Origin of the sequence: Thalassolituus alkanivorans (genome assembly GCF_020447205.1) — a bacterium.
Taxonomy (GTDB): domain Bacteria; phylum Pseudomonadota; class Gammaproteobacteria; order Pseudomonadales; family Oceanobacteraceae; genus Venatoribacter; species Venatoribacter alkanivorans.
Genome location: NZ_JAJAEL010000035.1, coordinates 439,975 through 523,267 on the forward strand (window position 1 = coordinate 439,975; position 83,293 = coordinate 523,267).

Consider the following 83,293-nt stretch of genomic DNA (forward strand, 5'->3'; position numbering starts at 1 on the left):
GTGCTGCCGGAACCCTGCTGCAGCTGGCGCAGGAAACCGGCGAGGTTGCACAGCAGCAGACACAGGAAGCCGCCATCAATGGTCAGCAGATCGCACGGGTGGCGGCAGCAGCAGCAGAAGTACGCAATGTCGCGCAAAGCGCGGAACAGGCCACGCTGGAAGCCGCGTCCAGAGTTGACGAAGGCAGCAATACGGTACAGCAGCTGGTCAGCACTATTGGCCGCTCCAGCGAACAGATACGGCAGGCCGCTGATAACGCCGAGTCCCTGCGCCGTCATTCAGAAAATATCGGCAGCGTGCTGGATGTGATCAACAGCATTGCTGAGCAGACCAATCTGCTGGCGCTGAACGCCGCGATCGAGGCGGCCCGTGCCGGTGAACAGGGGCGTGGTTTTGCCGTGGTCGCCGATGAAGTACGCACGCTGGCCAGCCGCACCTCGGCCTCTACCCGCGAGATTCAGCAACTGGTAGACGACCTGCAACAGGGCGCTAACAACACGGCCAGCGGGCTGAATGCCGTAAACCGTCTGAGTGAAGATATGGTGAATCATGCGCAGCATGCCGGGACGGCCCTGAATGCTATTCAGCAATCGGTCGAGGCCATGCGCCACACCAGCGAGAGTGTATCGCGCCTCAGCGGTGAACAGTTGGAGTTAAGTCAGAGTATTCAGAGCCGCGGTACAGAGGTGACAGAGCAGTCGCGCCGTACCGAAGAAAAAGCCAGCGAGACGAAGCAGCTCAGCCATGAACTGGCTGGCCTGGCAGAACAACAGCGACAGGCACTGTTAGTGTTTAATGTGGACTGATTCTAATCTTAATTTCGTATTGCTACGACAAAATGGGTCAGATAGGCTGACAAGTCCACTCTTTGGCAAAGGTGCTGTTCAGCCCGGCTGGCAGCGCCTTTGTTCCGTTTTTTCTGCCTCTCCTGCCTCTTTCCTGTTTTGTTACTAAAAGCTGCTGCGTTAATCAGCCGCCGGCAACCAGTTATCTTCCGGTTTAAAGGTGTCCTGCATAATGTCCGGATGTTCCTGCTGCAGTTTGAGGGCCATTTCTTCAATTTTGCGGATTTTTTCCCGCGCAAAAGCGACTTCTTCTTCACTGATACCGCCAGCCTCAGCCTGATCAATATACTGCTGAATCAGGGCGGTTTTCTGTTTGCTGGCCTCAACAAAGGCGCGGAACATACGCTTTTCCTGACGCTGCTCGTAAGCCAGGTACTGCTCTTCATCGGCCAGCTCTTCGGCCGTCGGCATTTCCCGCGGGCGCGAAGGTGACAGTTTCGGCGCACGCGGATCACCGTTAATACGCGCAGCCTGCATACTGGCAATGGCATCACTGTTCAGCCGTGGCAGCCAGGCATCCAGCTCGCTGTTATCCAGATCATGGATGGCGTTGTCTGCATTTTTTGCACTGGCAGAATCCGGCGCAGCCGGTGCCTGCAGTGGTGGCACAACGGTTGGTGTGTAAGCTGGCTCCTCTGTCTGCGGCGAAGCATTGTTCTCACCCACCAGTACATCCACCTGACGCAGCCACAATAAAGCCGCAATCAGACCAGCACCTGTTCCCAGCAGCAATAGGGTTATGATTTTGGCCTTCATCGGTGGTTTCAGCTCTGTGGTTGCAGACGACGATTAAGGTGAATATCGGCATCGTTGCGCAATTTTTTCTGCAGCGCCTGCAGCTCCCGCTGCAAGGCTGCCCGCGCCAGTTCATGCGAAAGCTCATACCGCACGCCTTCATCACTCAGCGGTAAATAACCATCCACCCGCTCATCCACCCAGAGAATTTCGTACACAACATCGCCTTCGTTCTGCGGACTGCGGAATGCAGGTGACACTTGCCCGGCAGGTTGCACAAAGGCCACTGAGTGCAGCCAGGTGCGGTCTTTTTCACCGCGTTTAAGCCAGCCCAGCTCGCCGCCTTTATCTTTATCAGCGGCAATGGAATAGCGCTTTACTGCATCAGCAAAAGATAAACCGCCGCGGATTTCGGCGACGATGGCATCTGCCTGCGCCTGATCAGCCACGCGGATATGCCGCACTTTGGCACGCTCGACCACGCGAAAATCGTCTTTATGTTCGTTATAACCAGCCTGTAATTCAGCGTCGGTAATTCTGGCCGCACGTGCACGCAGGGCCGGATTATCATCATGAATATCCATATTAATACCCATGCTGGCCAGTAAGCGCTGACGCTGTTCCTGATTCAGAATCACCTGTTGCAGCGCCTGCCAGTCTGCCTCGCTGAGCTGCTTTTTCGCCCAGTTCAGAACATACAGACCACCGACATATAACCGTGTCTGCTGCTGTAAATAATCAAGATTACCGCTCTGCAGCGCCAGACGGCCCTGCACATTCTGACGCTGATAAATATCCAGCAGACTGACTTTGCCGCCTTCCGCCAGTTCCGTATTCAGCACAGCAAAATCTGCAGCTGCGGTTTTCTGTTCCGGGGTCAGATCAATGGTCAGCCCTGGCTGTAATTTAATCAGCGCATTCAGGCGTTCCACATTCAGTTCAGGATTCCACTGCACCAGACTGGAAAAATTTTTCCCCGGCAAGGCGTTCACACTGGCGACAATCTGCTCATTGAAATAGCCACGCAATAAAGCAACCAGACGGTTATGACGCTCAACTGCAGCAGCAAAAGCCACGCGGTTTTCCGGATTCAGCTGCCCGGCTGTCAGATGCGTGCGGGCGTATTCCGCCATTAAGGCGTCGTCGAGTAACTGTTGCAGAATGGTTTGCAGGGTCAGGGTTTTACCGCTGGCCTGCGCGGCTTTCTGCTGTTTATGCAGAAAAATATCCAGCAGGGTACGACTCAGGGTCAGATCTCCGACACGGGCAATCTGCTCTTCATGTTCCAGACTGTACTGAATGCCTGCCGAGGCCTGGGCAGGCAACAGAAAAGACAGCATAACGGCAAAGAATACGGCGTATTTTTTCATGGCTTCGTTATAGATCCGGTGGCGGTGTTAACTGGAATAATGACCGGTATGAATGACAAAGTCTTTTTCCGGGCAAAAAAAAGCAGGATGATCCTCACGCAAATCATCCTGCAAACACCTGAAACAAAATTTCAGAGTGGGGCCTTCACAACGACTGCTCTGACAATCCATGCCTGAGCAGCCTTTGTGACCTTGGACAGCAACACCCTGATCAGGCGTCGCTGCCGCTATCCTTTAAAAACGATTCGCAGCGTGGTTCAGTACATGCACCGTCATGGCGATGGCATGTGGAATCACAACCTTGGCAACCTGAGTGCGGTCTGCCGAAGAGGTGCTGCTCAGTACAATACCGCCCTGGCTGTAAGAGATCGCACCACCCTGAGTCAGCAGAGGACGGATATCTTTCTGGTTAGCCGGAACCGGAGTGAAATCATTCAGGGCTGAAGTCACCAGCGCATCGTTATTCAGATCCAGTGCGGTGTAGTTGTCTTCTACCCAGCCTTCCCAACCGGAGTGGTTCAGGTCAGAGGTCGTCCAGGTGTGGTGCGGCTGCAGCAGGTCAGTGGTGTGCAGGGTAAAGCCCAGCATCTGTGCCGTTGGGTTTTTCCAGAATTCGTTGTACCAGTGCTGGCCGAGGTTATCGATCGGCTGGAACGGGATTTTTTCGAAGTCGGCATACATGCCTTTATTGGAACTGCTGCCCTGACGGTAGTTGGCTTCGGTAATACCGTAGCTGTTGTATTCAGAATCTTCGGAGCAGGACCAGAAGAAGCACCAGCCGGTCATACCGCCTTTACCATCGTCCAGGTGATCACCCACCAGCCAGGTAGCGGCCAGGTTATCCACGGCACCCCAGACGGTCAGCAGATCGTAGTTATAACCACCCAGGTCATTACCATGAGCATCACCACCGCGGGTGTGGTTCTGGAAGTGCCAGTAAGAGGTGTACTTCACGATAGAGGCACCTGCGCCCCATACCGGAGCTTCAACACAATCACCGGTTACCGCACCACAGATAAAGGTGTCAGCAAAATCATCCACATCGTAGGCACCCTGCCCCAGAACTTCAGCAAACTGTTCCATGCTGTAACCGGCAGCCTGTGCTGCGGCAGCCAGCTTGTTGTATTCGGTGGTATCCGGATGCGCCGCCATGTAACTGATAGCATCTTTAACAATGCGTTTATGGGTCGGCTGGGTAAATGCTTCAGCATTCATTGCGCCGATGGTCAGGGCTGCGCTGACAGAGAGGGCCAGAGTGTGTTTCATAGTGGATTCGCCTGTGTGTTTTTGGTCTTACTAAACTCGCACAGCATTGTGAATACCGCGTTGCGCTGCGGTGACGACTCTGAGTCAGAACAATGAATAACGAGTGTGTTTTTATTTTTTTAAAACCGTCACGACGACCGTGATGCAGCTAAGACTAATAACTGAGAATGGTCGCCGACAATACGTCGGCTGGCACTTGGCCTGAATGGGCACAGATTAATTTCAAACTGTCCCGAACGGTGAATACGGCGACTTTTTTGGACCATCACTAATAATTAAAATATTAATTATAGCGATATAATAGTAATTGGTCTGACCTTATTTAAAGGCAAAAAAAACCGGATAATCACAGGATTACCCGGCTTGCGGAAATAATTAAAGCCTCAGAAACGGTTAGCTGCGTGATTCAGAATATGCACTGTCATCGCAATCGCATGCGGGATAACAATTTCTGCAATTTGCTCACGGTCAGCATCGGCTGTACTGCTCAGCACAATACCACCCTGACCATAAGAAACAGCTCCACCCTGAGTGAGTAAGGCACGAATATCATGCTGTCCGGCAGCAACCGGTGTGAAGCTGTTCAGCGCAGCACTGACAAGTGCATCATTATTCAGTTGCAGAGCACTGTAATTATCTTCCACCCAGGTTTCCCAGCCGGCATGATTCAGGCTGGAGGTTGTCCAGGTATGGTGCGGCTGCAGCAGATCGGTGGTGTGCAGTACAAAGCCCAGCGTCTGCACCGTTGGCTGATTCCAGAATTCGTTGTACCAGTGCTGACCCAGGTTATCGATCGGCTGGAATGGCATGGTTTCGAAATCTTCGTACATGCTCTTGCTGGAGCTGCTTCCCTGACGGTAATTCGCTTCGGTTACACCATAGGTGTTGTATTCAGAGTCTTCGTTACAGCTCCACCAGTAGCACCAGCCGGTCATGCCACCCGGACCATCATCCAGATGATCGCCTTTCAGCCAGGTTGCGGCCATATTGTCGACATCGCCCCATACGGTCAGCAGATCGTAGTTATAGCCACCCAGATCGTTGCCATGGGCATCTGCACCACGGGTGTGGTTCTGAAAGTGCCAGTAGGAGGTGTACTTGGCGATGGATGAACCCGCCCCCCAGACCGGCGCCTCAACACAGTCACCACTCACGGCGCCACAGATAAACGTATCGGCAAAGTCATCGACATCGTAGGCGCCCTGACCCAGCACTTCCGCAAACTGCGCCATGGTGTAGCCCGCAGCCTGAGCCGCCGCCGCCAGCTTATTGTATTCCGTAGTATCCGCATGGGCTGCCATATAGCTGACGGCGTCCTGCACAATGCGCTTATGGGTTGGCTGGGAGAAGGCCGCAGCATTCAGCGACGAACCCAACAGAGCCACCCCCAGGGTGGTCAGTAAAACCGGTTTCATGATTCTTCCTCATTTATGATGATTATTGTTAAGCCGCTCAGGCATATCTGTCTCCTGACTCAGGATGAGCGCAGCAGATGACAAACAGGCTTCGCCTGAACAGCGGCCGAACCATAAACAAGCAATTTCCTACCAAGCAATATACCAAGTAGTTTTTGGCACAAATGGAGACAGCTTTTTTGTACTTTTGTCTTAATCGGTGCTCAGTTTTTCCTGATTTACCACTTTTAAAACGGTCGTACAGATTCCTCCGCACCCGCCAATAAACAACCTATACCGATATAAAATGACAAGTGAATCAATATCCGGCGATGGAATTTCTATAGCTTCCTCATGCTGATAGTATTCCCGGTACGATGTGCCTGTTGCTTCACCGCCCCGAATTCACAGCCCCAAAGACAGAACGCCAGCCAATTACCTGCAGGATGCCCCTATGAAATTACCCCTGAGTTTTATCTTTCTGACCGCGCTGAGCTCATTCAGCAGTGCTTTTGAGGTTGGCCGCAATGAATGGACCAACGCCATGACCACAGCACTGCCCAATGCGTTTTGCCAGCCGCAACAGTTTTTCCGTCAGTGTTTTGATATCAGCGAAGCGCAGTGTATGGAAACGGCGACACAAACCACCCGTCAGTGTCTGCAGCAGTTTTCAGCGCAGTTCCCACAGGTATTTCAGCAACCGGCCGATGGCTCTTACTGGGGAACACAGGTTGGCCAGTGTGCTGGTGAGGCCTATCAGACAACACTGAGCAAGCAGTTTAAAAATACCGCTAAATGCAATGACGTTAACCAGTGGATGTGATCTGGACTACGAAGGTAAATATTCAGCCTAGCAAAGCGCTAGTCGGGAACGACGCTTAACGCGCTGCCGCGCGGCCCGAAGGGTGGCCGCCACGGACGGCGGACATAAAAAAACCCGCTTGCGCGGGTTTTTTATTAAGCCGGTAACTAAACGCGTTAAGCGCTTAGTTTACCTTGGCATTCAGCTCGCCACTGGCGTAACGCTGGAACATGTTGTCCAGAGAGATCGGTTTGATCCTGGAGGCGTTGCCGGCAGTACCGAAGGCTTCGTAACGGGCGATACAGATATCGCGCATTGCGGTCACAGTCTGAGCGAAGAATTTACGCGGATCGAACTCACTCGGATGCTCAGCCATCATGCGACGCATAGCGCCGGTAGAGGCCAGACGCAGATCGGTATCGATGTTTACTTTACGCACACCGTACTTGATGCCTTCCACGATTTCTTCAACCGGTACACCGTAGGTTTCTTTAATGTCGCCGCCGTACTGGTTAATGATTGCCAGCCACTCCTGCGGCACAGAAGAAGAACCGTGCATAACCAGGTGAGTGTTCGGAATACGCTTGTGGATTTCCTTGATACGGTCAATCGCCAGGATATCCCCTGTTGGTGGCTTGGTGAACTTGTAGGCGCCGTGGCTGGTACCGATGGCAATTGCCAGAGCATCCACCTGAGTACGCTTAACAAAGTCAGCTGCTTCTTCCGGATCGGTCAGCATCTGGCTGTGATCCAGTACGCCTTCAGCACCGATACCGTCTTCTTCACCGGCCATACCGGTTTCCAGAGAACCCAGACAACCCAGCTCGCCTTCTACCGATACACCACAGGCGTGCGCCATATCGACGGTGCGCTTGGTCACGTCAACGTTGTATTCGTAAGAAGTCGGGGTTTTACCGTCTTCACCCAGAGAACCGTCCATCATCACTGAGCTGAAGCCCAGCTGGATAGAACGCTGACACACGTCCGGCGAGGTACCGTGATCCTGGTGCATACACACAGGAATATGCGGAAACTCTTCAATCGCGGCCAGAATCAGGTGACGCAGGAAAGGAGCGCCTGCGTACTTGCGGGCACCGGCAGACGCCTGAACAATCACCGGAGAGTCGGTCTTGTCGGCGGCTTCCATAATGGCGCGCATCTGTTCCAGGTTGTTCACATTAAATGCCGGTACGCCGTAGCCGAATTCGGCGGCGTGATCCAGCATCTGACGCATGCTGATTAATGCCATGTCAAAATACCTTAACTGTGAAAATTGGCTGGCCGCTATTCTAACGGCTTATGTTATGGATAGAAACGGCTATTGGCTGCTGTCTGCAGCGCCGCGCCGATCAGGCCCCGTCATCCTGCCAATCTCCCGCCTCCAGCCTGCGGATCATAGCCAGTTCACGCTCAGCCTGAGCCGCGGCAAACTGCTCCAGCGCCGCCGCCAGTGGTTGCCAGCGCTCTTCTGGCCAGAGTTGCTGCAGAAAAACAGCTTCGTTGCAGGCGGCAAACTCCCGTGCGGTGACAAAGAAATCCTCCGTGGTCTGCAGCAGCGAAGAAGAGAGAAGAGAATCCTGCAGACGGCGGCACAGGGTCAGATAGAAAGCGACGATAAGCTGATCGGCCTGTTCGTAATCCAGCTCCTCGATTTGGGCATTGATGCGGTCAAACAACGCATCATGCTCACCATGCAGGCGGATGCCGTCAAAATCATCCTCGGTAAAGAGTTCGCAATCGGGAGCATTCAGCCATAACAGCGGATAGTCGTCCTCTTCCTGCGTGATTTCATGCGGCTGAATCAGCGCGATGGTGGGCGGTAACGGCCCCTGGTCTGAGTATTCAAACAGGAAGCAGCCAACGGTATTGGCAACCGGCGCCGCCTGCAGATCGGCCAGAATTTTATCGTGCAGGGCTGAACTGGCCTGCTCCAGCATGTCCGCCAGCGACAGCGCTTCGTGCGAGCGGTCATAGACAATGCTGTTCTGTGTCAGGTTGCGGATGATCTCAACCTCGCCCGTGCTGCTGAATTCAACCAGGCTTTCCATATAAGGCGTCAACTCTGGTGCAACACCGACCTCTGGCATGCGGGCAGAACGCTCAATAATGCGTACACCGGCCTCACTCCACTCATAATCACCGACCTTTAAACCGTATTCACGGGCGGTAATAAACGTGACAGGGTAGCCCTCGGCATCTTTTTTCAGAAACTCAATAACAATGGGTTTTACTTCGGCGCCATTGCGATAAATCTGCTGGCGGCAGGACCAGTCACCGAGCTGATAAAACGCCGTGTCATAACTGACGTCGTCGCCAATCAGATATTTGGTCGCATGCAACTGCCGGCCCTGCAGTGCAACAACAATGATGCCATCGGCCGTGGTATCCATCTCATCGACCGACGGGTAAATCGTACAGCGCTCAGGCGGCATATGCTGCAGATACTGCACAAAGGGCTCTAAGGAAAAGAAGTCCAGACTGGCAAAGCCCACCTGATACTCACCGGACATCAGTTCATCCAGCGATAAATCAGCAAAATGTTCCGGCGCTACCGTGCTGAATAATTCAGCAATCTGCTTGAGAGGATTCATCCCTGGACTCCGTTAGTTACTCGCCGGTATCGGCGCTGTTATAACCACTGCTGCGATCCAGATTACGCAGCATATTTTTTTCTTCCGCCGATAACGCCTGCGACCAGGAACCCGGCTGGCCACCACTGCCACGTACAGTGCGCAGATATTCCAGATGGCGGGCCATCAGACGGCGCTGCACGAAGACATCATCCACCCGGTCATTGCGGTAATAACGGCAGGGCTCATAAGCACCTTCATGTAAGCAGATACCATCACCATGGCGCAGACCTTCAGCAAAGCCACCATCGTAAACAATGCGGTTATTTTCCAGCCATTTTCCCTGTACAAAACGACCATCCGTTACACGTCCGCGAAATTCATGACCTTCAGTGTGCCGGGCAATCCCCTCACCCTGTGCCACGCCCTGCGGACACTCACCGCTCATCCAGAACCAGTCCGGCTCCTGCAGTGCACACTGACTGCTGGCCTGTAACTCTGCCCGTATCTGCTGCAGGCGTTCTGCCAGAGCCTGCTGTGCTTTATTGCGGAAAATATTTTCCGGCTCTGCGCGAAGAAAGATCTGGTAATTATCCACCTCATTGATGCTGCGTACAGCCTGCCAGCTCAGTACGTCCAGGTCGTAAACCGCGAAGGCTTCCAGGGCATAATTAAGTGCACAGATTTTTGCCAGATCGCGGGCGGTAACACCAGCGGCCGCGCGATCCCGGCCATTAGGACAGGCAATCGGCCGACGGCTGAGGCGGGTTTCATCAGCACCATCGATTAAGGCTGAGAAAATGGCTTTTGAATCAGACAAAACCGCCTGATGAAGGTTGTTACCAGCCTCGCTGGTTACTTTTTTGGCAGGTCGCTGGGCACAGCCGGCCACAACACCAGCGCCCATAACCAATAAGAGGCATAAAAGAATGCTGCGCATACTCTTCCCTGAATATATGAATGTGAAAATGAAACAGGGCTGCCTATGGCAGCCCTGATCTGACTTACTTGGCGCGTTCTTCCAGAATCGCAACCGCAGGCAGTACTTTGCCTTCTACGAACTCCAGGAAAGCGCCACCACCGGTCGAGATGTAAGACACTTTATCGGCAATTTCATATTTATCAACAGCGGCCAGAGTGTCACCACCGCCGGCAATAGAGAAGGCATCGGATTCGGCAATCGCCAGTGACAGGGCTTTGGTGCCTTCGCCGAACTGGTCGAATTCGAACACACCCACCGGGCCGTTCCAGATAATGGTTTTGGCGCTCTTCAGCTGTTCGGCCAGTGCTTTGGCGGAATCCGGACCGATGTCGAAGATCATATCGTCGGCTTCTACCGCATCAGCGCTTTTCAGTGTCGCGGCTGCTGATTCGGAGAATTCTTTACCGCACACAACGTCAGTCGGCAGCGGAATAGAGACTTTTTCCATCAGCTTTTTCGCTGCCGGAATCAGGTCTTCTTCACACAGGGATTTGCCCACTGGCTTGCCAGCTGCGGCCAGGAAAGTGTTGGCAATACCGCCACCGACGATGATCTGATCACAGATATCGGACAGGCTTTCCAGCACTTCCAGTTTGGTCGACACTTTTGAACCACCAACGATGGCCACCAGCGGACGCGCCGGCGTTGCCAGGGCTTTGCCCAGTGCATCCAGTTCAGCCGCCAGCAATGGGCCGGCACAGGCAACCGGCGCAAACTTGGCCACACCGTGAGTAGACGCCTGAGCGCGGTGAGCGGTACCAAAGGCATCCATCACGAATACATCGCACAGTGCGGCATACGCCTGCGCCAGTTCGTCGGCGTCTTTTTTCTCGCCTTTGTTAAAGCGCACGTTTTCCAGCAGCACCACTTCGCCAGCGGCGACTTCAACGCCTTCGCGAAAATCTTTGATAACGTTAACGTCACGGCCGAGCAGGCCGGCCAGGTGGGCAGCAACCGGCTTGATGGACGATTCTTCGTCGTACACGCCTTCTTCCGGACGACCCAGGTGGGACATAACAATCACCTTGGCACCGGCATCCAGAGCCAACTGAATGGTTGGCAGCGACGCACGGATACGCGCATCGGATGTGACCTTGCCGTTCTTTACCGGAACGTTCAGGTCTTCACGGATCAGAACGCGCTTGCCGCTCAGATCCAGATCGGCCATTTTCAATACAGTCATGATAACCCCACTCACAATATTCAGTAGCTGATGCGCCCGCGCTGCCGGTTCAGCGTGTAAGGCTTACGCGCTGAACCGGGCCCTGCTGGCGATGAAAAAATTTGGGGCGCGATTATAGCAGCAAGCGCCCGCCGGCCCTAGTCCTGCACGCGCGGCATCTGGTTCTGCCCACAGAGGGAGCTGATGGGTGCAAAGTCCTCTGAGACAGGAGCATGAAGGTTCCGGGGCCAGTCCTGAAAAACAGACTTTCAGCAAGCCGGATTCAGATAGTGTGAACGGGTCCTTATCGTCAAGGTAGTTATTGATAGAGGTTGCAGCTAGAATCTGCGGTCTTCATTCGGCTCAACCCGGAGCGAGCCGAAGTGACAATTCCAGGACTGTTAATAAAGGAAGACCCCATGTTCAAATCCTGCTTACGCCTCAGCAGCCTGCTGCTGGCAACCTCACTGGCTTTGCCTGCTGCTGCACTGGAAGTCAAAGTGCTGAGCGCCGTGGTTAAAGACGAAAAAATCGCCGATGCCAAAATCACCTGGCAGCGCAACGGTGAAAGCTCTGTAAGCGCCACATCGACTGCCAACGGTGTCGCCAGCGCCAGCAGCACCCTGGCCGACGATAACGATACCACCATGATTATCGACAAAGCCGGTTACTCCACCCTGGTGGTGAAGTGCCCGTGTGATGGCTTTACCTACGCCCTGTCACCGGTAATGCAGAACCTCGATGGTCTGCGCGTGGTACTGACCTGGGGTAGCACACCATCCGATCTGGACTCACACCTGACCTACCCGGCGAACCACGTGTTCTACGTGAAAAAACAGGGCCGTGATGCCAATCTGGATGTGGATGACACCAACAGCTATGGTCCGGAAACCATCACCATCGAGCAAAAACATAACGGCGAACGCTACGTCTACGCCGTACACGATTACAGCAACCACAGCAGCAAAACCTCCAAAGCCCTGGGTAACAGCAGCGCCCGCGTGCAGGTGTATGTTGGCCAGACGCTGATCCGTACCTATAACGTAAAACCGCAGCAGACCGCCTCCAGCTGGGTGGTGTTCGGCATCGATGAAAACGGCGCCTTCCACGATATTGATCAGTACCTGAGCCTGAACCGTGAAGGTCTGGCCTCGCACCTGAACAGCCTGATCAGCGCAGAATCCTTCGAGAGCCACTCACTGATCACCGACGCCATCAAGAAAGAAGCCAAGCGGATTAATACCCGTGGCGAAAAACTCTATGGCGAGAAGAAACTGGAAGAAGCTATGTACGCCTTCCAGGATGCCGTTAACCTTTACCCAAGCTTTGGTCAGGCCTACAGCAACCTGGGTCTGACTTATCAGAAGCTGAACCGTACCGCCGAAGCGCTGTGGGCTAACCGCAAAGCGATCGAACTGGCGTCCGGTAACAGCAAGGCGCGGGTTCAGGCCAGCAGCTACTACAACATTGCCCGTATTTATGAAGCCAGTGGCCGCTGGCAGGATGCGCTGGACAACTTCCGCAAAGCCAAGTCTCTGCGTGAGCACAGCGCTTACGACAGTGGCATCACACGGATGCAGGAAAAACTGAATCAGCAGTAAGGCTGACACTTAAAACCCCGCGCCTGCGGGGTTTTTTATTCCGTCTGCGCCGATATCACTCCGCATCGTCAAAAGGATATTCCATGCGTTTTATTTTCCCACTGCTACTGGGCCTGATCATCAGCCCACTCACTCAGGCCGCCGGCCCCGCTAAAGTCGCCACGCTGGAGCGCAGCCTGTGGCCACAACCGTTAACCAGCGCCGTAGCATTTGACCGTGCCTCCGCCGCCGAAATTCTGACCTTCGCCCGCTTGCTGGAAGCCACGCCACTGAGCAACGAAGCCGACATCAAAGCCTTCACCGCCGTCGATAAGCCCGATGCCGCCAGCGTGCAGCGCTGGCTGGAGAAAACCCGGCAGCGGCTGCAGGCTAACTACGCACAGGCCTGTGGTCAGTGTGCCGCGTCCGCCAGCTGGGCGGCATTAATAACCGCCAGCCAACAGCCCGCTGCCGACGGTTATCAGAATTGGGCCAAAGCCAGTGAAGCATTTCACTTACGTTACCTGTATGAACAGGTGCGTCTGGCGGCATTATTCCCGCGTATTACCAGTGAAATTCACACCTTTAATCAGCACGAGGTGGATGGTTTTGAATTACCCGACCGTCAGTTTCTGCTGAGCTATGATGACGGCCCGGCACCCGACCGCTTAAAAGAGGGTGTAAAAGTAAACGGCACTGAGCAGCTGGTTAAAGCACTGGAAAGTGCCGGTATGCGTGCACAGTTTTTCGCACTGGGCGAACGCATTAAACAGCAGAAAGCACCTGAAGATTTTTACGCCAGTCAGTGTCTGGGTTCCCACGGCGAGGTACACAAAAGCCACCAGAAATGGGACGGCTGGGCCGATTCCATTAACACCACGCGCACCCGTCTGAATGATTACCAGCCGGGCCCTTATTGGTTCCGGCCGCCTTACGGTCAGCGCAGCGAAGTCCTGACCACCGCACTGCAACAGACTGGTGAAGGCGTTATGCTGTGGAATATCGACAGTCAGGACTGGAACCGAAAATTAAGCGATAAAGACGTTGAAGACCGGGTGATTACCCTGATGCTGTTATGGCGTCGCGGTATTATTCTTTACCACGATATCCACCCGCGGGCGCTGGCCAATTTAGCCGCACTGCAGACCCTGCAGCAACAGGCTGGGCTGAACTGGCGTGACTGTCACAGCCTGCAGCCAAAAGCCACAAAACTCTGACAACACAGTAACCGGCAGGAATACAATTTTGGACAGCGGACTCTACCTGATTTTTCTGGCAACCACGGTTATGTTAATCATGGTGCCCGGCCCTTCTGCCATCACCGCAGCCAGTCAGGGTGCCAGCCACCCGCAAGGCAAAGCCTTTTTTGGTGTGCTGGGCATCGCCTGCGCTGATGTGTTGTATTTTTCGCTGTCTGCCACCGGTATTGCCTCGTTAATTATTGCCTCGGCCACACTGTTCGCCCTGATTAAATGGGTTGGCGTTGCCTACCTGTTCTATCTGGGACTGAGTGCCATATTCAGCAACGCCGGGCCCATTAATCTCAGCCGTGAGCAAAAGGTGAGCAGACCCGGCAAGCTGTTTTATCAGGGATTAATCGTACAGCTCGCCAACCCCAAGGCACTGCTCTATTTTTCTGCTCTGCTGCCGCAGTTTATTGATCCGGCAGAACCTGTGCTGCTGCAGCTATTGATTATGGGGGCTTCCTGCCTGCTCGCCGACCTGCTGGTGTACAGCACATTCAGCTATATGGGGAATCATCTGGCACGCAAACAACTGAAAGCACGGGTGGTTAATGCGATTAATAAAACCGCAGGTCTAACCCTGATTGCGACCGGAGTCAGAATCGCGATGATGGAGGCTAAGAATTAATCGCTCCCGGATAGCGAAGATAAAAAAACCTGCCAAAGCACACTGCTGTCCCATAGTTTTTAATCAGCACCATAGCTGGCAAAAACAGCATTTTTTAACATCAAGGCCTGCTGCCTCTCAGGGGAACTTATCCCCTTGCCGGCGGGCCGACCCCAGCTTCGCGCTTTCTGGGCCGTCACCCTTGAAACCTTGATACTTACTGGCAGCGCGCCTCATCGGCCATCCATGGCCGGAGCCGCTTGTCCGCATCCCTGCGGACAGACCAGACATATCAGCGGTTTCTGCGGCGGCCCCAGAGGCGCAGAAAACCGTCACCTCGCTGCTGCGTTTCAGAGCAAGCAGTTTGTCTGCAATTTCATGTCGCAAACGCTGTTCAGTTGAAATACGGCTTAGCGGGTTACTGTAATCGGCGATCGTGCGGCGCCAGACAACCAGATGATTCTGCGGCCTTCAGAGCAAAACCCTGCCCCGGAACGATACAAATTATTGGTATTTTAAAACGTCGTTCCGGGGCGAATTGTTTTGCGTGCCGCATAATCATTGCAGTTGGCTGCCCTCTTTTTTCTAAGTCAGGCCGGACGCGCCGAAAAGAGAGGATCGTAAGGAGATACCTCTCCTTGCAGGGGGCCAGGGGCTTGCCCCGGTAAAGCGTTTCAGATTGAAAAACAGTAGTCGATCAATGCTGCCGTTTGGAGTGACATATTGTCACTCCAAACTGTGGGACAGTAGTGTGACAAAGCAGGTTTTTTTATGGGTATTTATCAGCCTTCTCGGCTGATGTATTTATGCCGGTTAACCCTTAACTCCATCAACCGGAATAAGCCGATCAGCACGGCCGACATCACCAGGTACATCATGCCGGCAGCGAAGAAAATCTCCAGCGGCGTATAAGTACGGGCAATAATCGTGCGCGCCATACCGGTAATATCCAGCAGGGTAATGGTCGAGGCCAGCGCACTGCTTTTCAGCATTAACAGAAATTCGTTGCTGTAAGCCGGCAGTACAATACCCAGCGCTCTTGGCAGAATAATACGGCGGATTTTGGTCAGCCGGTTCATGCCCAGCGCGTCGGCGACTTCAATTTCGCCATGGGGAATTGCCTGAATGGCACCACGGATTAATTCTGCGCTGTAAGCCGAGGTATTCATGGTGAAAGCAATAATGGCGCACCAGTAAGGTTCTTTCAGAATCGGCCAGAGGAACGAGTCTTTCACCGCATCAAACTGCGAAGCACCGTAATAAATCAGGAATATCTGTACCAGCAGTGGCGTGCCACGGAAGAAAAAGATATAGCCATAGGCCAGACCTTTAAGCAGCGGCTGTGTTGACGCGCGCATTAACGCCAGAGGCACCGCCATCAGAATACCGAACAGGCCGGATAAACCGACCAGCTCTAATGTCAGCCAGGCGCCTTCCAGCAGGCGTGGGAAATACTCCCAGATTACAGACCAGTCCCAGTTCATGCCCGTCGCCCACGCAGTTCAGGTTTACTCAGACGCTCAAGAATTTCGGTCACCAGCGTCGCCAACAGGGTCAGCGCCAGATACAGAATGGCGGCTGCCAGATAAAAATCAAAAGGATGTTTGGTTGCCGCAGAACCCACACTGGCCTGACGCATTAATTCATTCAGACCAATCACCGATACCAGTGCGGTATCTTTCAGCAGTACCTGAAATAAATTGCCCAGTCCGGGAATGGCCAGACGCCACACCTGTGGAAAAATAATGCGGAAGAAGGTTTGCCCGCGGCTCATGCCCATCGACTGTGCCGACTCCCACTGCCCCTTGGGTACTTCCAGCATCGCCATACGGAATACTTCCGTGGCGTAAGCACCAAAGGCAATAGCCAGAGCTGCAACACCGGCAGCAAAAGCGCCGACTTCGATGTATTCGTCATAACCAAAAAAGTTGGCCGCCCACATCAGCAGCTGAGCGCCGCCGTAATACAGGGTTAATACCAGCAATAATTCCGGCACGCCGCGCACCAGCGTGGTGTACAGCGTGGCCGGAATACGCAAAAACGGTGAAGGCGACAGCTTGGCGGCCGCCCCCAGTAAGCCGATCACCAGTCCGATGGCTAAGCTGGCCAGTGCCAGCTGAATGGTCATCAGCGCTCCGCTGAGTAACAGATGGCCAAAGCCCTGTAAATCCATCAGCATGCAGCGTCGTCCTGGTGTGTCATATCGTTCATCGGCTTACCTCTGAGCAGCGCTCGCTCAGTAAATATCAAACGGGAAATATTTAGCGTTAATTTCTTTGTAGGTGCCGTTGGCAACAATGGCATCCAGCGCTTTATTCAGACGTTCCTGCAGTTTGTCGCCTTTACGCACCGCGATACCGATTTTGTCATCGATATCCAGATCGGCACCTTTAAATTCGAAATTCGCGCCGTCTTTGCTTTGCAGCCAGTCATAGGCCGGGAATTTATCCGACAGGATGGCGTCGATACGGCCAGCAGCCAGATCGAGGTAAGCGTTATCCTGAGTGTCGTACAGTTTTACATTCACCACGTCGCTGTATTTATCTTCCAGCGTCTGGCCGGAAATCGTCGCGCGCTGCGCTCCAACGCTGAGGCCTTTCAGTCCGTCCATGCTGGTGTCCAGAGCTTTGCCTTTGGCAGCCACAAACGCCAGGCTGTTGGTGTAATACTTATTGGTAAAATTCACCACGCGCAGACGTTCTTTGGTGATCGACATTGAGGCAATAATGGCGTCGTACTTACGTGCCATCAGACCCGGAATAATGCCATCCCAGTCCTGCGCCACGATTTCGCACTCGGCTTTCATTTCGGCACACAGGGCTTTGGCGATATCGATATCAAAACCAACCAGATTGCCATTGGCATCGATCATATTGAACGGTGCGTAAGCCCCTTCAGATGCGATGCGGATTTTTTCAGCAGAAGCGAATGGCGACAGCATAACGCTGGCCGCCAGGCACAGAGTGGCAACGAATTTTTGCATGGTGTTAATCCTCAGCAATAGATAATAAAGCAGACCAATCAGGCCTGATGACTCGCCATAAAATCGCGTACGCGCTGGGATTCGGGGTTATCGAATACCTTTTCCGGCGAGCCTGTTTCTTCAATCTGTCCCTGATGCAGGAAAACTACAGAGCTGGACACTTCACGCGCAAAGCGCATTTCGTGCGTCACGATCAGCATCGTCCGGCCTTCTTCGGCCAGCTCGCGCATCACCGCCAGCACCTCGTTGACCAGCTCAGGGTCCAGGGCAGATGTCGGCTCATCAAACAGCAATACCTGCGGATCCATTGCCAGTGTGCGGGCAATGGCCACACGCTGTTGCTGCCCACCGGAAAGATGTCCCGGATAGGCGTCCTGTTTGTCAGCCAGACCGACCTTGCGCAGCAATTCCTGTGCCCGTGCAACGGCAACATCGCGTGGCACTTTCAATACGTGCACCGGCGCTTCGATCAGGTTCTGCAGGATGGTCATATGTGGCCATAGGTTGAACTGCTGGAAGACAAAGCCCAGACGTGAACGCAGGCGTTCGAGCTGGCGCTTGTCCTGCGCTTTCAGTTCACCGTTTTTGTCCGGAATCAGTGCCAGCTGTTCATTGCCAATAATGATCTCGCCCTGATTCGGGCGTTCCAGCAGGTTAATGCAGCGCAGCAGCGTGCTTTTACCGGAGCCACTGGAGCCGAGAATCGAGATAACGTCACCCTTCTGCGCGGTCAGGCTGACGCCTTTCAGCACTTCAAGATTACCGTAGCATTTGTGGATATTGATCAGCTCAAGAGCAGCGTTGGAGTTCTTCATATATAGGGCTTGGCGCGCACAAACGGACAAGGGCGCGAACATTACACATTGGCAGGATGAAGACAACCTTCACGCAAGCTTAGCGCCAATTTCTGACCGGAAAGTCCACTTTGAGTCACGAATTGGTGCAAAAAAGTGTGACAACAACGCTGCAGGTATGAAATCCAGCGGATAGGCGCATTGTCTTACGGTAAGACCAATTGGCGGCAAACGACGCTGCAGACCGGATGGAAATAAGACTCCCGACGCACCAATTCAGGGCGTGCACGGCTATAGTCCTGCCTTGTAACAAGGCAAAAAAAGCGCCGGCCGGAAACCGGGCGGCGCTTTGTGTTTGAACAGCAGGGCTTATTCGGCAGCAATCTGAGCCGGCACCTGCTGCAGGAAGTCACGGTACAGATCGGCAGCTTCTGACGCGACTTCCACCATCGGCATATGACCGATGCCGTTAAAGATATGGGTCTTCAGCTGCGGAACGCCCGCTTCCCACACCGATACCGAGCTCACATGCAGTAAGCGGTCTTTATCACCCCACCAGAGCATGGCCGGTGCTTTCAGGTCAGCCAGTTTTTCTTCGAGGTAATCACTGGAGTGGAAATCGGCGAAAATTTTTTCCAGCTCGCTGCGGCGCTCAATGTATTTATCCGACATGGCTTCCAGCACCATTCCCGGCAGGAATGGCGGCTGCGCCATGGTCATCGCATAGAAGCTGTCGAACTCTGCACGGTTATGAATCAGGAAAGGGTTGTGGCCCTGATTCAGCATTTTGAACATATCGCTCGGCTCCGGCGACATCACCCCGGCCGGGTCAACCATAGTGGCCGACAGCGTACGCTGCGGATAAGCAATGGCGAAGGTGGCGGTTAAAAAACCACCCATCGAATTACCAATAACGTGTGCCTGAGCGATATCCAGTTTATCCAGCAACGCCGCCAGACGTTTCGCCTGAGCCGGCATGCTGTAATCCCAGCTGGCATCAAAACCGGTATCACCATGACCGGCCATATCCGGAATAATCACCTGATAGTCGTCGACAAAATGCTTGGCAAAACGTGGCCATACGTCTTTATCGGCACTGTAACCGTGCAGCATCACGATCACCGGCTTACCCGGGTTGTTATTGCTGTACAGCGCCAGTTTCATCTCACCGATGTCTACCGCACGCTGTTCAAAACCATAGAGTGACGCTTCGAGATCCGTCACGTTGGCATACAGCCAGTGACCGACACGGCCATAAGCACCGCCGATCATGCCGACCACCAGAGCCAGCACCAGCGGCAGAATTAACAGACTGATTTTTTTCATAACCTTACCTTGTCTATTTTATTGTTATCGCGTTTTTATACCCGCACAGCCCTGCACTTAACAGGTTCGATCAGGCAAAGTCGTGATCTTTGACGCGGAAGTTTTTAGTCCAGCGACGGAAGGTAAAACTGAAGCCCGGAAACATCGCAATCACCTTACCGCTTTTGCTCTTATACCAGCTGTTACAGCCGCCCTGCTGCCAGACGGTTTTGGCCATCTCCGCATGGATATGGCGGGTGTAGCTGTCTTCGGCACTGGCTTTTACTTCGATCAGATTTTTCTGCCGGCGGCCGACTTCCTCGATCGCCTTCATGATGTAATTCATCTGCGCTTCGATAATAAAAATCGCCGAGGTATGACCAATACCGGTATTCGGGCCGGTAACAATAAACAGGTTAGGGAAACCCGGTGCCGACGTACCTAAATAGGCGCGCGGAAAATCCGCCCAGACATCCGCCAGCGTCTGCTGATTACGACCGATAACCGGATAAGAGATTACGCCATCGGTGGCGTCATAACCGGTGGAATAAATAATAAGATCCAGATCCACCTGATCGCCATGGCTGGTTTTAATGCCGTTCTCATTAATTTCACCAATGCCATCGGTTTTATCGTGCAGGGTAACGTTGTCGCGGCAATAAGCCGGGTACAGGGTGTCGGATAAAATGACGCGCTTACAGCCGATGGTAAAATCCGGCGTGACTTTCTGCTGCAGAACCGGGTCTTTAATCTGCTTTTTAATATGCGCACGGGCTTTACGGCCTGCCAGCAATTCCAGCATCAGGGAAGAGTATTTAAAGCCGATTACGCGGCTTTCCAGCCCCCAGTAAATGGCTTCGCGCAGGGCGCGGTAAATACCACGGTTGCGCAGCAACTTACGCTGCCAGTTTTTAAACACATAATCCGGGCGCGGCAACACCCAGTGCGGCGTGCGCTGGAAAATGTGCAGATGAGCAACATCGGCCGCTATGGCAGGAATAATCTGTGCGGCGCTGGCACCGCTGCCGATAATCGCAACCCGTTTACCTTTATAGTCGTAATCGTGATCCCAGTTATTGGTGTGGAAAGCTTTTCCTTTAAAGCTGTCACGGCCTTTAAACTCCGGAATCACCGGGGTACTTAATGGCCCGGAGGCATTGATAACAAAACGTGCCTGCAGCACGCCTTTACCATCGACATGCACGTGCCAGCGCTGATCAGCTTCGTGCCATTCAATTTTTTCAACATTGGCGTGGGTGAGGGTCTTTTCCCGCAGGCTGTGTTTATCAATCACATGATTCGTGTACTGCTGCAGTTCGTGCTGTTCGGCAAACATCTGCGACCAGTCATACGGCTCGGATTCAATGGAATACAGCGGCGACTGCACATCCACCGCAGCACCGGGATAGGTATTCTGTGCCCAGGTACCGCCCATAAATTCACGCCGCTCGAGAATAATAAAATCGTCAATGCCACGTTTTTTAAGATTGATGGCGGCACACTGACCACCAAAGCCACTGCCGATAATGATCACACCATAACTGGACATACGGACCTCTTCGCCCGGCACCGGCCGGAAATTTTATTGTTATATTGCACACGCCAGTAAATCTGACGACAGATGTCCTCACTTTACTTCTGAGGACACTTGTCGTCAAATTGCTATACGAGTCATTTCCGGACAATTTTTCCGATGGGAAAATCCACCGCCAGTAACGGCGATAACACCACAAGCGATACTCCGGCAGCCAGAACAGGCGGACGCACCTATGGCGGCCAGAGCCAGCAGCAACGCAAAGCCCAGCGGCGCCAGCAGTTTCTGCAGGCCGGGCTTGAGGTGTTCGGCACCGAAGGCTTCCGCAATGCCACCGTGCGTGGCCTGTGCCGTCAGGCGCAGCTGACCGACCGCTACTTTTACAGCGAATTCGGTAATCTCGAAGGCCTGCTGCAGGCGGTATACGGCCAGTGCATGGACAGCATCAAACAGCAGCTGTTTAACGCTTTCTCTCAGGCGCAGCCCGGCGGGCAGATTGAAGTGCTGGCACAACAAGGACTGGCGGCCTTTTTCAGTGCCATGCAGGACGCCCGTGTCGCACGGGTCTGTATGCTGGAGCTCGAAGGCGTCAGTGCAGCGACCGACCGTTTCTATCACGGCTATATGCAGGATTTTGCCAATATGGTGATGACACTGGCGCGTACCGTGCACCCACACTGGCGACTCAGTGATGACGAGTATGCGCTGCTGGGAATGGGCTTTATCGGCGCCATGCGTCAAGTAACTACCTACTGGCTGCAGAGCGGTTGCAGTGCCTCGCAGCAGACACTGGTCAGCACCGGTATGCGCATGATTATGGGACTGGTGCGGCAAATAGAAAGCGAGCAATAAACTTATCCGGTCGTGGCTAAAACCGGAACATTTCTGAATGATTTCATTAAACCGGCTCCTGCACTGAATATTCAGCTCCCGCGGGTTGCGCGCTACGCCTGAGAATAAAATCAGCTCCCTTTTCAGCAATCATAACGGTCGGTGCGTGAATATTGCTTCCCGTAATCGAGGGCATTATTGATGAATCAATAACCCGCAGGCCTGTAACGCCATGCACCCTCAGCTCCGGATCAACCACACCACCATCCGCCAGAGCAGCCATTTTACAGGAGCCGGCCGTGTGGTACACGGTTTCAACATGAGAGCGGATATAGTCACGTATTTCGTCATCCGTCTGAACAGAGATCCCTGGCGCTTCCTCCTTGCCTTTATAGGCCCTGAAAGCGGGCTGTTCCATAATCCGGCGGGCGATTTTCACACCATTCACCAATGCATTCAGCTCCGTGTTATCGACAAAATAATTGGCTTCAATTTTTGCTTTGCTGAAAGGATTATCATCCCTCAACAACACCCGCCCGCGGCTTTTCGGGCGGAGATGACAAACGTGCAACACATAACCCGCCTTCATCGGCAGCATCAGATCCCGTCCATGAGGACTCATCCTCACGGCGGCAAACTGCAGCTGCAAATCAGGCAACGGCTGATGCTCATCCGATTTAATAAATCCACCACAATCGGTCGGGGTAAATAACAGCGGCGTGGTACGATTCAGATAACGCCCGACAAATGCCCAGAACGACTTGCTCCAGGGAGCCATTACGAGTGTCCCATCGTTAGCCGTCTGATAGCGCAACAGAATATCCGGATGATCCTGCAGATTTTCACCGACGCCAGGAAGATCTTTAACAACTCTGATGCCATGCTTTTCAAGCTCAGCAGATGGCCCGATACCTGATAGCTTCAGTATTTGAGGTGAATTAATAACACCCGCAGAGATAATGACCTCTCTGGCCAATAACGATTCTCTTATTCCCTTTCTGGCATTGTAAATTTCAACACCACATGCGGCTGGCGATTCCCCACGTTCATCAAATAAAACCCTGGTAACATGCGTTTTCTTAAGGATGACCAGATTTGATCTGTTTTCCACAGGATCGAGAAATGATGTGGAGGAATTGGCACGCTTCCCCTCCGGTGTCTGCGTTACCTGAAAATAACCACAGCCTTCCTGGTCTGCACTATTGAAATCATCTGTCGTTCTGAACCCGGCCTCTGCGCAGGCATCAATAAATGCATCGCAAACCGGAAGATGATAATTTGTATCAGAGACATCCATTTCACCATCGGCACCATGAAACCCGTCTCCCCCTCTGATCTGTCGCTCTGATTTTTTAAAATATGGCAGAACAGACTCATAGCCCCAGCCAGGATTTCCCTGTTCTTCCCAGCCATCATAGTCGCGGGGATGTCCACGCGTATAAATCATTGCATTGATTGAGCTTGATCCTCCCATAACCTTACCGCGGGGCCAGAAATATGACCGCTGAAAATTATTGTCATCCTGTTCAGTTTTATAAAGCCAGTTATATTTACCGCTATTCATCAGAACCAGCATATTGAAAGGATTACAGTCTCTGATCCAGTAGCTTTTATCGGTATCGCCCGCCTCAATCAGGCAGACCCGGTTATTTTTATCTTCAGATAAGCGATTTGCCAGCACACAGCCTGCAGATCCTGCGCCTACAATAATGTAATCAAACATATCCGGTACCGTTATTTCACTAATGTGGAAAGATGAAAAAAGATCAGAACCTGTCCTGCCTGAGACTTCTTTTTCTCTGAGCACTACGCCCTTTATGTTTTAAATATCGTTCAATCCAGCTAAAGCGCTCAGGAAAGATATTGGCTACCTTAGCCATAAAGGCCCTGCCTTTCGGCATACCATATTCAAGTTTTTTCTTATGGACAAAATGATGCAATATGGCATCAGAAACATCATTAACAGAAAGAACATTCCCACCTGAAAAAGTCAAAGCCGCTGAAGCAGCATTCTCCTGTTTCTTTAACATCGGTGTTTCAATTGCATCAGGGCAAAGAACACTCACACGAATACCCAATGGCCTTACTTCTTTTGCAAGAGCAATACTGAATGCTCTTACCGCAAATTTTGAAGCACTATAAAGAGCCAGACCAGGTACAGGAGAAAGCGCTGCGGTTGATGCTATGTTAATAATATGCCCTGATCGTTGCTGAATCATTTGCCGTACCAATAACCGGCAACCAAGCATTAAACCTTTTACATTCGTATCTATATGCTGGTGTATTTCTTCTTCATCCTGCTCATAAACCCGACCAGCCTGAAGGTAACCGGACACATTCAGCAATATATCGATACTCTTCCACTTACTCAGCACCCCGGAGACAGCATCAGACCAATCAGCTCCTGACGTTACATCCAGCCGGAGTAAGAGCAGGTTATTTGAAGGCCATTTTTCTTCTTCAGCTTTCTGGCGAAGAAGATCCATATTCCTGGCAGATGCGGCCACTCGGTATCCTTTAGCCAGAAATACACCGACCAGATGCATACCAAGGCCGCTTGAAGATCCTGTTATCAATACAACGTTCACACAGCACCCTTTTAGTATATTTAAGAACGGCCTGGCAGTGCATGGCAGGCTGTAAACCGCTGACGGCGATTCTGCTAAGGAAACTTATAAAACCCCACGGTTTTCTTTCAGCCAAGCTTCTGTTCTTGCCATTCCTTCGGTAAGAGATACCACTGGTACGTAACCAAGCATGTCTCTGGCTTTATCAATGGAATAGGTGGCCTTTCTTGACAGCATCGCCAGAGAACTCCGGTCTATTTCAGTATTGGCATTTAATACCGTATTAAAAATAAACGACCCGATACTGGTTATACCTTCGGCGACACGTGTGGGTAAGCAGACTGGCCCGGTGTTTTTCCCAAGCCATTTGTAATGATTATTAAAAAATTCTCTGCATTCTATGCCTGCACCATCGGTTATATTGAAAATCTGGCCTTTACCACTTTCTTTTTCAGCAGCCAGAACAATACCATCCACCAGATTATCAATATAAACAGGGCTGAATATCCCTCTGCCCATGGCTGGTAAAATAAATTGCTTTTTACTGATCATAGTCAGAGGAATCAGAACCCAGGGTCTGGACCCCGGACCATAGACATCTCCCGGACGAATTATCGTCGTGCAGATATCCCCTGCGGCATGAGCCGCCAGAAAGCCGTGTTCACTCGCTGCTTTGGCATCACAATATGAAGATCCGCTCAGAACCGAGATGCTGCAGCTTTCATCCTGATCAGTATCAAAGTTCAGTCCATATGCTGCAATTGAGGAAATATGAACAACGCGTGCAATATGATGTTTTTTTGCAGCAGCAACCACCTGCTTCACACTGCCAACACTCACCTTCTGATACATGTCCGCTGATGCCGTATTTGAAACGACAGCGGCGGTATGAAAAATGATGTCGCAACCTTTTGCATGTTCCTGCCATTCTCCGGCATTGGAAACATCACCGCGCACAACGTTGCGGGAAGGATCGGCCGTAATATCGACGCCACAGATATCAATGCCTTTCTGTTTGTAACGCTCCATGATTGCCCGGCCAATAAAGCCATTGGCTCCGGTTACAAATATTTTTTTTATTTTATGCACGCCTGAACCCTTTCTGAGATTTACGGATAATCAGATAAATGCGGCCTCATCAGACAGATGAGGTTTCGCAGCAGACCATCACCATTCTCTCTGCCCACACACCGGATCAATACAAGCGGAGAGGTATTCATTATTTTTATCTTCTTGCTATGCCTGCTGACGGTTTATCCCAACCACCGGAAGGGAGTAAACTGACAACATTGGTAGTCAGATTAAATCTGACTACACGCGTTGTCAAATGTAAAAAGGGAACCAAGTGAGTAGTTCATCATCCCCAATGCTGGGTAAGAAATATGCCGGGTGTTCTTCGGAGGAGCGCCAGAAGCTGAGGCAGCAACAGATCATCGCCGCTGGCATCCGTTTATTTGGCAGCCAGGGCTTCCATAACAGCAGTGTCAGGGCAATCTGTAGCGAAGCAGGCCTGACCAGCCGTTACTTCTACGAATCCTTCGAAAGCACCGAGGCACTGCTGATTGCCTGCTATCAGCAACTGATGTCGGGCTTCCGGAAAGAACTCCTGCAGACGCTGAAAGAAAGCACTGACATTAACGATTTTATAACTAAGGGGCTTTACTGTTTTTACCGGGAAGTCAGCAACCCGGCCTTTGCACAGATTACAATGCTGGAGGTTCTGGGAATCAGTGAAAGTGTGGATGCCATTCATATGAACCAGACCCGGTCTTTCGGCCTGCTGATGATAGACACTCTGGCGACGTCCCGGTTTCCGGCCAGTATGCCCAGAGCCAGACTGGAAGCGCTGGGGTACTCTGTTTGCGGGGCAATGGCATTCAGCGCTATCGACTGGATGAAAAGCGGGTATAAGTTATCTATCGATGATGTTGTAGCAAACAGCAGGATGATTTTATCCGGCGTGGTCGGACAGCTGGGAGCTCTTTAAGGCTTTCCAGTGCCGGCAACGCTCAGCCCTTACCACCAGCTACGGCAAGCCGCAGTTTTACACCGGATTGTCGATATCGACGAACTCCACATTCAGACCAAACTCATCCGCCAGATATTCCCCCAGCGCTTTGGCGCCGTAACGCTCGGTTGCGTGATGGCCAGCGCTGAAAAAGTGGGTGCCGGTTTCACGCGCCAGGTGAACCGCCGGTTCATTGATTTCACCGGTTAAATAGGCATCGACGCCGGCATTAACGGCCACCTGCAAATAACCCTGAGCGCCACCGGTGCACCAGCCAATGGTTTCGATGGTGTCGGTTTCTTCACCGATGTGCAGCGGCTCGCGCTGCAGGCACTCAGCCAGCCAGGCGCTGAATTCTTTGCCGCTCATTGGCCGGGGCAAACGCCCGATATGGCCCGGAATGCTGGGGTCGTCTTCACTCAGCGGGCCATCAATCTGCAGTCCAAGAACATCGGCCAGCTGCACGTTATTGCCGTAAACCGGATGACCGTCGAGGGGCAGATGATAGGCAATCAGGTTGATGTCATTAACCAGCAACGCTTTCAGACGCTCACGTTTAATGCCGGTAATACGCTCATCTTCTCCTTTCCAGAAATAACCATGGTGCACCAGAATCGTATCAGCACCACGCTCAATAGCGACATCAATTAACGCCTGACTGGCGGTAACACCGGTAACGATATGGCTGATATGTTCACGCCCTGCCACCTGCAGACCATTAGGGCAATAATCGCGAAAGCGCTCTGTTTGTAAGAGTGAGTCAAGGTGCTTCAGTAATTGGCGGCGCTCAACCATGATATGGCCCTCATTTATATTCTGATAAAATGCCGGTTTATAGTGTCAGCCCAGTTTATGGGTTACGGGGGATTCACAGCAAATGCGTTCTGCTCAGTTCATTGTGAATACACTGGTCATACCGGTTCTGGTTGGTCTGGTTGTCGCCTTTGCCGTCCTGCTCTGGGCGCCGGATCTGGTTACACCAGCCACTCCCAAAGCCCCGGCGGTAACCTATGCCCCGCTTGCCGGAATCGGTCCGATGCCGGAGCAAAACGCCACCGGCAACAGCATCACCCAGAGCGGCCCGGTCAGCTATGCCGATGCCGTTGACCGGGCAGCACCAGCGGTGGTGAATATTTTTACCCGCAAACTGGTACGGCGCAAAACCCATCCGCTGTTTGATGATCCTTTTTTCCAGCGTTTTTTCCGCACCAATCCTGAACCCAGCGAACGTATGCAATCCAGTTTGGGCTCGGGTGTCATTATGTCGCCTGACGGCTATGTGCTGACCAACAATCATGTGATTCATGGTGCAGACCAGATTGTGGTCGCCCTGCACGATGGCCGTGAGGTTAATGCCACCGTGGTCGGCACCGACCCCGAAGCCGACCTCGCCGTACTGAAAATTGAGCTGGAAAATCTGCCACAGATTCAGGTCGCTCACGACAGTCAGCTGCGCATCGGTGATGTGGTACTCGCCATCGGTAACCCCTTTGGCGTTGGTCAGACGGTAACCCTCGGCATCGTTTCCGCCACCGGCCGTAACCAGCTGGGATTAAACACCTACGAAGATTATATCCAGACCGACGCTGCCATTAACCCCGGTAATTCCGGCGGCGCCCTGATTAATGCTCATGGCGAGCTGGTCGGCTTAAATACCGCCATTTTCTCCAAATCCGGCGGCAGTCAGGGCATTGGCTTTGCCATTCCTGCTGAAGTGGCCAGCCGCACCCTGACCGATATTGCCACCCACGGCACCACTATTCGTGGCTGGCTCGGCATTGAGGTGCAGGAATCCACGCCGCAACTGCTCACCGCCCTTAGTCTGCCACAGGCGTTAACCGGCCTGATCGTTACCGGCATTTATCCCGACGGGCCTGCTGATCAGGCGAAACTCGCCATCGGCGACATTCTGGTACGGATTAATAATCAGGACGCTGCTAACGCCCGCAGTGCCATGAACCAGATTGCTGCGTTGCGCCCGGGTGATGGCATTGACCTGGAATTTATCCGCGCCGGACAAAAAATGCAGACCCACGCTATTGCCGGCCAACGTAAGGCACATTAATAAAGCACATCAGTAACGCCCCCTGAAGAAAGCATCTGCCAATCCGCGCCATTGCCACGCCATTACATAGGATTTCGGCTGTGGCGGAGTTACACTGGCACGCACGCGGCAAATAACATCAGCGCCGCAGAAACAACAGGAATTCAACGATAAAAGGAACTTATCATGCGAGCCATCGCACCCGGTTTACGCCGATCTTCTGCTCTGCTGTTGGGCTGTACTCTATTCACCCTCAGCGCCTGCACCAAAACGCCGGACCTGCCTTTAGGACAGGAACTGCCGGTTAAAGGTGAAGAAGTATTATTCAAAGACATCAGCACCCTGCTCACCGACCACCTGAAAGAACAATACGCCAACGACAATATCCTGCGCGACACTCATCCCAAAGATAATGGCTGTATCCGTGGCAACCTGGTTGTTAACGAACAGATTGATGAGCGTTACCGTCATGGCATTTTTCAGCCGGCCGCCAGCTACCCGCTATGGATGCGTTTCTCCAACTCGGTGGAAGAAATCACCAGCGATAAAGAAAAAGACTTCCGCGGGCTGGCGCTGAAACTGACTCAGGTTGAAGGCAACCGCTTGCCGTTACCCGGCGATGAGCAACACAGCCAGGACTTTTTATTCCTGGGTCACGATGCTTTCTTTGCCGCCAACCCTCAGCAGTTTTTTGATTTTTTTGATGCCAACTTTAATGGCAAGCGCCTGAGCTTTTTACTGACCCATCCGCGCGGTGCCTGGAATATTCTGCGCGGCGCCAAGGTCTACAATAATCCGCTGAATGTTAAATGGAACAGCGTAACGCCCTATGCTCTGGGCCTGCCACTGGAAGGCAGCGATGGCGTACAGACTTACCCAACGGTCGTGCGCTATGCGCTGCGTACCTGCTCCGATAATCCGGGCCAGATGACCGACTCCGATGATTACCTTGCAGAAAACCTTGCTGAGCAGCTGAGCAAAGGCAGCGCCTGTCTCGACTTTTTAATTCAGCTGCAAAAAGACCCAAAGGATAATCCGACCGAAAACGCCCTGATCAGCTGGGATGAAGATGACTCGCCCTTTATTCCACTAGCGCGGATTAATATTCCACCACAGAGTTTTACCTCAGAGGCGCAAAAACAATTCTGCGAAAATATCTCCTTTAACCCGTGGCACAGCCTGGAAGAACACCGCCCTATTGGCGGCATTAACCGTGCCCGCCGGGTCGTCATGAAAGATATTTCCGACTTCCGTTTACAGGCTAATGGCGTTGAACGCTTTGAGCCGACCGGGCATGAGGTGTTTGAATAGCACCTGTAAATGCGGGGCATAAAAAAACGGGCTTTAAAGCCCGTTTTTTTATGCCTGTTTTTTATGCTGGCTTGTCTAAGTTCAGCCGGCTTAAATTACAGTGCTTTCAGCGCATCCAGCAGAATCTGGTTCTGCTCATCCGTGCCGATGGTAATACGCAGGAACTGGGCAATACGTGGCGTTTTAAAATGACGCACGATAATGCCCTGTTCACGCAGCGCCGCGGCCAGTTCTCCGGCATCTTTTTGCGGATGACGGGCAAAGACAAAGTTCGCGGCTGATGGCAGTACGTCAAAACCCAGCTGCTCAAGACCCGCAACAACGGTATCGCGGCTGTCGATCACACGCTGACAGGTATCGTCAAAATACGCACGGTCATCGAAGGCCGCCGCCGCACCGGCAATCGCCACGCGATCGAGCGGATAGGAGTTAAAGCTGTTTTTAATACGCTCTAACGCTTCGATTAAATCCGGGTGACCAACGGCAATACCCACACGCAGACCGGCCAGCGAACGTGACTTGGACAGCGTTTGTGTGACCAGCAGGTTCGGATACTGGTTGACCAGCGCAATAGCCGTTTCACCACCGAAGTCGATATAGGCTTCGTCGACCAGCACCACAGTATCGGTATTTTGCTTAAGCAGCTGTTCAATCGCGGCTAATGGCAGCAGACATCCTGTGGGCGCATTCGGATTGGGGAAAATAATGCCGCCGATTTTCCCTTTATTGGCTCCCGCATTTTCACGGGTGTAATCAGCAATATTAATCTGAAAGTTTTCATCCAGCGGAATCTGTTTTGGCTCAATGCCGTACAGACCGCAGTACACAGGATAAAAGCTGTAGGTAATATCCGGAAATAACAGCGGCTTGCCGTGCTGGAATAAACCATGAAAAGCATGGGCCAGCACTTCATCAGAACCGTTACCAACAAATACCTGCGCCGTGCTGAGGCCGTAATATTCGGCAACCGCCTGCTTAAGACGGTCACCGTTCGGGTCCGGGTACAGACGCAGATCGTCATTCACTTCCGCCTGCATCGCCGCAATCGCCTTAGGCGACGGGCCGTACGGGTTTTCGTTGGTATTGAGCTTTACCAGCCGCGTCATTTTCGGCTGTTCACCCGGTACATAAGGCACCAGGTCTTTTACAAACGGGCTCCAGAACTGACTCATTGATATCAGTCCTTAATACGGTATTCAGCCGAGCGGGCGTGAGCGGTGAGGAATTCACCACGGGCCAGCACAGAGGCGGTTTTACCCAGTTCAGAGGCACCATCGGCCGAGCACATAATCAGCGATGAACGCTTCTGGAAGTCGTACACGCCCAGTGGCGACGAGAAACGCGCGGTGCCGGAGGTCGGCAATACGTGGTTCGGCCCGGCACAGTAATCGCCCAGCGCTTCTGCGGTGTAACGACCCATAAAGATGGCACCGGCATGACGGATGGTTGGCAGCCAGGCTTGCGGATCTTCTACCGATAATTCCAGGTGCTCCGGCGCAATGCGGTTGATGATAGCAATCGCATCGGCATCACTTTGCGCGTGAATCAGGGCGCCACGTTCGGTCAGCGAGGTACGGATAATGTCGGCGCGTTCCATGGTTGGCAACAGCTTGTCGATGGAGGCTTTAACGGCATCGAGGAAATCAGCATCGGTCGACACCAGAATCGATTGCGCATCTTCATCGTGTTCCGCCTGAGAAAACAGATCCATCGCAATCCAGTCCGGATCGGTCTTACCATCGCAGACCACCAGAATTTCGGACGGACCGGCGATCATATCGATACCAACCTGGCCAAACACCATACGCTTGGCGGTGGCCACATAGATGTTGCCCGGGCCAACGATTTTATCCACACCCGGTACGGTTTCGGTACCGTACGCCAGCGCGGCAACCGCCTGCGCACCACCGACGGTAAATACGCGGCTGACGCCAGCAGCGGCTGCAGCAGCCAGTACCAGCTGGTTCAGTTCGCCATCGGGGGTTGGCACCACCATGATGATTTCCTGCACACCGGCAACATGGGCCGGAATCGCATTCATCAGCACAGACGACGGATACGCCGCTTTACCACCGGGAACGTAAATACCGACGCGATCCATCGGCGTTACTTTCTGGCCTAAAAGAGTACCGTCAGCTTCGGTATAGTCCCAGGAATCCTGTTTTTGCTTTTCGTGGTAAGCACGCACACGCTCAGCAGCCAGCAATAATGCGGTGCGGCGTTCGGCCGGTAATTCGTCGAGGGCTTTCTGCAGCTGCTCCTGATTCAGTTCCAGCTGCGCCATCGAGGACACATTCATACGGTCGAATTTATTGGTGTATTCAATCAGTGCCGCATCGCCGCGGGTACGGATATCAAACACGATGTCAGATACGGTTTTCTGCACCTGAGCATCAGACACAGCTTCCCATGCCAGCAGAGTATCCATCTGCTGCGCATAGTCCGGCTGAGCAGAACTGAAACGGCGGATTTCGATAGTCATGGTATTACTCCGGAAAATTAAGCCTTAGCCTGGCGCTGGCGTTCTACTGCCGCCGCCATCTGATCAATGATGGGCTGAATCTGCGCATGCTTTACTTTCATTGCCGCGCGTCCTGCCACTAAACGTGAGCTGATCGGGGCAATTAAGTCGCGCGCTTCCAGACCATTGGCCTTCAGGGTATTTCCGGTATCGACGATATCCACAATCATATCGGCCAGGCCCATGATCGGTGCCAGCTCCATACCACCATAGAGTTTGATGATGTCCACCTGGCGACCCTGCTCGGCAAAGTAACGTTTGGCGGTATTCACAAACTTGGTGGCCACTTTCAGACGGCCCTGTGGCATCACGGCATCTTTAATTGCCGCCGTCATCAGACGGCAGGTGGCAATGTTCAGATCCAGCGGCTCGCACAGGTTGTTGCTGTCGTATTCCATCAGCACATCTTTACCGGCCACACCCAGATCGGCGGCGCCGTATTCCACGTAGGTGGGTACGTCGGTGGCACGGATCACCACCAGCTTGATATGGTCATGGTTGGTATCAAAAATCAGCTTGCGACTCTTATGAATGTCTTCTGCCGGATGGATACCGGCTTCCGCCAGCAGGGGCAAAGTGTCATCCAGAATGCGCCCTTTCGACAGGGCAATGGTTAACGGCTGAGTCATCGTGTTGCTGATCCTCTCTTGTCTGTCAGCGATCCGGCAGGGCGTGCGTATCAGGCTGATACGCGACGGATATTGGCGCCCAGTTGCTGGAATTTTTCTTCAATACATTCGTAACCGCGGTCAATGTGATAGATGCGGTTTACATCGGTCGTGCCACTGGCTACCAGTGCGGCAATCACCAGCGAGGCGGATGCGCGCAGGTCGGTTGCCATCACCGGAGCACCCTGCAGGGTTGCACGGCCGGTCACAATGGCGGTGTTGCCTTCAACATGAATATCCGCGCCCATACGCACCAGTTCCTGGGCGTGCATAAAGCGGTTTTCAAAGACGGTTTCAATCACGGTACCCGTACCTTCAGCCACCGCATTCAGCACCATAAACTGGGCCTGCATATCGGTTGGGAATGCCGGGTGCGGCGCGGTGCGGATATTCACCGCTTTCGGCCGCTTGCCGTGCATGTTCAGCTCAATCCAGTCCGGGCCGGTGGTGATTTCAGCACCGGCTTCTTCGAGCTTGTGCAGTACCGCTTCCATAATTAACGGGTCGGTATCTTTGGTGCGTACCCGGCCACCGGTCACGGCGGCAGCAACCAGATAAGTACCGGTTTCGATCCGGTCCGGCAACACATCGAATGAACAGCCGTAGAGTTTCTCAACGCCTTCAATCACCAGAGTGTCGGTACCGGCGCCACTGATTTTCGCGCCCATGGCGTTCAGGCAGTTCGCCAGGTCAACCACCTCGGGTTCACGCGCAGCGTTTTCGATGGTAACGGTGCCGTCAGCCAGAACCGCCGCCATCATAATATTTTCCGTACCGGTTACGGTCACAGTATCGAGGAAGATATTGGCGCCATGCAGACGGCCGCCCGGAACGTGGGCTTTGATATAGCCATCCAGCACTTCCACTTCTGCGCCCATGGCTTCCATACCGCGCAGGTGCAGATCCACCGGACGGGAACCGATGGCACAACCGCCAGGCAGTGACACTTCCGCTTCGCCGTAGCGCGCCAGCAGCGGTCCCAGAACCAGAATGGATGCACGCATGGTGCGCACCAGGTCGTATGGTGCAACACAGCTCTTCACGCCGGCACAGTCGGTTTCTACCGACATATCTTCATTAATAGCGACTTCCACGCCCATGCAGCCCAACAGCTCCAGCATGGTGGTGATGTCGTGCAGGTGCGGCAGGTTACCCACCCGCATCACACCTTCGGCCAATAAGGTGGCCGCAAGAATAGGTAACGCTGAGTTTTTAGCGCCGGAGATACGGACATCACCGTCCAGACGCTTTCCACCCACAATTCGTAATTTATCCATAGGGGTTCTTATTATTCGGCTTTTTCAGCAGGCGTATAGGTACGAATGGTGACCGCATGAATACGACCATCCGCAATGTAAGGATTAAGCACACGATAAACAAACTGCTGACGTTTAACGGCATTCAGGCCATCAAACACATCACCAACTGCTTCAACTTCATATTTGTAGCCGTCACCATCAACGTGCCAGCTCACTTCAGGGGATTCTGTTTGCAGAATTTGCAGAATTTCCGCCGGGGACATACCGCTTCACCACTCAGCTTGGGGGAAAACGCCCAATCATAGCGGATTTATGTGTCGGGGCGAAGTAAATGGCGGCGGCAATATGTAATGAAAAGATGAAAGCGGGTAACAGATCACAGGCAGCGGACCTGTATCAGGACTCAGGCCAGCAAGGGCTCAAACAGCGAGTCCAGATCGCTGATGCTGATAATAGGCTTCATGTGTTCGGGCAGATTCTCAATATGCAGATTGATGCCGGCCGCTGTCGCACAGCGCAGCCACTCCAGCAGTAAAGCAACACCGGCACTGGATACTTCATTGACTGCGGCCATATTCAGCGTCCACTGCCCCTTTGCCGCACGGATCAGCTTTTCCCCGTCTGGCAGAACGCTGACCACAGTGGTAGCCAGCAGACTGCCAGCCAGCTCGGCACGGTTATCATCAATACGGGTCAGCGATACGCTCATGGTCGGTCCTCAGTCTCGCTCAGAAACAGGTGTCAGGCACCCGGGGCTTTTTTACGTAACTTACGGCCCTGCTCCTGCAGAGCTTCAATCCAGTCTTCGATGGCGGCGCCGATATTACTATCATTGTCCTGCACCATCTGCTCAAACTGCTCGCCGAACAGTTTGCCCACATTAATACCATTGACGATCACGTTCTGCGCCATCCAGCGACGGTCGCGATGGTGAAAATACATGCTCTGGGTAATGGGAAAGACTTTGCCACTGGGCGTCACAACTTCCAGATCAACCAGCGTATTACGCAACGTATTTTCCACGCCGGTCTTGGGAGGCAGCACACGCACCTCGTAATCATCGAATTCAATCAGGCCGGTGGCATACGAACTGAGCAGACTGCGCTTAAAGGCACTGGCAAAACGCTTACGCTGCTCCAGTGTCGCTTCGCGGTAATAATTTCCCATGATGCGACGGGTCAGACGCTGAAAGTCGACCATCGGGCCAAGCACATCCTCCAGTTCCCAAAAAAAACGCGCCTTATCACTTTCATAGATAGAGCGGTTTTTATTGATCGAGGCCATCACTTTTTCAGTGGTGCGCTTGACCACTTCATGAGCCTGCTCGGCCAGATCACCGGAATCGGCAGCATGGCCGGCAGAGCCCAGCGTTAACGACAGCAATACCAGCAACCAGCGCATGGCTAACTCCTTTAACCTCTAGATCGTTTAACCTTCTTCGGCCTTATTAAACAGGAAGCGTCCGATCAGTTCTTCCAGTACCAGCGCCGATTGAGTGTCTTCGATCCAGTCACCGGTCTGCAGATATTCATCTTCAGCACCGACCGTCAGACCGATGTATTTTTCACCCAACAGACCCGCAGTCAGAATAGCCGCCGAAGTGTCTTTGGTGAGAGTGCTCATGGATTTGCTGATCTCCATTTCCACCACGGCGGAATACCATTCAGGGTCGAGATACACCTTGGTCACCCGGCCAATGGTGACACCCGACATTGATACCTTGGCGCGCTCAGTCAGACCACCCAGGTTCTCGAAACGCGCTTTGATGGTGTAAGTGTCACCGGCATCCTGCAGTGACAGGCCACTGACGCGGAACGCCATCAGCACCAGAGCCACAATACCCATCACCATAAAGGCTCCGACGGTAATTTCGATATAACGCATGCGCATGATTAAACGCCTCCCAGCATGACGGCTGTCAAAACAAAATCCAGTCCCAGCACCGCCAGTGAGGAAATCACCACCGTCTGAGTCGTTGCTTTACCGATACCTTCCGAAGTCGGCACCGAATCATAACCCTGATACACCGCGATCCAGGTCACCACCACACCAAATGCCACCGATTTGATAATGCCCTTGACCACGTCTTCATAAAATTCGACCGACGCCTGCATGTTGCCCCAGTAGGCACCATCGTCGATGCCCAGCATATCCACCGCCACAAAGGCACCGCCCCAGATGCCAACGGTAGAAAACAACAGCGCCAGAATCGGCATGGAAATAATGCCGGCCCACAGACGCGGTGTGATCACCCGTTTAAACGGATCGACACCCATCATTTCCATGGCGGATAACTGCTCGGTGGCTTTCATCAGGCCAATTTCGGCGGTTAATGCCGAACCGGCGCGACCGGCAAATAACAAGGCAGTGACCACCGGCCCAAGCTCACGCAGCAGCGTCAGCGACACCATGGTTCCCAGCGCCGCCTCAGAGCCGAAGTCGATCAGAATGTTATAGCCCTGCAGGCCCAGCACCATGCCGACGAAAAAACCGGCGACGACGATAATAATGAGGGAGCGCACACCAACCGAATAAATCTGCTTCAGCAGATCATAAAATCCGGCACTGCCCGGCCCACCCCAGAACAGTGAATTTTTCAGCAATAAGGTGCCACGGCCAATGGCTTCTATGGCGGCGGTACCACTGCGGCCAACGGCCTGTAATTGATCCAGTAATTTGCCCAGCATTAATTCACTCCCGCCAGAATATCGCTGCGGTAATCGTCCGCCGGGTAATGGAAAGGCACAGGACCATCCGGTTCACCACGTAAAAACTGGCGGACTTCATCATTACCTTCGTTAATTAATTCTTCCGGTGTGCCAAAACCAATCACGCGACCATCGGACAACAGACACAGGTAATCAGCAATAGCGCAGGACTCTTCGACATCATGAGACACCAGCAGGCTGGTCAGCCCCAGCGCTTCGTTCAGACCACGGATCAGTTTAACGATCATGCCCATAGAAATCGGATCAAGACCGGTAAAAGGCTCATCGTACATAATAATTTCCGGGTCCATGGCAATGGAGCGTGCCAAAGCAACGCGTCTGGCCATGCCGCCGGACAGTTCTGCCGGAGAAAGATTACGCGCACCACGCAGACCAACGGCTTCAAGCTTCATCAGCACCAGGTCGCGGATCATGGATTCAGGTAAATCAGTATGAACACGCAGCGGAAAGGCCACGTTGTCGAAAACATTAAGGTCGGTAAACAGGGCACCGGTCTGAAACAGCATGCCCATTTTTTTGCGGCGCAGATCAAACAGTTCTTTGCGCGGCAGAGTCGGTACGTTGTGTCCGTCCACCATAATAGTGCCGCTGTCCGGTAACAGCTGACCGCCGATAAGACGCAACAGTGTGGTTTTACCGGTTCCGCTTGGCCCCATAATGGCCGTCACTTTGCCACGCGGAAAATCCACATCCATATTGTTATAAATCAGCCGGTCACCACGGCTGAAGCTCATTCCACGAACAGAGACGTAGGGCTGACTGACGGACATGAATGTCGTCCTTTTAACTCGGTACGGATAGTCGGGCTAGCATAGCGGAATGTCCGGGCGGAACCAACGCCTGTAAACTATTGTAATAAGCCCCTCATAAAACGCTGAGTTGCAATTGCGTGCAGAATTACCTTGGGTACAATGACGCGCTGAATTTTCTGCTGATAATTAACTCTGGTGCCCCATGCTCACAGCTTATGCTGCCGTTATTGCTGGTCTTATTGTTTTGGTATGGAGCGCTGACAAGTTTGTTATTGGCGCCGCTGCTTCTGCCCGCCGCCTGGGCATGTCTCCGTTACTGGTCGGCCTGACCATCGTTGCTATGGGAACTTCCGCGCCGGAGATGTTCGTCTCTGCCGTTGCTTCCCTCGACGGCGCCGGCAATCTGGCCATTGGTAATGCACTCGGCTCCAACATCACGAATATTGCCCTGGTACTGGGTATCACCGCACTGATCAGCCCGATCCCGCTGCAGAAAAAACTGCTGAAAAAAGAGCTGCCGCTGCTGATCCTGATCAGCATTATCGGTGGCCTGACACTGGCCGACCTCGAACTGAATATGACCGACGCCATTATTTTATTTGGCTCTATGGCCGTCGCGTTGTACCTGATGTTTCTTGATACCAGCGAATCCGGCGAAGCCATTGTCGATGAAGACGAAGCCGCCGAAATCGAAAATACCCCTATGCGTACTGCCGTGTTCTGGCTGGTAGCCGGACTGATCGCACTGATGTTCAGTTCCAAACTGCTGGTCTGGGGCGCCACCGAAATTGCCCGCGCCTATGGTGTCAGTGATCTGGTGATCGGCCTGACCATTGTCGCCATCGGCACCAGCCTGCCGGAACTGGCGGCCTCCGTTGCCAGCGCCCTGAAAGGCCACCATGACATTGCCATCGGTAACGTGATCGGCTCCAACATTTTTAACCTGCTGACCGTAATGCCAATCCCGGGTCTGCTGGCAGTAACCGTGGTTGATCCGCTGGCGCTGTACCGTGACTATGCCGTGATGATGGCGCTGACCCTCGCCCTGTTGGTTCTGTTTTTAATCAGTTATCGTAAGGGCACTCTCGGACGTTTCGCCGGTCTGTTCCTGACCACCAGCTACGCTGGCTATCTGGTATCTCTGTTTTATATGGCTGACTCATGACCACTGATATGAATTTTGATTTTCTGCAATCCGCCCGCCGTACCATCAAACTGGAACAGGAGGCCATTGCACAGCTGGAAGGTCGTCTTACCGACGATTTCGCCACCGCCTGTCAGCTGGTTCTGAACTGCAAAGGACGTGTTGTTGTTACCGGCATGGGTAAATCCGGCCATATCGGCAATAAAATGGCTGCAACCCTGGCCAGCACCGGCACCCCGGCTTTTTTTGTGCACCCAGGTGAAGCCAGCCATGGCGACATGGGCATGATTCAGCCATCGGATGTGGTTATCGCTCTGTCCAACTCCGGTGAAACCGGTGAAGTTACCAGCCTGCTCCCCCTGCTTAAACGCCTCGGCACTGCGCTGATCAGCATGACCGGTAATCCGGAATCCACCCTCGGCCGTGCCGCTAACGCCCACTTAAATACCGGCGTGAATCAGGAAGCCTGTCCGCTGAATCTGGCACCAACCTCTTCCACCACCTGCGCGCTGGTAATGGGTGATGCGCTGGCCGTTGCCTTACTGGAAGCCCGTGGTTTTACCGCCGAAGATTTTGCCTTCTCTCATCCGGGCGGCTCACTCGGCCGTCGCCTGCTGTTAAAAGTGGAAGACATCATGCACAGTGGCGATCAGATTCCGGTGGTTTCCCCTTCCGCCACGCTGTCTGAAGCCCTGCTGGTTGTAACCTCCAAAGGTCTGGGCATGACCACCGTGCAGGATAACGGCAAGCTGACCGGTATTTTCACCGACGGTGACCTGCGTCGTGCCATCGATCACGGCGTTGATATCCATACCGCCACCATGGCCGATGTGATGACCGTCGGTGGCAAAACCACCACGCCAGGTACCCTCGCTGCTGAAGCGCTGAAGCTGATGGAAGACAACAAAATCAACGCCCTGGTCGTTAAAAATGGCGACGACACGGTTGGCGTCATCAATATGCACGATCTGCTGCGCGCGGGCGTAATCTGATGCGCAAGCGTTATCTGCTGTTACTGCTGACCCTGATCTTTGGTCTGGCTCTGCTGGCAGTGGATCGCTACACCCAGGAGCAGACGCCCCCCCTGAGTGAGCAGCAGAATCATGAACCGGATTACTATGGCGAAGGCCTGTACAACCGCCAGTACGACAGTAATGGCGAATTACAGCAAACCTTTGTTGCAGCACGCTCAACCCATTATCCGCAGACGAAAAGCACCCTTTTTACCGGGCCGCTGCTGATGTCAGACGATGATGACGGCCAGACCTGGCAGGTCAATGCCCGCGAAGGAACACTACAGGATAACGAGCAGTCGCTGCGCCTTATAGGTCAGGTCGAAATCCGGCCGCTCGATCCGGCCGACGCTGCGGACGATATTCTGATCGAAACCAGCATCCTGACCTACCACAGCCGCCAGCAACTGGCCGAGACTGATCAGCCGGTAACCATTACAAGCCCGCAAACCCATATCAATGCAACCGGTATGACACTGGATATCGCGCGTCAGCGCATGGAATTCAAATCACAGGTGGATAGCCGCTATGTTCCGCAATAATCATCGTTTTCTGGCCGGCCTGTTTGTCCTGTGCAGCGCAGCCTCTGTTTATGCCTTGCCCGACGACTGGCAGCAGGAAATGGTCATTCTCTCTGACCACGCTGAGCTCGACCGCAAGGCTGGCGTTGTTATTTATGAAGGCAACGTGATTCTGACCCAGGGAACCCTGCGCATCGAATCGGAGCGCCTGCTGATTATCCGCACCGATAACACACTAGAAAAAGCCGTTGCCGAAGGGACAGCGAAAAAACCGGCACGCTATCAGCAACAGATCAATCCGGGAAAACCCCTGACCAAAGCACACGGCCAGCGCATTGATTACTTTGCCCGGCAACGTGAAGTCAACATTCAGGGCAATGCTCAACTGCAGCAGGACGGCAACCTGTTCAGTGGTGAGCGCATCCTCTATGACATGACCAAAGAAACCGTCAGCGCCAGCGGCGGCACCAGTACCTCCGGCCAGACTGGTGGTAATGGCGAAAAACAACGAATCAAAGTCGTGATTCAGCCACAGGCTCCGGCAGAATCTGCCACCGATAACAGCAAGCCAGTACAGGAACAGCCATGAAGACCCTGAAAGCCGAAAACCTGGCGAAAAGCTATAACGGCCGGGAAGTGGTAAAAGATGTATCCATGTCTGTGCAAAGCGGTCAGATCGTTGGCCTGCTGGGACCCAACGGGGCCGGTAAGACCACCTGTTTCTACATGATTGTGAATCTGGTGCAGGCCGATAAAGGCCGCATCAAAATTGACGACGAAGACATCAGTCATCTGCCGATGCACGGCCGGGCGCAGAAAGGCATTGGCTATCTGCCACAGGAAGCTTCCATTTTCCGCAAATTAAGTGTGGCCGATAATATTCTCGCCATTCTCGAAACCCGCAAAGACCTCAACCGTGCACAGCGTCTGGAAAAACTGGAAGAGCTGCTGAATGAGTTTCATATTCAGCATATCCGCAGCAGTCTGGGCATGGCCTTATCCGGTGGTGAACGGCGCCGGGTCGAGATTGCCCGCGCGCTGGCGGCTGAGCCGTCCTTTATTCTGCTTGATGAGCCGTTCGCCGGGGTTGACCCGATTTCTGTAGCTGACATCATGGACATCATCCGACAACTCAAGGCACGTGGCATCGGCGTACTCATTACCGACCACAACGTAAGGGAAACTCTGGCTATCTGTGAGAAAGCCTATATTGTCGGGGGTGGCCATATCATCGCCGAAGGCACCGCTGAACAGGTATTGGCCAGCGAGCAGGTACGCAAAGTGTACCTGGGTGAGGATTTCCGCCTGTGATGGCAAGCCCTGCTGCAGGGAAGTGGCTGATGATCCAAAGCAAAGGAAGATGCACAAAAGATTCCAAGGTTTACCGCTTGGCGTATAATGCACAGACTATGCCGATACTGAGTGATTACTGAACTTTTATGAAAGCGTCTCTTCAGTTAAAGATGGGTCAGCACCTGACCATGACCCCTCAGTTGCAACAAGCCATCCGCCTGCTTCAGCTGTCTACCCTTGATCTGCAGCAGGAGATTCAGGAAGCCCTCGATTCCAACCCGATGCTCGAAGTAGAAGAACACGAGCACGATGACCTGCCCGATCTGTCCCGCAACAGCGATCACGACACCAGCAGCAGCCACGAAGTCAGCAGTCAGGACGACAGCCACAACGACACACCCGAGCTGGATGAACAGTGGTCACAGGAACAACTCCCCGACGACCTGCCGGTCGACAGCCAGTGGGAAGACACCTACCAGACCACCGCCAGCGTTGCCTCCGGCAGCAGCAGTAACGCCATCGACGACGATTTCGATTACGACTCGCGCCACGCCAGCACCGAAGATCTGCAGGATCATCTGCTGTGGCAACTCAATCTGACTCCTATGTCAGATACCGACCGCGAGATCGCCCTGATGCTGATCGATGGTGTGGATGACGACGGCTATCTGCACACCACCGTCGAAGATATTCTGGAAAGCATGGACCCGGCTCTGGACGTCGAAGAAGACGAAGTCATGGCCGTGCTGCACCGCCTGCAGCAGTTTGATCCGGCCGGTGCTTTTGCCCGCGATCTGCGTGAATGCCTGCTGCTGCAACTGCAGCAACTGCCGGCTGAGACCCCATGGCTGAACGAAGCCAAAATGGTCATCCGCGATTATATCGAGCTGCTGGGCAGCAAAGATTACCCAACGCTGATGCGTAAAACCAAGCTGCGCGAAGAAGACCTTAAAGCCGTGCTGCGGCTGATTAAAGAACTGAATCCCAAGCCAGGTGCCGGCATCAGTGCCGAGCAGGCCGAATACGTGGTGCCCGACGTACTGGTACGCAATATCCGCGACGAATGGCGGGTTGAGCTGAATCCAGATATTGCCCCCAAGCTGCGCGTTAACGCCGATTACGCCTCACTGGTACGCCGTTCCGATAACAGCACCGACAACGCCTTCTTGCGCGACCACCTGCAGGAAGCGCGCTGGTTTATCAAAAGTCTGCAAAGCCGCAACGAAACCCTGCTGAAAGTAGCCACCAAAATCGTCGAGTATCAGATCGAGTTTTTCGAACAGGGCGAAGAAGCAATGAAGCCGCTGGTGCTGCACGATATTGCCGAAGCCGTTGGTATGCATGAATCCACCATTTCCCGGGTAACCACCCAGAAATACATGCACACGCCACGCGGAATTTTCGAGCTGAAGTACTTTTTCTCCAGCCATGTCAGTACCGATGGCGGCGGCGAATGTTCCTCCACCGCAATCCGTGCCATGATTAAAAAACTGATTGCTGAAGAAAATGCCCGCAAACCGCTGAGCGACAACAAAATCGCCGCAGTGTTGGGTGAAAAAGGCATTCAGGTGGCACGGCGCACGGTAGCCAAATACCGTGAGGCTATGATGATTCCGCCTTCGAACGAACGTAAACAATTGATTTAAAAAACAACAAGCCAGCAACAAGGAGTCTGGACATGAAGATTAATATCAGCGGTCACCACGTTGACGTTACCGAATCTCTGCAAGCGTACGTAGACGAAAAAATGTCCAAGCTGGGACGCCACTTTGACAACATCACCAACGGCCAGGTAACCCTGACCGTTATTAAAGAGCGCATGATTGCTGAAGCCACCATCCACGTCAGCGGTGCCGACCTGCACGCCAGCGCTGAGCACGATGATATGTATGCCGCAATCGATCAGATGACCGACAAGCTCGACCGTCAGGTACTGAAACACAAAGAAAAACTGGTGGCGCGGCAACACGGACAAGGCTGATTAATGGACATTCGCATCGAGGATATCCTCACACCGGAACGCAGTCTGATAGATGCTCCGGTTTCCAGTAAAAAGAAATTACTGGAGTACCTGGCAGGTTTTATCGCAGAACAACTCAGCGACAGCTCTGCCGACGATATTTACGAGCGATTACTCAGCCGTGAACGCCTCGGCAGCACCGGGATTGGCGAAGGTATTGCCATTCCCCACTGCCGGCTGAAGCAGTGCGACCAGGCGATGGGCGTACTGCTGCGTCTGGTGGAGCCGGTGGATTACGACGCCATTGACCGCAAGCCGGTCGATCTGGTGTTTGCTCTGCTGGTTCCCGAAGAAGCTACTGAACAGCACCTGCAGGTTCTGGCGATGCTGGCACGCAACTTCAGCGAGCCGGCCTACCGCGAGGCACTGCGCAAAGCGCCGGATGCGCAACGGTTTTATCAGCGGGCGCTGAGCGGACAACCGGGCTGACATCAGCCCAACGGGCAATGGAGGAGCACAGCAATGCGTTTAGTGGTGATCAGCGGCCGGTCCGGCTCAGGAAAATCCAGTGCTCTGCACGTACTGGAAGATCTGGGCTTCTACTGCATTGATAACCTGCCGGTTGCTTTGTTGCCAGCGCTGGCCCGCCAGACCGAAAGCGAAGAAAAACTGGCCAAAGTCGCCGTCAGTGTTGACGCCCGCAATCTGCCCCATGCCTTCGACAATATCCACGATGTACTGCACCAGCTGCCCAGCGAAGAATACCAGCTGGATGTCGTCTATCTCGACGCCAGCGAAGAAGTGTTGCTGCAGCGCTTCAGCTCCACCCGGCGAAAGCACCCACTAACCAGCAAGAGCACATCTCTGGCCGAAGCCATCGATAAAGAGCGCCTGCTGCTGGAACCCATCGCTAATCTTGCCGATCTGACGCTGGATACCACCAGCATGTCGGTGCATGAGCTGCGCAGCCTGATTAAATTGCGGGTGGCGGATAAAACCAGCACCGACATCGCCATCCTGTTTGAATCTTTCGGCTTCAAGCATGGCATCCCGATCGATGCCGATTATGTATTCGATGTACGCAACCTGCCCAACCCTTACTGGGACCCGGCACTGCGCGCCTTTACCGGGCGCGACCCGGCAATCATTGATTTCCTCGCCCGGGAGCCTCAGGTCGGACAAATGCAGCAGGACATCAGCGGGTTTATTCAGCGCTGGCTGCCTGCCTTTGTCGATGCCAACCGCAGCTATATGACCATTGCCATCGGCTGCACCGGCGGGCAGCACCGCTCCGTTTACCTGGCAGAGCAACTTAAGGCAGAATTCTGTCATCATTACAGCAATGTTCAGGTCCGCCACCGCGAGCTGGGCAGTGCCGACATTAATCAGGACTGATACGGATGACCAGCACCGAAATCACCATCATCAATAAGCTGGGCCTGCACGCCCGCGCAGCCGCCAAGCTGGTTTCCACAGCCGCTGCTTATTCCTGCCAGATCAAAGTCGGTTACCCCGACCGCATGGTCGACGGTAAGAGCATTATGGCAGTGATGATGCTGGCCGCCAGCAAAGGCACCAACATACATATCCATGCTGAAGGCCAGGATGCTGAACACGCACTGGCAGCCCTGATTGATCTTATTAACCGGCGTTTTGACGAAGAAGAATAGCCCGGCAAAACAATCTTCTACGCGCAATTCTGCGAGTAGTTTCGTGGTATCAGAGGCCTAATCAGGCTAGAATCTGAGCATTCAACCATCCCCTGGACCGAACCGACGCATGGCACAGCAGACCGAAAAGGCTAAAGCCAAGTTACACAGCCTGACCGCCGCGCTGGAAAGTGGTGCGCTGGCGCAGGTGCGTCGCATCCTGAATTCGGGTCTGGCACCGGTTGATATCGCCCACCTGATCGAATCCTCTCCGCCTAAAGCCCGTAAGCTGCTGTGGGAACTGGTCGATAAGGAACTCGAAGGCGAGGTCATGCAGAACCTCAGCGAGGAGCTGCAAAGCCACTTCCTGAGCGACATGAGTGCCGAAGAAGTTGTCGACCTGACCGCCGACCTCGACACCGATGACGTGGCCGACATGCTGCAGCAGCTGCCTGAGCGTGTAACTCAGGAAGTTCTGGAGTCGATGGACCACCAGGACCGTGCCCGTCTTGAGGCCGTTCTGGGCTATCCGGAAGACAGCGCCGGTGGTCTGATGAACACCGATACCGTGACCATCCGTCCGGATATCACTCTTGAAGTTGTACTGCGCTACCTGCGCCGCCACAAATCCCTGCCCGCCATGACCGATAACCTGTTGGTGGTTAACCGCCAGAACGAATTTATCGGCACGCTGGCGATCAGCAAACTGCTGGTCAGCGACCCGCAACAAACCGTACGTGAGGTGATGAGCACCGACGCGCGGGTTATTCAGGCAACCCAGCACGAGAGCGAAGTTGCCAAACTGTTCGAACGCCACGATCTGGTATCGGCACCGGTGGTTGATGCCGCCGGTATGCTGCTTGGCCGTATCACCATCGATGACGTGGTTGACGTTATCCGCGAAACCGCGGACCACTCGCTGATGAGTATGGCCGGTCTGGATGACGAAGAAGATACCTTCGCCCCGACGCTGAAAACCAGCCGTCGCCGCGCCGTCTGGCTGGGCATTAATCTGCTCACCGCACTGGCCGCCTCTGCGGTCATCGGCCTGTTTGATAAAACCATCGAGCAGGTTGTGGCTCTTGCTGTTTTAATGCCGATTGTCGCCAGCATGGGCGGTATCGCCGGCAGTCAGGTGCTGACTCTGGTTATCCGTGGCCAGGCACTTGGCCATCTCAGCGGCAGTAACTTCCGCTGGCTGTTTAACCGCGAAATTATGGTCGCCGCCATTAATGGCGTGCTCTGGGCTGTGGTTATCGCCTTAATTACATACGCCTGGTTCCGTGACCCGGCGATCGCCCTGATTATCGGCGCGGCCATTATCATCAATCTGATGGTCGCTGCCATGGCCGGCGCCAGTCTGCCACTGCTGCTCAAGGCCCGTGGCATCGATCCCGCCCTGGCTGGCAGCGTGGTGCTGACCACCGTCACCGACGTGATCGGCTTTCTATCTTTCCTGGGGTTAGCTACCCTGTTCTATCTGTAACCTGCATTAAAGTACCCCTGATGAACGAATCTGATTACCCGGACGACGAGATCGAATACGTCAGTAAGTCCGAAATGAAGCGCGAAGCAGAGCGCTGGCAAGAACTGGGCAAACGTCTGACTGAGCTGAATGCCACCAAGTGGAAAGAGCTGCCGATCAGCGAAACCCTGTACAACGCTCTGGTGGAAAACGCCAGACTGAAGCAACACGAAGCCAAGCGCCGCCATATGCAGTACATTGGCCGTCTGGTTGGTGATGAAGACCGGGATGCGATTCAGGCAAAGCTCGACCTGTTTGATCCGTCCAGCGAAGCCTACGGCCGCCGCATCCGCCAGCAGGAGTTGTGGCGTACCCGCCTGGTCAGCGACAGCAACGGGCTGAATGCTTTTATCGAAGAGTTTCCGGCGGTGGACCGCCAGCAACTGCGCAATCTGGTGCGTAACGCCCAGAAAGAAATGAGCAGCGAACCACCGAAGCCCGGCAGTTCGTACAAAAAACTGTTTCAGTTTATCAAGGAGCAGATGGCCGACTAGCTGCCATCCGTTCAGAAACGCCGGTGCTCTGTCACCGGCATTTTTTTGCGTACCTCCGACAGCTGCGGCAGATCAATCTTCGCCAGCGCCACTCCGGCCTCTTCTTCCAGCTCTGTCAGCACGCTTCCCCAGGCATCAATAATCTGTGAATGACCATAGGTACGGCGTTTATCGTCATGCCAGCCGCACTGGTTCGCGGCCAGCACATAGCACTGGGTTTCAATCGCGCGGGCACGCAGCAGTGTTTGCCAGTGCGCTGCACCGGTGGTGTAGGTAAAGGCCGCGGGCACAGAAATCAGCTCCGCGCCCTGCTCGCGCAGACGCTGAAACACCCCCGGAAAGCGCAGGTCGTAACAGATCACCAGCCCCAGACGACCGGCCGGTGTATCCACCAGCACCACCTCATCCCCGGGTGCAAAGCGTTCTGATTCACGGTAACTGCCGTGAGCATCTCCAACATCGACATCAAACAGATGAATCTTGTCGTAGCGGGCAACCTGTTCGCCTTCGCTGTTAAACACCAGACAGGCCGAACGCACCCGCGGATCTCCGTCCGGGCATGGCATCGGCACGGCACCGGCCACCAGCCAGAGTTTCAGCTCCTGCGCCCAGCCGGCCAGACGCTGCACATACTGCGGATCAGCGGCAATGGTGTTGTACTGCTTACCATCCAGTGTGAGGAACATTTCCGGCAGCAACGCCAGCACTGCACCCTGTGCCGCTGCCTGCTGCAGCAAGTCATAGGCCTGTGCCAGATTGTGTTCAATCTGGGGCTGGCTGCTGAACTGAATCACCGCGACGTTAGCCATCAGTCGTCATCGCCTCCGCCGAAGATATAGAAAATACTCTTGAAGCGTTCCAGCAGGCTGCGGCTCTTCTTACCGTCGACCTTATCGTCAAAGGCCTGATTGATCTTCAGATCCGGTTTTTCCCAGGTGCCTTTCAGGTCGTAACTGGCACTGGTGAAGCGTGCCAGCTCGTCACCAATCAGCTTCTCGGTAACATAAATCGAGGCCGCTACCGGCGGTGCCAGACCGGCCAGCAGCGCCACCATCGGCAGCGTACTGGATACCGGGAAGGTCACCGCCAGCTTCATATCCAGCGTCTGGGTCTTCAGATCGGTGCTGCCTGAGGTCAGGAATTTACCACCCGGGCCGTCCATGCTCAGCGGCTCGGTCAGGGTCAGCAGGCCATTTTCAATCCGCGCTTTGCCTTTCAGTGTGTCGAAGGCCACCCCGGACTGATACAGATCGGAGAAGTCGAGCTTCAGGCGGCGGGCGACCGAATTAAAGTTCAGCGCACCAAAGGCTTTTAACGCTCCGGCACCTTCGGCAGCCATATTGCCGTCTTTCACACGGAAACTGGCCAGACCATTGAGAGTTTTGTTGTTGTAAGCCAGTGGCGAGCCCTGCCAGTTCAGCTGCAGGGTCGAGCGCATATCCTTACCTTCAATCGCGGCTTCCTGACGGAAAGCGCGCTGCACCCGGCCAATGTCGTTACTGCTGATCTGCAGCGTATCGAGGCGGGTCTGATGCTCGTCACCCTGCTTCAGCCAGTACACATCCCCGGTAAAGGCCATACCTTTCATATCACTGTCGTGCAGAGTGATCTGCATACCATCAGCCTGTGGCCGGCTGCTGAGTTTCCAGCGACCAAAGTTACGGCTGCCGACATAAAGCTCTGCAAGATCCATATCCATCGGCGGGAAATCCGCCGGATTGAGCGCTGCCAGCGGATCAGGCTTGTCAGCAACCACCGTCACCTCATCCTGGCTGCCATCCAGCGTCGCCAGGTTTCCCGGCTCCTCTTCACTTTGCGGCAAATGAATATAGTCCAGCGCCAGCTGAATCGGCTCATTGCCCGGCAGCATACGGATTTTGCCCTTCACCAGCGTGCTGTCGACGTCAAAATCCCATTCATCCCACTGCTGGGCAGCAATGATATGGGTTGGCCCCATCGCCGTTCCCCAGGCATCCACGCCGCCCAGCGTCAGATTAATACTGCGCAGCGGATTATTACTGTGCGCAGTTGCCTCACCTTTGACTGTGGCACCGGCTTTCTGCGCCTTGCTTTCTGCTGCCAGCAGGCCGGACAGATGCTGCCAGGTGTCCCACCAGTCCGCGGCAACAATGGATTCACTCAGCTGGCCACGAACCACCACACCTTTATCACTCGGCAGGAAAGGTTCCGAGCCGCCAAGGTACACCTGCCCCCGGTTCAGGCCATCAGCATCCAGCGCCAGTGCGGCACGCAACAGGTTATCGTAGTTGAGGTTGATCCGGGTTTCAGTGCCGGGCTCGACCCGCAACTCCATCGGCCGTGCAGCACTATCGGCTGTTTTACCTAACGGATAAGGCAGATCAATAGCCGTGCCCTGCAGATCGGAATTGAAATTAAACACCACACCCTGGGCGCCAACGGTCAGACGGGCGTTGTAGTCCAGAGCGCCACTGACCGGATCCAGCAAAAACAGTGGCATCCACTGTTTAAAACGATCCCAGCGGGCATCACCATTGGCACTCAGCACCATATCGAAGCCACCGGGGCGACCGACCGATTCGATACCGGCATTAAAGTGACCGCCGAAAACATCGCCTTCGAGCCAGTCGGACAGCAGACCTACCTGGCTGTTGTAACGCAGCCGGCCTTTGAGGTTTGCCAGATCAATATTGAGGTCGTCCAGACGCAGCTGGTTATCGCTCAGCTCCACGTCCAGTTTGATCTCGGGTTCGGTGTGCTCAGAGCCCAGCGGCATTTCCAGCAGCATATTGGCCGTCATCGGACCATTGGCCTGCCAGTGATCAAAGGCATTGTTCACCACGCCCTGTAATGGCGTTTCGGTGAAATAACGTAATGCGTCGCCACTGTCTCCGCGCAGACGACCGGCCACCGACAGTTCGGTGTGGCCATCACGTCCCGGACGTAAACGCACCCGGCCGGAATGCGGCACCAGCTCGCCACCCAGGGTTTTGCCCTGTTCCAGCCAGACATCCAGCGCCGGGGCGTCCATCATCAGCCGCCCTTTAACAGCGCTCAGCGCCGGCCAGTCCGGCATATATTTCAGTTCGGCACCTTCCACTTCCAGATACAGCTGAGTGGTCAGGCTGTTGTCAGGATGTTCGTGCTCAAGGTTACCGTGCAGCAAGAAAGCGGCATCGCGGAAGTCTCCGGCCACAATCGACTGACCGAGCCAGTCACGGACGGCCTCATCAAGAACGTCGGGCACCAGTTGCGAACGCAGACTGGCCGGTGCCTGTGGTAAACCAAACAGCAGACTCAGGCTGGACTCGGTCGCGCTGTGGCTGCGCGGCAGGTTCACCGCCAGCTCACCACTGACAGGCCATGCCATCGTCGAGTCATTTTCCTGCAGTGCGGCTTTCAGACCACGCAGCTGCAGCTGATAGAAATCGGGTTTGATTGCCCAGTAGAAACGCGCAGACAACTGCTGCAGCGTCCAGGGCTGGCTGTAAACATCGGCCAGATGAACGCTCAGATCATCACCTTTCACCTGTAACAAACCACCCTGTGGTTGCAGATGCAGCGTACCGGTTACATCGCTGAACGCCGGAATGCCGTGATAGGCCGCGCTGCTGGCATTGACAATATCGCTGCGCACATCCACTTGCCAATGCTCGCCGGGTAACAGCGAAATACGCAGATTACGCGCTTCTCCGCGGCCGTCAGTACCTTCAACATATTGGTCGAACGGCTCGGGCAATAACTGATGGTCAAGAATAAAACGGCGGGCAGCTGCCACATCCAGCAACGGCACCCCAATCTGCCAGCCTTTCTGCTGCGGCAATGTGATGGCACTGAGACTGAGGCTGTCGAGGGGCAGTTGCTGATCAAACTGCGGTAATACACGCAGGTGCCAATCATCGCCATTGTGTTCGCCACCAATTTTCAGGCTGCCGCCGCTCAGCGCCAGCGGCTGGCCACTGGTATTCAGGGTAAAGGCCGGTATATCGGCATCGACATACAACGCGTTCAGATCGCCGTCACGGATACTGAGCCAGGCCTCGGCGCCCGCGGTAAAACGTTCAATGCTCAGACCACCGGGCAGCTGATCGGGAATCCAGCGCGTCCATTCCTGGTTATCAATGCGCAGAAAGACTTCGCCGTTCTGCCGGTACCAGGGCCAGAGATCGCCATCCACCGAAGCCATCAGTTTGATATTTGCCAGTTGCTCACGGCCCCAGGCCAGGTTGCCGTCCAGCTCATGACTGTCGCCGCGGTTGCGCCAGACCAGCCGGTCAATCTGCACGTCTTCACGGGTCATCTGTGGATCAAAGCTGGTGATATTCCAGTCGGTAAGAACAATGGCCTGCTGCAGCTCCAGCCAGTTCAGCCACAAAGGATTGGAAGAGGCGGCAATTTTCACATTGTCGGCAGCCGCAGGCTGACGCTTGATTCCGCTCAGGTCGACCGACCAGCCACGGCCAATTGACCAGTGTGTCTGATCACGCTGATAAAGGTCGGCGCGTACGCCCTGAATTTCGATACGTTTGAACACCGGCAGACGATAGAAAGCACTGGCACTGACATCCAGCTCAGCCTCCATGCGTGCCACATGGATACCGTCGGCCAGCAGCCCCACCTGTACATCGCGCATGCGCACCACAGGCGACAGCATGTTCCAGTCGCCCTGCAGCTGACCGATGGATACCGGCTGGCCCAGTTGCAGGCTCAGTTCATGTTCGAGATCGGCACGGTAGGTTTCCACCAGCGGAATCAGCTGGCGACCCAGGCTGGTATACAGCGCCAGAGTCACCGCGGCGACCACCAGGGTAATCCAGATTTGTGTCCAGAACTCGCGCAACCAAATCATAACAATGCCTATTGCAGGACGATGTCGTAATGATCCTGGGTGTATAACGGCTCGACCTGTAACTTAATGGCCTTGCCGATAAAGGCTTCCAGATCCGCCAGACCGTTGCTGTCTTCATCCAGCAGCCGGTCCACTACCTGCTGACTAGCGAGTACGGAATAGGTTCCGGCACCGTAAGCCCGTTCTTCGCGCAGAATTTCACGGAAAATTTCATAGCAGATGGTTTCTGCGGTTTTTACCGAACCGCGCCCACCACAACAACGGCAGGGTTCCATCAGCATCTGCTCCAGACTCTCACGCGTACGCTTACGCGTCATCTCCACCAGTCCCAGTTCAGATACACCACTGATCTTGGTTTTAGCGTGATCCTTTTCCAGTACCTTTTCCAGCATGCGCAGCACCTGACGCTGATGCTCGGCTTCAACCATATCGATAAAATCGAGGATGATAATACCGCCGAGATTGCGCAGACGCAGTTGACGGCCAATGGCGGTGGCGGCTTCGAGGTTGGTTTTGAAAATGGTTTCTTCGAGGTTGCGGCGGCCGACAAAGCCACCGGTATTCACGTCGATGGTGGTCATGGCTTCGGTCTGATCGATCACCAGATAGCCGCCGGACTTCAGCGGCACCTTGCGCTCCAGCGCGCGCTGGATTTCATCTTCGACGCTGTACAGTTCAAACAGCGGACGCGGGCCGGGATAGTACTCAATACGGTCGGCAACTTCCGGCACATACTGCTGCACAAACTGCTCGATTTTCTGAAAGGTTTCACGCGAGTCGATCAAAATCTTGGTAACTTCCGGCCGCGAATAATCGCGCAGGGTACGCAGCGACAGCGGCAGCTCGTCATACACCAGACTCGGCGGTTTATTGTCTTTGATGCGCTCTTCCAGCTTGCGCCATAAACGGCGCAGGTAGCGGGTATCGGACAGAATTTCATCATCGCCCACGCCTTCAGCCGCAGTACGCAGGATAAACCCCGCTTCGCCGGTCAGACCTTCCGCTTCCATGCAGTTATTCACCAGCTGCTTCAGACGCTCGCGTTCGCCATCATCATCAATACGCTGTGAAATGCCGACATGATCCGCTCCCGGCATGTACACCAGATAGCGTGACGGAATAGCAAGCTGAGTGGTCAGACGGGCACCTTTGGTGCCGATAGGGTCTTTGGTAACCTGCACTACCAGCGCCTGGCCTTCGTGTACCAGCTGACTGATCGGCGCATTGCCATCACCCGTGCCGATTTCCGCTGCGTGAATAAAAGCAGCCCGCTCCAGACCGATATCGACAAAGGCCGCCTGCATACCGGGCAGCACGCGCACTACTTTGCCTTTATAAATGTTGCCGACCAGTCCGCGGTGGTTGGTGCGTTCGAGGAAAATTTCCTGCACCACGCCGTTCTCGACCACCGCTACCCGCGTTTCCGTCGGGGTAACGTTCATCAGAATTTCTGCATTCACAGGCTTAATCCTTGTCCCAGATGGGAATATTAAATTCTTGCAGCATGGCCGCTGTTTCCGTCAGCGGCAGACCAACCACATTGCTGTAACTGCCTTCAATGGCGTCCACCAGCACTGCGCCCAGTCCCTGTATTCCATAAGCTCCGGCTTTATCGGCCGGCTCGCCGGTCGCCACATAGGCGGTGATCTGCGCGGCAGTTAACGGCGTAAAGTGAACATTGGTGATAACCGTCTGCACCCGCTGCTGATCATCCTGCACCAGGGCAATCGCAGTCATCACCTGATGGCGGCGCCCGGACAAGGCTGTCAGCATTCGTGCTGCATCGTCAGCGTTTTCTGGCTTGCCGAGAATCTCATCGTCCAGCACTACGGTGGTGTCTGAACCCAGCACCACACAACCGGGGTTAGCTGCAGCAACCTTCTGTGCCTTGCCCAGTGCCAGTCTGGCGACATAAGCAGCCGGTGTCTCTCCCGCCTGCGGTGTTTCATCAATATCAGCCACCTGCACACGAAACTGCACACCAATCTGCTGCAGTAATTCCCGTCGCCGTGGCGAAGCGGACGCCAGAATCAGGCCTTTTGCCTCCGTCATGACAGATGCAGACGCGCCAGCGCCATATGGGTTAAGGCGTACACCCAGGGCCAGACCAGCGCCGAGGTCAGGGCCGGAGTCCAGAGCGATACCGGCACCATATTTTCACTCACCAGGGCTACCGCCCAGTAACTCAGTAACTGCTGCAGCACCACCAGCAAGAACACCACGGCGGTCTGCTGCAGAAAATTAAACATCGCCATACGCCGGTACAGCAGCTGCAGCACAAAAATATGCACTGCCAGCGTGAGTACGTGCATACCAAGCAACGAATTGTGCTCGACATCCAGCATCAGCCCCAGCGGCACGGCCAGCCATAAACCAAAAATATGCGGCGCATGCAGCACCAGCAGGGTTACCAATAGCAACACCCAAGCCGGTTGCAGCCACAACAGAATATCGGGCATCGGCAGGTGCTCAAGCACAAAGACCAGAAACATACCGGTAGCCACTAAAATCAGTGCACGGATATTCATTCTTTACCCTGCCATAAGCCGCCCGGTGGTACCTGACCGGAGCCATGACTGAACACCAGCAATAAATGCCGGCTGCGATCCAGATGAGCACTGGGTTCTGCCGTAACGGCGGCAAAGGATTTTCCGGGAATATTTTCTACTTTGGTCACGGTTGCTACCGGATAACCACGCGGATAACGCCCGCCCAGACCGGAGCTGACCAGCAGGTCGCCCTTGATAATGTCGGCGGTATTGGGCACATAAATCAGTTCGAGTTCATCCAGCGCGCCAGTGCCAACGGCAATTGCGCGCACACCATTGCGGTTTACCTGCACCGGAATCGCATGGTTGGAGTCGGCAATCATCAGCACACGAGCACTGTAGGGCATTACATCGATCACCTGACCAAGCAGGCCGTAGGCATCCAGCACAGGCTGGCCGATAAATACGCCGTCTTCGCCGCCTTTATTGATCAGAATCTGCTGACTGAAAGGATCAGGATCAACGGCGACCACTGCAGTGACCAGCACGCGGTCATCGACCTGCTCAGAAGCACTGAGTAATTCGCGCAGTTCAATATTTTCCGCTTCCAGCGCGGCCAGGCGCTGGGCACGCAGCTCCAGTACCAGATTGCGCGCTGTCAGCTGTTTATTTTCGTTGGTTAATTCCTGACGGCTGGCAGCGGATTCACCAAACCAGTTACCAATAGCGGAGGGAACCAGAGCCACCTGTTGCGCAGGCGCCAGCAGATAGCCGGTGATATAACGCACGGATTGTAACCACGGAGCGTGACTGTCCAGCCACATCAGCGCCAGTGCCAGAACAACAATCCCCAATACCCGCTGCCGCTGAAACGTCGGCACCTGAAACTGCGACTTAATAACGCTGTACCCGAATAAAAATTGAAGTGGCTAACTATACCGCCAAGCACAAACAGGAACCAGCACCGGCAGGCCCGACTCAGCGCTTCCGCCGCATAAAGGAATGCTTTAAGCATAAAAAAAGCGGAGCCAAAGCTCCGCTTTTTCAGCACTTATTTCCGGCGATTAATCCAGCACCAGCATTTCCAGCTGTTGCTCTGTTGCCGTTTCCAGGAACTTACCGCCGCCACGGGCGACACAGGTCAGAGGATCATCAGCAACAATCACCGGCAGGCCGGTTTCTTCACTCAGCAGCTTGTCGAGGTCACGCAGTAATGCGCCACCACCAGTCAATACCATACCGCGCTCGGCAACGTCAGACGCCAGCTCCGGTGGAGATTGCTCCAGCGCACCCTTAACCGCCTGCACGATAGCCGCCAGCGATTCCTGCAGCGCTTCGAGAATTTCATTGGAGTTCAGGGTAAAGCTGCGCGGAATACCTTCGGCCAGGTTACGGCCACGGACGTCGATTTCACGTACTTCGCCACCCGGATAGGCGGTACCGATTTCCTGCTTGATACGCTCCGCGGTCGCTTCACCGATCAGGCTGCCGTAGTTGCGGCGAATATAAGCGACGATGGCCTCATCAAAACGGTCACCACCCACTTTTACCGATTCCGCATAAACTACGCCACTCAGGGAGATGATGGCGATTTCGGTGGTACCACCACCGATATCCACAACCATGGAGCCACGCGCTTCATCAACCGGCAGGCCGGCACCAATCGCTGCAGCCATTGGTTCGTGAATCAGATAAGCACGACGTGCACCGGCACCCAGAACAGAATCGCGGATCGCTTTGCGTTCAACCTTGGTTGCCTGATACGGCACACAGACCACAACCCGTGGGCTTGGAGTCATAAAACTGCTTTCGTGCACTTTTTTAATAAAGTACTGCAGCATTTTTTCAGTCACTTCAAAGTCGGCAATTACACCGTCTTTCATTGGCCGGATGGCCTGAATATTTCCCGGAGTACGACCCAGCATACGTTTTGCTTCGGTACCTACCGCTGCCACGCTTTTCTGATGACCCTGCAGACGGATGGCTACAACTGATGGCTCATTGAGGACAATGCCTTGATCACGCATGTAAATCAGAGTGTTTGCAGTTCCCAGATCGATCGACAGATCACTGGAAAACAGGCCTCTTAACTTCTTAAACATCCAATCGATTCCTGTTCACAGGTGGCAAAATTGTGGGTAACTCTAGCAATGGTGGGGATTTAGGGCAAGGCGCATTTATGCTACGCTCGGCACCTTTCCAACAGGCATCAACACTGGAGTAAGCACATGGCTCTGGACCAGCAACAGGTTCGTGACATTGCCGATCTGTCCCGTCTGCAAATCGACGAGGCACAAATCGCGGAATACCAGAAAAATCTGAGCAACATTCTCGACCTGGTCGATCAGTTATCCGCCGTCGACACCTCATCTGTCGAACCAATGGCACACCCGCTGGATGCAGTTCAGCGCCTGCGGGCTGACGTCGTGACCGAAGAGAATAACCGCGATCATTTCCAGCAGATCGCTCCTCAGACCGAAAACGGCTACTACCTCGTACCACGCGTCGTTGAGTAACAGCAAAACCTGAGGCTCAGCCCCGGGGACAAGGATTCCTTATGCATAACAAAACCATCGCAGAAATTTCCCGCGATCTGGCGGCCGGTGAATACAGCAGTGTCGAAATTACTGAGAACCTGCTTTCCCGCATCAAACAGACCGATAATCGCTACAACAGTTTCATTACCGTGAGCGAAGAACAGGCACTGGCTCAGGCCAAAGCCGCCGATGCCCGTCGCGCAGCCGGCAATGCCGATGCCTGGACCGGCGTGCCGATGGCACATAAAGATATTTTCTGTACCAACGGTGTTCTGACCACCTGCGGCTCAAAAATGCTGAGCAATTTCGTTGCGCCTTACGACGCCACCATTGTTGAAAACTTCAACAACGCCGGTGCTGTGTCTCTGGGTAAGCTGAACATGGATGAATTTGCCATGGGCTCATCCAACGAAAGCTCTTTTTTCGGCGCCGTTAAAAACCCATGGGATACCGACCGTGTTCCCGGTGGTTCTTCCGGTGGTTCAGCCGCCGCCGTAGCCGCGCAACTGGTACCGGGTGCCACGGCATCGGATACCGGTGGTTCGATCCGCCAGCCTGCCGCCTTCTGTGGCCTGACCGGTCTGAAGCCAACCTATGGCCGCGTATCACGCTGGGGCATGATTGCTTACGCCTCCAGTCTCGATCAGGCCGGTACCATTACCCGTACCGCCGAAGACTCCGCCATGATGCTCAATGTTATGGCCGGCTTTGATGCCAAAGACTCCACCTGTGTTGACCGTGAAGTACCGGATTACACCGCCACACTGAATAACAGCATCGAAGGCTTGACCATCGGCCTGCCGAAAGAATATTTCCGCAGCGATTTAAGTGCCGAAATGCAGCAGCAGGTGCGCAACGCCATCGCCGAATACGAAAAGATGGGCGCGAAAGTGAAAGAAATTTCACTGCCGAATACCCATCTGGCCATTCCTGCTTATTACATCATTGCGCCGGCCGAGTGCTCCGCCAACCTGTCACGCATGGATGGTGTACGTTTTGGTTACCGTTGCGAAAATCCGCAGGATATTAACGACCTGTACAAACGCTCGCGTGGTGAAGGTTTCGGTATCGAAGTTAAACGCCGCATTATGGTCGGTGCTTATGCCCTGTCTGCCGGTTTCTACGATGCTTACTACAAAAAAGCGCAGCAGGTACGCCGCCTGATTAAAAATGACTTTGTGAATGCCTTTAACGAAGTCGATATCATCATGGGACCAACCACTCCGACACCGGCGTTTAAATGCGGCGAAAAAACCGCCGATCCGGTCGACATGTACCTTGAAGATATTTTCACCATCGCCCTGAATCTGGCAGGCCTGCCCGGCATGTCGATTTCCTGTGGTCAGGTAAACAACTTACCCGTCGGCTTACAGCTGATTGGTAATTATTTTGACGAAGGCCGTCTGCTGAATGCTGCGCATAAATTCCAGCAAAGCACCGACTGGCATCTGAAAACACCTGACCTTAAAAACCAGGCTGACATCTGAGGAGCGAATCATGGAATGGGAAGTTGTAATCGGCCTTGAGATTCACGCTCAGCTGGCCACCAAATCGAAAATTTTCTCCGGCGCATCGACCGCGTACGGTGCCGACGCCAATACCCAGGCCTGTGCCATCGATCTGGGTCTGCCTGGTGTACTGCCGGCGTTTAACGAAGAAGCACTGCGTATGGCAGTGAAATTCGGTCTCGCCATTGATGCAGAAATCGGCCTGAAATCGGTTTTTGATCGTAAAAACTATTTCTACCCGGATTCTCCCAAAGGCTACCAGACCACCCAGCTGCACCATCCGATTGTTGGCATCGGCCATATCGATATCGAACTGGAAGACGGCAGCAGCAAGCGTATTAACGTTACCCGTGCGCACCTGGAAGAAGACGCCGGTAAATCGGTGCACGAAGGCTTTAACGGTATGTCCGGTATCGACCTGAACCGTGCCGGCACGCCGCTGATTGAAATCGTATCCGAGCCGGAAATGCGCAACGCCAAAGAAGCCGCAGCCTATTTCCGTAAAATGCACAGCATTGTGACTTACCTGGGTATTTGCGACGGCGACTTATCTCAGGGTTCAATGCGTTGCGACTGTAACGTTTCCCTGCGCCCGAAAGGTCAGGAAGAATTTGGCACCCGTACCGAAATTAAAAACGTAAACTCTTTCCGCAACGTGGAACGTGCCATTGATGCAGAAATTGCACGGCAGATGGATATTCTCGAAGACGGCGGCAAAATCATTCAGGAAACCCGCCTGTACGATGCCGACAAAAACGAAACCCGCGCCATGCGCTCCAAAGAAGTTGCCAACGATTACCGCTATTTCCCTTGTCCGGATTTATTACCGGTAATTATCGACGACAACTATGTTGAAGCCGTACGCGCCACCCTGCCGGAACTGCCGGATGCAAAACGTGCCCGCTTTGCTCACGCGCATGGCCTGAGCGCGATCGATGCGGCCGTACTGGCGGCCAACCGCGAGCTGGCACACTATTTCGAAACCGCGGCAAAAATCGCCAACGACTATAAGTTGGCGGCCAACTGGGTGCAGGGCGATGTGTCTGCCACACTGAACCGTCTGGAAATCAGCATCGGCGAACTGGCCGTCAGCGCCGAACAACTGGGCCGCATTCTGCAGCTGATTAAAGACAACACCCTGAACAACGGTGGTGCAAAAGAAGTCTTTAACGCTCTGGTCGAAGGAAAAGGTGATGGCAGCGCAGAAAGCGTCGACAAGCTGGTCGATTCTCTGGGCCTGAAACAGGTATCCGACAGCGGCGCAATCGAAGCCATTGTGGCCGAGGTTCTGGCTGCCAACCCGAAACTGGTTGAAGGCTATCTGGCCACTCCTGAAGATAAACGTGCCAAAGCCATCGGGCCTTTTATTGGTCTGGTGCGTAAAGCCGCTAAAGGGGTTAACCCGCAGGTGGTTATGGACGTACTGCAGAAAAAACTGTCAGAGCTGTAAGCCCCTCAGCGCCCGCCGCCAATAACCGCGGCGGGCGTTTTATAACACCATAATAAAAGCACCACGGACGGAATTATTTTCCGGCACTCTTTCTGCCGGACATCTCACGACTCACCCTCCTTATTTATCCGGAAACGCTTATGAAAAAACTATTAGCCGGACTGGTGGCCGTTGTCACTTTGTCTGTTGTTATCCTTATTGCTCAGGCCCAGCGCCACGTTGTTACTTCACACAGCGTTGTTATTAATGCGCCCGTCAAAGAAGTCTGGGATTTTCTTTCTGACAACCGCCACGCGAAAGGCTGGTCGGTAATCTTTGATCATATCCGCCCACTGGAAAGTTCACCGGTTGCCGAAGGCCAGATCGGCGCCCTGCGCCGCTGCTTCCGCAACGACAATGAAGAGGGATTTTTCTGGGATGAACGCACGCTGACCGCAGAACCATACAAACGCCGTACCCTGCGCACCTATAATGTCTCCAACACCAGCTGGGAATTATTCGAGCGTTTTCAGTTTACCGCCTATCAGCTGTATGAAGATCTGGGCAATGGCACCACCCGCCTGACCTTTGAAGGTGATCTCGACGACCATACAAAATATTCTGTTTTTGAACATTTTGTATTCTGGGTCAGCCAGTTCGAAGGGGAGCGGGTATTCCGCCTGAATCTGGAAAATATTAAGGCAATGATTGAACAGAAAGACGCGTTCGAGCGTCCACATCCGTGGGAGCCGAACAGCCCGTTTGATGCCTGAGTTGGCGGCTTACATTCCCTGATGCTGAAAAACATCAGGGAAATCGCTCTAGCACAGTTTATAGTAATACACAGCCCTCAGAACGACGGCATCTCACCAACCACACCTTCCACATACCAGTTCATACGCAGCAGCTCATCATCGGAGAGAGATTCGCCAGCACGTACCAGTGGACGACCGCGACTGTTAAGAACAGGGCCGGAGAAAACGCTGAAGGTTTTATTCTTTATTTCCTTTTCAACCTGCGACACCTGATCGCGCACTGCTGCCGGAATCTGATCGCTGAGATTATTCAGCTGGGCAATATCCTCACTCATACCCAGCCACAATCGCTTGCTGCTCCAGTTGCCTTCTTTTAACGCCTGAATCTGTGTGGCGTAGTATTTTCCCCAATCATAACCAACCGAGGCGATTTGTTTGGTCGGGGCAAATTCCGACATATTGGAATGGAAGCTGATGGCAAACACGCCAGCGGCTTCTGCTTCTTTAACAACCGCTGGCGAGTCGGTGTGATGGGTCAGCACATCAGCACCGCTTTTCAGCAGCTCACGGGCCAGCTCAGAGGCTTTGTCCGGCGCGTACCACTGACGGGTCCACTTTACTTCAACAACCGCCTGAGGGTTTACCCGGCGCACGCCAAGGGTAAATGCATTAATACCACGGATAACTTCCGGAATAGCATGGACGGCAACAAAACCAATGCGGTTACTGCGGGTCATGGCACCGGCAATCATGCCGGATAAATAGCGAGGTTCATAAGCACGTGCAGCATAACTGCCGAGATTATCACTCAGACGCAGTCCGGTGGCGTTATCAAATTTAACCGCCGGAAATTCGCGCGCAACACGCGCTGTGGTGACCATATAGCCCTGTGAGGTGGTAAAAATAATATCGTTATTTTCAGCCAGTTTACGGATCGCCTCGGCGGAAGCCCGCCCTTCCTGTACGAATTCTGCATACTCGGTTTTAACATCCGCACCGAAAACTTTTTCCAGGTACTGACGGCCTTCGTCATGCGAGTGTGACCAGCCCACTTCTTTTGCTGGTCCGACATAAATGAAAGCCGCTTTAATTTGTGCATGAGCAGCAGTTGTCAGTGAGTACAAACATACGAGTAACAGATTTAACATACAGAGGCGCATAGCGATCCGACCATTAATACTTGACCAATTGGTCAGGCATTATGCTCAGCCAGTTTCTGCCTTCAAGCGCAGGATCTTCATTTATCGATAGCTATCACAATAAATTTTCAAAAGTGGTCAAAGACGCGCCATTTATTGAGTAACAGCCCGGGAGGAGCATGGGTAACAGGCAGACATAAAAAAACCGCCTGACGGCGGTTCTTTTATTTTGACGAAAACAACTACTTCACTACTTTCAGTGAAGGTCTTGCGCCACCTGACGGAGTATCCGTTGCAGGTTTTTTCTTCGGTGGCTGCGGATCGTCCGGGTCCGGTGCTCCGGCTTCAGAGCCGAACACCATACCCTGGCCATTTTCGCGTGCATAAATTGCCAGTATGGCAATGACAGGAACGAAAACTGCCATAGGCACACCACCAAAGCGGGCATTAAACGACAGGCCGCTTTCATCAATCAGCAGGTTCTGCACTGCCCCGGGACTGATGTTCAGCACAATCTGCCCGTTATTCACATATTCCTGCGGAACCTGAACATCGGGCAGTAAAGCATCAACCAGAACGTAAGGCGTGCACTGATTATCGAGAATCCACTCATTCAGCGCCCGCATTAAATACGGGCGGCTGGGTGTCATGGTATTACTCATCAGTCGCGCATTTCCCGCTCAGCTTCAGAGAGGCTGGCGATAAAGGATTCACGCTCGAACAGACGCTCCATATATTGCAGCATCGGCTTACAGGATTTCTCCGGCAATTCGATCCCCAGTACAGGCAGACGCCACAGGATCGGGCCAACACAGCAATCAACGATGGAGAACTCTTCGCTCATAAAATATGGCAGTTCTGCAAAGATCGGGCTGGTTGCGATCAGGCTGTCAGTCAGCTGCTTACGGGCAGCCTCAACGTCTTTACCCTTACCATTAAGGATGGTGTCGATCAGGCCGCCCCAGTCTTTTTCGATGCGGTTAATCCACAGACGGCTCTGCGCACGGGCAACCGGGTAAACCGGCAGCAGCGGCGGATGCGGGAAGCGCTCGTCGAGGTATTCCATCATCACGTTTGGTTCGTACAGAACCAGATCGCGATCCACCAGTGTCGGCAGCGAGTTGTATGGGTTCAGTGATGCCAGATCTTCTGGCTTATTGTCGGGATCGACGTCATGAATTTCTACCGCCACCCCTTTTTCAGCCAGTACGATACGTACACGGTGACTGTAATGATCTGACGCATCCGAATAGAACGTCATGGAAGAGCGTTTAGCCACAACCCCCATAATTTCCTTACCTCTTAGCAAACCCAAAAACAAAGATAGCCCGGCCGCAAAAGCGGACGGGCTGTGCAGGCAATTAACTGCCGGACGTATTACTTAACGTCGCGCCAGTATTCTTTGTTCAGCATATATACAGGAACAAAGAAGATTGCCAGGAATAACAGTACCCACCAGCCGATGCGCTCACGCTCAACGGCAATTGGCTCAGCCATGTAAACCAGGAAGTTAACCAGGTCATACACAACTTTGTCGTACTCTTCAGCAGACAGCTTGCCTTCTTCAGCCAGGTACAGAACACCTTCGTGCTCTTCGGTGATTTCCTGACCAGTCAGGGTATCAAAACCAACAGCAACCTGTGCGGTACCTTTTACCTGACGGCCTTGCAGATCCGCCAGAACATGCGGCATACCAACGTCTTTAAATACAACGTTGTTCACGCCCCATGGACGGCTTGGATCTTCGTAGAAGCTGCGCATGTAGGTATATACCCAGTCAGGGCGACGTACGCGGGCAACCAGAGTCAGATCCGGAGGAGTCGCACCAAACCAGCGCTTGGAGTCTTCCTTCTGCATACCGATGGTCATCAGTTCACCGAACTGCTTGTCGGCAAAAATCAGATTTTCTTTCATCAGATCTTCCGGGATACCCAGATCGCGGGCAACACGGTTGAAACGGGCATGCTCCAGAGAGTGACAGCCCATGCAGTAGTTAGCAAAGGTCTGCGCACCACGCTGCAGAGATGCAGTGTCAGTCAGATCTGTAAGGTGCTTATCCAGATGCACACCTGACTCAGAAGCCAGTGCAAACGCTGGGATAAATGCGGCAATTAACGCGAATACTTTTTTCATTATCAGTGGCCCCCGGTTACGCGCTCTGGTACTGGTTTGGTTTTTTCCATGCGGGTGTAGAACGGCATCAGCAGGAAGAAGCCAAAGTAAATAACTGAGCAGAAACGAGCCAGGAAAGTATTCAGGTCGTTTGCTGGCTGAGTACCAAGCCAGGTCAGTTCAACGAAGGCGGCAGCAAATACAACGATAAATACTTTGCTGATCCAGCCTTTGTAGCGCCAGCTCTTAACCGGGCTGCGATCCAGCCATGGCAGAACAAACAGCACAGCAATAGCAGCAGCCATAGCAATAACGCCCAGCAGCTTATCCGGCACTGCACGCAGAATTGCGTAGAACGCACCGAAGTACCATACAGGAGCAATGTGTGCAGGAGTCTTCAGGCCGTTAGCTGGCTCAAAGTTAGCGTACTCCAGCATGAAACCGTTACCTTCAGGGAAGAAGAACAGTACGGTACAGAAAATCATCAGGAAGACGACGATACCCACCAGGTCATGAACGGTGTAGTAAGGGTGGAACGGAATACCATCCAGCGGCTTGCCGTTTTCGTCTTTCAGTTTTTTGATATCAACGCCATCCGGGTTGTTAGAGCCCACTTCGTGCAGCGCCAGCAGGTGCAGAACCACCAGCATAACGATAACCAGAGGCACAGCAATAACGTGCAGAGCAAAGAAGCGGTTCAGGGTGGCACCGGAAATCAGGAAGTCACCACGGATCCACTCAGTCAGAGCATCACCAATACCGAAAGGAATAACTGAGAACAGAGAGATAATTACCTGCGCACCCCAGTAAGACATCTGTCCCCATGGCAGTACGTAACCCATGAAAGCTTCCGCCATCAGAGCCAGATAAATCAGCATACCGAAGATCCAGATCAGCTCACGTGGCTTCTGGTATGAACCGTACAGAATCGCACGCATCATGTGCAGATAAACGGCAATAAAGAAGAAGGTCGCACCAGTGGAATGCAGGTAGCGGATCAGCCAGCCCCACTCAACATCACGCATGATGTATTCAACAGAGGCAAAAGCGCCTTCGGCACTTGGCACAAAGTTCATGGTCAGCCAGACACCAGTCAGAATCTGGTTAGCCAGCATCATCATCGACAGTACGCCGAAGAAATACCAGAAGTTGAAGTTCTTCGGTGCATAGTACTTGGACATATGCTTTTCATAGGTCTGGGTAACCGGCAGACGGTCATCAATCCAGCCCATCAGAGTGTTTTGCTGCTTACTCATTAAGCGTTCTCCTCATCGACACCGATTACCAGAACATTGTCGCCCTCGAAGGAATATGGGGGAACGACCAGGTTAGAGGCTGCCGGTGAGCCGTTAAATACACGACCTGACAGGTCGAAACGGGAACCGTGACATGGGCAGAACCAACCACCCTGCCAGTTTGCATCGAATGCTTCCGGCTGAACTTCAGCAAAGTATTTCGGTGCACAACCCAGGTGAGTACACACACCCAGCAGTACAATAAATTCCGGCTTACGCGAACGGTTAATATTATCCGCATAGGCTGGCTGTTGTTCTTTATTGGAATTTTCAGGATCTTTGAGGCGGCCGTTCAGCGCCGGAAGATTGTCCAGAGTTTCCTGAGTGCGGCGTGCAATATACACCGGCTTACCACGCCATGCGGCGGTCAGCATCGCACCTGGCTCAATTTTGCTGATATCGACTTTTGCCGGAGCACCTGCTGCTTTCGCCTTCTCACTTGGCAACCAAGATTTCACGAAGGGTACTGCGAGAAAGCCAGCGCCGACAGCACCGACGCCGGCTGTAGCGCCTACGAGCAGAGTACGCCGACCCTTATTCACGCCGTCTTGACTCATTACCATCTTCTCCCATCAAAAAAATTCTTTTGTGCTACAAGGTCAGGAGCCTGCTGTATGTTTTTTGTACAGACCCAGCGTAGCATACAGAGCGGCGCACATAGTAAAGAAATTGGGAGGTGGAAACAACCTGAAAAACCCACAGAACATGGGGTTTTGGGCATAAAAAAAGCGTCCATTGACATAGGCCAATGAACGCTTCTTTTTGTATCCTTCGAGCGAATTAACGCTTGGAGAATTGTGGCTTCTTACGTGCTTTACGCAGACCCACTTTCTTACGCTCAACTTCACGAGCGTCACGGGTAACATAACCCGCTGCACGCAGAGAAGGACGCAGAGTTTCGTCGTATTGCATCAGTGCACGGGTAATACCGTGACGGATAGCACCGGCCTGACCGTTACCACCACCGCCGTTAACGTTAACAATAACGTCAAACTTGGTCAGGTTTTCAGTCAGTTCGAGTGGCTGGCGAACAACCATGCGAGCGGTTTCACGACCGAAGTAAACGTCCAGAGGACGTTTGTTAACTACGATGCTGCCTGTACCAGGACGCAGGAACACACGAGCTGTGGAAGTCTTACGACGACCGGTACCATAGTATTGAGAGACTGCCATCATATTATCCCAGTTTCAGTTCTTGCGGCTGCTGAGCGGTATGCGGATGCTCGCTACCAGCATAAACTTTCATTTTTTTGTACATGGCACGACCTAAAGGATTCTTTGGAAGCATACCTTTAACGGCCAGTTCGATTACCATTTCAGGCTTATGGTCGATCAGTTTCTCGAAAGAAATAGACTTCAGACCACCTGGGTAACCAGTGTGATGATGGTACATCTTGTCACTGGTTTTATTACCGGTAACTTTAACTTTGTCTGCATTGATAACAACGATGTAATCGCCGGTATCAACGTGTGGAGTGTATTCTGGCTTGTGCTTGCCTCTCAGACGGCGAGCAACCTCAGTGGCCAGGCGACCCAGCGTCTGTTCAGCTGCATCAACTACAAACCACTCACGTTTTACGGTTTCGGGTTTCGCGCTGTATGTTTTCATCAATTTCTCGCCTTTAAGGGCATGTTGATTCGAAAAGAGGGCGGCATTCTATAGGAAGGAAGATTCTTCCGCAAGTCATAATCCTGTATGAATTATGATCCGACCGGCCACTGCGGTTAAGCCCGCACCGGCACTGGGATGGCGCCCGCCGACACAGTAAAAGAAACCGCCGTTTGCGGTCAGCAAACGGCGGTTCAGGTATCTGTACCGGCTATGATTTGATCAGTAATGCTCCGGCTCGCGGAACTTCACCAGACCGTAAATCAGGGTCAGCATGGTGACCATGATATCGAGCAGAATGGCCAGAGCCATCATGGTCGAGGTGTCTTCCTGCTGGTCGTAACCCAGCGTTTGCCCGACATAGAAGCAGGTAACGCTGACGACAAAACCAATCAGGATGCAGGCTACCAGAAAATAGCCCTTGCCGTCATCCATCGTGAGCGTTTCATCCAGAACCTTTGCCTGCAACAGGAAGTAAGCGCTGTAACAAAGAGCACAGGCCAGCGCCATGCCGACCAGAAAAAAAGCAACCATAACGATTAACCTGCAGAACGATAACTGGCTAAAGCCTAGCTCAGATCTCTGCAGCTGCAAGGCAGCACTGACCTTATTATCAGTGCATACGATCCTGCGCAATGCTTCCCTGTGCCTCTGCATGACGGCGCAGTATACGTGCCACCAGCATTCTCAGCTGCGCCGGCTTGATGGGCTTGTGCAGATAATCCAGCCGCTGACGGTGGAAGCTGCTGACCACTTCGTCACTGGTATCGCCGGTGACAATCAGAGCCGGAACATCCGCCAACGTCCGCCTGACTTCATGCACAAAAGAACAGCCGTCATACCGGCCGGGCATACGGTAATCAACGATCATAAAATCCGGAACAAATCCGTCTGCTATCGCAGCAAGCGCGTCACTGGTTGAGGAAAAACTGATGCAGTGACTTCCCCAGACCGATAACAGCGACTCCATCGCCATAACAATGGAGGCTTCATTATCAACCACCATGATATTCAGCCCGGCAAAAGCGTTGTATCCCTCCGGGCTGCCTGCGAGAGCCGGTTTAACCGGTAGCGGCTCATGACTAAGCGGCAGCAGTAAGGCAACCTCAGTCCCCTGCCCCAATACCGAACTCACCTGTATTTCGTGGCCCAGCAGTTTGAGAATCCGCTGCACAATAGCCAGCCCCAGCCCCAGACCGCGCTTACGGTCACGCTCCTGATTATGTACCTGAAAAAATTCCTGAAAAATACAGTCCAGATCTTCTTCCGAGATGCCAATACCGGTATCGATAATACGCAATTTAACCTGTTGATCTGCTGCTTCAAATAACACCCGGATACCACCCTCCGAGGTATATTTCACGGCATTAACCAGCAGGTTAGTCAGCACCCGTTCCAGCAGAACCGGGTCGGAGTAAACCACACAATTGCAGTAATCGACGCTGAAACTAAGCCCTTTTAATGTGCTGTCGATAACAAACTGCCGCTCCAGCTTGTCGAGCAAATCATCGATACAGAAACTCTGTTTATTAATGGCAACGTTGTTATCGGCATCCAGACGCGATACGTCAAACAGTGCTTCCAGCAGTTCACTCAGAGACTCCAGCCCCTGGCTGATATTTTCCAGATCTTCACGCTGATCACGGACCACAATTTTTTTATTAAGAATTTCGGCATACAGGCTGACCGCATGCAGAGGCTGACGGAGGTCGTGACTGGCAGATGCGAGAAAACGCGATTTTTCTTCACTGGCGCGGTTAGCGCGGTCGGTTTGTTGCTGTAGGTCTGCGATCAGATCCAGGTTTTCGTATTTAAGGCGGATGGAGTTATCAATAACCCGATGTATCGTCCGGCTGAAGCCAAACGTCGCAAATAAATAGACTGCAGCCCCAAATCCCATCCAGCGATACATATATTCATCCTGAATAAACATACTCAGAACCATGGGCGTCATAAGAGGGGCTGAAAATAAAATATAGGCAACCGGGCGGGAAGACAGCGATACCATGCTGCCAGCAATCATGCTGATAAACGTGAGAATCAGATAAGCAATATTATTGATGTTATCGGCATCAAATAATATCGCCCCGCCGATCCCCCAGATACAACCTGTCAGGAAAATCAGCAGTACCTGCTCTATGCCATAACGGAATGTTTCCCGGTGCGTGACAATCGCACTACCGGGAAAATGATAATGCAGCATCCGGATAGCCAGCATTATATAAAGCAAAGCAGACCAGAGGATGACGCGGGTCGAGTAATCGCCATGCCAGAAAACAATCAGCAGAGGAGCGCTGCCGAGTAAATTGCCCGCCAGAATCATGGGTGTATTACGGTGAACTACCCTGATTTTTTCGGCGAGAATTTCATTCTCATACTCTGACACGGTAGCGCTGTTCTGGGCACGCCATGGATGCCGCACAGAGACCCGCCTAATCCAGCCCAAGCTGATGGGCCTTTTTGCTCGATTCGGAACGACTCTGTGCACCCAGCGCGTGGAAAATAGCGCTGATATGCGATTTGACCGTGGCCACACTCAGACACATCTGTTCGGCAATTGCCTGGTTCGACAGCCCTTTTCTGACCAGGCGCAGCACTTCAAGCTGCCGGCGGGTCATATTATGCTGCGCCGCCCACTCTTCACTTTCGTTTAAAAAAGCCGTATCGGCAGCAGGGTAACCATCATTGGAATATGTGACTTTACCATCCAGAACATCGTTGATTGTCTGAATGATCCGCTGCCCGGAAGACGATTTAGGAATAAAACTCATCGCCCCCAGCTCAACTGCTTTTTGCATATCATCCGGATCGCGGGAAGCAGACACAATAATAACCGGCGTCAGATTGTTGCGCTGATTCAGCTCAGCCAGAAGGGTAAAACCATCCATGATCGGCAGACGCAAGTCGATCAGCGCGATATCAAATGCTCCGGACAGCAGTTTCTTCAGCGCATCCTGACCGTTATTAACGGCATCTATCTCCGTCGCCAGGCCAGACCCGGCAAGAATGCCCCTCAACCCGTCCAGAAACATCTGATGATCATCGACCAGTAGTATTTTCATAATCCCTTCCTGCTGAAAATGGCGATCCGTCAGCCAGCAAACACTCTGCCGCCAAACTCTTTAATCTATCGCACCCCGGTCAGACTGTAACCAGCTGAAAGAATGGAATACGCAGATCACGTGGACACACCGGAAACAGCCAACAAAAAGCCCGCATAATGCGGGCTTTGTGTTCAGCTTCAGTGTTCGCGTGTCGCACGGAAATCGATATCCGGCCAGCGCTCCTGAGTCAGACTCAGATTCACCCGGGTAGGAGCAATATAAGTGAGGTAACCGCCACCATCGATGGCCAGGTTTTCACCGCCCTTACGCTTAAAGTCTTCCAGCATTTTACTGTCGCTGCAGTACACCCAGCGCGCCGTGCTGACACTGACCGGCTCGTAAATACATTCCACCTTGTATTCATCACGCAGACGCTGCTGTACCACATCAAACTGCAGCACACCCACCGCCCCCAGAATCAGGTCGTTATTATTCAGCGGCATAAACAGCTGGGTCGCACCCTCTTCGGACAGCTGCTGCAGACCTTTCTGCAATTGCTTCATTTTCAGCGGATCTTTCAGGCGCACACGCTTAAACAGTTCCGGAGCAAAATGCGGAATACCGGTGAACTGCATATCGTCACCAAAGGTGAAGGTATCACCAATCTGGATGGTGCCATGGTTATGCAGACCGATAATATCGCCGGAAATAGCCTCTTCCACCGCCGAACGGTCACCGGCAAGGAAGGTTACGGCATCGGCGATTTTCACATCTTTGCCAATGCGTACGTGCTTCATCTTCATGCCCTTGCTGTAGGTGCCAGAGCAGATACGCATAAAGGCAATACGGTCACGGTGCTTCGGATCCATATTGGCCTGAATCTTAAAGATAAAGCCGGTGAACTTATCATCGGCCGGAGCAACCGGCCCCTTATCAGTCTCACGGGCTAATGGCGCCGGTGCCCATTCAACGAAGTAGTTGAGCAGTTCACGCACACCAAAGTTGGCCAGTGCCGTACCGAAGAATACCGGAGTCATTTCACCGCGCAGATATTCGTCCAGATCAAACTCATAGCTGGCGCCGCGCACCAGTTCAATTTCATCCACCAGCTCGGCGACTAAATCAGCGCCCAGCAAGGCTTCTGCTTCAGCGGACTCCAGCCCCTGAATCTGAATATCATCCGGCACCACACTGCCCTGACCCGGCGTAAACACATGAATCGTGTCGGTGATCAGGTTGTACACCCCTTTAAATGCCTTACCCATGCCAATTGGCCAGGTAACGGGGGCGCATTTGATTTTCAGGATGGTTTCAATTTCGTCCAGAACTTCAATATGGTCGCGGACTTCACGGTCCATTTTGTTGATAAAGGTGAAGATCGGCGTGTCACGCAGGCGACAGACTTCCATCAGCTTGATGGTCCGGTCTTCTACACCTTTGGCGCCGTCGATAACCATCAGTACGGAATCGACTGCGGTCAGGGTGCGGTAGGTATCCTCCGAGAAGTCTTCGTGACCCGGTGTATCCAGCAGGTTAACCATGCGGCCGTTGTACGGAAACTGCATTACCGAGGTGGTAATGGAAATACCACGGTCCTGCTCCATCTGCATCCAGTCGGAGGTCGCCATACGGCCGGTTTTCTTACCTTTTACCGTACCGGCCAACTGAATGGCATTACCGAACAGCAACAGCTTTTCGGTGATGGTGGTTTTACCCGCATCGGGGTGCGAAATAATACCGAAAGTACGGCGTTTACCGACTTCCAGTTCAAATGGGGATTTCGACATCGCTTGCGATCTTCTTCTGAGCCTGGCCTGCCAGCATAGCGCTGGATTCAGGAGATATCCGGACGCTTGCCGCAACCCGGTCTGAGGGGCGCAATGATATGCAAAGCCTCGCCTCTTGACCAGACGATTCCTGTATCCGGCCCGGTGCAGACAACCTGCCGGTGATTCCTGCTCTGCATCAAGAATCGTGTTTACGTGACACTCCCAGGCGCTGCTTGTTGCTGCCGTAGTACGGCACTGACGCTATAATGCAGCCATGACTCATAAACTGAACCTGCTGTTGCAACGCCTCGCTCTGCTGCGCTTATCCATCGCCAGTATCTGGCTGATGTTTCTGCTTTATCTGCAATGGCAGGGCTTTGCCGGTCTGGATATCGCCTGGGCGTTGCTCGCCCTTTATCTGCCACTGTTAGCAATCAGTGGCTGGCAGGGATATCGCCGCAATATTCAGGACTGGCATCTGCTTTTACATCTGGCCTTTGAGTGCCAACTGCTCGCCGGCCTGCTGTTTTTTACCGGCGGAGCCACCAACCCTTTTATTTCCTACTTTCTGGTATTGCTGGTCGTCAGTGCCTACAGCCTGCCAATCAGCTATTCGCTGCTGATCACTGTGCTCTGCATTGCCGATTACAGCCTGCTGACTCAGTGGTATCAGCCGCTGCTCAGTAATCATGTTCATGGTCTGCCGGGTCACAGCTTATTTGATCTGCATCTGGCCGGCATGTGGCTGACCTTTGTTATCAGCGCTCTGATCGTCGTAACCTTTATCCCGCTGCTGCTCAAATCTTCCCAGCAGCAACAGCAGGAAATTCAGCAACTGCGCGAACAGCAACTGAAAAATGAGCAGCTGATCGGCATTGCTACCCTCGCCGCCGGCACCGCCCACGAAATGGGTACGCCGCTGATGACCATGCATATGATTCTCGACGACATCGCCCAGCAACCCGACCACCCGCTGAGCAAACACGATCTGCATATCCTGCGCGAGCAGGTTGGCGTTTGCCGCCAGTCTCTGCAGCAGCTGGCCAATGCCGGGCGCACCGCTCATCAGGTTGGTCATCATCAGGCACACGTCTGGCTCAGCAGCCTGCTGCACCGCTGGCGGCTGAGTCATCCGAATGCACTCTGGGTCGATAATGGCATCGCCTGTGAGGCCGAGATTCCATCCTCCCCTCTGCTTGATCAGGCGCTGCTCAACCTGCTGGATAATGCCGCCGAGGCCGGCCAGCAGCCGGTGCACCTGCACAGCGCAGTGCAGAATGGCCAGTGGTATCTGAATATTCTGCAGCCCGACCCCAAAGCTGCCGGGAACATTCATCAGCAAAGCCTGTTCCACAGCCAGAAAGAACACGGAATGGGCATCGGCCTTTACCTGAGCAATGCTAGTGTTGAGCAATTCGGCGGTTCAGTTCACCTGATCGCACAAAGCAACGGCGCCAGCCTGTGCCGCATCACCCTGCCCCTGAGCCACCAGCATGGATAACCCAGTGAATAAACGCATTCTGATTATTGATGATGACCTGCATTTCAGTCAGGTCCTGGCACGCAGTCTCGAGCGCCAGGGTCATCAGACGGCCGTTGCCGCCAGCGGCGATGAAGCCCTGCAGGCCGCACAGGATCTCCAGCCGCAGTGGGTTACCCTCGACCTGCGGCTGGAGCAGGAATCCGGCCTGGGGCTGATCGGCCGCCTGAAGCAGCAACATCCCGACTGCCGCATCGTGATGCTGACCGGCTATGCCAGCATTCCGACAGCGGTCGAAGCTGTAAAACTGGGCGCACATAATTATCTGCACAAACCCGCCACCCTGCAGGAATTAATCGCAGCCTTTGACGATTCAGGCCAGCCCCAGGAACCAATGCCGGATAACAGCAGCGTTATGTCGGTAGAACGGCTGGAGTGGGAACACATCCAGCGCGTGTTAAACGAACAACAGGGGAATATTTCGGCAACCGCCAGAGTGCTGAACATGCATCGCCGTACCCTGCAACGGAAGCTGCAGAAATACGCGCCGCGCTGAATAGCACAGTCCTGTCAGTGGCCGGTGTTTTCAGTGGTTAAAGTACGAATCTTCGTCGAAGGTGCTCAGCCAGCGGCTGTGGTAAACCACCATACCGGTGATAAACATGCCGTTTACCACACCTTCGGGAAACATCATCATCGGCAGGTAGCGTAAATAATCACGCCAGATTAATTCCACCGGATGGACATCCAGTAGCCACAAACTGAGAGCCTGTAAAAAGTCGGAAAATCCATGGGTTAAACCGGCATTTAAAAATCCCGCCACCAGAATATAAATGAAAGGATTGTGAGCAAGACGGCGATAAACCAGCAGATAAAAACCGTAGCTGAATAATACCGGTAACGCACCGGCCAATAAGAACTGATATGGCAAAGCCGCCCACCAGAGTTTTCCTACCAGCACCAGAATAACCTGTACCAGCAGTACCGACAGCAATGCCAGACGCCAGCCCATCATCAGTGTAATCGCAGTAACCCCCATTAAGTGAAAACTCAGCCCTGGCAATATACCCGCCTGCATATTCCACAACAAAGCCAATACGACCACACTGCCGAAAAAGAAATGCTGCGCACCGCGCAGGGTAAGTAACGCCTGCCAGTTATAACTGAGCAGTGCAGGAATTAGTAAAAGAACAGAGAGAATGGCCGACCACCAGAGTGCCATTTCAGGCAGGAGGCCGGAGTCAATCATGCCTGCAGCTCCAGACAATAAAGCAGGGCATCTTCATGACCAGAGGCGGTCGGATAATAATTGCGCCGGCAACCGGCCTGACAAAAGCCCATAGACTCGTACAGGGCAATCGCTTTGTGATTACTTTCCCTAACTTCCAGAAACCATTGTTCGGCCTGCTGCTCCTGCAAAAAATCATGCAGTGCATTCATCAGCACACGACCAGCGCCCCGCCCCTGTTGCTTCGGGTCAACGGCGATCATCAGTAATTCAGACTCACCAGCCACCAGCGTAATCACCGCATAGGCAATAACCTGGTTGTTGTTTTCCAACACCCAGACGCAATGTTCACGGGAAAAATAGCGGCGTAATACGCTTTCCGGCCAGGCGTGAAAATGAGCCTGCTGTTCTATCTGATAAACCGCAGAAAAATCGGCGTCAACCGCTGGACGGACATGCATGGTGTTATAACTCGGTCTGAGTCAGCAGGGCCTGCCAGAGCTGACGCTTATATTGAGCGTTTTGCATCACATCAGAAAGGCAGGCCGCGCGGAATAACAGTGGCGCCTGAACCTGTTGCAGCCAATGATCGCTGTCCTGACCAAAAGCCACGGCATAGCGCACGCCCTGATCGCGCAGGAATTGCCATTGCGCCGACAGCGCCTGCAATGCGACAGGCCGGCTCTGATCATCATGGGCAGATTCAATAAACGGCCAGCGGAAGCATAAGGGCGCCTGTAATAAACCGGCCGGTGATTGCAAGGCAGACATTACCCGGTAAGCAAAAGCCGCCAGACGTTCAGCCTGAGCAACATCATCACAGACCCAGACTCCCGCAGCCGATACCCGCAGAAAATGCAGCTCAAAACGCGGTGGCATCAGGTCAGTCGTTGCAGCAGCGGCAACGTCAGCAACAGATTCAGAAGCAACGTCAGAAATAGCCACAGCCGGAGTGTCGGCAAGTTTGCTTTGCACAGCAGGCTCTTTGGCAACAGGCTGCGCGGCGGCCTCATGCAGCAGCTGAGCTGCCATCGGGTGAGCAATATGGCCACCACCTTCAGACGTCAGTGCCGGACGAGGCGCCGCAGCATGAGCATCTTCCGGCAACCAGCGCGGGGCCGGTACGCCGGGCAGCGGCTGGCGTGGCATCCACTGTACGATGCCCATTGCCTGCAAATAATCGAGCCGCTGCTGCTCACGCACTGGTTATACGCCGTCGGACTGAGGATGCTGACGTTCTGCACCGGTCAGCAACAGATTCAGGGCGTGTATATAGGCTTTGGCTGATGCCACAACGATATCAGTGTCGGCACCACTGCCATTCACAATACGGCCACCCTTCTCCAGACGCACAGTTACTTCCCCCTGGGAATCGGTTCCCTGGGTGATAGCATTTACGGAATACAGCAGCAGGTTGGCGCCGGAATTGGCGACGCCTTCAATCGCTTTCAGTGCAGCATCGACCGGGCCACTGCCGTTGGCTTTAGAGCGTTGCTCTGTACCATTATGACTGACCACCACTTCCGCAACCGGGGTTTCACCGATGGCGGAATGGCATTCCAGTGCCACCAGTTTGTAAGCTTCAGGGGCAGAGTTGCTGATGGTTTCAGTCACCAGTGCCTGCAGGTCTTCATCGAAAATCTCATGCTTTTTATCGGCCAGATCTTTGAAACGGGCAAAGGCTTCATTCAGTGCGGCATCGGTATCAAAAGTTACGCCCAGCTCTTCCAGACGGCTGCGGAACGCCGCACGGCCTGAGTGCTTGCCCATCACCATTTTGTTGGCGCCCCAACCCACATCTTCGGCCTTCATGATTTCGTAGGTTTCACGGTGCTTGAGCACGCCGTCCTGGTGAATACCGGACTCATGCGCAAAGGCGTTAGCACCAACGATGGCTTTGTTCGGCTGAACCGGGAAACCGGTAATCGACGACACCAGACGTGAAGTCGGTACGATGTGTGTGGTATCGATATTGGTGCTGATGTTGAACAGATCCTGACGGGTACGGGTCGCCATCACAATCTCTTCCAGTGCAGCGTTACCGGCGCGTTCGCCCAGACCATTGATAGTACATTCAACCTGACGCGCACCATTGGCCACAGCGGCCAGCGAGTTAGCCACCGCCAGACCAAGGTCATTATGGCAATGCACCGAAAAAATAGCCTTGTCGGAATTAGGAATACGGGTCAGCAGGGTTTTGATCTTATGCCCAAACTCTTCCGGAATGGCATAGCCTACAGTATCCGGAATATTAATAGTGCGCGCACCGGCGTTAATCGCAGCTTCGATAATACGGCACAGGAAATCATTCTCAGAGCGGCCGGCGTCTTCGCAGGAAAACTCAACATCTTCAACAAAACCGCGGGCTTTCTTCACCGCATAAATCGCCTGCTCAACCACCTGATCCGGCTGCATACGCAGTTTGTACTGCATATGAATTGGCGAAGTAGCAATAAAGGTGTGGATACGTGCACGCTCGGCTTTTTTCAGTGCTTCAGCTGCATGTTCCAGATCGCGGTCAACGGCACGGGCCAGACTGCAGATGGTGCTTTCACGTACGGCTTCGGCAACGGCCTGAATCGCAGCAAAGTCACCAGGAGAAGCGGCAGCAAAACCAGCCTCGATCACATCGACGCGCATTTTCTCCAGCGCCTTACCGATGCGGACCTTTTCTTCCTTGGTCATGGACGCGCCCGGGCTTTGCTCGCCGTCACGCATAGTGGTGTCAAAAATGACCAAACGGTCTTGCTGGCTCATGTGCTACTCCGCTGCCAATGAATCGAGCGCATAGTATACGCCCGAACAGCCTCATTGGCAGCAGCGACATGAAAGAGGATCAGCGGATAGGCGTCGCCGTGAGGTTGGTAGTCATGTTCAGATTCTGCATCACGATACCGGAGAATACCGTTTGTGGCAGAGCAATATCCGGATGCTTCAGCTGCACCTGATCAACCTGCAAATCTTTAAAGGACACGTTCCCCTGCACCGCGAAACCCTGTGGACGCAGTGCCAGCTGAGCCGTTGTCGGATTTGCAACGTAGGTATACGTAGTGCGACTGGCGTCATCGTAAATCAGTTCATCACCCTGATTACCCACCACGCCATTATCGTCAACACCGGTAAATTTCTTCGCCACTTTGGTTTCATAGACATCAATTTTCAGGTTGGCCTGAAAACCGTAATCGTTGGTGTCAGAAACGCCCAGACCATCACTGGTACTGTAAGAATCAAAAATAATCTGCGTTCCTGTACCATTAATAGGATTACCGCTGCCATCCAGATCACGATTGTTCTCCCAGGTCAGACGGTTGCGGGCTATCGAGCCATCACTGGTCGGACCTTCTGGCGCAAAAGCCGCTTTTAATGCAACCGTCATCCCTTCATTACCACGGTCTTCCCAACGACCGCCATTTGCAGCACAGCTTGATGCATCACCACTGGCGCCCACACAGACAGCACCAGAACCGCCCGGATTAATGGTCAGAGATGAGCCTTTTTCAAAACGTTCCAGCTGAATACGGCCGAGGCTACGACCGGTATTTTTATCGCCCCAGCGCATGTTATCCACATTCATAGTACTCCACTGCTCAGTGCGGTTTACACTGAGACCTGTATTGCTGACATCTACCTGAATACCACGCAAGTGCATGTCGTAATTCACCCCGGTGGCCCAGACGCCATTACCGTTTTCATCAATGGATAAACCAATGTTGGTATCACTGAACAAATAGTCGCCATCAATCTGAATACCGCCACCGCTTACGCCTCCTGCAGTGATCAATGTATAACCATCCAGATTGAAATCCATTGCCTGGAATACTTCCAGCGACAGCAGCAATTCAGCCCCCCCCTGAATCGGGGCCGTTTTATTACCGACACGCAAGCCATCAATACTGTAACTGCCCTGAACGCGGTTCATGCCCATGGCAATCGCTGTTTTGTCTGCCGTTCCGGCATTGTTATCGTGATCGAATGAGCGCACATCCAGCGTCAGGTCACCACGCCCATAGCTTTCGATACCACTGACAACAACCATACGTCCATTATCAATATAGGCAGCTTCCGCGTTTGCCAGGTTCCATTCAACCGCTGCTGACAGACCGTCGCTGGTACCATTCAGCCCGGAATAAAAACCAGTTGCATAAGGCCGGATCGCCACAGGCAAATTAATAAATGCGGGCTGACGGATGCCCGGATAGAAAGCCATACGGTTGCTATAGCCGTTGCCATCTTTAAACAGAAAATCCAGCTGAATCGCACCAACAGGATTCGTACTGTCTCCAATCAGAATTTTATTCGCATTAAATGAACCATCCAACTGGTCATAGCCCAGCAGCAGATGATCGGACATTACGTCAAAAGTAAGATTGCTAACGTTCAGTGCACCGCTGAAGTTACCCATAAAGAGTGAATTACCATCATCGGTAAAGCGCACATAGTTGGTTGGGTCATCCAGAATACTTAACGATGCATTAAGACTGATACCTTCCGAGCCCTGTCGGCCTCCGGCAAAAATCTGAGCATCCCCGGACAAGGCTAACTGTCCAGCCAGAGTTCCCAACGAAACGCCACCTAACTTCACGCCGCCAGTAGAGAAGGAGTAACTAAATTCATCCAGATCAAAATTCAGTCCTGTCCGGGAGCCATCAACAGCTTCACCAATAGCCAGGCGGGTAATATTGGCGTTGTAGCCGATATCATCGAAACTCACCGAACTACCATTGGTTGTCCAGATAAGCTCTGCATCACTGATCGATGTCTGGAAGCTCCCCTCAAGAAAGTTATCAAGCGAGCTGCTTGCACCAACCTTGATAATATTCGTACCGCTGTAATTCAGACGAAACTGACCAAAACTCGCTGCCGAGTCATTGATACGGATCGCACCAATAGCCAGCGAGCTTGGATAAACTTCACTGTTTATCTGCAACGACCCATCTGCCAGAACATCAATAACCTGCTTGCTTGAAGACGGCAGAGAAATATCAGCCTGACTGCCACGTTCAATGTTCTGAAGCTGTAACCTGTTAGAATCTTCAGTATAGGTAATATCACCAACTGTCAGATGACTGGAAGTTTCCAGAGTAATCCCCGCCTGAGCATTAACCGTCTGCAGCTCCTGATCTGCCATCGGAACCAGGCCAGCATTTAACAGCGAAGGCGCTACCGCCAAAGTACTTATTATTATTTTTTTCATCAGGGCGCCCCGGTTGGAAAAATCAGAAGATTTCCCTGCAAATTGGCTTTGCCGTTGATATTGACCGTCATGATATCGGTTTGCATAAAACCCGTATCCGTCGGGCGGGCACTGTTACTGTTAGCAATGGTGAATGAGGCACTCTCATAATTCAGGTTGTTGGGTAAACCGATTTCAAAAACATCACTATTAAAGGCCGCACCATCGCCGTCAAAGTCGGAATCGATTTTTCGGGTTCTGAGCGTCAACCCCTCAAACGAAAAACGTCCACGAATGTTGTCCAGCACCAGCCAGCCACCACCGGTACCAGAGTTAACCGCGATTCGCCCACCACAACGCTTATCTGTCGAAGCTGTTGTACAGCTGGTCTGCCAGTTATAGCCATTTGCCGACGGACCATCAACGTTCAGTGGACCACCGTTTTCATTAATCGTAATGTCACCGGAGAGATACACGCCGCCCTGACCAGACACCGCACTTAAGTCTTCTGAACTTAAAGGCTCCAATGCAAGAACATTACCCGAAAACATTGCAGCGATTATGATCAATAATTTTTTCATCATAAATCCCTGCTCGTTGCTCGCAGATACTGAATCTGCATATTAGAGATAGTAGCACTGCCAAAATCTGAATTTCCAACAGACAGGTTACCAATATGAATATCGGCACGCGGGCCATTATTATAGAAATCAGCATATCCAGCGCTGCCTAATGAACAGCCACCAGAAGAATTCAGATCAGCACAGGCACTGTTAAGACGTCCCACTTCAATGGTGAAGTTACCACTGGAATCGACCTCAAAAGTTACTGGTTGCTTCTCCCCCCAACCCAGTTCATTTTCAAGGACAAAATTCTGAAAGCGCACATCTTGACCACAATTATTACCTGCGGAATCACAGGCATAAAATGTCAGCTCACTGGCAAAAGCTTTCAGCGCAATATTGCCGACCATCTCGTTATTTTCACCCCAGAGGCGAATATAGCTGCCATCAATAGCGAAACCTTCAGCATGCCCTTCAAGAGATTGGGCTCGCGCACCAGCAACTTCTAAGTCATACCGAATGCCGAAATCAGCACGCTCTGCGGCCCTGCTATTCAATACAGAGGTATCAATACCGGTAACACGATCAACACGCTGGCCGGTTGATTGTTGCTGATTAGGGAAGCGCCTTTCTGTCCTGCTTTCTGTCGCCAGAACAAGCATACTATCCGTACCAGATACAGATCCGACATTACGCTCTGGGGCGCTATATTCAAAAACAGCCTTATCCGCAATACCAATATTATCGCCGTCAACCAGTTCAAGATTATAAGGGTACAGTAAGCGACCAAGATTAACCGGATTGCCAATCACATTAGCACCGCGATTACTGCCAGCACCTGCAACATAAAACTGAGAAACACTCAGGACGACATCCTGACCATCTTTGTTCTTAATACCACTGATATCCAGTCTGTTACCATTGGCTACATCAGTACCAGCTTCAAAAGCGAAATCCTCAAGAATAAAGCCGATACCCTCGCCATCAACAGCTCCCAACTCCTGATCATCCAAGCCGATAAGTTCTGCTTTGACCTGAACAACCACAGATAAAAGAGCTGCGCTTAACATTCCATAGCGAAGATTCTTAGTCATAGTAAGGATCCAGAAATTTGGTACGAATACGTTCAATACCATTAAAGGATTGTTCGAAGTCGACCGTAATACCACCATTTGGGATGTTCATAAAAGCACCAGAAACTGTGGGGGTTCCAACACCATTATCAATCCAGCTGATTGACTTTGTCTGAAATGAAATAAACATTCCGGATGCCGGATTGCTACCCGATCCAATATCAAGGGTTCGAAAGTTACCAAGAGGGAAACATGTCGCAATACCCAGCACCGCACAGTTGTTGGAGGAGAATAAGCTCAATAATCCTCCTGTCCAACCACTACAATTACCACCACCCGATGGACATCCAAGGGTGTCACCATTTTTCACACCAATCCACTGGGCGCGCACAGCATCAGGATTACCAGAAGCCGTAACAAGCTCGGCTCCGGCTTCTAATTCGGTACTATCATTGACGCCTGCAACCCATAAAAGAAATCGCTGACCTGCGTCCGCCTGATCGATAATCGGAGCAGCGGTACCTGCAACTTTTACCTCAATATTCCCAGTAAGATACTCAATATTTCCACTGAGTTTCCCTAAAGCAGATCCAAAACCCAGACGTATCCCTACCAGCTCCTCCTTTCCATTCACATCCTCGAATGCCAGTTCAAAGAAAGGATCTGTGATATGGAATGGATTCAGAGTGCCATTACTATTAACACTTCCAAGCGCAAAATCATTGATTCGGATATCACTACTACCTGCGGCTTCACCTGCCCTGTCGTAACGACCTAGCTCCACCAGATCAGCATTCATGGAAATATCGACATCCATTCCGAAGGTGAACTTCGTAAAGTCAACCGAACCGGATGTATCACGGTCTATTTGAAAAAAAGCCTGGCCTGTCTGAATACCCAGCTCTTCATCGGTCATGGGGTGCATTGCAGCCAGTACTGCTGCAGGCATCGGTATTATAAAGACAAGCGTGAGGATTATTTTTATCACTTGGCACCTTGGTACAACAAATCGGCCACGGAGAATGTTTGTATTAATGAATGTAATACAGGTGGAGAGTAACCGTGGTGATCGCTTGTTTATGTTTTTTATAATTTGTTAACTTAGGTTACAGCGTGACAGAAAAGCATCAATCAATATTAGAAGTACGTTCGTACCCTTTACACAAATAAATAAGACCGTTGTTTTGTTTTATTGAAAAAGTCGTGCCTCCCCTCCGAATTCGTGTACTAAAGTACAGACCTTGCTCCCTTGCTTGAGCGAAGCTACGACCCCTGCAACATCTCTTCAAAAATTCCAGCCAATAAGAAAGAAGCCTTCGACCTCATATTGAAAAATGTGATTACTAAAAATATTGGCCCTCGGGCTAGCGCCGTATTCGAAGCCAGCCTGTGCGCTGCCAGAGCGGGCCTGGGAGTTGCACTTGCCATCTTACCGATCTCAGCGCATGAGCTGCGTTCAGGGTGCTTACAGGCGCTTGCCGATCAACCGCTGGAGTGCAGGGCGGGATTCTATTTCGTCAGTAAACCGAACGACCATAAACGGAAGGACTACGAGAGTGTGAATAGGTGGTTGTGCAGGGTCTTTGCTGCGCTGTGAGTTTATCTGGCGCGTTATTTTTCAGACTAAGACTGAAGGCAGCATGCTGTTCAGCACCGCGAAACTTTCTTACCGGCAAAGAAAAACCCCCGTCAGCTGAGCTGGCGGGGGTTTAGAATAAGAGCTTGACGATGACCTACTCTCACATGGGGAAGCCCCACACTACCATCGGCGATGCTGCGTTTCACTTCTGAGTTCGGAAT

82 protein-coding genes and 1 rRNA gene (1 of these 83 cut by a window edge) are annotated in these 83,293 nt (G+C 53.2%); 27 read left to right on the top strand and 56 right to left on the bottom strand.

Features of this window, described 5'->3' with window-relative positions; translation table 11 throughout:
• Positions 1 to 806 carry the final stretch of a methyl-accepting chemotaxis protein gene (locus tag LGT44_RS12535; protein WP_230332584.1) on the top strand. 808 nt of this gene lie to the left of the window's left edge, so the window shows 806 of its 1,614 coding nt (coding positions 809-1,614); the start codon falls outside the window, past its left edge; the stop codon is at positions 804 to 806.
• Positions 807 to 965: 159 nt separating this feature from the next.
• On the opposite strand, the gene LGT44_RS12540 is transcribed toward LGT44_RS12535, so the two are convergent.
• From LGT44_RS12540 to LGT44_RS12555, 4 genes are all read right to left on the bottom strand, one after another.
• Positions 966 to 1,601: a hypothetical protein gene (locus LGT44_RS12540; RefSeq protein WP_225692070.1), complete on the bottom strand. Its 636-nt coding sequence runs from the start codon at positions 1,599 to 1,601 to the stop codon at positions 966 to 968.
• An 8-nt stretch (positions 1,602 to 1,609) separates the two neighbouring features.
• A complete protein-coding gene (locus LGT44_RS12545) occupies positions 1,610 to 2,950 on the bottom strand; it encodes a peptidylprolyl isomerase (RefSeq protein ID WP_230332583.1) in 1,341 nt (446 codons plus the stop codon).
• A gap of 234 nt (positions 2,951 to 3,184) precedes the next feature.
• Complete coding sequence (locus LGT44_RS12550; RefSeq protein ID WP_225692068.1) at positions 3,185 to 4,216, bottom strand: phospholipase C/P1 nuclease family protein; 1,032 nt, start codon at positions 4,214 to 4,216, stop codon at positions 3,185 to 3,187.
• A gap of 383 nt (positions 4,217 to 4,599) precedes the next feature.
• Positions 4,600 to 5,631 carry a phospholipase C/P1 nuclease family protein gene (locus LGT44_RS12555; RefSeq protein WP_145469935.1) on the bottom strand — a complete coding sequence of 344 codons (1,032 nt, stop codon included), beginning with the start codon at positions 5,629 to 5,631 and terminating at the stop codon, positions 4,600 to 4,602.
• A 433-nt stretch (positions 5,632 to 6,064) separates the two neighbouring features.
• On the opposite strand from LGT44_RS12555, the gene LGT44_RS12560 reads away from it, so the two are divergent.
• Entirely contained in the window at positions 6,065 to 6,433 is a 369-nt protein-coding gene (locus LGT44_RS12560) for a hypothetical protein (protein ID WP_225692067.1), read from the top strand.
• Positions 6,434 to 6,596: 163 nt separating this feature from the next.
• Here the strand turns inward: LGT44_RS12560 and fba are convergent, their stop codons facing one another.
• From fba to LGT44_RS12580, 4 genes are all read right to left on the bottom strand, one after another.
• The gene (gene fba, locus LGT44_RS12565; protein WP_225692066.1) at positions 6,597 to 7,661 is read right to left on the bottom strand and encodes a class II fructose-bisphosphate aldolase; all 1,065 of its coding nucleotides are present in this window, start codon (positions 7,659 to 7,661) and stop codon (positions 6,597 to 6,599) included.
• 100 nt (positions 7,662 to 7,761) lie between these two features.
• Positions 7,762 to 9,003: a hypothetical protein gene (locus LGT44_RS12570; RefSeq protein WP_230332582.1), complete on the bottom strand. Its 1,242-nt coding sequence runs from the start codon at positions 9,001 to 9,003 to the stop codon at positions 7,762 to 7,764.
• A gap of 16 nt (positions 9,004 to 9,019) precedes the next feature.
• On the bottom strand, positions 9,020 to 9,922 hold the full coding sequence (locus LGT44_RS12575) for an MORN repeat-containing protein (protein WP_230332581.1): 903 nt from the start codon (positions 9,920 to 9,922) through the stop codon (positions 9,020 to 9,022).
• Positions 9,923 to 9,986: 64 nt separating this feature from the next.
• Positions 9,987 to 11,147 (bottom strand): phosphoglycerate kinase, encoded by a 1,161-nt coding sequence (locus tag LGT44_RS12580; protein WP_230332580.1) that lies wholly within the window; start codon positions 11,145 to 11,147, stop codon positions 9,987 to 9,989.
• Between the two features lie 398 nt (positions 11,148 to 11,545).
• Between LGT44_RS12580 and LGT44_RS12585 the strand changes: the two genes are divergently transcribed.
• The 3 genes from LGT44_RS12585 to LGT44_RS12595 all read left to right on the top strand — a co-directional run bounded on the left by LGT44_RS12585 (position 11,546) and on the right by LGT44_RS12595 (position 14,578).
• Positions 11,546 to 12,727, top strand: coding sequence for a YfaP family protein (locus tag LGT44_RS12585; protein WP_230332579.1), 1,182 nt, complete (start codon positions 11,546 to 11,548; stop codon positions 12,725 to 12,727).
• An 83-nt stretch (positions 12,728 to 12,810) separates the two neighbouring features.
• Entirely contained in the window at positions 12,811 to 13,923 is a 1,113-nt protein-coding gene (locus LGT44_RS12590; protein ID WP_230332578.1) for a polysaccharide deacetylase family protein, read from the top strand.
• A 28-nt stretch (positions 13,924 to 13,951) separates the two neighbouring features.
• On the top strand, positions 13,952 to 14,578 hold the full coding sequence (locus tag LGT44_RS12595) for a LysE family translocator (RefSeq protein WP_230332577.1): 627 nt from the start codon (positions 13,952 to 13,954) through the stop codon (positions 14,576 to 14,578).
• 761 nt (positions 14,579 to 15,339) lie between these two features.
• Here LGT44_RS12595 and LGT44_RS12600 read toward each other — a convergent pair.
• The 6 genes from LGT44_RS12600 to LGT44_RS12625 all read right to left on the bottom strand — a co-directional run bounded on the left by LGT44_RS12600 (position 15,340) and on the right by LGT44_RS12625 (position 21,188).
• Complete coding sequence (locus LGT44_RS12600; protein WP_230332576.1) at positions 15,340 to 16,041, bottom strand: ABC transporter permease; 702 nt, start codon at positions 16,039 to 16,041, stop codon at positions 15,340 to 15,342.
• The gene (locus LGT44_RS12605; protein ID WP_230332575.1) at positions 16,038 to 16,736 is read right to left on the bottom strand and encodes an ABC transporter permease; all 699 of its coding nucleotides are present in this window, start codon (positions 16,734 to 16,736) and stop codon (positions 16,038 to 16,040) included. Before LGT44_RS12605 ends, LGT44_RS12600 begins: the two co-directional genes overlap by 4 nt.
• A 57-nt stretch (positions 16,737 to 16,793) precedes the next feature.
• Positions 16,794 to 17,540: an ABC transporter substrate-binding protein gene (locus LGT44_RS12610; protein WP_145469945.1), complete on the bottom strand. Its 747-nt coding sequence runs from the start codon at positions 17,538 to 17,540 to the stop codon at positions 16,794 to 16,796.
• A 38-nt stretch (positions 17,541 to 17,578) separates the two neighbouring features.
• Positions 17,579 to 18,355, bottom strand: coding sequence for an ABC transporter ATP-binding protein (locus LGT44_RS12615; protein WP_145469946.1), 777 nt, complete (start codon positions 18,353 to 18,355; stop codon positions 17,579 to 17,581).
• Between the two features lie 348 nt (positions 18,356 to 18,703).
• A complete protein-coding gene (locus tag LGT44_RS12620; RefSeq protein ID WP_230332574.1) occupies positions 18,704 to 19,660 on the bottom strand; it encodes an alpha/beta fold hydrolase in 957 nt (318 codons plus the stop codon).
• 70 nt (positions 19,661 to 19,730) lie between these two features.
• The gene (locus tag LGT44_RS12625; RefSeq protein WP_230332573.1) at positions 19,731 to 21,188 is read right to left on the bottom strand and encodes a flavin-containing monooxygenase; all 1,458 of its coding nucleotides are present in this window, start codon (positions 21,186 to 21,188) and stop codon (positions 19,731 to 19,733) included.
• A gap of 144 nt (positions 21,189 to 21,332) precedes the next feature.
• On the opposite strand from LGT44_RS12625, the gene LGT44_RS12630 reads away from it, so the two are divergent.
• Positions 21,333 to 22,025, top strand: a complete 693-nt coding sequence (locus tag LGT44_RS12630; protein ID WP_230332572.1) for a TetR/AcrR family transcriptional regulator — start codon at positions 21,333 to 21,335, stop codon at positions 22,023 to 22,025.
• 46 nt (positions 22,026 to 22,071) lie between these two features.
• Here LGT44_RS12630 and LGT44_RS12635 read toward each other — a convergent pair whose 3' ends face one another.
• The 3 genes from LGT44_RS12635 to LGT44_RS12645 all read right to left on the bottom strand — a co-directional run bounded on the left by LGT44_RS12635 (position 22,072) and on the right by LGT44_RS12645 (position 25,660).
• Positions 22,072 to 23,727, bottom strand: a complete 1,656-nt coding sequence (locus tag LGT44_RS12635) for a GMC family oxidoreductase (protein WP_230332571.1) — start codon at positions 23,725 to 23,727, stop codon at positions 22,072 to 22,074.
• Between the two features lie 43 nt (positions 23,728 to 23,770).
• Entirely contained in the window at positions 23,771 to 24,592 is an 822-nt protein-coding gene (locus LGT44_RS12640) for an SDR family oxidoreductase (RefSeq protein ID WP_230332570.1), read from the bottom strand.
• A gap of 84 nt (positions 24,593 to 24,676) precedes the next feature.
• Entirely contained in the window at positions 24,677 to 25,660 is a 984-nt protein-coding gene (locus tag LGT44_RS12645; RefSeq protein ID WP_230332569.1) for an NAD-dependent epimerase/dehydratase family protein, read from the bottom strand.
• Between the two features lie 256 nt (positions 25,661 to 25,916).
• Here LGT44_RS12645 and LGT44_RS12650 point away from each other — a divergent pair, with 256 nt between their 5' ends.
• The gene (locus LGT44_RS12650; protein ID WP_230332568.1) at positions 25,917 to 26,558 is read left to right on the top strand and encodes a TetR/AcrR family transcriptional regulator; all 642 of its coding nucleotides are present in this window, start codon (positions 25,917 to 25,919) and stop codon (positions 26,556 to 26,558) included.
• Positions 26,559 to 26,615: 57 nt separating this feature from the next.
• On the opposite strand, the gene LGT44_RS12655 is transcribed toward LGT44_RS12650, so the two are convergent.
• Positions 26,616 to 27,374: a Nif3-like dinuclear metal center hexameric protein gene (locus LGT44_RS12655; protein WP_230332567.1), complete on the bottom strand. Its 759-nt coding sequence runs from the start codon at positions 27,372 to 27,374 to the stop codon at positions 26,616 to 26,618.
• An 82-nt stretch (positions 27,375 to 27,456) separates the two neighbouring features.
• On the opposite strand from LGT44_RS12655, the gene LGT44_RS12660 reads away from it, so the two are divergent.
• The gene (locus tag LGT44_RS12660; protein WP_145469954.1) at positions 27,457 to 28,644 is read left to right on the top strand and encodes a trypsin-like peptidase domain-containing protein; all 1,188 of its coding nucleotides are present in this window, start codon (positions 27,457 to 27,459) and stop codon (positions 28,642 to 28,644) included.
• Positions 28,645 to 28,809: 165 nt separating this feature from the next.
• A complete protein-coding gene (locus LGT44_RS12665; protein WP_230332566.1) occupies positions 28,810 to 29,934 on the top strand; it encodes a catalase family protein in 1,125 nt (374 codons plus the stop codon).
• 95 nt (positions 29,935 to 30,029) lie between these two features.
• On the opposite strand, the gene hisC is transcribed toward LGT44_RS12665, so the two are convergent.
• The 10 genes from hisC to LGT44_RS12715 form a co-directional block, all read right to left on the bottom strand.
• Positions 30,030 to 31,106 (bottom strand): histidinol-phosphate transaminase, encoded by a 1,077-nt coding sequence (gene hisC, locus LGT44_RS12670; protein WP_230332565.1) that lies wholly within the window; start codon positions 31,104 to 31,106, stop codon positions 30,030 to 30,032.
• A gap of 5 nt (positions 31,107 to 31,111) precedes the next feature.
• On the bottom strand, positions 31,112 to 32,416 hold the full coding sequence (gene hisD, locus LGT44_RS12675) for a histidinol dehydrogenase (protein ID WP_145471022.1): 1,305 nt from the start codon (positions 32,414 to 32,416) through the stop codon (positions 31,112 to 31,114).
• A 17-nt stretch (positions 32,417 to 32,433) separates the two neighbouring features.
• Positions 32,434 to 33,084 carry an ATP phosphoribosyltransferase gene (hisG, locus tag LGT44_RS12680; RefSeq protein WP_145471023.1) on the bottom strand — a complete coding sequence of 217 codons (651 nt, stop codon included), beginning with the start codon at positions 33,082 to 33,084 and terminating at the stop codon, positions 32,434 to 32,436.
• A 50-nt stretch (positions 33,085 to 33,134) separates the two neighbouring features.
• Positions 33,135 to 34,400 (bottom strand): UDP-N-acetylglucosamine 1-carboxyvinyltransferase, encoded by a 1,266-nt coding sequence (gene murA / locus LGT44_RS12685; protein ID WP_230332564.1) that lies wholly within the window; start codon positions 34,398 to 34,400, stop codon positions 33,135 to 33,137.
• 11 nt (positions 34,401 to 34,411) lie between these two features.
• On the bottom strand, positions 34,412 to 34,645 hold the full coding sequence (locus LGT44_RS12690; RefSeq protein ID WP_145471025.1) for a BolA family protein: 234 nt from the start codon (positions 34,643 to 34,645) through the stop codon (positions 34,412 to 34,414).
• Between the two features lie 140 nt (positions 34,646 to 34,785).
• On the bottom strand, positions 34,786 to 35,091 hold the full coding sequence (locus LGT44_RS12695) for an STAS domain-containing protein (protein ID WP_145471026.1): 306 nt from the start codon (positions 35,089 to 35,091) through the stop codon (positions 34,786 to 34,788).
• Between the two features lie 32 nt (positions 35,092 to 35,123).
• Positions 35,124 to 35,783, bottom strand: a complete 660-nt coding sequence (locus tag LGT44_RS12700) for an MlaC/ttg2D family ABC transporter substrate-binding protein (protein WP_145471027.1) — start codon at positions 35,781 to 35,783, stop codon at positions 35,124 to 35,126.
• A gap of 27 nt (positions 35,784 to 35,810) precedes the next feature.
• Positions 35,811 to 36,272, bottom strand: a complete 462-nt coding sequence (gene mlaD / locus LGT44_RS12705) for an outer membrane lipid asymmetry maintenance protein MlaD (protein WP_145471028.1) — start codon at positions 36,270 to 36,272, stop codon at positions 35,811 to 35,813.
• A 2-nt stretch (positions 36,273 to 36,274) separates the two neighbouring features.
• On the bottom strand, positions 36,275 to 37,069 hold the full coding sequence (mlaE, locus tag LGT44_RS12710; protein ID WP_145471029.1) for a lipid asymmetry maintenance ABC transporter permease subunit MlaE: 795 nt from the start codon (positions 37,067 to 37,069) through the stop codon (positions 36,275 to 36,277).
• A complete protein-coding gene (locus LGT44_RS12715) occupies positions 37,069 to 37,881 on the bottom strand; it encodes an ABC transporter ATP-binding protein (RefSeq protein WP_145471030.1) in 813 nt (270 codons plus the stop codon). Before LGT44_RS12715 ends, mlaE begins: the two co-directional genes overlap by 1 nt.
• 184 nt (positions 37,882 to 38,065) lie before the next feature.
• Between LGT44_RS12715 and LGT44_RS12720 the strand changes: the two genes are divergently transcribed.
• The 12 genes from LGT44_RS12720 (at position 38,066) to yjgA (ending at position 47,462) form a co-directional block, all read left to right on the top strand.
• Entirely contained in the window at positions 38,066 to 39,028 is a 963-nt protein-coding gene (locus LGT44_RS12720; protein WP_230332563.1) for a calcium/sodium antiporter, read from the top strand.
• Positions 39,025 to 39,999: a KpsF/GutQ family sugar-phosphate isomerase gene (locus tag LGT44_RS12725; protein ID WP_225692048.1), complete on the top strand. Its 975-nt coding sequence runs from the start codon at positions 39,025 to 39,027 to the stop codon at positions 39,997 to 39,999. Before LGT44_RS12720 ends, LGT44_RS12725 begins: the two co-directional genes overlap by 4 nt.
• On the top strand, positions 39,999 to 40,562 hold the full coding sequence (gene lptC, locus LGT44_RS12730; protein ID WP_230332562.1) for an LPS export ABC transporter periplasmic protein LptC: 564 nt from the start codon (positions 39,999 to 40,001) through the stop codon (positions 40,560 to 40,562). The genes LGT44_RS12725 and lptC overlap by 1 nt, the downstream gene beginning before the upstream one ends.
• Positions 40,549 to 41,130: a lipopolysaccharide transport periplasmic protein LptA gene (lptA, locus tag LGT44_RS12735; protein ID WP_230332561.1), complete on the top strand. Its 582-nt coding sequence runs from the start codon at positions 40,549 to 40,551 to the stop codon at positions 41,128 to 41,130. Before lptC ends, lptA begins: the two co-directional genes overlap by 14 nt.
• Complete coding sequence (lptB, locus tag LGT44_RS12740; RefSeq protein ID WP_145471035.1) at positions 41,127 to 41,852, top strand: LPS export ABC transporter ATP-binding protein; 726 nt, start codon at positions 41,127 to 41,129, stop codon at positions 41,850 to 41,852. Before lptA ends, lptB begins: the two co-directional genes overlap by 4 nt.
• Positions 41,853 to 41,980: 128 nt before the next feature.
• A complete protein-coding gene (locus tag LGT44_RS12745; protein WP_225692045.1) occupies positions 41,981 to 43,480 on the top strand; it encodes an RNA polymerase factor sigma-54 in 1,500 nt (499 codons plus the stop codon).
• A 32-nt stretch (positions 43,481 to 43,512) separates the two neighbouring features.
• Positions 43,513 to 43,815 carry a ribosome hibernation-promoting factor, HPF/YfiA family gene (gene hpf, locus LGT44_RS12750; RefSeq protein WP_145471037.1) on the top strand — a complete coding sequence of 101 codons (303 nt, stop codon included), beginning with the start codon at positions 43,513 to 43,515 and terminating at the stop codon, positions 43,813 to 43,815.
• Positions 43,816 to 43,818: 3 nt separating this feature from the next.
• On the top strand, positions 43,819 to 44,283 hold the full coding sequence (gene ptsN / locus LGT44_RS12755) for a PTS IIA-like nitrogen regulatory protein PtsN (protein ID WP_145471038.1): 465 nt from the start codon (positions 43,819 to 43,821) through the stop codon (positions 44,281 to 44,283).
• A gap of 33 nt (positions 44,284 to 44,316) precedes the next feature.
• Positions 44,317 to 45,189 carry an RNase adapter RapZ gene (gene rapZ / locus LGT44_RS12760; RefSeq protein WP_230332560.1) on the top strand — a complete coding sequence of 291 codons (873 nt, stop codon included), beginning with the start codon at positions 44,317 to 44,319 and terminating at the stop codon, positions 45,187 to 45,189.
• Positions 45,190 to 45,194: 5 nt separating this feature from the next.
• Positions 45,195 to 45,464, top strand: coding sequence for an HPr family phosphocarrier protein (locus LGT44_RS12765; RefSeq protein WP_145471040.1), 270 nt, complete (start codon positions 45,195 to 45,197; stop codon positions 45,462 to 45,464).
• 109 nt (positions 45,465 to 45,573) lie between these two features.
• On the top strand, positions 45,574 to 46,929 hold the full coding sequence (gene mgtE, locus LGT44_RS12770; RefSeq protein WP_145471041.1) for a magnesium transporter: 1,356 nt from the start codon (positions 45,574 to 45,576) through the stop codon (positions 46,927 to 46,929).
• Positions 46,930 to 46,949: 20 nt separating this feature from the next.
• Positions 46,950 to 47,462, top strand: coding sequence for a ribosome biogenesis factor YjgA (gene yjgA, locus LGT44_RS12775; RefSeq protein ID WP_230332559.1), 513 nt, complete (start codon positions 46,950 to 46,952; stop codon positions 47,460 to 47,462).
• Between the two features lie 11 nt (positions 47,463 to 47,473).
• Here yjgA and LGT44_RS12780 read toward each other — a convergent pair whose 3' ends face one another.
• From LGT44_RS12780 to LGT44_RS12810, 7 genes are all read right to left on the bottom strand, one after another.
• Positions 47,474 to 48,271 (bottom strand): carbon-nitrogen hydrolase family protein, encoded by a 798-nt coding sequence (locus LGT44_RS12780; protein ID WP_230332558.1) that lies wholly within the window; start codon positions 48,269 to 48,271, stop codon positions 47,474 to 47,476.
• Positions 48,271 to 52,290 (bottom strand): YhdP family protein, encoded by a 4,020-nt coding sequence (locus tag LGT44_RS12785; protein ID WP_230332557.1) that lies wholly within the window; start codon positions 52,288 to 52,290, stop codon positions 48,271 to 48,273. Before LGT44_RS12785 ends, LGT44_RS12780 begins: the two co-directional genes overlap by 1 nt.
• A gap of 8 nt (positions 52,291 to 52,298) precedes the next feature.
• Positions 52,299 to 53,750, bottom strand: coding sequence for a ribonuclease G (gene rng / locus LGT44_RS12790; protein ID WP_145471045.1), 1,452 nt, complete (start codon positions 53,748 to 53,750; stop codon positions 52,299 to 52,301).
• A 4-nt stretch (positions 53,751 to 53,754) separates the two neighbouring features.
• Positions 53,755 to 54,342, bottom strand: coding sequence for a Maf family protein (locus LGT44_RS12795; RefSeq protein WP_230332556.1), 588 nt, complete (start codon positions 54,340 to 54,342; stop codon positions 53,755 to 53,757).
• Positions 54,339 to 54,818 carry a rod shape-determining protein MreD gene (gene mreD / locus LGT44_RS12800; RefSeq protein WP_230332555.1) on the bottom strand — a complete coding sequence of 160 codons (480 nt, stop codon included), beginning with the start codon at positions 54,816 to 54,818 and terminating at the stop codon, positions 54,339 to 54,341. Before mreD ends, LGT44_RS12795 begins: the two co-directional genes overlap by 4 nt.
• Positions 54,815 to 55,660, bottom strand: a complete 846-nt coding sequence (gene mreC / locus LGT44_RS12805) for a rod shape-determining protein MreC (protein WP_145471048.1) — start codon at positions 55,658 to 55,660, stop codon at positions 54,815 to 54,817. The genes mreD and mreC overlap by 4 nt, the downstream gene beginning before the upstream one ends.
• Before the next feature lie 183 nt (positions 55,661 to 55,843).
• A complete protein-coding gene (locus tag LGT44_RS12810) occupies positions 55,844 to 56,881 on the bottom strand; it encodes a rod shape-determining protein (RefSeq protein WP_145471049.1) in 1,038 nt (345 codons plus the stop codon).
• Positions 56,882 to 57,007: 126 nt separating this feature from the next.
• Between LGT44_RS12810 and gatC the strand changes: the two genes are divergently transcribed.
• The 4 genes from gatC to LGT44_RS12830 all read left to right on the top strand — a co-directional run bounded on the left by gatC (position 57,008) and on the right by LGT44_RS12830 (position 61,026).
• Entirely contained in the window at positions 57,008 to 57,295 is a 288-nt protein-coding gene (gene gatC, locus LGT44_RS12815) for an Asp-tRNA(Asn)/Glu-tRNA(Gln) amidotransferase subunit GatC (protein ID WP_145471050.1), read from the top strand.
• A 41-nt stretch (positions 57,296 to 57,336) separates the two neighbouring features.
• Complete coding sequence (gene gatA / locus LGT44_RS12820) at positions 57,337 to 58,803, top strand: Asp-tRNA(Asn)/Glu-tRNA(Gln) amidotransferase subunit GatA (protein WP_225692039.1); 1,467 nt, start codon at positions 57,337 to 57,339, stop codon at positions 58,801 to 58,803.
• Between the two features lie 10 nt (positions 58,804 to 58,813).
• Positions 58,814 to 60,274: an Asp-tRNA(Asn)/Glu-tRNA(Gln) amidotransferase subunit GatB gene (gene gatB / locus LGT44_RS12825; protein ID WP_230332554.1), complete on the top strand. Its 1,461-nt coding sequence runs from the start codon at positions 58,814 to 58,816 to the stop codon at positions 60,272 to 60,274.
• Between the two features lie 140 nt (positions 60,275 to 60,414).
• Positions 60,415 to 61,026, top strand: a complete 612-nt coding sequence (locus tag LGT44_RS12830) for an SRPBCC family protein (RefSeq protein WP_230332553.1) — start codon at positions 60,415 to 60,417, stop codon at positions 61,024 to 61,026.
• 77 nt (positions 61,027 to 61,103) lie between these two features.
• Here LGT44_RS12830 and LGT44_RS12835 read toward each other — a convergent pair whose 3' ends face one another.
• The 12 genes from LGT44_RS12835 to LGT44_RS12890 all read right to left on the bottom strand — a co-directional run bounded on the left by LGT44_RS12835 (position 61,104) and on the right by LGT44_RS12890 (position 71,994).
• Entirely contained in the window at positions 61,104 to 62,168 is a 1,065-nt protein-coding gene (locus LGT44_RS12835; protein ID WP_328296348.1) for a BMP family ABC transporter substrate-binding protein, read from the bottom strand.
• A 221-nt stretch (positions 62,169 to 62,389) separates the two neighbouring features.
• On the bottom strand, positions 62,390 to 62,797 hold the full coding sequence (locus LGT44_RS12840; protein WP_222428627.1) for a ClpXP protease specificity-enhancing factor: 408 nt from the start codon (positions 62,795 to 62,797) through the stop codon (positions 62,390 to 62,392).
• An 11-nt stretch (positions 62,798 to 62,808) separates the two neighbouring features.
• On the bottom strand, positions 62,809 to 63,435 hold the full coding sequence (gene sspA, locus LGT44_RS12845) for a stringent starvation protein SspA (protein ID WP_145471056.1): 627 nt from the start codon (positions 63,433 to 63,435) through the stop codon (positions 62,809 to 62,811).
• A gap of 89 nt (positions 63,436 to 63,524) precedes the next feature.
• Complete coding sequence (locus tag LGT44_RS12850) at positions 63,525 to 64,280, bottom strand: cytochrome c1 (protein ID WP_230332551.1); 756 nt, start codon at positions 64,278 to 64,280, stop codon at positions 63,525 to 63,527.
• Between the two features lie 2 nt (positions 64,281 to 64,282).
• The gene (locus tag LGT44_RS12855; protein WP_230332550.1) at positions 64,283 to 65,515 is read right to left on the bottom strand and encodes a cytochrome b; all 1,233 of its coding nucleotides are present in this window, start codon (positions 65,513 to 65,515) and stop codon (positions 64,283 to 64,285) included.
• Complete coding sequence (gene petA, locus LGT44_RS12860) at positions 65,515 to 66,111, bottom strand: ubiquinol-cytochrome c reductase iron-sulfur subunit (protein WP_230332549.1); 597 nt, start codon at positions 66,109 to 66,111, stop codon at positions 65,515 to 65,517. The genes LGT44_RS12855 and petA overlap by 1 nt, the downstream gene beginning before the upstream one ends.
• 223 nt (positions 66,112 to 66,334) lie before the next feature.
• Complete coding sequence (rpsI, locus tag LGT44_RS12865; RefSeq protein ID WP_145471077.1) at positions 66,335 to 66,727, bottom strand: 30S ribosomal protein S9; 393 nt, start codon at positions 66,725 to 66,727, stop codon at positions 66,335 to 66,337.
• A gap of 4 nt (positions 66,728 to 66,731) precedes the next feature.
• Entirely contained in the window at positions 66,732 to 67,163 is a 432-nt protein-coding gene (rplM, locus tag LGT44_RS12870) for a 50S ribosomal protein L13 (protein ID WP_145471059.1), read from the bottom strand.
• Between the two features lie 222 nt (positions 67,164 to 67,385).
• Positions 67,386 to 67,697, bottom strand: coding sequence for a hypothetical protein (locus LGT44_RS12875; protein ID WP_145471060.1), 312 nt, complete (start codon positions 67,695 to 67,697; stop codon positions 67,386 to 67,388).
• A 79-nt stretch (positions 67,698 to 67,776) separates the two neighbouring features.
• Positions 67,777 to 69,549, bottom strand: a complete 1,773-nt coding sequence (locus LGT44_RS12880) for a hybrid sensor histidine kinase/response regulator (protein ID WP_230332548.1) — start codon at positions 69,547 to 69,549, stop codon at positions 67,777 to 67,779.
• A 46-nt stretch (positions 69,550 to 69,595) separates the two neighbouring features.
• Positions 69,596 to 70,225, bottom strand: a complete 630-nt coding sequence (locus tag LGT44_RS12885) for a response regulator transcription factor (protein WP_225692033.1) — start codon at positions 70,223 to 70,225, stop codon at positions 69,596 to 69,598.
• Positions 70,226 to 70,404: 179 nt separating this feature from the next.
• On the bottom strand, positions 70,405 to 71,994 hold the full coding sequence (locus LGT44_RS12890; protein WP_145471063.1) for a peptide chain release factor 3: 1,590 nt from the start codon (positions 71,992 to 71,994) through the stop codon (positions 70,405 to 70,407).
• Positions 71,995 to 72,250: 256 nt separating this feature from the next.
• Here LGT44_RS12890 and LGT44_RS12895 point away from each other — a divergent pair, with 256 nt between their 5' ends.
• Both LGT44_RS12895 and LGT44_RS12900 read left to right on the top strand, forming a co-directional pair.
• Positions 72,251 to 73,477, top strand: coding sequence for an ATP-binding protein (locus LGT44_RS12895; protein WP_145471064.1), 1,227 nt, complete (start codon positions 72,251 to 72,253; stop codon positions 73,475 to 73,477).
• A 4-nt stretch (positions 73,478 to 73,481) separates the two neighbouring features.
• Entirely contained in the window at positions 73,482 to 74,012 is a 531-nt protein-coding gene (locus LGT44_RS12900; RefSeq protein ID WP_408033930.1) for a response regulator transcription factor, read from the top strand.
• A gap of 30 nt (positions 74,013 to 74,042) precedes the next feature.
• Here LGT44_RS12900 and LGT44_RS12905 read toward each other — a convergent pair whose 3' ends face one another.
• The 9 genes from LGT44_RS12905 to rrf all read right to left on the bottom strand — a co-directional run.
• Positions 74,043 to 74,705: an energy-coupling factor ABC transporter permease gene (locus tag LGT44_RS12905; protein ID WP_230332546.1), complete on the bottom strand. Its 663-nt coding sequence runs from the start codon at positions 74,703 to 74,705 to the stop codon at positions 74,043 to 74,045.
• Positions 74,702 to 75,145 (bottom strand): ribosomal protein S18-alanine N-acetyltransferase, encoded by a 444-nt coding sequence (rimI, locus tag LGT44_RS12910; protein ID WP_230332545.1) that lies wholly within the window; start codon positions 75,143 to 75,145, stop codon positions 74,702 to 74,704. Before rimI ends, LGT44_RS12905 begins: the two co-directional genes overlap by 4 nt.
• 4 nt (positions 75,146 to 75,149) lie before the next feature.
• Positions 75,150 to 75,887 carry a hypothetical protein gene (locus LGT44_RS12915; RefSeq protein WP_230332544.1) on the bottom strand — a complete coding sequence of 246 codons (738 nt, stop codon included), beginning with the start codon at positions 75,885 to 75,887 and terminating at the stop codon, positions 75,150 to 75,152.
• Positions 75,888 to 75,890: 3 nt separating this feature from the next.
• Positions 75,891 to 77,441 carry a 2-isopropylmalate synthase gene (locus LGT44_RS12920; protein ID WP_230332543.1) on the bottom strand — a complete coding sequence of 517 codons (1,551 nt, stop codon included), beginning with the start codon at positions 77,439 to 77,441 and terminating at the stop codon, positions 75,891 to 75,893.
• A 79-nt stretch (positions 77,442 to 77,520) separates the two neighbouring features.
• Positions 77,521 to 79,878: a DUF6160 family protein gene (locus LGT44_RS12925; RefSeq protein ID WP_230332542.1), complete on the bottom strand. Its 2,358-nt coding sequence runs from the start codon at positions 79,876 to 79,878 to the stop codon at positions 77,521 to 77,523.
• Positions 79,878 to 80,441 carry a hypothetical protein gene (locus LGT44_RS12930; protein WP_230332541.1) on the bottom strand — a complete coding sequence of 188 codons (564 nt, stop codon included), beginning with the start codon at positions 80,439 to 80,441 and terminating at the stop codon, positions 79,878 to 79,880. The genes LGT44_RS12925 and LGT44_RS12930 overlap by 1 nt, the downstream gene beginning before the upstream one ends.
• Complete coding sequence (locus tag LGT44_RS12935; RefSeq protein WP_230332540.1) at positions 80,438 to 81,514, bottom strand: hypothetical protein; 1,077 nt, start codon at positions 81,512 to 81,514, stop codon at positions 80,438 to 80,440. The genes LGT44_RS12930 and LGT44_RS12935 overlap by 4 nt, the downstream gene beginning before the upstream one ends.
• Positions 81,507 to 82,409, bottom strand: coding sequence for a hypothetical protein (locus LGT44_RS12940; protein ID WP_230332539.1), 903 nt, complete (start codon positions 82,407 to 82,409; stop codon positions 81,507 to 81,509). The genes LGT44_RS12935 and LGT44_RS12940 overlap by 8 nt, the downstream gene beginning before the upstream one ends.
• An 804-nt stretch (positions 82,410 to 83,213) precedes the next feature.
• Positions 83,214 to 83,293, bottom strand: a 5S ribosomal RNA gene (gene rrf / locus LGT44_RS20340); the annotation flags it as partial.

Excerpts from the sequence above, each read along its gene's own strand:
- LGT44_RS12540 (WP_225692070.1), bottom strand. The coding sequence starts at position 1,601 with ATGAAGGCCAAAATCATAACCCTATTGCTGCTGGGAACAGGTGCTGGT.
- LGT44_RS12545 (WP_230332583.1), bottom strand. The coding sequence starts at position 2,950 with ATGAAAAAATACGCCGTATTCTTTGCCGTTATGCTGTCTTTTCTGTTG.
- LGT44_RS12550 (WP_225692068.1), bottom strand. The coding sequence starts at position 4,216 with ATGAAACACACTCTGGCCCTCTCTGTCAGCGCAGCCCTGACCATCGGC.
- LGT44_RS12555 (WP_145469935.1), bottom strand. The coding sequence starts at position 5,631 with ATGAAACCGGTTTTACTGACCACCCTGGGGGTGGCTCTGTTGGGTTCG.
- LGT44_RS12560 (WP_225692067.1), top strand. The coding sequence starts at position 6,065 with ATGAAATTACCCCTGAGTTTTATCTTTCTGACCGCGCTGAGCTCATTC.
- fba (WP_225692066.1), bottom strand. The coding sequence starts at position 7,661 with ATGGCATTAATCAGCATGCGTCAGATGCTGGATCACGCCGCCGAATTC.
- LGT44_RS12570 (WP_230332582.1), bottom strand. The coding sequence starts at position 9,003 with ATGAATCCTCTCAAGCAGATTGCTGAATTATTCAGCACGGTAGCGCCG.
- LGT44_RS12575 (WP_230332581.1), bottom strand. The coding sequence starts at position 9,922 with ATGCGCAGCATTCTTTTATGCCTCTTATTGGTTATGGGCGCTGGTGTT.
- LGT44_RS12580 (WP_230332580.1), bottom strand. The coding sequence starts at position 11,147 with ATGACTGTATTGAAAATGGCCGATCTGGATCTGAGCGGCAAGCGCGTT.
- LGT44_RS12585 (WP_230332579.1), top strand. The coding sequence starts at position 11,546 with ATGTTCAAATCCTGCTTACGCCTCAGCAGCCTGCTGCTGGCAACCTCA.
- LGT44_RS12590 (WP_230332578.1), top strand. The coding sequence starts at position 12,811 with ATGCGTTTTATTTTCCCACTGCTACTGGGCCTGATCATCAGCCCACTC.
- LGT44_RS12600 (WP_230332576.1), bottom strand. The coding sequence starts at position 16,041 with ATGAACTGGGACTGGTCTGTAATCTGGGAGTATTTCCCACGCCTGCTG.
- LGT44_RS12605 (WP_230332575.1), bottom strand. The coding sequence starts at position 16,736 with ATGCTGATGGATTTACAGGGCTTTGGCCATCTGTTACTCAGCGGAGCG.
- LGT44_RS12610 (WP_145469945.1), bottom strand. The coding sequence starts at position 17,540 with ATGCAAAAATTCGTTGCCACTCTGTGCCTGGCGGCCAGCGTTATGCTG.
- LGT44_RS12615 (WP_145469946.1), bottom strand. The coding sequence starts at position 18,355 with ATGAAGAACTCCAACGCTGCTCTTGAGCTGATCAATATCCACAAATGC.
- LGT44_RS12620 (WP_230332574.1), bottom strand. The coding sequence starts at position 19,660 with ATGAAAAAAATCAGTCTGTTAATTCTGCCGCTGGTGCTGGCTCTGGTG.
- LGT44_RS12625 (WP_230332573.1), bottom strand. The coding sequence starts at position 21,188 with ATGTCCAGTTATGGTGTGATCATTATCGGCAGTGGCTTTGGTGGTCAG.
- LGT44_RS12630 (WP_230332572.1), top strand. The coding sequence starts at position 21,333 with ATGGGAAAATCCACCGCCAGTAACGGCGATAACACCACAAGCGATACT.
- LGT44_RS12635 (WP_230332571.1), bottom strand. The coding sequence starts at position 23,727 with ATGTTTGATTACATTATTGTAGGCGCAGGATCTGCAGGCTGTGTGCTG.
- LGT44_RS12655 (WP_230332567.1), bottom strand. The coding sequence starts at position 27,374 with ATGGTTGAGCGCCGCCAATTACTGAAGCACCTTGACTCACTCTTACAA.
- LGT44_RS12660 (WP_145469954.1), top strand. The coding sequence starts at position 27,457 with ATGCGTTCTGCTCAGTTCATTGTGAATACACTGGTCATACCGGTTCTG.
- LGT44_RS12665 (WP_230332566.1), top strand. The coding sequence starts at position 28,810 with ATGCGAGCCATCGCACCCGGTTTACGCCGATCTTCTGCTCTGCTGTTG.
- hisC (WP_230332565.1), bottom strand. The coding sequence starts at position 31,106 with ATGAGTCAGTTCTGGAGCCCGTTTGTAAAAGACCTGGTGCCTTATGTA.
- hisD (WP_145471022.1), bottom strand. The coding sequence starts at position 32,416 with ATGACTATCGAAATCCGCCGTTTCAGTTCTGCTCAGCCGGACTATGCG.
- hisG (WP_145471023.1), bottom strand. The coding sequence starts at position 33,084 with ATGACTCAGCCGTTAACCATTGCCCTGTCGAAAGGGCGCATTCTGGAT.
- murA (WP_230332564.1), bottom strand. The coding sequence starts at position 34,400 with ATGGATAAATTACGAATTGTGGGTGGAAAGCGTCTGGACGGTGATGTC.
- LGT44_RS12690 (WP_145471025.1), bottom strand. The coding sequence starts at position 34,645 with ATGTCCCCGGCGGAAATTCTGCAAATTCTGCAAACAGAATCCCCTGAA.
- LGT44_RS12695 (WP_145471026.1), bottom strand. The coding sequence starts at position 35,091 with ATGAGCGTATCGCTGACCCGTATTGATGATAACCGTGCCGAGCTGGCT.
- LGT44_RS12700 (WP_145471027.1), bottom strand. The coding sequence starts at position 35,783 with ATGCGCTGGTTGCTGGTATTGCTGTCGTTAACGCTGGGCTCTGCCGGC.
- mlaD (WP_145471028.1), bottom strand. The coding sequence starts at position 36,272 with ATGCGCATGCGTTATATCGAAATTACCGTCGGAGCCTTTATGGTGATG.
- mlaE (WP_145471029.1), bottom strand. The coding sequence starts at position 37,069 with ATGCTGGGCAAATTACTGGATCAATTACAGGCCGTTGGCCGCAGTGGT.
- LGT44_RS12715 (WP_145471030.1), bottom strand. The coding sequence starts at position 37,881 with ATGTCCGTCAGTCAGCCCTACGTCTCTGTTCGTGGAATGAGCTTCAGC.
- LGT44_RS12720 (WP_230332563.1), top strand. The coding sequence starts at position 38,066 with ATGCTCACAGCTTATGCTGCCGTTATTGCTGGTCTTATTGTTTTGGTA.
- LGT44_RS12725 (WP_225692048.1), top strand. The coding sequence starts at position 39,025 with ATGACCACTGATATGAATTTTGATTTTCTGCAATCCGCCCGCCGTACC.
- lptC (WP_230332562.1), top strand. The coding sequence starts at position 39,999 with ATGCGCAAGCGTTATCTGCTGTTACTGCTGACCCTGATCTTTGGTCTG.
- lptA (WP_230332561.1), top strand. The coding sequence starts at position 40,549 with ATGTTCCGCAATAATCATCGTTTTCTGGCCGGCCTGTTTGTCCTGTGC.
- lptB (WP_145471035.1), top strand. The coding sequence starts at position 41,127 with ATGAAGACCCTGAAAGCCGAAAACCTGGCGAAAAGCTATAACGGCCGG.
- LGT44_RS12745 (WP_225692045.1), top strand. The coding sequence starts at position 41,981 with ATGAAAGCGTCTCTTCAGTTAAAGATGGGTCAGCACCTGACCATGACC.
- hpf (WP_145471037.1), top strand. The coding sequence starts at position 43,513 with ATGAAGATTAATATCAGCGGTCACCACGTTGACGTTACCGAATCTCTG.
- ptsN (WP_145471038.1), top strand. The coding sequence starts at position 43,819 with ATGGACATTCGCATCGAGGATATCCTCACACCGGAACGCAGTCTGATA.
- rapZ (WP_230332560.1), top strand. The coding sequence starts at position 44,317 with ATGCGTTTAGTGGTGATCAGCGGCCGGTCCGGCTCAGGAAAATCCAGT.
- LGT44_RS12765 (WP_145471040.1), top strand. The coding sequence starts at position 45,195 with ATGACCAGCACCGAAATCACCATCATCAATAAGCTGGGCCTGCACGCC.
- mgtE (WP_145471041.1), top strand. The coding sequence starts at position 45,574 with ATGGCACAGCAGACCGAAAAGGCTAAAGCCAAGTTACACAGCCTGACC.
- yjgA (WP_230332559.1), top strand. The coding sequence starts at position 46,950 with ATGAACGAATCTGATTACCCGGACGACGAGATCGAATACGTCAGTAAG.
- LGT44_RS12780 (WP_230332558.1), bottom strand. The coding sequence starts at position 48,271 with ATGGCTAACGTCGCGGTGATTCAGTTCAGCAGCCAGCCCCAGATTGAA.
- LGT44_RS12785 (WP_230332557.1), bottom strand. The coding sequence starts at position 52,290 with ATGATTTGGTTGCGCGAGTTCTGGACACAAATCTGGATTACCCTGGTG.
- LGT44_RS12795 (WP_230332556.1), bottom strand. The coding sequence starts at position 54,342 with ATGACGGAGGCAAAAGGCCTGATTCTGGCGTCCGCTTCGCCACGGCGA.
- mreD (WP_230332555.1), bottom strand. The coding sequence starts at position 54,818 with ATGAATATCCGTGCACTGATTTTAGTGGCTACCGGTATGTTTCTGGTC.
- LGT44_RS12810 (WP_145471049.1), bottom strand. The coding sequence starts at position 56,881 with ATGTTTAAGAAGTTAAGAGGCCTGTTTTCCAGTGATCTGTCGATCGAT.
- gatC (WP_145471050.1), top strand. The coding sequence starts at position 57,008 with ATGGCTCTGGACCAGCAACAGGTTCGTGACATTGCCGATCTGTCCCGT.
- gatA (WP_225692039.1), top strand. The coding sequence starts at position 57,337 with ATGCATAACAAAACCATCGCAGAAATTTCCCGCGATCTGGCGGCCGGT.
- gatB (WP_230332554.1), top strand. The coding sequence starts at position 58,814 with ATGGAATGGGAAGTTGTAATCGGCCTTGAGATTCACGCTCAGCTGGCC.
- LGT44_RS12830 (WP_230332553.1), top strand. The coding sequence starts at position 60,415 with ATGAAAAAACTATTAGCCGGACTGGTGGCCGTTGTCACTTTGTCTGTT.
- LGT44_RS12835 (WP_328296348.1), bottom strand. The coding sequence starts at position 62,168 with ATGCGCCTCTGTATGTTAAATCTGTTACTCGTATGTTTGTACTCACTG.
- LGT44_RS12840 (WP_222428627.1), bottom strand. The coding sequence starts at position 62,797 with ATGACACCCAGCCGCCCGTATTTAATGCGGGCGCTGAATGAGTGGATT.
- sspA (WP_145471056.1), bottom strand. The coding sequence starts at position 63,435 with ATGGGGGTTGTGGCTAAACGCTCTTCCATGACGTTCTATTCGGATGCG.
- LGT44_RS12850 (WP_230332551.1), bottom strand. The coding sequence starts at position 64,280 with ATGAAAAAAGTATTCGCGTTAATTGCCGCATTTATCCCAGCGTTTGCA.
- LGT44_RS12855 (WP_230332550.1), bottom strand. The coding sequence starts at position 65,515 with ATGAGTAAGCAGCAAAACACTCTGATGGGCTGGATTGATGACCGTCTG.
- petA (WP_230332549.1), bottom strand. The coding sequence starts at position 66,111 with ATGAGTCAAGACGGCGTGAATAAGGGTCGGCGTACTCTGCTCGTAGGC.
- rpsI (WP_145471077.1), bottom strand. The coding sequence starts at position 66,727 with ATGGCAGTCTCTCAATACTATGGTACCGGTCGTCGTAAGACTTCCACA.
- rplM (WP_145471059.1), bottom strand. The coding sequence starts at position 67,163 with ATGAAAACATACAGCGCGAAACCCGAAACCGTAAAACGTGAGTGGTTT.
- LGT44_RS12875 (WP_145471060.1), bottom strand. The coding sequence starts at position 67,697 with ATGGTTGCTTTTTTTCTGGTCGGCATGGCGCTGGCCTGTGCTCTTTGT.
- LGT44_RS12885 (WP_225692033.1), bottom strand. The coding sequence starts at position 70,225 with ATGAAAATACTACTGGTCGATGATCATCAGATGTTTCTGGACGGGTTG.
- LGT44_RS12890 (WP_145471063.1), bottom strand. The coding sequence starts at position 71,994 with ATGTCGAAATCCCCATTTGAACTGGAAGTCGGTAAACGCCGTACTTTC.
- LGT44_RS12895 (WP_145471064.1), top strand. The coding sequence starts at position 72,251 with ATGACTCATAAACTGAACCTGCTGTTGCAACGCCTCGCTCTGCTGCGC.
- LGT44_RS12905 (WP_230332546.1), bottom strand. The coding sequence starts at position 74,705 with ATGATTGACTCCGGCCTCCTGCCTGAAATGGCACTCTGGTGGTCGGCC.
- rimI (WP_230332545.1), bottom strand. The coding sequence starts at position 75,145 with ATGCATGTCCGTCCAGCGGTTGACGCCGATTTTTCTGCGGTTTATCAG.
- LGT44_RS12920 (WP_230332543.1), bottom strand. The coding sequence starts at position 77,441 with ATGAGCCAGCAAGACCGTTTGGTCATTTTTGACACCACTATGCGTGAC.
- LGT44_RS12925 (WP_230332542.1), bottom strand. The coding sequence starts at position 79,878 with ATGAAAAAAATAATAATAAGTACTTTGGCGGTAGCGCCTTCGCTGTTA.
- LGT44_RS12930 (WP_230332541.1), bottom strand. The coding sequence starts at position 80,441 with ATGATGAAAAAATTATTGATCATAATCGCTGCAATGTTTTCGGGTAAT.
- LGT44_RS12935 (WP_230332540.1), bottom strand. The coding sequence starts at position 81,514 with ATGACTAAGAATCTTCGCTATGGAATGTTAAGCGCAGCTCTTTTATCT.
- LGT44_RS12940 (WP_230332539.1), bottom strand. The coding sequence starts at position 82,409 with ATGACCGATGAAGAGCTGGGTATTCAGACAGGCCAGGCTTTTTTTCAA.